At 52.5% G+C, this 115,343-nt stretch carries 97 protein-coding genes, 1 tRNA gene and 1 riboswitch; of the genes, 51 read left to right on the plus strand and 47 right to left on the minus strand.

Annotated features, from left to right (window positions below):
- Positions 1-104 precede the first annotated feature (104 nt).
- Both PJE062_RS04985 and PJE062_RS27010 read right to left on the minus strand, forming a co-directional pair.
- Positions 105-959 (minus strand): 23S rRNA (adenine(2030)-N(6))-methyltransferase RlmJ, encoded by an 855-nt coding sequence (locus PJE062_RS04985; protein WP_008547815.1) that lies wholly within the window; start codon positions 957-959, stop codon positions 105-107.
- 196 nt (positions 960-1,155) lie between these two features.
- Positions 1,156-1,803, minus strand: coding sequence for a cold-shock protein (locus tag PJE062_RS27010; protein ID WP_008547449.1), 648 nt, complete (start codon positions 1,801-1,803; stop codon positions 1,156-1,158).
- 549 nt (positions 1,804-2,352) lie between these two features.
- Here PJE062_RS27010 and PJE062_RS04995 point away from each other — a divergent pair.
- Positions 2,353-3,018 carry an MBL fold metallo-hydrolase gene (locus PJE062_RS04995; RefSeq protein WP_008548003.1) on the plus strand — a complete coding sequence of 222 codons (666 nt, stop codon included), beginning with the start codon at positions 2,353-2,355 and terminating at the stop codon, positions 3,016-3,018.
- Positions 3,019-3,063: 45 nt separating this feature from the next.
- Here PJE062_RS04995 and PJE062_RS05000 read toward each other — a convergent pair whose 3' ends face one another.
- Both PJE062_RS05000 and PJE062_RS05005 read right to left on the minus strand, forming a co-directional pair.
- Positions 3,064-4,041 (minus strand): DUF1402 family protein, encoded by a 978-nt coding sequence (locus PJE062_RS05000; RefSeq protein ID WP_008547914.1) that lies wholly within the window; start codon positions 4,039-4,041, stop codon positions 3,064-3,066.
- A gap of 72 nt (positions 4,042-4,113) precedes the next feature.
- On the minus strand, positions 4,114-4,527 hold the full coding sequence (locus PJE062_RS05005; protein ID WP_371256238.1) for a septal ring lytic transglycosylase RlpA family protein: 414 nt from the start codon (positions 4,525-4,527) through the stop codon (positions 4,114-4,116).
- 244 nt (positions 4,528-4,771) lie between these two features.
- On the opposite strand from PJE062_RS05005, the gene PJE062_RS05010 reads away from it, so the two are divergent.
- The 3 genes from PJE062_RS05010 to PJE062_RS05020 all read left to right on the plus strand — a co-directional run bounded on the left by PJE062_RS05010 (position 4,772) and on the right by PJE062_RS05020 (position 9,451).
- Complete coding sequence (locus PJE062_RS05010; RefSeq protein ID WP_008547403.1) at positions 4,772-5,716, plus strand: heparan-alpha-glucosaminide N-acetyltransferase; 945 nt, start codon at positions 4,772-4,774, stop codon at positions 5,714-5,716.
- A gap of 735 nt (positions 5,717-6,451) precedes the next feature.
- Positions 6,452-7,630: an OmpP1/FadL family transporter gene (locus PJE062_RS05015; protein WP_008548006.1), complete on the plus strand. Its 1,179-nt coding sequence runs from the start codon at positions 6,452-6,454 to the stop codon at positions 7,628-7,630.
- A 609-nt stretch (positions 7,631-8,239) separates the two neighbouring features.
- On the plus strand, positions 8,240-9,451 hold the full coding sequence (locus PJE062_RS05020) for an OmpP1/FadL family transporter (protein ID WP_008547378.1): 1,212 nt from the start codon (positions 8,240-8,242) through the stop codon (positions 9,449-9,451).
- Positions 9,452-9,506: 55 nt separating this feature from the next.
- Here PJE062_RS05020 and PJE062_RS05025 read toward each other — a convergent pair whose 3' ends face one another.
- Both PJE062_RS05025 and PJE062_RS05030 read right to left on the minus strand, forming a co-directional pair.
- Positions 9,507-10,007 carry a hypothetical protein gene (locus PJE062_RS05025; protein WP_037036108.1) on the minus strand — a complete coding sequence of 167 codons (501 nt, stop codon included), beginning with the start codon at positions 10,005-10,007 and terminating at the stop codon, positions 9,507-9,509.
- Between the two features lie 5 nt (positions 10,008-10,012).
- Complete coding sequence (locus tag PJE062_RS05030) at positions 10,013-10,498, minus strand: hypothetical protein (RefSeq protein WP_008548015.1); 486 nt, start codon at positions 10,496-10,498, stop codon at positions 10,013-10,015.
- Positions 10,499-10,752: 254 nt separating this feature from the next.
- On the opposite strand from PJE062_RS05030, the gene uvrB reads away from it, so the two are divergent.
- Both uvrB and PJE062_RS05040 read left to right on the plus strand, forming a co-directional pair.
- Complete coding sequence (gene uvrB / locus PJE062_RS05035) at positions 10,753-13,593, plus strand: excinuclease ABC subunit UvrB (RefSeq protein WP_008547744.1); 2,841 nt, start codon at positions 10,753-10,755, stop codon at positions 13,591-13,593.
- A gap of 164 nt (positions 13,594-13,757) precedes the next feature.
- On the plus strand, positions 13,758-14,399 hold the full coding sequence (locus tag PJE062_RS05040) for an HAD family hydrolase (protein ID WP_008547848.1): 642 nt from the start codon (positions 13,758-13,760) through the stop codon (positions 14,397-14,399).
- 5 nt (positions 14,400-14,404) lie between these two features.
- Here PJE062_RS05040 and PJE062_RS05045 read toward each other — a convergent pair whose 3' ends face one another.
- Positions 14,405-16,321, minus strand: coding sequence for a S9 family peptidase (locus PJE062_RS05045; protein WP_208982169.1), 1,917 nt, complete (start codon positions 16,319-16,321; stop codon positions 14,405-14,407).
- 280 nt (positions 16,322-16,601) lie between these two features.
- Here PJE062_RS05045 and PJE062_RS05050 point away from each other — a divergent pair, with 280 nt between their 5' ends.
- The gene (locus PJE062_RS05050; RefSeq protein WP_208982170.1) at positions 16,602-17,066 is read left to right on the plus strand and encodes a plastocyanin/azurin family copper-binding protein; all 465 of its coding nucleotides are present in this window, start codon (positions 16,602-16,604) and stop codon (positions 17,064-17,066) included.
- Between the two features lie 59 nt (positions 17,067-17,125).
- Here the strand turns inward: PJE062_RS05050 and PJE062_RS05055 are convergent, their stop codons facing one another.
- From PJE062_RS05055 to PJE062_RS05070, 4 genes are all read right to left on the minus strand, one after another.
- Positions 17,126-18,025, minus strand: a complete 900-nt coding sequence (locus PJE062_RS05055; protein WP_083793213.1) for a DMT family transporter — start codon at positions 18,023-18,025, stop codon at positions 17,126-17,128.
- A 199-nt stretch (positions 18,026-18,224) separates the two neighbouring features.
- Positions 18,225-18,353: a hypothetical protein gene (locus PJE062_RS26965; protein WP_256377897.1), complete on the minus strand. Its 129-nt coding sequence runs from the start codon at positions 18,351-18,353 to the stop codon at positions 18,225-18,227.
- 168 nt (positions 18,354-18,521) lie between these two features.
- Positions 18,522-18,932: a DUF3775 domain-containing protein gene (locus PJE062_RS05065; RefSeq protein ID WP_008547506.1), complete on the minus strand. Its 411-nt coding sequence runs from the start codon at positions 18,930-18,932 to the stop codon at positions 18,522-18,524.
- A 443-nt stretch (positions 18,933-19,375) separates the two neighbouring features.
- Entirely contained in the window at positions 19,376-19,774 is a 399-nt protein-coding gene (locus tag PJE062_RS05070) for a GtrA family protein (RefSeq protein ID WP_008547969.1), read from the minus strand.
- A 274-nt stretch (positions 19,775-20,048) separates the two neighbouring features.
- Between PJE062_RS05070 and PJE062_RS05075 the strand changes: the two genes are divergently transcribed.
- Complete coding sequence (locus PJE062_RS05075; RefSeq protein ID WP_008547844.1) at positions 20,049-21,248, plus strand: pyridoxal phosphate-dependent aminotransferase; 1,200 nt, start codon at positions 20,049-20,051, stop codon at positions 21,246-21,248.
- A 121-nt stretch (positions 21,249-21,369) separates the two neighbouring features.
- On the opposite strand, the gene PJE062_RS05080 is transcribed toward PJE062_RS05075, so the two are convergent.
- On the minus strand, positions 21,370-22,083 hold the full coding sequence (locus PJE062_RS05080; protein ID WP_008547604.1) for a hypothetical protein: 714 nt from the start codon (positions 22,081-22,083) through the stop codon (positions 21,370-21,372).
- A gap of 448 nt (positions 22,084-22,531) precedes the next feature.
- Between PJE062_RS05080 and PJE062_RS05085 the strand changes: the two genes are divergently transcribed.
- Together PJE062_RS05085 and PJE062_RS05090 are read left to right on the plus strand one after the other, a co-directional pair.
- Positions 22,532-23,041, plus strand: coding sequence for a DUF992 domain-containing protein (locus PJE062_RS05085; protein WP_008547457.1), 510 nt, complete (start codon positions 22,532-22,534; stop codon positions 23,039-23,041).
- A gap of 246 nt (positions 23,042-23,287) precedes the next feature.
- Positions 23,288-25,348 (plus strand): elongation factor G, encoded by a 2,061-nt coding sequence (locus PJE062_RS05090; protein WP_037036119.1) that lies wholly within the window; start codon positions 23,288-23,290, stop codon positions 25,346-25,348.
- Between the two features lie 118 nt (positions 25,349-25,466).
- Here PJE062_RS05090 and PJE062_RS05095 read toward each other — a convergent pair whose 3' ends face one another.
- Together PJE062_RS05095 and PJE062_RS05100 are read right to left on the minus strand one after the other, a co-directional pair.
- Entirely contained in the window at positions 25,467-25,916 is a 450-nt protein-coding gene (locus PJE062_RS05095) for an HIT family protein (RefSeq protein ID WP_037036121.1), read from the minus strand.
- A gap of 87 nt (positions 25,917-26,003) precedes the next feature.
- Entirely contained in the window at positions 26,004-26,894 is an 891-nt protein-coding gene (locus tag PJE062_RS05100) for an NAD(P)-dependent oxidoreductase (protein ID WP_008547995.1), read from the minus strand.
- A 252-nt stretch (positions 26,895-27,146) separates the two neighbouring features.
- Between PJE062_RS05100 and msrP the strand changes: the two genes are divergently transcribed.
- On the plus strand, positions 27,147-28,121 hold the full coding sequence (gene msrP, locus PJE062_RS05105) for a protein-methionine-sulfoxide reductase catalytic subunit MsrP (protein ID WP_008547968.1): 975 nt from the start codon (positions 27,147-27,149) through the stop codon (positions 28,119-28,121).
- A 234-nt stretch (positions 28,122-28,355) separates the two neighbouring features.
- Here the strand turns inward: msrP and PJE062_RS26490 are convergent, their stop codons facing one another.
- The 4 genes from PJE062_RS26490 to PJE062_RS05120 form a co-directional block, all read right to left on the minus strand.
- Entirely contained in the window at positions 28,356-28,499 is a 144-nt protein-coding gene (locus PJE062_RS26490) for a hypothetical protein (RefSeq protein ID WP_162097435.1), read from the minus strand.
- A gap of 945 nt (positions 28,500-29,444) precedes the next feature.
- A complete protein-coding gene (locus PJE062_RS05110; protein WP_008548057.1) occupies positions 29,445-30,356 on the minus strand; it encodes a LysR family transcriptional regulator in 912 nt (303 codons plus the stop codon).
- A 27-nt stretch (positions 30,357-30,383) separates the two neighbouring features.
- A complete protein-coding gene (gene trxB, locus PJE062_RS05115; RefSeq protein ID WP_008547726.1) occupies positions 30,384-31,346 on the minus strand; it encodes a thioredoxin-disulfide reductase in 963 nt (320 codons plus the stop codon).
- A 63-nt stretch (positions 31,347-31,409) separates the two neighbouring features.
- On the minus strand, positions 31,410-32,369 hold the full coding sequence (locus PJE062_RS05120; RefSeq protein ID WP_008547703.1) for a mitochondrial fission ELM1 family protein: 960 nt from the start codon (positions 32,367-32,369) through the stop codon (positions 31,410-31,412).
- 161 nt (positions 32,370-32,530) lie between these two features.
- On the opposite strand from PJE062_RS05120, the gene PJE062_RS05125 reads away from it, so the two are divergent.
- Positions 32,531-33,013, plus strand: coding sequence for an Lrp/AsnC family transcriptional regulator (locus PJE062_RS05125; protein ID WP_008547806.1), 483 nt, complete (start codon positions 32,531-32,533; stop codon positions 33,011-33,013).
- 310 nt (positions 33,014-33,323) lie between these two features.
- Here PJE062_RS05125 and PJE062_RS05130 read toward each other — a convergent pair whose 3' ends face one another.
- The 4 genes from PJE062_RS05130 to PJE062_RS05145 all read right to left on the minus strand — a co-directional run bounded on the left by PJE062_RS05130 (position 33,324) and on the right by PJE062_RS05145 (position 39,396).
- Positions 33,324-34,664, minus strand: a complete 1,341-nt coding sequence (locus tag PJE062_RS05130; RefSeq protein WP_008547527.1) for a globin-coupled sensor protein — start codon at positions 34,662-34,664, stop codon at positions 33,324-33,326.
- A gap of 388 nt (positions 34,665-35,052) precedes the next feature.
- Entirely contained in the window at positions 35,053-35,526 is a 474-nt protein-coding gene (greA, locus tag PJE062_RS05135) for a transcription elongation factor GreA (RefSeq protein WP_008547672.1), read from the minus strand.
- A 95-nt stretch (positions 35,527-35,621) separates the two neighbouring features.
- The gene (carB, locus tag PJE062_RS05140; RefSeq protein WP_008547574.1) at positions 35,622-38,984 is read right to left on the minus strand and encodes a carbamoyl-phosphate synthase large subunit; all 3,363 of its coding nucleotides are present in this window, start codon (positions 38,982-38,984) and stop codon (positions 35,622-35,624) included.
- 178 nt (positions 38,985-39,162) lie between these two features.
- Complete coding sequence (locus PJE062_RS05145; RefSeq protein WP_008547646.1) at positions 39,163-39,396, minus strand: helix-turn-helix transcriptional regulator; 234 nt, start codon at positions 39,394-39,396, stop codon at positions 39,163-39,165.
- 1,307 nt (positions 39,397-40,703) lie between these two features.
- Here PJE062_RS05145 and PJE062_RS05150 point away from each other — a divergent pair.
- Positions 40,704-41,153, plus strand: a complete 450-nt coding sequence (locus PJE062_RS05150; protein WP_208978965.1) for a MerR family transcriptional regulator — start codon at positions 40,704-40,706, stop codon at positions 41,151-41,153.
- 144 nt (positions 41,154-41,297) lie between these two features.
- Here the strand turns inward: PJE062_RS05150 and carA are convergent, their stop codons facing one another.
- The gene (carA, locus tag PJE062_RS05155) at positions 41,298-42,488 is read right to left on the minus strand and encodes a glutamine-hydrolyzing carbamoyl-phosphate synthase small subunit (RefSeq protein ID WP_008547418.1); all 1,191 of its coding nucleotides are present in this window, start codon (positions 42,486-42,488) and stop codon (positions 41,298-41,300) included.
- A 250-nt stretch (positions 42,489-42,738) separates the two neighbouring features.
- Here carA and PJE062_RS05160 point away from each other — a divergent pair, with 250 nt between their 5' ends.
- From PJE062_RS05160 to rpoD, 3 genes are all read left to right on the plus strand, one after another.
- Positions 42,739-43,200, plus strand: a complete 462-nt coding sequence (locus PJE062_RS05160) for a GatB/YqeY domain-containing protein (RefSeq protein ID WP_008547492.1) — start codon at positions 42,739-42,741, stop codon at positions 43,198-43,200.
- A 181-nt stretch (positions 43,201-43,381) separates the two neighbouring features.
- Positions 43,382-45,340 carry a DNA primase gene (dnaG, locus tag PJE062_RS05165; RefSeq protein ID WP_008547443.1) on the plus strand — a complete coding sequence of 653 codons (1,959 nt, stop codon included), beginning with the start codon at positions 43,382-43,384 and terminating at the stop codon, positions 45,338-45,340.
- Positions 45,341-45,879: 539 nt separating this feature from the next.
- Positions 45,880-47,985 carry an RNA polymerase sigma factor RpoD gene (rpoD, locus tag PJE062_RS05170; protein ID WP_008547764.1) on the plus strand — a complete coding sequence of 702 codons (2,106 nt, stop codon included), beginning with the start codon at positions 45,880-45,882 and terminating at the stop codon, positions 47,983-47,985.
- Between the two features lie 71 nt (positions 47,986-48,056).
- On the opposite strand, the gene PJE062_RS05175 is transcribed toward rpoD, so the two are convergent.
- The 3 genes from PJE062_RS05175 to PJE062_RS26685 form a co-directional block, all read right to left on the minus strand.
- Complete coding sequence (locus tag PJE062_RS05175) at positions 48,057-48,977, minus strand: hypothetical protein (RefSeq protein WP_037036124.1); 921 nt, start codon at positions 48,975-48,977, stop codon at positions 48,057-48,059.
- 26 nt (positions 48,978-49,003) lie between these two features.
- The gene (locus tag PJE062_RS05180; RefSeq protein WP_037036126.1) at positions 49,004-49,297 is read right to left on the minus strand and encodes an Imm53 family immunity protein; all 294 of its coding nucleotides are present in this window, start codon (positions 49,295-49,297) and stop codon (positions 49,004-49,006) included.
- Between the two features lie 139 nt (positions 49,298-49,436).
- Positions 49,437-49,775 carry a hypothetical protein gene (locus PJE062_RS26685; protein WP_008547721.1) on the minus strand — a complete coding sequence of 113 codons (339 nt, stop codon included), beginning with the start codon at positions 49,773-49,775 and terminating at the stop codon, positions 49,437-49,439.
- Positions 49,776-50,172: 397 nt separating this feature from the next.
- Here PJE062_RS26685 and PJE062_RS05190 point away from each other — a divergent pair, with 397 nt between their 5' ends.
- On the plus strand, positions 50,173-50,499 hold the full coding sequence (locus PJE062_RS05190) for a hypothetical protein (RefSeq protein WP_008547503.1): 327 nt from the start codon (positions 50,173-50,175) through the stop codon (positions 50,497-50,499).
- A gap of 293 nt (positions 50,500-50,792) precedes the next feature.
- Entirely contained in the window at positions 50,793-51,095 is a 303-nt protein-coding gene (locus PJE062_RS05195; RefSeq protein ID WP_008547372.1) for a hypothetical protein, read from the plus strand.
- Between the two features lie 110 nt (positions 51,096-51,205).
- Here the strand turns inward: PJE062_RS05195 and PJE062_RS05200 are convergent, their stop codons facing one another.
- From PJE062_RS05200 to PJE062_RS05210, 3 genes are all read right to left on the minus strand, one after another.
- Positions 51,206-52,645, minus strand: coding sequence for an MFS transporter (locus PJE062_RS05200; RefSeq protein WP_208982171.1), 1,440 nt, complete (start codon positions 52,643-52,645; stop codon positions 51,206-51,208).
- Positions 52,646-53,126: 481 nt separating this feature from the next.
- Positions 53,127-53,882 carry an SIMPL domain-containing protein gene (locus PJE062_RS05205; protein WP_008548001.1) on the minus strand — a complete coding sequence of 252 codons (756 nt, stop codon included), beginning with the start codon at positions 53,880-53,882 and terminating at the stop codon, positions 53,127-53,129.
- A 126-nt stretch (positions 53,883-54,008) separates the two neighbouring features.
- Complete coding sequence (locus PJE062_RS05210) at positions 54,009-55,091, minus strand: AI-2E family transporter (RefSeq protein WP_008548016.1); 1,083 nt, start codon at positions 55,089-55,091, stop codon at positions 54,009-54,011.
- 208 nt (positions 55,092-55,299) lie between these two features.
- Here PJE062_RS05210 and PJE062_RS05220 point away from each other — a divergent pair.
- The 6 genes from PJE062_RS05220 to PJE062_RS05245 all read left to right on the plus strand — a co-directional run bounded on the left by PJE062_RS05220 (position 55,300) and on the right by PJE062_RS05245 (position 60,253).
- Positions 55,300-55,376: transfer RNA gene (locus PJE062_RS05220), tRNA-Ile, on the plus strand.
- Positions 55,377-55,721: 345 nt separating this feature from the next.
- Positions 55,722-56,189: a curli assembly protein CsgF gene (locus PJE062_RS05225; protein ID WP_208608798.1), complete on the plus strand. Its 468-nt coding sequence runs from the start codon at positions 55,722-55,724 to the stop codon at positions 56,187-56,189.
- Between the two features lie 15 nt (positions 56,190-56,204).
- Entirely contained in the window at positions 56,205-57,155 is a 951-nt protein-coding gene (locus tag PJE062_RS05230) for a CsgG/HfaB family protein (protein WP_008547629.1), read from the plus strand.
- A gap of 250 nt (positions 57,156-57,405) precedes the next feature.
- A complete protein-coding gene (locus PJE062_RS05235; protein WP_008548068.1) occupies positions 57,406-58,968 on the plus strand; it encodes a curlin in 1,563 nt (520 codons plus the stop codon).
- 117 nt (positions 58,969-59,085) lie between these two features.
- The gene (locus PJE062_RS05240; protein WP_008547788.1) at positions 59,086-59,610 is read left to right on the plus strand and encodes a curlin repeat-containing protein; all 525 of its coding nucleotides are present in this window, start codon (positions 59,086-59,088) and stop codon (positions 59,608-59,610) included.
- A gap of 40 nt (positions 59,611-59,650) precedes the next feature.
- Positions 59,651-60,253, plus strand: a complete 603-nt coding sequence (locus PJE062_RS05245; RefSeq protein WP_008547973.1) for a hypothetical protein — start codon at positions 59,651-59,653, stop codon at positions 60,251-60,253.
- 35 nt (positions 60,254-60,288) lie between these two features.
- On the opposite strand, the gene PJE062_RS05250 is transcribed toward PJE062_RS05245, so the two are convergent.
- Positions 60,289-61,158: a BadF/BadG/BcrA/BcrD ATPase family protein gene (locus PJE062_RS05250; protein ID WP_008547991.1), complete on the minus strand. Its 870-nt coding sequence runs from the start codon at positions 61,156-61,158 to the stop codon at positions 60,289-60,291.
- A gap of 239 nt (positions 61,159-61,397) precedes the next feature.
- Between PJE062_RS05250 and PJE062_RS05255 the strand changes: the two genes are divergently transcribed.
- Positions 61,398-61,874 carry a GNAT family N-acetyltransferase gene (locus PJE062_RS05255; RefSeq protein WP_208982172.1) on the plus strand — a complete coding sequence of 159 codons (477 nt, stop codon included), beginning with the start codon at positions 61,398-61,400 and terminating at the stop codon, positions 61,872-61,874.
- Between the two features lie 139 nt (positions 61,875-62,013).
- Here the strand turns inward: PJE062_RS05255 and arsH are convergent, their stop codons facing one another.
- The 4 genes from arsH to PJE062_RS05275 all read right to left on the minus strand — a co-directional run bounded on the left by arsH (position 62,014) and on the right by PJE062_RS05275 (position 64,437).
- Entirely contained in the window at positions 62,014-62,739 is a 726-nt protein-coding gene (gene arsH, locus PJE062_RS05260; RefSeq protein ID WP_008547417.1) for an arsenical resistance protein ArsH, read from the minus strand.
- A 3-nt stretch (positions 62,740-62,742) separates the two neighbouring features.
- Positions 62,743-63,153, minus strand: coding sequence for an arsenate reductase (glutaredoxin) (arsC, locus tag PJE062_RS05265; RefSeq protein ID WP_008547752.1), 411 nt, complete (start codon positions 63,151-63,153; stop codon positions 62,743-62,745).
- Positions 63,154-63,175: 22 nt separating this feature from the next.
- A complete protein-coding gene (locus tag PJE062_RS05270) occupies positions 63,176-63,538 on the minus strand; it encodes a helix-turn-helix transcriptional regulator (protein WP_198136823.1) in 363 nt (120 codons plus the stop codon).
- Positions 63,539-63,705: 167 nt separating this feature from the next.
- On the minus strand, positions 63,706-64,437 hold the full coding sequence (locus PJE062_RS05275; protein WP_008547826.1) for a pirin family protein: 732 nt from the start codon (positions 64,435-64,437) through the stop codon (positions 63,706-63,708).
- Between the two features lie 379 nt (positions 64,438-64,816).
- On the opposite strand from PJE062_RS05275, the gene PJE062_RS05280 reads away from it, so the two are divergent.
- Positions 64,817-66,064, plus strand: coding sequence for an exonuclease subunit SbcD (locus PJE062_RS05280; RefSeq protein WP_008547356.1), 1,248 nt, complete (start codon positions 64,817-64,819; stop codon positions 66,062-66,064).
- Positions 66,064-69,813, plus strand: a complete 3,750-nt coding sequence (locus PJE062_RS05285; protein WP_008547641.1) for an AAA family ATPase — start codon at positions 66,064-66,066, stop codon at positions 69,811-69,813. The genes PJE062_RS05280 and PJE062_RS05285 overlap by 1 nt, the downstream gene beginning before the upstream one ends.
- A gap of 44 nt (positions 69,814-69,857) precedes the next feature.
- Here PJE062_RS05285 and PJE062_RS05290 read toward each other — a convergent pair whose 3' ends face one another.
- Complete coding sequence (locus PJE062_RS05290) at positions 69,858-73,067, minus strand: bifunctional diguanylate cyclase/phosphodiesterase (RefSeq protein ID WP_083793216.1); 3,210 nt, start codon at positions 73,065-73,067, stop codon at positions 69,858-69,860.
- 425 nt (positions 73,068-73,492) lie between these two features.
- Here PJE062_RS05290 and PJE062_RS05295 point away from each other — a divergent pair, with 425 nt between their 5' ends.
- The 4 genes from PJE062_RS05295 to ettA all read left to right on the plus strand — a co-directional run bounded on the left by PJE062_RS05295 (position 73,493) and on the right by ettA (position 77,824).
- On the plus strand, positions 73,493-74,308 hold the full coding sequence (locus PJE062_RS05295) for a hypothetical protein (RefSeq protein WP_208982173.1): 816 nt from the start codon (positions 73,493-73,495) through the stop codon (positions 74,306-74,308).
- Between the two features lie 356 nt (positions 74,309-74,664).
- Positions 74,665-74,876: riboswitch (cobalamin riboswitch) on the plus strand.
- 34 nt (positions 74,877-74,910) lie between these two features.
- Positions 74,911-75,576, plus strand: coding sequence for an energy-coupling factor ABC transporter permease (locus PJE062_RS05300; RefSeq protein ID WP_008547475.1), 666 nt, complete (start codon positions 74,911-74,913; stop codon positions 75,574-75,576).
- Positions 75,577-75,694: 118 nt separating this feature from the next.
- A complete protein-coding gene (locus PJE062_RS05305; RefSeq protein ID WP_008547733.1) occupies positions 75,695-75,976 on the plus strand; it encodes a hypothetical protein in 282 nt (93 codons plus the stop codon).
- Between the two features lie 198 nt (positions 75,977-76,174).
- On the plus strand, positions 76,175-77,824 hold the full coding sequence (gene ettA / locus PJE062_RS05310; RefSeq protein WP_008548166.1) for an energy-dependent translational throttle protein EttA: 1,650 nt from the start codon (positions 76,175-76,177) through the stop codon (positions 77,822-77,824).
- 58 nt (positions 77,825-77,882) lie between these two features.
- Here the strand turns inward: ettA and PJE062_RS05315 are convergent, their stop codons facing one another.
- Complete coding sequence (locus PJE062_RS05315; RefSeq protein WP_008547743.1) at positions 77,883-78,620, minus strand: VirA protein; 738 nt, start codon at positions 78,618-78,620, stop codon at positions 77,883-77,885.
- A 260-nt stretch (positions 78,621-78,880) separates the two neighbouring features.
- Positions 78,881-79,786, minus strand: coding sequence for a glycosyl hydrolase family 18 protein (locus tag PJE062_RS05320; RefSeq protein WP_008548069.1), 906 nt, complete (start codon positions 79,784-79,786; stop codon positions 78,881-78,883).
- 241 nt (positions 79,787-80,027) lie between these two features.
- Between PJE062_RS05320 and PJE062_RS05325 the strand changes: the two genes are divergently transcribed.
- On the plus strand, positions 80,028-80,291 hold the full coding sequence (locus tag PJE062_RS05325) for a hypothetical protein (protein ID WP_008548148.1): 264 nt from the start codon (positions 80,028-80,030) through the stop codon (positions 80,289-80,291).
- 7 nt (positions 80,292-80,298) lie between these two features.
- Here PJE062_RS05325 and PJE062_RS05330 read toward each other — a convergent pair whose 3' ends face one another.
- Positions 80,299-80,634, minus strand: a complete 336-nt coding sequence (locus PJE062_RS05330; protein ID WP_037036134.1) for a DUF2293 domain-containing protein — start codon at positions 80,632-80,634, stop codon at positions 80,299-80,301.
- A gap of 29 nt (positions 80,635-80,663) precedes the next feature.
- Positions 80,664-82,676, minus strand: coding sequence for a diguanylate cyclase domain-containing protein (locus tag PJE062_RS05335; protein WP_208982174.1), 2,013 nt, complete (start codon positions 82,674-82,676; stop codon positions 80,664-80,666).
- 393 nt (positions 82,677-83,069) lie between these two features.
- Here PJE062_RS05335 and PJE062_RS05340 point away from each other — a divergent pair, with 393 nt between their 5' ends.
- Positions 83,070-83,696 carry a metalloregulator ArsR/SmtB family transcription factor gene (locus tag PJE062_RS05340; protein ID WP_008547428.1) on the plus strand — a complete coding sequence of 209 codons (627 nt, stop codon included), beginning with the start codon at positions 83,070-83,072 and terminating at the stop codon, positions 83,694-83,696.
- A 14-nt stretch (positions 83,697-83,710) separates the two neighbouring features.
- Here PJE062_RS05340 and PJE062_RS05345 read toward each other — a convergent pair whose 3' ends face one another.
- On the minus strand, positions 83,711-84,313 hold the full coding sequence (locus tag PJE062_RS05345; protein ID WP_008547980.1) for a helix-turn-helix transcriptional regulator: 603 nt from the start codon (positions 84,311-84,313) through the stop codon (positions 83,711-83,713).
- 204 nt (positions 84,314-84,517) lie between these two features.
- A complete protein-coding gene (locus PJE062_RS05350) occupies positions 84,518-85,405 on the minus strand; it encodes a hydrogen peroxide-inducible genes activator (protein WP_014286651.1) in 888 nt (295 codons plus the stop codon).
- 521 nt (positions 85,406-85,926) lie between these two features.
- Between PJE062_RS05350 and PJE062_RS05355 the strand changes: the two genes are divergently transcribed.
- From PJE062_RS05355 to PJE062_RS05385, 7 genes are all read left to right on the plus strand, one after another.
- Positions 85,927-87,012, plus strand: a complete 1,086-nt coding sequence (locus PJE062_RS05355) for a DUF2336 domain-containing protein (protein WP_037036136.1) — start codon at positions 85,927-85,929, stop codon at positions 87,010-87,012.
- A gap of 155 nt (positions 87,013-87,167) precedes the next feature.
- Entirely contained in the window at positions 87,168-89,510 is a 2,343-nt protein-coding gene (locus PJE062_RS05360; protein WP_008548000.1) for a mechanosensitive ion channel family protein, read from the plus strand.
- A gap of 259 nt (positions 89,511-89,769) precedes the next feature.
- On the plus strand, positions 89,770-90,744 hold the full coding sequence (locus PJE062_RS05365) for a metalloregulator ArsR/SmtB family transcription factor (RefSeq protein WP_008547773.1): 975 nt from the start codon (positions 89,770-89,772) through the stop codon (positions 90,742-90,744).
- Between the two features lie 2 nt (positions 90,745-90,746).
- On the plus strand, positions 90,747-91,667 hold the full coding sequence (metF, locus tag PJE062_RS05370; protein WP_075698749.1) for a methylenetetrahydrofolate reductase [NAD(P)H]: 921 nt from the start codon (positions 90,747-90,749) through the stop codon (positions 91,665-91,667).
- An 87-nt stretch (positions 91,668-91,754) separates the two neighbouring features.
- Positions 91,755-95,501, plus strand: coding sequence for a methionine synthase (metH, locus tag PJE062_RS05375; RefSeq protein WP_008547873.1), 3,747 nt, complete (start codon positions 91,755-91,757; stop codon positions 95,499-95,501).
- A gap of 240 nt (positions 95,502-95,741) precedes the next feature.
- Positions 95,742-96,338: an FMN-dependent NADH-azoreductase gene (locus tag PJE062_RS05380; protein WP_008547430.1), complete on the plus strand. Its 597-nt coding sequence runs from the start codon at positions 95,742-95,744 to the stop codon at positions 96,336-96,338.
- A gap of 605 nt (positions 96,339-96,943) precedes the next feature.
- Positions 96,944-97,753, plus strand: a complete 810-nt coding sequence (locus PJE062_RS05385) for an extensin family protein (RefSeq protein ID WP_008547772.1) — start codon at positions 96,944-96,946, stop codon at positions 97,751-97,753.
- 67 nt (positions 97,754-97,820) lie between these two features.
- Here PJE062_RS05385 and PJE062_RS05390 read toward each other — a convergent pair whose 3' ends face one another.
- Positions 97,821-98,318 carry a BA14K family protein gene (locus PJE062_RS05390; RefSeq protein WP_008547411.1) on the minus strand — a complete coding sequence of 166 codons (498 nt, stop codon included), beginning with the start codon at positions 98,316-98,318 and terminating at the stop codon, positions 97,821-97,823.
- 270 nt (positions 98,319-98,588) lie between these two features.
- Here PJE062_RS05390 and PJE062_RS05395 point away from each other — a divergent pair, with 270 nt between their 5' ends.
- Entirely contained in the window at positions 98,589-99,335 is a 747-nt protein-coding gene (locus PJE062_RS05395; RefSeq protein ID WP_008547663.1) for a HugZ family protein, read from the plus strand.
- 83 nt (positions 99,336-99,418) lie between these two features.
- The gene (locus PJE062_RS05400) at positions 99,419-100,075 is read left to right on the plus strand and encodes a bifunctional 2-polyprenyl-6-hydroxyphenol methylase/3-demethylubiquinol 3-O-methyltransferase UbiG (RefSeq protein ID WP_008547575.1); all 657 of its coding nucleotides are present in this window, start codon (positions 99,419-99,421) and stop codon (positions 100,073-100,075) included.
- Here PJE062_RS05400 and PJE062_RS05405 read toward each other — a convergent pair.
- Both PJE062_RS05405 and PJE062_RS05410 read right to left on the minus strand, forming a co-directional pair.
- Positions 100,059-100,742 (minus strand): glutathione S-transferase, encoded by a 684-nt coding sequence (locus PJE062_RS05405; RefSeq protein ID WP_041768731.1) that lies wholly within the window; start codon positions 100,740-100,742, stop codon positions 100,059-100,061. The genes PJE062_RS05400 and PJE062_RS05405 overlap by 17 nt on opposite strands.
- Positions 100,735-101,307, minus strand: a complete 573-nt coding sequence (locus tag PJE062_RS05410) for a thioesterase family protein (RefSeq protein WP_014286640.1) — start codon at positions 101,305-101,307, stop codon at positions 100,735-100,737. The genes PJE062_RS05405 and PJE062_RS05410 overlap by 8 nt, the downstream gene beginning before the upstream one ends.
- A 163-nt stretch (positions 101,308-101,470) precedes the next feature.
- Here PJE062_RS05410 and PJE062_RS05415 point away from each other — a divergent pair, with 163 nt between their 5' ends.
- The 6 genes from PJE062_RS05415 (at position 101,471) to PJE062_RS25960 (ending at position 105,718) form a co-directional block, all read left to right on the plus strand.
- Positions 101,471-102,253, plus strand: a complete 783-nt coding sequence (locus tag PJE062_RS05415) for a sulfite exporter TauE/SafE family protein (RefSeq protein ID WP_008547534.1) — start codon at positions 101,471-101,473, stop codon at positions 102,251-102,253.
- Between the two features lie 118 nt (positions 102,254-102,371).
- Complete coding sequence (locus tag PJE062_RS05420) at positions 102,372-103,172, plus strand: sulfite exporter TauE/SafE family protein (protein ID WP_008547652.1); 801 nt, start codon at positions 102,372-102,374, stop codon at positions 103,170-103,172.
- Between the two features lie 94 nt (positions 103,173-103,266).
- A complete protein-coding gene (locus PJE062_RS05425) occupies positions 103,267-104,244 on the plus strand; it encodes a calcium/sodium antiporter (RefSeq protein ID WP_008547865.1) in 978 nt (325 codons plus the stop codon).
- A 492-nt stretch (positions 104,245-104,736) separates the two neighbouring features.
- Positions 104,737-104,970, plus strand: a complete 234-nt coding sequence (locus tag PJE062_RS05430) for a type II toxin-antitoxin system Phd/YefM family antitoxin (protein WP_008547591.1) — start codon at positions 104,737-104,739, stop codon at positions 104,968-104,970.
- Positions 104,967-105,353: a type II toxin-antitoxin system VapC family toxin gene (locus PJE062_RS05435; RefSeq protein WP_008547809.1), complete on the plus strand. Its 387-nt coding sequence runs from the start codon at positions 104,967-104,969 to the stop codon at positions 105,351-105,353. Before PJE062_RS05430 ends, PJE062_RS05435 begins: the two co-directional genes overlap by 4 nt.
- Positions 105,354-105,505: 152 nt before the next feature.
- Entirely contained in the window at positions 105,506-105,718 is a 213-nt protein-coding gene (locus PJE062_RS25960; protein ID WP_083793217.1) for a DUF3892 domain-containing protein, read from the plus strand.
- Positions 105,719-105,812: 94 nt separating this feature from the next.
- On the opposite strand, the gene PJE062_RS05440 is transcribed toward PJE062_RS25960, so the two are convergent.
- Positions 105,813-109,412, minus strand: coding sequence for a hydantoinase B/oxoprolinase family protein (locus PJE062_RS05440; RefSeq protein WP_008547573.1), 3,600 nt, complete (start codon positions 109,410-109,412; stop codon positions 105,813-105,815).
- A gap of 238 nt (positions 109,413-109,650) precedes the next feature.
- On the opposite strand from PJE062_RS05440, the gene PJE062_RS05445 reads away from it, so the two are divergent.
- The gene (locus PJE062_RS05445; RefSeq protein WP_008547586.1) at positions 109,651-110,193 is read left to right on the plus strand and encodes a winged helix DNA-binding protein; all 543 of its coding nucleotides are present in this window, start codon (positions 109,651-109,653) and stop codon (positions 110,191-110,193) included.
- 32 nt (positions 110,194-110,225) lie between these two features.
- On the opposite strand, the gene PJE062_RS05450 is transcribed toward PJE062_RS05445, so the two are convergent.
- Positions 110,226-111,131, minus strand: a complete 906-nt coding sequence (locus tag PJE062_RS05450; RefSeq protein WP_008547947.1) for a DoxX family protein — start codon at positions 111,129-111,131, stop codon at positions 110,226-110,228.
- 103 nt (positions 111,132-111,234) lie between these two features.
- On the minus strand, positions 111,235-113,316 hold the full coding sequence (locus PJE062_RS05455) for a bifunctional diguanylate cyclase/phosphodiesterase (RefSeq protein WP_208982175.1): 2,082 nt from the start codon (positions 113,314-113,316) through the stop codon (positions 111,235-111,237).
- Positions 113,317-113,668: 352 nt separating this feature from the next.
- On the opposite strand from PJE062_RS05455, the gene PJE062_RS05460 reads away from it, so the two are divergent.
- Together PJE062_RS05460 and PJE062_RS05465 are read left to right on the plus strand one after the other, a co-directional pair.
- Entirely contained in the window at positions 113,669-114,361 is a 693-nt protein-coding gene (locus PJE062_RS05460; RefSeq protein ID WP_008548090.1) for a DnaJ family molecular chaperone, read from the plus strand.
- Positions 114,358-115,116 carry an N-acetylmuramoyl-L-alanine amidase gene (locus PJE062_RS05465; protein ID WP_008548097.1) on the plus strand — a complete coding sequence of 253 codons (759 nt, stop codon included), beginning with the start codon at positions 114,358-114,360 and terminating at the stop codon, positions 115,114-115,116. Before PJE062_RS05460 ends, PJE062_RS05465 begins: the two co-directional genes overlap by 4 nt.
- Positions 115,117-115,343 lie beyond the last annotated feature (227 nt).

Genomic DNA, 115,343 nt, shown 5'->3' on the forward strand with positions numbered 1-115,343 from the left:
CTCTTTATAAGGCGCGACGAGATACAAAAAGCGCATGAGCTTTGATCCTGCGCTTTAAGCAATCAGTGATTTGCGGATTCTGGTCAATCAAAGGTTCTGAGGGGTTACTCAGCAATGACCTGCTTCACAGACCATTCTGCACCTTTGCCCTGAGAAAGAGTCTGACAGAGCCATGGCAGGGCTGTGTTCATGTCTCTTGTGAGTGTCCAGGGTGGATTGACGACCAGCATGCCACTGGACTTCATTGGCCTGTCATCGCTGATCTGGCCTGCGGAGAGTTCCAGTTTCACTGCGTTGCGGATGCCAGCTTCTTCAAGTGTTACAATGAGTTGGTTGACGATACGCTGGTTCTTGACCGGATACCAGATTGCGAATGTGCCGGTTTGCCAGCGCTTCCAGCCGCGGATGACGCCCTCAGCGAGACGCTTGAACTCGTCTTCTACTTCGAAAGCCGGATCGATCAGTACAAGACCGCGTCTTTCTTTTGGGGGGAGGAAGCTACCCAATGCCAGCCAGGCATCCAGTGCAATCACCTTGACCTTTTTGTCCCCGCCGTAATTGTTCTTCAGCTCTTCAAAATCTTCTGGATGAAGTTCTGTTAGTGTGAGGCGGTCCTGCTTTCTGGCGAGCATGCAGGCAATTTCCGGGGAGCCCGGATAAAACTGCACGCCGCCACCGGGGTTGAGATTCTCAACGGTCTCCAGCCAAGGGGCCAGGACTTCCTTCACCTGATCAGAGGCGGCGTCGATGTTCTCCAGCACTTTGCCGACGCCTTGCTGCCATTCACCGGTTTTCTGCGCTTTTTCCGAGGTCAGGTCATACAGGCCGATACCGGCATGTGTATCGAGCACCCGGTAGGCTCCATCTTTCTTCTGGAGGTACTTCAGGATGTTGGCAAGAACGACGTGTTTGAGGACATCGCCGATGTTGCCTGCATGATAAATGTGCCGGTAGTTCATAGTGGCGCCTGTTGGCCTTTGTTTCGCGCAGCCAGAGGGAGTGTGTTGCCGTTGGACGCGCTTGTGACTGAGTTTGTTGTCGGCCTTATAGTCTGATGGCGGGGGAGGAGACAAGGCGCAAAGAGGCAGGTTGCGGACAAAACTAAAGGCAGCGAAATGCTGCCTTTAGAAAATCAACAGAGCTGTTTCAGGAGGCTTAGTCCTGACCCATGCTGTCAAAATCGTTGTTCATCTCTGGCTGAGATTGAGAGTCTTCAGATGAAGCTGCTGGACCATCTTCCAGGCGCAGTTCAACTGCCTTTGGACCTTTGCCCCGGCGATCAGGTTCTGTCTCAAAGGAAATCCGCTGGCCGCTATCGAGCGTGGTCAGGCCGGAGCGTTCAACGGCTGAGATATGGACGAACACATCGTTTTCGCCTTCATCTGGAGTGATAAAGCCAAAACCCTTATCCAGTTTGAAGAACTTAACGGTACCTGACTGGCGTGGGCCACGTTCTACTGGAGGATAGCTGCGTCGACCGCCGCCACCGCCGTTTGGACCATCACGGAAGCCACCGCCTCCGCCGCCGCCACCACGATTGCCATACCCGCCGCGGTCACCATCTCCGTGTCCGCTTGCACGATAACCGTTATTCCGGTCTCCGCCGTACCCTCCCGAGTTGCGGTTCCCATAGGGGCCTCTGCGTTCATTTTCCATCATCGGAGGCGCGTAGGCATCGCGCTCGGAATCTCCTGGAAAATAAGCTGGTGCCCCAAACTCCGGGCCGAAATTCTGCGAATCCCCAAATTCGCGCTTGCCGCCTCGCTTACTGCGTGGACGACGACCCGAATTCCCATTATGCATTACAATATCGCCTTTCCTGCGGATTTAAACCTGCCAGTATCCGCATGTACTCGCTTTCTCAAAGCCAAATGCCCGTCCGAAAACAAACAAATAATAAAATCAAATGTCCTAGTGGGGCTTTGGTTAAGAGCTCCTACCTGCCTTACACCGCAAATGCTCCCTAATTTGCTTGGCCGGGTAATAATATTGGCCAGATCAACATAGGCAGTCTTCACGAATGCGCGGCATATAATAGGGTTCAGTTTGGTAATAGGGCAAGCTTTTCCTAGGGAAGGTGGAGGTAAAACCCTATGAAATTGGGGGTGTGACCAGAAATTAGAGGATAAAATGGCATAGTTTACCTCTAAAAGACCGAATATTTTTGCGATGACAAATGAAATTTGCATGTTTGACTGTGATCACAATTATAAATGGTATTTATTTGGACTTGCTTTGGAGGTTGTATTTGAAAATCGTAATATTAGCTCAGTTCAAATGCAGCGGAGAGTAGCCCGCCAAATATGATTACTGTATGGTGCGTGGAATTCGGAATTTGGAGATTGAGCACTTATGAGTGATGCCAGCAATAAAGCAGATCTGTCAGGAATTCAGATTACTGTTGTCCCGGTCACTGCCTTCCAGCAGAACTGTAGCATCGTCTGGAACAAGAACACGCAAAAAGCGGTTGTTGTTGATCCGGGTGGGGATGTTGACCACATCCTTGCTGCGTTGAAAGAGCTTGGCGTTACTGTTGAACATATCCTCATCACTCACGGGCATATCGACCATATCGGCGGAGCTGCTGAGCTGGCGGAAACTTTGGGTGTGAAAGTGATTGGCCCGCATGAGGCTGACCGTCCACTGATTGACCGCGTTGAAGATCAGGCAAAGCAGTTCGGTCTGGATGCCGTGCGTAAAGTTGAACCAGATCAGTGGCTTGTGGAGGGTGATGTGGTTACTGCTGGTGGTGCGGAGTTTCAGGTTCTGCATTGCCCGGGTCATGCACCGGGGCACGTTGTTTTCTATAATACGGATCTGAAGCTGGCGATTTCCGGTGATGTTCTGTTTGCCGGTTCAATCGGGCGCACCGATCTGCCGGGCGGCGATCATGATACGCTGATTGCATCTATCAAAGAGAAGCTCTTGCCGCTGGGCGATGACATTACGTTCCTGCCGGGACACGGTCCTGCGTCTTCGCTTGGTCATGAGCGACTGAACAACCCGTACCTGAAGTAAACATCAGATACTGTGGCGGAAAGGGGAGTTTCAGCTCCCCTTTTTTTATTGCAGGATCGCTTTGAGTTCCTCAATGCGTTCATTGATCAGCCAGCCGTAGTAGTTCTCGCGGGGCAGATGTGCTGGTCTGATGCGGCGTTTGTTTCTGTAAGAAATTGCGCGTTCCCAAGGGTTTCCAAGGTTATAGAGCGTGGAGGTGATCCCAGGGTTCTCAGAGATGTCGACGTTCGCGACCTGCTTGTAGGCGTTGATTGCATCTCTCAGGACTGCGGCGGTGTAGTGGATGGATTTGTTGGGGTCCATCACTGTTTTATAAAGACCTGAGGCGTCTTTGGAGCTGAGCCTCGGGAGGCCGCTGATGCTGTTGACCATGTCGTTCATCTTCAAGGCTGTCAGCGGTGTTATCTGACCTAGACCGAAGCTTTGACCGGCAAACATAGGGCGGAAAAAAGCACGGTGGAATGGCTCTCTGGGATAGCGGATGCCACCAACGCGTCTGCCCATGAACTTGGTGTTCCAGATGAGTTCATAGCATCTCCAGCGGCTGTTGCTGGTTTCTTCTCGGCGACAGTTGTTAAACTGCGGGCGCTCTACAAAACTCCAGACTTTCTCGCCATCATATTGAAATGAAATGGGGATTCGAGCGTATTGCAGGGCTTTCATGTAATAGCCCTGTGCGCTGTCGAGGCTGTCGTAGTTGTAGGTATGCTCGCCGACGATGGCACCGAGGATATGAACCGGATCAATATTATAGAGTGTGGCGACTTTTTTGATGTTCCGGATCAGGCGGTTTTCTCTTCTGAGCACAGTGAGAATACGCTGGAACTTCTTCTCGTAGGTTCGATTGAACGCTTTGGTGCGGGTTGCGGATGCAGTTGGGATTGTTGGCTGGATCTTCAACCGGTTGCCAGCAGGCACAACAAGCGGCACGTTGGCCTTTGCCGGGCTCAGCAACAGGTCAGCACTGGGTAAGGTCAGGCATAATGCTAAAAGAACAGCACTGGTATTACGCGGTAACTTCATAGCAATCGAACTCTGGACTATTCATTATTTTAGGTTCTGATTGCTTATGTGTATAGTAATTGTCCTAAAATTTTATTCAGTCAATGTATTTGCGGCGCTATTAAAAGTATATTGTTGATTATTACATTTGTGCCCTTTCAAATGTTGTTTGAATTCATTGGCGACTGAGATTTTTACCTGAGTTACACCGCTTTTAATGAAACCCAGTTCTGCAGCCGCTGCTTTGGAAAGGTCTATCAGGCGGTTTTGTGCATAAGGGCCGCGATCATTTATGCGCACAGTCAGTGATTTGCCGTTGGTGAGGTTTGTGACCAGCACTCGTGTGCCCATTGGAAGGGTCAAATGGGCTGCCGTGAGTTTGGATGGGTCCATCATTTCCCCGCTGGCCGTTTGAGAGGTGAGGGCATACCAGGAAGCCTCGCCGCATTGGGATGAAGTTTTTATCTCAACCTGATGGGGGCGCAAAATGAAGGCAACAAACACGATCACGATGGCGGTGATGAGAAGGAGGAGGGCGTAGATGCGGCTGCCGCGAAGGGCTAAGCCTTTATTGTTCCAAGACATTCCGAAGCCTATTGGCTATTTAGCTTCCCTATTTATACAGGGTTTCCCTTGTTTTAGGGACCGGAGAGATTTTCTGTGTTGGTGAGTTGGTTTATGTAGGTTGAAGATAATCAACGCGTTTGTAGTGGTGCGAGCCGCTTTCGCAGATCCTGAATAGGGGAATAACGTGCAGCAAAACCCATTGCCAAGCAGACTTATCCTCGCGGACGTCGCTCGCGGTCTCGCACTTCTGGCAATGGCGATTTACCATTTTTCCTGGGATCTCTCCTGGTTCAATGTTGTTGGCTGGGATGTCTCCGGTGCGCCGGGTTGGCGCCTGCTCGCTCAATTGATTGCCGGTAGTTTTCTCTTCCTTGTTGGCTTCAGTCTTGTGTTGGCACATAGAAATGGCATCCGATGGGAGAGTTTCTGGCGGCGGGAGATTAAGGTTGCTGTTGCTGCGCTGGCGGTTTCTGTCGCAACCTACTTTATCTTTCAGGATCAATGGGTTCGCTTTGGCATTCTGCATTCCATTGTGGTTTCCAGCTTGCTCGCTCTGCCGTTTTTGCGGGTTCACTCCATAATTGCGTTGCTATGTGGGGCAGGGGTGATTTTGCTCTACCACTGGCTGGGGGATTACGTGCTGCCTTATCGCCAGTTTTTCTGGCTGGGGCTCAACTCATTACCCGAAGTTTCCGTTGATTATGTGCCGCTTATTCCCTGGTTTGGCCCTGTGCTGTTGGGCGTAGGCTGCGGGGATATCTTTGCCCGCTACGACCTTTTGCGGTTTTTGCGCGGTTCTGCGTCGCCGAGCGTTATTTCGCGTTGCTTTGCGTGGTTCGGTCGTCATTCGCTCGCGACCTACCTTCTTCATCAACCGATCCTGTTTGGTGTCGTTTGGGTTGGTGTGAATGTCGGTCTGTTCGGTGATGTGCAGATGCGAAGCTTTCAGCAGTCATGTACCGCGGTGTGTAGCCAGACCGTTGATGCCGAGCAATGTGCGCGAGCTTGTGAGTGTACTTCTGCTGAGCTGATGGAGCGTGGTGTTTGGGAAGATCTGCTGGTTCGGCCGAATGATCCTGATGTGCGTGAGATTGCGCAGCAGGTATTTCAGGTGTGCTTGCGACCATAAAGCTGCCGGGGTTTGTGCAGGGAAGTTTACGTTGCTTTGGTTTGTTTCTAACTGAGTGGTTTTTCGGCAGCGTTCAGTTTTCGGAAATGCGCTGAAAGCTAAGATATTCCCTCTGGTGTCAGAGTTTATCCTCCCTCCTCAAAAAAGATATACCCGTGCAATGTGTGACAGGGCTATTCGTGAATCACTTTTGCCTCAAGCCTCAGCATATTTGCGGTGTTAAGCCTCAAATTTGCTGCTGCGTCGTTATTGCATTGAAAAAATATGCCTTTTTTGCCCGCTGAAATCTAAGGGGTTTGGCATTGCGAGCTAGCCCGCAGTGTTGCGACACATTTTCTGACATTACCCAAACGTAAGTTTCAGAATTGAATGAGTTTTTCCATTCGGGCTTGAGTTTTTATTTTGATGTACAAGTCATATTTTGCTCATTTGTGCAGATAACATAAAGTTAGATTCAGAAGAAAAATACTCAAAACTACATATAGATGGTATTGACCACGATAAATGTGCGGATAATATATCACTCGGTAAATATACGCAGTTATTATGAAGTGATGTTGGGATTTTCGTGCTAGTGGGGGAAGTATAGTCGCAATCTATGCTCAAATAATGTTTTAAACATAGAACTACCTCTTTCGAGGTGGGCTCTTCTTTCACGACATATCTTCGCATCCCTTCAAACGTGGGTCTGGCCCTGGGGAGTTGCCCGAGACCCATTAGCATTGGGGGAAGAGTATGCGGGTTTTAAAGAATGCAGGCCGCGGCCTCGCAGCAGGCTGCTTTGTGCTGGCCGGATCAGGCTCAGCTTTAGCAGGCGCGTGGGATACGCTTGGTATTGGCTCGTCTGAACTGCTGTTTGCGCCTGAAGAATTTGTCGCAGAGAGCTCGTTTACATACGTTGATCGTAATGTTGATTACGATATTACAACTGCGAGTACCGCGTTCGGTCCTGTCACAGGTGACGCTTCCTCACGAGCTACACCTAATATTTGGAACTACCAAGGAGCTCTGAAACTCGCACTCACTGAGAATGCGGACTGTCTTGCTCGTGTAAATAATCCATATTCGATTGAAGAGGAAATGGATCCGAACTGGAATGGTCGCTTTTCCGGATATGAAACGAGAGCGGTGACCTTTGCGTTTGATGCAACGTGTTCCTACAAGTTTCAGGTTGGGGAGGGGCAATATCTTCGTGCAATTGCAGGTGCTCGGGCTCTGGATCTAACGTACTTCTCTGAGGGGTTAACTGCAACAAGTCCGAGTAATATCGTTGTTGCAAAGGTAGACTTGAAGTCAAAAGGTTTGGATGTTGGCTGGAGAGCTGGTCTCGCATATGAAATGCCTGCATATGCATTGCGCGCAAGTCTGATATATGATTCCGAGATACATGTTGATCTTGAGGGTGATACTGAAGCAGTTGGTGTCACTACATTTGATAGCTTTGCTTCTTTGACTTTGCCGCAATCGGTCGAGTTCAACGTACAGTCTGGCATTGCACCTAACTGGCTGGCATCGTTTGGAGTGAAATGGGTCGACTGGAGCGTGATTGACAAGTTGTCAGTTACTAACGCTGCAGGCAGCAAAACCGTTGATCGCAAACTGAACTTTCAGGATGGCTGGACAGTTAAAGCGGGTATTGGGCACAGGATAAACGAACAATTCAGTGTCGGTAGTTCGCTGCAGTGGGATCGAGGTGTCGGTGGTAGTTATTCTGATACATATACAATCGGACTTGGTGGCTCTTTCGCGGCGAGCAAAAATGTCAAATTTACTCTCGGAACTGCTGCAATCTACAAAACTGCTGGCTCAGGAGATATGACGAATGATGTGTCTTCAATCAGTGCAGTGACTGAATATGACTATGACCCGTCTTGGGCATACGCGATTAATACCAAGTTACGCGTGTCATTCTGATATCTGCAGATAGAGAGTTGCAAAGGTCGGAGCATCGTCTCCGGCTTTTTGCGTTAGAGTGAGCAGATTGTTTTTGATCTGCGTCACAAGGTGTGCGTGAATTGTGCAAGTTACACCCTGATTTGTGCTGTTTGTGCAACAGTTTTGTGGAGAAATGAGCATGTTGATTTGTTGGAAAAGCTAGCTCAAAACTCTTAAGTAATTTACGTATAGGTAAGTTTGACTATAGTCTAATACATGGCGCCATCTGGTGATTAACTTCATTGCATTGTAGTTAAGTAAATATATCATCGTTATTTACCTTAGGTTATATTTAAGTCTTGAAATGCCTGCCCAAACGAAATGGCGTAGTATTTATACTATGGGAGGGGTGATTATTTCTCTCAATGCGCTATGCATGCAGTCAGAACTATATCAGTTTGCTCTGCAAATTGGTGGGATTGCACTGGCGCGAGACACGTAGAGGCTCGGTAAGTGCGGATGGCATGTGTGTCGCATTGGGGCGAAACGCGCTGCAATTTCCGTATCTTAAGCAAGTGCTCCCAGCTGAATGAACCTGAAATCAGTGTTTTAAACGCTGTATACGGGGAAACATAAGGGGGAGAGGGCATGCGTGTTCTCAAAACATTGGCTCAGACTACCGTTCTGGGCTGTGCGGTATCCATGATTCCTGCTGCTGCATTTGCTGGCGGCTGGTCCACTGAAGGTATCGCCGACTACGATCTGCTGTTTGCTGATGGTAAGTTTGTTTTTGAAACTCAGGCGACTTACGCAGATCGTAATGTTGACTTCAAGAATGCAAAGACTAAGCAAAATACAGCTTTTCCTGTTGCCGATGATACTAATAATTCTTCAGCAAACGATATTGCGCCAAATATAGCGGTGTTCTCCAATTCTGTAAAAATTGGCCTGCTTGAGAACTTAGATCTATTCGCACGCATTAATCAGCCTTATCTCATTCGCGAGCAGCCAGGCTTTGATTGGAATGGCCGTTTTGCTATCGGCGAGACGAATGCTGATGCCCTAGGCGTTGATGCTATGCTGAGCTACAAGCATGAGTTGAGCAAGGGCAATTACATTCGCGTATTTGGCGGTCTTCGCTCTGTGACGGTTGATTATGAGCAGCTGTCTAAGACGTTGGTTGCTCCTACCGTTGAGCGAGACACTGAAATCAATGTAGATTCCGACCGAGAATACGGATATCGCATTGGTGCGGCTTTTGAAAAGCCAGAGATAGCGTTGCGTGCGATGGTCGCGTACGAGTCTGGTATTGATGTGAAGCTCGATGGTGCGCTCGCGATTCAAGGGGCTGGAAGCTACGGTGCAAGCGCTAAAGCAACACTTCCTCAGTCTATCGAGGCAAAAGTTCAGACAGGTATTGCTCCTAAATGGTTAGCTTCCTTCGGTGTAAAGTGGACCGACTGGAGTGTACTCAACGAACTTGCGGTGGATGTTGATTCTCCTGGTGGGGCAATTCCAACTAATGTTGTTCGAGATCTTGGTTATTCTGATGGCTGGATCGTTGAAGCTGGCATTGGTCATCAGCTGACGGAAAAGTTAAGTCTCGGAAGTAGTGTGACTTGGGACAAAGGTATCGGTGGCCCTTATTCCGATACTTACTCCCTTAGCCTTGGTGGTAGTTATGACTTTGCGAAGAACGTGAAGTTCACGCTTGGTGGTCGCGCGATATATAAAACATCAGGCGAAGGCAGTTATGACATTGTCAAGACTGGGGCCGTTAATTCGGACGTCAGCACCGAGTATGAATACGACTCCTCCTGGAACTTCGCGGTTTCTTCTAAACTCCGCGTTGCGTTCTAAACTGTTGTATCTTTGAGAATTATGGGGCCGGGGATGGTGATCTCTGGCCCTTTTTTTATTTTGGGGATGAGGCGATGAGGTGGCATTCGTAGCGGTTGTTGTTGCTGAAGCGGATTTCGACTGAGGGGTGTTTGAACTTGTTGTTGATCCGGAAGATCACCGCTTGGGCGCCGAGGCTGGCCAGGTGTTTTGGCAGCTTGTTGCTGAAGAACTTGTAGTGGGCCTTGATGGGGTGCGGGGTCATTTTTACCACTTCGCCTGCGACGGCGATCTCGGCAAAGGCGTAGGTTGAGCTGGTGTCGATTTCATAGTCGACGAAGACAGCAGTTCCGCGAAACTCGTCATAGATGGACTGGCAGTGGTCGGTCATATTTGAGGAGGCCAGTCCGGTGCTGACGGCGGTGCCGAAGTGGGCGATGGGCAGCATGAGTTCTTCCGTGACCAGCCGGGCGTTTGCGTTGCCGGCTGATCCCAAAAGAACTGCAGAGCCAAAGCGCACCATCAATGCGAATGTGCGGAGCGGTGTGCATTGGCGGGCGGTTGCTGTGTAAGGCATTCGCCTTATTGTCTCAGCTTGAAGGCTTCGGTGCTGAGGAAGCACTTGTCTGTTGGCTGATCTCCGGCAGCGATGATGTGAACTACTTCGTCATCAAAATCATCTTCCATAGTGAAGATCACACGCAGGAAACCTTTCTGCTTCAGGACATCTGGCATTTTATCTGAGGTGAAAGAATAGGTCTCCGGAATGCCGAGTGGGGTGAGCCTGACTTCGGTGTCTTCCACCAGCGCAACCGCGCGGTTTTGTGTTGGGCTGATCTGGTACTCGACAAAGATTTCCTTGCCCATACCCACTTCATACTTTTTCTCGCAGGCTTCTGTCACAGCTTGGTCGGATGAACCGTCTTCTTTTAAGCCGATGATGTAGTTGAGTGGGACGAGGACCTCACCGCTTACGTTTTTGGAAGGTGCTGCTTGAGCGGTGGACGCGAGGAGGAGAGCGGCTGAAAATGTGGTTATGGCACCAAGTCCGAAAGGTGTTTTTTTCATTCTTATTGTCCTGCTCGGTGAGTGAGAGTGAGCGGTTGTGTTTATCTGCGCGTGCCAGAACACGCTCTGGCTGTTGAGGCGCAGTCTGCGGCAACCTCAGGCACCACTCAATCCAATGCACTCAGTCTGGTTAAGAGAGGGCAACGGGTTCTTTCAAAACTGTCCTTACAAATTAAGAGGATGATTACGTGAGAGTGATGGAACGAAGGAAGAACATACTTTCTTTTCCAAATGACTCACGGCATAGTGTGCCCATGACTAAGCGCCCCACAAAAACTTCCAGTTCATCCTCACTCCCAGAAGCTGAAGGGTCTTCCTCTGGCTTTGGTGAGGCTCCGCAGCCAGCTCTTTCCGGCAGTCCGTTGTCCGGCTCTGTTTCTGACTGGGCTGATCAGCTCGCAGAAGAAGATCTTTCCGGTCTGAAGGCAAAGAAAGAAGCCGAGCAGCCTGCTGAAGAGAAGCCTGCACCGAAGAAGACGACAGCTAAGAAACCAGCAGCCAAGAAGCCTGCGGCGAAGGCGAAGAAGGCACCTGCGAAATCTGCGCGGGGCACGTCCATGGGCGCGACCAGTGATCCGCGTGAGCGGGCCAAGGGTGGTTTGAACCCGATCGCCGGATTGGACATCTCGCTGGAAGACGCTGAGAAGCTGCTTGATACGCACGTCAAGGAGACGAAGAAAAAGCGGAAGAAGGCGAAGGAAGAAACGATCTCCGGTGCGACTGCGACTGTTCAGGCGCTGGCCCGGTTGATTGAGCAGGGGCGTTCTGATGAGACGGGGGAAGATGCGTGGGTGCCGCATCGGCCTGAGCGTCCGCAGAAGTCTGAAGGGGGCGTTGCCTTTTCTTTGGAATCTGAATTTGAGCCGAAAGGTGACCAGCCGACAGCGATTGCGGATCTGAAAGCTGGTTTGGCGGATGGTGATAAAACACAAGTGCTGCTGGGTGTAACGGGGTCTGGTAAGACCTTCACCATGGCGCAACTGATTTCGCAGACCCAGCGCCCAGCATTGATCCTTGCTCCGAACAAGACACTGGCGGCGCAGCTTTATGGGGAGTTCAAAGCGTTCTTCCCGAACAACGCGGTTGAGTACTTCGTTTCTTACTATGACTACTATCAGCCGGAAGCCTATGTAGCGCGAACGGATACCTTCATTGAGAAGGAAAGCTCCATCAACGAACAGATTGACCGGATGCGCCACTCGGCGACCCGTGCTTTGTTGGAGCGTGATGATGTTATCATCGTGGCGTCGGTCTCCTGTATCTACGGTATTGGTTCGGTAGAGACCTATACGGCGATGACCTTCAAGCTGGAGGTTGGCGAGAAGATTGAGCAACGTCAGTTGCTCGCCGATCTGGTGGCCTTGCACTACAAGCGCAATGATGCGGCTTTCCAGCGTGGAACGTTCCGCGTGCGAGGGGATACGATTGAAGTGTTCCCGGCGCACTATGAGGATCGTGCCTGGCGTATTTCCCTTTGGGGCGATGAGATTGAAAGCATCACCGAGTTTGATCCGCTGACGGGCAAGAAATCCGGTGAGCTGCAACTGGTGAAGATCTACGCGAACTCGCATTATGTGACACCGAAGCCGACCCTTAATCAGGCCATCAAGTCCATCAAGAAAGAGCTGAAGCATCGTCTTGATGAACTCAATGAGCATGGTCGCCTGCTGGAAGCGCAGCGGTTGGATCAGCGTTGTACGTTTGATCTGGAGATGATGGAAGCGACAGGCGCTTGTGCGGGTATTGAGAACTACTCTCGCTATCTAACAGGTCGTGCGCCGGGTGAGCCGCCGCCAACTCTGTTTGAATACCTGCCTGACAATGCGCTGGTGTTTATTGATGAGAGCCACGTGACCGTGCCTCAGATCGGCGCGATGTACCGAGGTGACTTTAGGCGCAAGGCAACGCTGGCGGAGTATGGGTTCCGTCTGCCGTCCTGCATGGACAACCGTCCGCTCCGGTTTGAAGAATGGGATGCCATGCGGCCGCAAACGGTTGCTGTGTCCGCGACGCCGGGCGGCTGGGAGATGGATGAGAGCGGTGGCGTGTTTGCTGAGCAGGTTATCCGTCCGACCGGCCTGACTGATCCTGATATTGAGATCCGGCCTGCCAAGACGCAGGTGGATGATCTGCTGGGTGAGGTGCGTGAGAAGGCGGCGAATGGCTTCCGTACGCTGGTGACCACGCTGACCAAACGCATGGCGGAAGATCTGACTGAGTATCTGCACGAGAACGGTGTGCGTGTGCGTTACATGCACTCGGATATTGATACGCTGGAACGTATTGAGATCATTCGTGATCTTCGTCTCGGTGCGTTTGATGTGCTGATCGGGATTAACCTGTTGCGTGAAGGCTTGGATATTCCTGAATGTGCTTTGGTGGCTATTCTGGATGCGGATAAGGAAGGCTTCCTACGTTCTGAAACCTCGCTGGTTCAGACCATTGGTCGTGCGGCGCGTAACGTGGATGGCAAGGTGATCCTGTACGCGGATAACATGACCGGCTCCATGGAGCGTGCGATTGCGGAAACTAACCGTCGTCGCGCCAAGCAGGAAGCGTATAACGAAGAGCATGGCATTACGCCGGAAAGCGTGAAGCGCTCCATCGGCGATATTCTGGAAAGCGTTTACGAGCAGGATCACGTTTCAGTGGATGCTGGCTTTGCTGAGGAAGGGGCCACCATCGGTCACAACCTCAAGGCCCACATTGAAGACCTTGAGAAGCAGATGCGTGAAGCTGCGGCTGATCTTGAATTCGAGACAGCAGCGCGGCTGCGTGATGAGGTCAAACGTCTGCAGGAGACTGAACTTGCGGTGGCGGATGATCCGATGGCGCGGCAATCTTCTGTTGAGCAGCAGACTGGTGGTTTTGGCGGTAAGAAGAAGTATGGCGCTTCCGGCAACTTGCCCAAGGCAGAGGCAGAGAAAGCCGATGCTGGCAGCAAGGTGCACAAACCACGGTTGGGTGAGATGGGACCAGGAACGGATTTGCCGACACCAGCAGGTGCTACAGGTGAGAAGAAGAAACGCCGGACATCGTCAGGCCGAAGCTCTGGTGGGCGTCCGGGTACGCGGACATTCAGGAAGAAGAACTAAAGCGGCCCAACCGCTTTAGCTTGTTGCTGCGCATCTCTTTCTACGGATATGCGCAGCATTGACAGGCGTCACTGTTTGCACCACATGTGAGGCAAATGTTCTGTTTGCATATCCGTTAGCGCCACCGGGCACTTATCGGCGATATCCTGAAACTGGTTAGGTCTATGATTAAGCACATTGTCTGGGACTGGAACGGTACCCTGCTGGATGATTTTGAGATCACAGCACAATACGGCATCGATACTTTTGCGAGGGCTGGTTTGACCGGTGTAACGTTCGACGATGTGCGGCAGCATCATACGCGTCCTTTTGCCGATTATCTCAAGGCTGTGATGGGACGCGATGCAACAGACGTTGAGCTCTCTGAATTTTATAGCGGGTTTGGTGCAGTCTATGAGCCAGTGATGTACGATTTGCCTCTGGCACCTGACGCGTTGCACGCGCTTGAGACAATCAGTGGCGCAGGCAAGAGCCAGTCTATTCTCTCCATGGCACCGCATGAGGAGCTGGTCTCTCTGGTTCGCCACAACGGCATTTACGAGCACTTCACCCGCGTTGATGGTGCACAGGATCTGAGCAAGCACTTCAAGATTGATGCCCTTCGCGCGCATATCGACAAGCTCGGCGTCGATCCTTCCAGCGTCTGTGTGATCGGCGACAGTATTGATGACTTTGACGCAGCAAAGGGCCTCGGCGCTTCCGCTGTTCTCGTCTCCACCGGCATGTACGCCCACAACCGCCTCATCGCCACCGGCGCCCCAGTGGCAACAAACCTGACAGGCGCTGTTGCCGAGGCGTTGAAGTAAAGGTTTCAGAGACCTTTGATCAACTCACGGCCTGCCGGAAACTGAAGGGACGATCCTTCAAAATCAGTTCCGACAGGCTCGGCTTTGCCACCCAGATGCTGGGCGAGGAATTGCTCGACGATCGCATAATACGCTCGGCGGTTGTGCATCTTCTGAATGCCGTGCCCTTCGTCCGGAAAAAGAGCGTACGTAACAGGGATATCCTGATCTTGCATCGCAGAAACGATTTGCTCTGACTCAGATGCCTTAACGCGAACGTCTTGACCGCCCTGAACGATGAGTAGTGGTTTCTCAATGCGACTGACGTGTGTCAGAGGAGAGCGCTCTTTCAGGAAGGCGCGACCTTCTTCAGTTGTGTAATCGCCAAGTCGGTTCTTGTAGACTGTCTTCCATGTTTTCCAATAGTCGGGGATTGTGTTGAGGAAACTCACAAGATTGGATATGCCGACCAAATCAACGGCGCAGGCAAACTTTTTGGGTGTCTGAGTAAGGCCAGTCAAAGCTGCAAAGCCACCATAGCTGCCGCCCATGATGCAGATGCGGTCTGGATCGGCGATCCCATTCTCAATTACCCAATCGACTGCATCCAGCAAATCGTTTTGCATTTTGCCGCCCCATTCTTTGGTGGAGGCGTTTACAAACGTTTTTCCAAATCCGGTAGATCCTCTGAAATTGACAGAGAGTACCGCATAGCCTCGATTTGCCAGCCACTGATGGGTCGGGTCTAATCTCCAAATGTCTCTCATGTACGGGCCACCATGTACGAGCAGTACCATTGGGCAGGGTTTTTCTGCATTGACTGGTTGTGACAAATAACAGACTAGGTCCAGGTCATCTCTTGTCTTTATGACCACGGATGACATGTTTGCCAATGGTAAGTTGCTCAGCTTTGGCTGTGCCGAAAACAGAGGTATAGCCTCTCTGGTTGCTCTGTTGAAGTGGAAGTACTCAACTGGCTTATTGTCCTGCATATGAGCGAAAACGAGTTTCTGAGTGTCATTTGACATGCTGGTGATGTCGATATCGCCAGAAAACGTCTCCTCCAAATAAGAAAGAGTTTGTTCGAGGTCTGGATCTATAGGGAGCCAATCTGCAAGGGCATAAGTGGCAGAAGCGGCAAGTGGGTGGTTTGTAAGGGGGTGGAGCAACAAGTTGCTGACATCTGCTTGCGGATGTTGTGCCAACAGAGTGGTGGTTCGTGTTTGCACATCTTCTGCCATAGCCACTGCTTTGTCTCGTCCGCGACTATCGATCCAGAACAAGGTTTGCCCGTCTTTGCTGAACTCAATCGGTCTGGTTGTCAGGCTGTCTTCGAAGGGGATGAGCGAATAGCGTTGCCATTCCTTGCCATCTGATCGATGAAGGTATTCTATCTCACCTTTCTCCGTGTAACGGTGAGCGAGGCGGACGTTGAAATCGCTGTCAGTGAAGAAGCCTGCAAACTGGTCATTCTTCTCAATAAGTTGACTGCTTCCAGTGATGAGAGAGACTCTGTAGAGGTCGAAGCGTTTTGTTGTCCGTTGATTGTGAGCGATCAGGACTTCATCAGTGTGTTTGGTTGGTGGTTCTTGAAGAAATGCTTTGACGCCAGTTTCCGGGCTCAAGGCCACCGGATCTGTGCCATCAACTGGGACACTTAGAATATGGAAGTTTTCATCTCCAACCTGATCTCGAGAAATCAGAATTCGGCTGCTGTCGGGTGACCAACGGAGTGTGAGACCGATATGGTGATCGCTAAAGGATGTGAGTGGTCTGGCTGACTTCGGATCTTCACTGTTCATAAGCCAAAGATTGAGAACGCCATTGATGGGTGCTTTAAAGGCGATCCACTGCCCACAAGGACTAATTCGGACTAAAAGTCGTTCGAAGGGATCGAAAAATGTCCGGCGGGGTATGAGGCAAACTTCTTCCATCAGTTCCATTGGACACAATCCTCTTTGAGATGTAGCGGCCTGCAGGCTCAGACGGATAGAAGAGCCCATCTTATGGGAAGTTGGTGATCTTCTTGCTGCTTATCAATCTCTACTTTTGCTGCTGAAAACCTACCAATTCCTGGTTGCTTAGATTCTTGAACGAGAGATCGGGCATTCAGAGACAACTCAAACCGTGCATTTTGAGATTTAGCTGCGTTAGATCAATGCAGTCTGCCCGTTAGGGACGCATTCTTGATAATAATTCCGAATTGCAGTTGGACGTTTCTCGATGAAAAGAATTCTCTCAACCTTGGCCCTGAGTATGTTGATGGCGGGTGGTACGCTTGCTGAGGAGAGTAAGACGTATTCCGTTAATCAGGTGACTGATGCCAGTGCGAATACGCCTTCTCATATGTTCCGGTTTGAGCCGGATCTGCTTGAAGTTCCGCTGGGCGCCACTGTTAAGTTTGATAATTTTGACGGCAATCATACTGTAATTTCGATCAAGAAGATGACACCGGAAGGTGGGCCGAAGTTCAAGTTCAGCAAGATGTCTCCTGACCGGAATGTGACCTTTGATACGCCGGGCATTTATGGCGTGACCTGCGGTATTCATGGTCGCTTTGGCATGGCGATGATTATCAAGGTGGGTGAAGACAATGCTGAGGATCTGAAGAGTGCGCGCACTGTGGTGCCGGGTGGCCGTATGGGGACCAAGATCTCTCAGATACTGGACCGGCTGGAAGACAAGTAAGTCCAGATGTAACAAAGGCAGCCGAAGGGCTGCCTTTTTTGATGGTGATGTCCGTGAGGCTATTCAGCCTGTGCCACACTGCGTCTGGATTTGATGTAGTGCGGTCCGACTTCTACCAGCAGGATGCCGCTGAAGATCAGAGCGCAGCCGACCATACCGATTGGGGCGATGCGTTCTCCCAGAATAACAGCGGCTGCCAGAGCTGCGAACAGTGCTTCTGATGAGAGCATGATTGCGGCGTCGGACGGGGTTGTCCATTGTTGGCCAAATGCCTGGAATGTGAAGGCTACGCCGCCGGACAAAGCGCCTGCGAAGAAGATTTCAAACCATGCGTTCTGCAAGGATTGCAGGGAGTAGCTCTCGAAGAAGAGTGAGAGGAACACGCAGATCACGCCGATGGACGCGAACTGGATGACGGCGATGGTGATCGGGCGGCCTGATGTGCTTGCAAGGCGTCCTACAAAGATCACCTGAAGTGCCCAGAAGACGGCGCAGACCAGCATGAGCAGGTCGCCTGCGTTCAGGGCTGTCAGTCCTCCGCCGAGCAGGTAGATGCCGAGCAGCGTGAACAAGCTGGCAGGCCAGATGAGGAAGTGGGGACGTCCTTTAAAGAACAGCGTCACGAGAATTGGTGTCAACACAACATAGATGGCTGTCAGAAAACCGGCGTTGGTGACGCTGGTGATGACGATACCGTACTGCTGCAGAACCGTGCCCAGAGTGAAGGCAACACAAATCGTCAAAAGTGCCGGCATATGTGCCTTGGTCAGCTTTTTGGTGTTGTGAATGCGGCGTTCTCGCAGAGCAAATGGCAGGATCACCAGAGTCGCGAGAAGGAAACGCAGGCCAGTGAACTGCAATGGGCCAAGATTTTCCATTGCGGTTGACTGCGCGACAAAGGCCATGCCCCAGATGAGGCCGGCCATAAGAAGAAGAATGTTTGCAGATGCCCTAGTCATTCCGCAGCTGTACTGCAAGCGAATAGGCGCCGCAAGCGGTCTGTCAACGCTTCCGTTGAAATTCTCTCAAGACGATTTTGAGCTTCTGATCACTGCCAGATACGTTGCGTTTGCTTACGCTCGTGCTGCGTGCGCTGGCGATTGTCTTTCAGGCACGGCTCTTTGTCATCCGGTTGAGATCAACCAAATGAAAGATGCTTTAAAAGACGAAGAGGACCATAAACATGATGCCGACAAAGGCGGCAATGATGGTGGCCGCTACAGGCCATGGTGACTGGGCATGGTCGACGTGTTCTTTACGATGGTAGTCAACTGGCGAGGTTCTCATTGTGTCCCCCTGCGGCCCGGGTCAGTTGTGTTCCTGAGTAGGGGCCGATAGACGCGGATAACATCGAATACAGAAAGTATATATTACTGGAAATTGGTGTGTTCGAGATACCACAGGTTGAGCTTAAGCAGATCACTCAATTGCAAAACTGCTATGGCCCATATTTTCTCATAGATTTAGAGCTTCGAGACCAGCCTCAAGATAATCAGGCAAGAGTGGTAACCCGAGCAGGTAGGTTGAGACCGGAGAAGTGGATCGTTCACGTGCTTCTGCGAAGGCCAGATCGAGGTCTCCCTGATCATAATCGCCCCGTCCGATCCAAGCGATTGCGACCAACTCAGTTGCTTCATCGACGTTGAGATCGTCGATGATTTCTCTCAGCTCAGACTCAGAAAAGTCATCGTGCTCTTCTTCTGCAAGCCCGTCATGGTGGTGAACGTTTTCCAGTTTTTCCGTGTCGAAGGACAGATCGCCTTCGTGCCCGTCTTCGTAAGTGTCTGGCAGGCTTTCGGAAACAGCGCGCGCTTTTTGTACGATCATGCGAACAGTATCTGCAGATAGTGCTAGTTCTACGGCCATCTTGCGTCCCCGCTTATTGCTGTAGGAGAACGTTACTCCTGTTCGGAATTATTCTGCAAGTGGAACTTATGGAACACCTGCCTGCATTCCAATCGGGCTGAACGGCAGTATGGGGCTGCCAGCTGTAATAGGTGATTTAAGCGGCGGAAAAGAAAAGGGATTTGGTTAAATGGCCGTTAGTGAACTGCTCAAACTTTTCGTATGTAGTTCTACTGAGCGGAATACTGGATATCGTTATGGTTAAAAAAAACAGTATATACCGCAACGGCAGGACTTGTTTGTGCGCTGCACCTGCGAGTAGCATTTGATTCAAGGGCGAAATTACAATCAAATCTCCCAGAAATTATAGGTGCTGGCGGACCTGAGTGCATGGTGCTGGCAGGGTTGTTTATTGCCCTGTCGGCACATCCTAAACCCGTCACTTTCTTGCAACTTAGACAGACTTAGCTCTTGAAGGCGTAGATCTTTGAGAGCACGAAATTGAATGTCATGGACACGAGCGTGGCGAGGATCACGGCCAGATAGGTGGAGAAGCCATCGATCAGGGTGATGAGCGCGCCATAGGTGCTGTAGTTGATGACCGCGCCCACGCTGTTGACCAGAACGAATCTGAAATACTCACCCAGCGGGCTGCCCTCTGAGCGGAAGGTGAAGACGCGATTCCAGAACCAGTTGTTGGTCATGGCAACCCAGATGGACAGGATTCGTGCGATGAGGGGATCGAGGCCGACTACCTGCCAGAAGAAGGCGAGGGCGGCGAGGTCCACCACAAGGCCGGAGCCCCCAACCATTCCAAAGCGAATGAACTGATTTTCTAGGAGTTTTCGCAGCAGGATGTTCACGGGAGTTGGGCTCTCTGTTCTGGTTTCACCAGCTAAATTTCTTTGTGTTGCAATGTATGGGCTGCTTATCGCTGTTCTGCCAGAAATACAAGAGACGCTGCGTCACAGAACCTGCGATTATATCTGGGGAGTAATATTTGAAAAAATCTGCAGTCTTTGGCGAAATTTGAGCCGAAAAACTAGCCTGTTTGCGCTTGCCAAGCCATGGTCTGCGCCTTAGGGTCTGCGCGCACTTATTTTGCGAAGAACGCACCCGCTTCTATTGGAGGGCATTATGGGCTTTATCGCTGACTCGCTGTCTCGTGTGAAACCATCTGCAACGATTGCAGTGACCACGAAGGCACGCGAACTGAAAGCCGCAGGCCGCGACGTTATCGGCCTTGGTGCTGGCGAGCCGGATTTTGACACGCCAGAAAACATTAAAGCTGCTGCGATTGCAGCCATTAATGGCGGCAAAACAAAATACACAGCGGTTGATGGCACTCCTGAGCTGAAACAGGCAATCAGCGCAAAGTTTCTGCGCGACAATGGCCTGAAGTATGAGCCAAACCAGATTACTGTCGGTACCGGTGGTAAGCAGGTGCTCTATAATGCGTTGATCGCAACCATCAATCCGGGCGATGAAGTTCTCATCCCAACTCCATACTGGGTGTCTTACCCGGACATGGTGCTGCTTGCTGGTGGTGAGCCAGTGGTTGTTGAAGCGGATCAGAAGACCTTCAAGATCACTCCGGAAGCTCTGGAAGCGGCGATTACGCCTAAGACCAAGTGGCTGATCTTCAACTCACCATCCAACCCGTCCGGCGCTGGCTATACTCGTGATGAGCTGAAAGCTTTGACCGACGTGCTGCTGAAGCATCCGCATGTTTGGATCATGTCTGACGACATGTATGAGCATCTGGTCTATGACGACTTTGAGTTCACCACTCCAGCGCAGATCGAGCCTAAGCTTTATGAGCGCACTCTGACTGTGAACGGTGTTTCCAAAGCGTACTCTATGACCGGTTGGCGTATTGGGTATGCAGGTGGTCCTGTTGATCTGATCAAAGCAATGGCGAAGGTTCAGTCACAGTCTACTTCCAACCCGTGCTCCATCTCTCAGGCAGCTGCAGTTGAAGCGCTGAACGGTACGCAGGACTTTATCCCAGTCAACAATAAGGTCTTCCAGGATCGTCGTGATCTGGTTGTTTCCATGTTGAACCAGGCGTCTGGTCTTGAGTGCCCAGTTCCAGAGGGTGCATTCTACGTGTTCCCATCCTGTGCAGGCACCATTGGTAAGACTGCGCCTTCCGGCAAGGTCCTTGAGACTGATCTGGACTTTGCAAGCGAGCTTCTGGAAACAGAAGGTGTTGCTGTTGTGCCGGGTTCCGCGTTCGGTCTGGGTCCAAACTTCCGCGTTTCCTACGCGACTTCCACTGAAGCTCTGACCGAGGCTTGCACTCGTATTCAGCGTTTCTGCGGAAACCTGAAATAAGCGATTTTCTGAAATGGATGTCTGGGAGATCTCAGGCATCCGGTTTCAAGCGACAGATACAAAAAAGGCGCCGCATCACGCAGCGCCTTTTTTGTTTTAGGTGTTTCGCGAGACTGGAGGCTTAGTCCGGGAGGAGGGCGTCCAGAATGTAGCTGTTGTTGACGAATGTACCGCGGCTTTCTTCAACCAGTGTCTGGGCATCGGCAAAGGAGAAGCGAACGCCAGCCATGATGGATGCGTTTTCGAGCTTCTCTGAGCGCAGGTCTGCGAACATTGTCATGCCATTGGCTGTTTCTGTGCCAGGCTTGAACTCCATACCCATTGCATAGATATGGCTGTCACGCAGGTAGCGGTAGCCTGCATAGAAGCGGGCATTCTCGCTGGCATAGTAAGATGCGGTTGCACCACCCATGACAGAACCCATGTCGTCGATCATCTGCACACCGATCAAACCGTCGATGGACAGATTTTCAAAGTGAACCTGTGCTTCTGCACCAACGTAGCCGAGGGATCCGGCTCCACCGTTGATCTGTGCTGCAGAGCCTACAAGACCGAAGTAGTTGTAGTCCTGCGTGCGGAAGCCCATGCGGCCAGTGCCGGCATAGAAGCCATAGTCTCTGGTTCCGCCTGCGGTCGCATCAAACTGGGATGCAAAGCCCGGGCCCTGCCCGAACGCAGCTGTTCCTGACAACAGGCCCAGCATCTTGCCTTCGAGAGCCCCGAAAGCAGTGGTGATGCGGGCATTGATGGGATTTGCCTGCGCGATCGCTGGAAGAGTTGCAATGGCTATTGCACCGGTTACGCCAAACAATAGTGTCTTAAAATTGGAGCGCATTGCTGATTCTCCGTACTCAATTTTCTGAGTGGAGCATTCCGTTTTTTATTTAAAACATTGTTCTAAAGTGTCCCATTATGGGTCAAATCGTTAGGCTTAATATCTATGGTTAATAATCGGTTTACGGCTCACTAAAATCTGTTTGTGATATATGATTTATCGATTTTTCTGAGCTAAGCCGTTCTGTATGCGTGACTTTTCGTAGGCGGGGGCAAATCCTTTAAGGAAAACTTAGGGTTAACTGGCGTGGAAGAGGGGCAGGTGAGAAGGGGCTGTCCAGAGTTTATGGTGAAAATCCTAATCACGAATTCTAACGCTAATCACTAGGTAAAAATAACAGCTGAACTAAGCGGAGTGTTCACTCTGATCGTAGCAAGGCTTTGACAGGCCATACTGTTTGGTCTCCCATTGTGCAAAGGTCGTAGTGCCTGAGCATTGGAGAACAATAATGAGAAAATGCCTTGCTTTAGCTGCTGTCGCCGCTCTTGGTTTCAGCACTTCCGCCTATTCTGCTGACACTCCTACAACTCCCCCTGAAGAACCAAAGAAAGATCGTCCCGGTGTGGAAGTCGGGTCTTTGACCTGTGATCTGGTTGCTGGCACCAACTTCATTGTTGGCTCCTCCCATGAGCTGTCCTGTGTGTTCAAGTCACCCAGCGGCAAACGCATTGAGGGCTATACCGGCACCATCAACAGTTATGGTCTGGATATCGGTCCTGTGACCTCTGGTACGTTGGTTTGGGGTGTTGTGGCGCCTAAGGCTAATCTGAAGCCGGGTTCTCTAGCGGGGAACTATGGCGGTGTTTCCGCTGGTGTGACACTGGGTGCTGGTGTGCAAGCCAACGTTCTGCTGGGCGGCCTGAACCGCTCCATCGCCCTGCAGCCTTTGAGCCTGCAGGGACAGACCGGCGCGAACATTACAGCTGGTGTAACAGGGTTGCGGCTGACCAAGCAGTGATCCTTTAAATCTCAGGGGGATGGTGAAACCTAACCCTTTGATCCTTATAAATTGCACCGGTTCATATTGTGCGGCGGACTGTCACGTTTCAGTCCGTCGTTGTTTTGGCGCTTGCATATCACAGCGTTTCCGAGTGACGATACTTATCCAGAGTCTTATAATTCTCTGGAAGGCGCGTGTGATTTTGCGCCGCCATGGCGCAGACGCCCGTGCCTGCTTCCCAAACCCAAACAGGGAGTATGGATCATGGGAGAAAAGCATGTCGGAGTTGCCGGAGGCAGGGTTAGCAGCCCTCGTTCGGTTGCCATTATTGGACCTTTCGCAAGTGGCAAGACCACACTGCTGGAAGCTCTTCTAGCGCGGACGGGGGCTATTGGGCGACAGGGAAGTGTTGACGCGAAAAGCTCACTGGGTGACAGCAGTGACGAAGCGCGTGATCACGCAATGAGCGTTGAGGCGAACATTGCCACCTGCACCTACAAGGGCGATCACTTCACATTTATCGACTGCCCTGGATCCGTAGAATTTCTTCATGAAGGCAACAGTGTCTTAAACGGTGTTGATATTGCCGTTGTTGTTGCTGAGCCAGATGAAAAGAAGACAGCGGCTCTTCAGCTCATCCTGAAATCACTTGAACAGCGGAATATCCCGCACGTTCTCTTCCTGAACAAAATTGACAAGGCAACCGGCAGTGTGCGGGCGATGCTTCAGGCATTGCAGCCAGCTTCCAGTTTGCCGATGGTTCTGCGCCAGATCCCAATCTGGGAGAACGGCGTGGCGACTGGCTTTATTGACTTGGCGCTGGAACGGGCCTTTGTTTACCAGGATGGCAAGCCAAGCAAGACCATTGAAATTCCTGATGATGAGCGCGGTCGTGAGGTGGAAGCGCGCTATGCCATGATGGAAATGCTGGCTGACCACGATGATGTTCTGATGGAGCAGCTCCTTGAGGATGAGTCTCCTGAGAATGAAATCATTTTCGACGACCTTGTGCAGGAAATGCAGCGCGGTGAGATCTGCCCTGTGTTCATTGGCAGCGCGATCAAAGGTAATGGCATTCGTCGTTTGCTGAAGGCTCTGCGCCATGATGCACCGGATGTGACTGATACCCGCAAGCGCCTTGGCCTTGGTGAGGATGAGGCTGTCCTTCAGGTGCTGAAGACCTATCACACCTCTCATGGCGGCAAACTCTCTGTTGCCCGTCTGTTTGGTGGTTCGCTGAAAGAAGGCGCGCTTCTCTATGATAGCCATGGCGAAGAGTATCGTCCTTCTGGTCTCTTCCAGATGTTTGGCTTGCAGCCGAAGAAGATTACGGAAGCTGCGGCTGGTGATCTGGTAGCACTTGGCAAATTGGATGACATTGAAACAGGCATGACCCTTGCTGTGGGTGCCCAGCCTAAGGAAACTCTCTTTGTTCCGGGCAGCCCTGATCCCGTACTGTCCAAAGGCATCAAGGCTACTGAACGCAAGGATGAGGTGCGCCTCTCTACTGCTCTTTCCAAGTTGGTGGATGAAGATCCATCCCTGAGCGTGACACAGGTGCAGAGCACTGGTGAGACTGTTCTGGAAGGGCAGGGCGAAATGCACCTGCGTGTGGCTCTTGAGAAACTGACTGGCCGCTATGGTCTATCCGTGAAGAGCTTTGAGCCTCGCATTCCTTACAAGGAAACCATTCGCGGTAAAACTGAGCTGCGTGGACGCCATAAGAAACAGAGTGGCGGTCATGGTCAGTTTGGGGATGTGGTGCTGGCCATTCAGCCAATGCCTCGCGGTGAAGGCCACAGCTTCAATGACACGATCACCGGTGGTGTGGTGCCGAAGCAGTACATTCCATCTGTGGGGGAAGGCGTGAAAGAAGCGCTTGAGAAAGGGCCTCTGGGCTTCCCTGTTGTGGATGTAGCTGTGACGCTGAAGGATGGTTCCTACCACTCCGTAGACAGCTCCGATCAGGCGTTCCGTATGGCTGGTATTCTGGCCATGAGAGATGGCCTGAAGGAATGTAAGCCTGTGCTGCTTGAGCCAATCGACAAGGTTGTTGTGGCTTGTCCGTCAGAAACGACGGCGCGCATTAATGCGATCGTCTCTGGTCGTCGTGGTCAGATCCTCGGATTTGACGCTCGTGATGACTGGGATGGTTGGGATGAAGTGGAAGCTATGATCCCAGAGAGTGAGCTCAGCGACCTTATTGTGGAGCTCCGCTCTGCAACAGCCGGTGTGGCCACATTCTCCCGCAACTTTGACCATCTGGCCGAGCTTTCCGGCAAGGCCGCGGACAAAGTCATCGAGAGTGCGACAGCACCTGCCTAACACTCCAGAGCTTGTGCGTGTATTCCTATCCGAAAACCGGAACCACTTTTCGGGAATACGTTCAAAAGTGAGACAGAAAAAGAACCCGGGGCCGAGCTCCGGGTTTTTCTATTGGAGATCAGACGCTCTCGGTCATCAGCGCTTTAAGCTTGGAGATAAACTGCGCCATCTCGACATGCCCACCTTTCGGTGCTTCTGGCCATTCGGTTACCTTTGTCCCCCAGTACTCTCTGGGCGTGCCTTTGTAGCGCGGCATGAGCCAGACATGGAGATGAGCAACTGCATCACCAAACACCCACGTGTAGACGTGCTCAATCTCTTCATGCGCATAGAGGAGGCCAGTGATCTGCCCGATCAGAAAACCAAGCTTACCTGCCTGCTCAGGGCTGAGTTCTGACCAGTTCTGAACGTGAGTTCGCGGTTCAATGATCAAGGCTCCAATAAGGTTGGAACCGTCCTCAGTCCGATCCGGAGCATGAGCAACAACGAAGTCGTCATATCCATCGATATCGATCGTCAAGTCGGATGTGAGGGTTTTGTGTTTGGTACAGACAAAGCAATCGGTCATGGTGCACTCGAAAAACACAACAGGCTTAAAACTTGGAGATTAGCACAGCTGCCGGATCCGACAATGCTTCGAGGGCGTTCACTCCTCCTAACCTCTTTCAATTGGTGGCAGGGAAGCTGTGCGGGCTTTTAGGCGGGCTAGGGAGGACCAGTCTTCGTCGGCGTATCCGGCTTTAATGGCGGTGCGGAGTTGGTCTGTGATGATGTCGGCCATGGGGAGGTCGATCCCGAGGGTCTGGGCTTCCTGCTGGGCCAGGCTGACGTCTTTCAGGCCCAGAGTGGTTTTGAAGCCGGGTTTAGGGCTTTGCTCGCGGGCGATTAGGGGAGCGTAGGCCTTAAAGGCGGGGGCGCTGAAGAGAGTTTCGGTTACCAGCGTAAGGAAGACTTCCGGATCGATGCCTGCCTTCCGTGTGAAGGTGAAGCTCTCTGCGAGCACCTCCACGGCTGTGGCCAGCATGAAGTTCATGCCGAGCTTGGTGACGGCTGCTTGTCGGGGGGGCGGTCCCATCCAGAACTGACGGGTAGATATGGCCTCCAGAACAGAGCGGGCTTCCTCTACAGCGTCCTTCGGGCCCGCAGTGACAGCGACGAGTTCTCCTGCTGTGGCTTTGTCTGGTCGCCCCAAAACGGGGACACATAGAAATCTGATGCCAGCTTGTTCGTGGGCATTTGTGAGCTTGTCGACCATAGGCGGGCTGATGGTGCTGTGAGAGATGGAGATGCTGTTCTTTTTGAGAGGGAGGGCGAGCGTGTCGCCTGAGAGATACACGGCTTCCACCGCTGCATCGTCAGACAGCATGGTGCAGACGATATCGCAGTCCGTGAAGTCTTGCAGGGATTGGGCCTGTGTTGCTCCGTTTGCGACAAGGGGTGCGGCCTTTTCTGGAGAGCGATTGTAGACCTTCAGCTCGTGCTCTTTGTTGATGCACTGGGCCATGCCCAACCCCATTGCGCCGAGGCCGATAAATCCGATGATCATTGTCTCACTCCTGACTGGCTCTGCTGGCAGCAGATTAAGCTGGCGGAGTGTTGCAAGGCGTTTCGGGGACTTGCTGAATTTGAAGAAATGTATCTTGAAGCGCGTTTGGGAGGAGAGGATGCAGGTGCTTCTTGTCTTCGATCACGCGCGGTATCACGGGGGCTTTACTTGAAGTTTAGGGAGTTTCGCAGCTAAGTCATAGGCAATATTGGTAGAGATTACCGTAACCCTTACCTGCTGGGAGATGGCAGCATGAACATTATTCATAGGCCTGAATGGATTATTCCGGAAAGAGAAGCGACACCTGAGGATGTGTTCTTCAACCGGCGCAGGTTTATGAAAGGCTTGGGTGCCGTGGGCCTCGGTCTGGCAGCTGGCGGTGGTGGCCTTGTGAGCAGCGTGTTTGCTCAAGAAGGTAAAGATCCGACGCTTGACCTTTACCCAGCCAAGCAGAACCCTAACTTTACGCTTAAGCGTGCGATTACGCCGGAGAGCGTAACTTCGGTCTATAACAACTTCTATGAGTTTGGCTCTCACAAGCGCATTTCTGGTGCTGCGCAGGCGCTGAAGATCCGTCCTTGGGCGATCACCATTGATGGTTTGGTCGATAACCCGCAGACCATCGATTTTGATGATCTGGTGCGCAAGATGCCATTGCAGGAGCGTCTGTATCGTCACCGCTGCGTGGAAGCGTGGGCGATGGCTGTGCCGTGGACTGGTTTCCCGTTGGCGGAGCTGGTGAAGTACGCTGGGCCACAGAATGGTGCCAAGTACATTCGCTTTGAGACCTTTGAAGATTCCGACGTGGCCAGTGGTCAGCGTCAGTTCTGGTATCCATGGCCTTACGTTGAAGGCGTGACCATGGATGAAGCGATGAACGATCTGGCGTTTGTTGCGACTGGTATCTATGGCAAGCCGCTGCTGAAGCAGTATGGCGCGCCGATCCGTCTGGTGATGCCTTGGAAGTATGGCTTCAAGTCCATCAAGTCCATCGTGAAGATCACCTTCACTAATGAGCGTCCCGTCAGCTTCTGGGAAAAGATTGGTCCAAGCGAATATGGCTTCTGGGCGAATGTGAACCCTGAAGTGCCGCATGCGCGTTGGTCTCAGGCAACGGAGCGTTTGTTGGGAACGGATGAACGTGTGCCGACACAGCTGTTCAACGGCTACGCAGAGCAGGTGGCGCACCTTTACAAAGATCTGCAAGGGCAAGACCTCTACAAGTAAGAGGCACTCCCACGAGCTTTAGAAGAGGCCTGAGCGATATCTGCTTGGGCCTTTTTTGTAGGTGCATGCCGGCGCGCAGTTGTGGCTGCGTTTGGTGAAATCGCCCGGATACTCAATGGGTTTTGATAGCTGCAGCTTTGGGCAGGACTGAACTGGAAGGATAAACTGCCTGATGCTGTGGATAATTGAAAAGCGGCGTGTCCTCGTCAAAAGAGGAATCAGTTCAGGCCGCTTTTATTCTGCCGGAATGTGCAAAGTGATTTGGGTGCTCATACGCTCTGCCTTGTCGGCTTCGCTGATGGCGTGGGAGATTTCGCCATAGATTGCGAAAAGTGCGCAGGCAACCAGAGTGTAAAATGCTTTTCTCAGGTCATTCACATCCACTACCTCGGATATTTGCCAATAGGTATGATTCGATAAGTAAAGGATGCAAGGTGATTTGTAATTTCGCTGATTAGGGGTGGTGAAATTTCACTGTTTGAAGATTTACCTAGGAAATTTATAGTTAATTCAAGTGTATTTTGCGGAAATTACTAGTTTTGATGGTTTGGGAATACCTCGAATCTAACGGGTTTTCCCTTAGTCGGGCTGCGCAATAGCCTGTTGAATCCGCATGTCTCTGCGTGCATCTGAGATAGTTGATTTTTTAGTTTGCTCAAAAAGTAAGCGGGCTTGGTTTGTTGTTGGGCAGTGTGATTTCGGTGCTGGTGGAGCGGTACTTTTCGAGCCTCCTCATTCCTTAAAAACCACATAGAGAACAGATGATTAGGTCTGAAGGTGGCTTAAAGTGCCTTGATGTATGGTGGGCTTTGGAAGATTTCGCTGGCTAAAAACCTAAGGAAGCCCCTTGGTCACTTTAGCGATTTGGCAAAAAAAACCGGACCATGCGGTCCGGTTTAGAAGTGATGAATGATAAAGCACCTAATGGGTGCAATCACCTTCCAGAGGGGAACAGTTGATCGAATGTTGGAGCCACTGGGAGGAGAGGTGTGGCAGCAACTGATCAACAGCAGGTGTATATATGCAGTGCAACGCCGAAACAGCAATCCTTAATTTTTGCATTGCAGCTATGCATTTTGTGAAGGGCTTGAGGCGCTCGGAACTTCCTTGCAGGATCTGACAACTATCATAAAGCTAACTCTGCGTAAGATATTGTCATTTCGGGATGTGCAGGCCTCAGAAAAGCCTCTCATGTTGCTTGAGAGGCTTCAAAAGAGATCCGAAATATTTTTTATTTTGCGGTGCAAAACTTCTGGTTGATTCCACTGAGGAGGCTAATCAAGCCAAATCAGTTCTTTTGCGGAGCCTGAACTGTGTTTTGAACTAGTGAGTCCAGCGTTCTGCGTAGGAGACGAGGAAGTCTCTGAATGCGGTCACGCGGGCAGTGTTCTTCAGTTCAGACGGATACACGAAGTAAGTGTCGAAGCTTGGCAGTTCTTCCTGTGTGACGGACATAACGCGTTTGATGCCTGCACCCGGCTCAACCATGTAGTCCGGCAGGATCGCGATGCCTACGCCGGTCTGAACAGCCTTCTTGATGCCAGAGAGGTTGTTCACGCGCAGGGAGACGTCACGACGCTCACCGTTTGGCAGGCCAGCAGTTGCGAGCCAGTTCATGGCGCGCAGATAGGAGGCCATGTTGTCGCCGATGGTGATCAGGCGGTGATGGTCCAGATCGTCAATGGTGCTCGGGCTGCCATAGCGCTCGATGTATTTCGGTGACGCATAGACATGGAAGTGCACTGTGAAGAGCTTGCGCTGGATGAGGTCCGGCTGGGTTGGCTGGCGCAGGCGGATGGCCACGTCGGCCTCGCGCATGCCCAGATCCAGCTCATCATCCATACAGATGATTTCCAGACGCATGTCCGGATACAGATCCACGAACTCGTTAACACGAGCAGTGAGCCAGGTTGAGCCGAGACCCACAGTGGTGGTGACACGAAGCGTGCCGCTCGGCTTTTCCTTGGTGTCTGTCAGGCGGGACTGAACGGTTTCCAGTTTCAGCAGAACTTCACGGGCGGTTCTGTATAGAAGCTCGCCCTGTTCTGTCGGGATCAGTCCGCGTGCGTGACGGTGGAAGAGGGGGACACCCAGCTCAGCCTCAAGTGCACTGACCTGACGGCTGACAGCCGACTGGCTCATGTTGAGAGCTTCGCCTGCATGGGTAAAGCTTCCTGCCTGTGCTGCTGCATGAAAAATTCGCAGCTTGTCCCAATCTAAAGAACGGCCTGGCATCTGCTTTCCCCCAATCTTCCCAGTTTGTTATTCAGCTGCTTCGGTTTCAGCTTCCAGAGCTGCCAGGTAGCGTTCTGCTTCCAGTGCAGCCATACAGCCCATTCCTGCTGCTGTTACAGCCTGACGGTAGTGCTCGTCTGTCACGTCGCCAGCTGCATACACGCCCGGAATGGAGGTCTGAGTTGAATCAGCTTCGGTCCAAATGTAACCGGATTCCTTCATCTTTACCTGATCTTTGACAAGATCAACCGCTGGAGCGTGTCCGATTGCGATGAATACGCCATCAGTGGACATCTCGGTGGTTTCACCGGTCTTGCGGTTTTTCAGGCGAACGCCGGTCACAACAGCAGGGCTTTCGGTGCCGAGGATTTCTTCCACCTGGCTGTCCCAGATCACTTCGATCTTCTCGTTTTTGAAGAGACGGTCCTGAAGGATCTTTTCGGAGCGCAGGGCATCACGGCGATGAACCAGAGTGACTTTGCTTGCAAGGTTTGCGAGGTAAAGCGCTTCTTCAACAGCGGTGTTGCCGCCGCCAACCACAACAACTTCCTTGCCGCGGTAGAAGAAACCGTCACAGGTTGCACATGCGGACACGCCGCCAGCCTGATACTTTTCTTCGGATGGCAGGCCGAGCCATTTCGCCTGCGCACCGGTTGCGATGACGAGCGCGTCTGCGGTGTAGATGGTGCCGCTGTCGCCCTTCAGTTCAAACGGGCGCTTGGACAGGTCAGCTTCCAGAATGGTGTCGTAATCGATCTTGGTGCCGACGTTTTCTGCCTGCTTGCGCATTTCTTCCACCAGCCATGGACCCTGAATCGGATCAGCAAAGCCTGGGTAGTTTTCAACGTCGGTGGTGATGGTCAGCTGACCGCCGGTCTGCACACCTGTGACCAGGAGCGGCTCCAGCATTGCGCGCGCGCCATAGATGGCGGCGGTGTAGCCTGCAGGACCAGATCCTACGATCAAGAGTTTGGTGTGCTTAACAGTCATTTCCTCAGAACCTTTAATTTCGTGCGCGCTTGGATAGTACCAGTGCAGTGTTAGGGAGGGGTTCTATCCGCTCGCTTGCTTTTGTTCAATCGCTTTGGATATGGCATCCGCAATATCCGGTGTTGCGTCTATCGGTTCATAAGTAGGTGCTAATATGTCTCCGGGGAAGGGATGAAGTACTCCCAAACCCTCCATTTTTGATAAAAACCTATCAAACTTCTTGTGAGCACCTGTTGGTCGGAAGCCGTAAATGGGCTTTCCTGTGGCTGCGGCTTCCCCCACCATATTGGTGGAGTCCGTTGTAACAACAATGATTTCTGCGTTGGCCAGATACTGAACGATTGGATTTTCGCCTTCGCCATTCCAGAACAAGTTGCCCTCGGATCTGCCAAGGTCGTGCAGCTCGGTTGCCAGCTCGCGTGGGGTGCGGCGGGAGCAGGTGATCATGAGAGAATGGGTCTGCGACAGATTTTTGAGTGCGGCGAGAAGCGTGTTGATATTTTCGGGCGTAAAGGTGTGGTGCTGGGAGTTGCCACCAATTAACACGGCTGCTTTTGGCTGTGGCAGGGCAGCGATGTGCTCAAGCGGATTTTCGCGAGCTTCCTGCAGCTTTTGTGCGGAAAAACGATGAGGTGACGTAAGTGTTGTTACTATGTTTTCTCCGGAAATTCCGTCGTGTTCCGGCGCCCAGACAAAATCAGCAAATTTGCTGTTGATCTTTGGGTCCTTCAGGAAAACAGTAAAGGTCTGGCCCTTGGAAAGCCGCTTTAGTGCGCGTAAGTAGGGCACCGCTCTGCGCCCGGATGCAATCGCGACCGCGGGATATGGGGGTGCAAGCGGGCTTTCTGGCTTATGTGGTGCGTCTTTGGGATCTATTGGACCCCATGGCATTGCGTAGGTAAAAAGCTTGCGGGGGGCAACTATTCGAATTTCGTAGGGCAGGTCCAAAGCTTCGGCGACGCCGATGCATTGCGCTACATCTCCGATTTTGCCATCTGTTAAAACCCACAGGTTTTGCGACATTTTGTTCCCCCAGCTTTCGGGAAGTGTCTGCAAAATGCTATTTGTTGATATAGTCTGTCGCAAATAAGCAATAAACTAGCATTTTGCCTAACTTCGTGTTTTAGGCAGTGTTGTAAAACAGGTTAACTGTTAATCCAATAGGACAAGCAAAGGAGACGAGCTTGAAAGCGCGTCTGGATTCGATCGACTGGCAAATTTTGAAGGAGCTGCAGGGAGACGGCCGCATTACCAATGTTGAGCTGGCTCGTCGTGTAGGAATTTCTGCGCCTCCATGTTTGCGCAGGGTTCGAGCCCTGGAAGAAGCAGGACTCATTCGCGGCTACCGCACTCTACTTGATGAGAAACAACTGGGATATGAAGTCACCGCCTTTGTGATGGTTGGATTGCATAACCAAACAGAGAATGATCTCGTCGCTTTTGAAGCGCAAGTCAAGGAATGGCCATTGGTTCGGGAGAGCTACATGGTTTCTGGTGAAGTTGATTTCATCATGCGCTGTACTGCCAAGGATCTGGAGACCTTCCAGAACTTCATTATTCGCGATGTGACCTCCACCAAGAATGTGGATCACGTTCGCACGGCACTGACCATCCGCCGTATCAAGGATGAGCCGAACGTGCCAATCGACAAGCCTGAATATTTCTAGGCTTTCGATATTGGGAGAACTTGCAAACGGCCTTCGCGTAGGAAGGCCGTTTTTTATGCGCAGTTACGTCCACCTGCCGACCGAGAGCGTCACCATCCTGCTGTTGTAAAGCCCTTCAGCGCGGTTTGAGCTTGTTTAGCGCTCTCTACACCTCCCATCACAGAATGACTATACAAGGCTCTCCAGAGGGGCTTTATCGACGTGTTCATGCCCCTTCTAGGTGTCGCGTGAAAGCCGGGATGCATGCGCATAGAAAAACGGCCCTCCGTTTGGAAGGCCGTTTGATTTCTCAGTTTGTGATCGCGAGCCGTCAGATGGTGCGGATGCTGGTGAAGAATTGGGAGATTTCTTCGGACATCGCTTCGCTCTGCTGGCTGAGCTCTGTTGCAGCGCTGGTTGCGGTGGCAACGGCACGCTTGGACTCTTCAGCAGTGGCAAGGATGTTGCTCAGCTCGTTGGTTACACCGCGTGCATTTTGAGAGGCAGACTGAATGCTGGACGAGATTTCGTTGGTAGCCACGGTCTGCTGATCGACGGCATCTGCGATCGCTGTTGCGGTGGAGCTGACTTCCTCAATCTTCTGGGAGATTGCGGAGATCTCTTCCACACAGCGGCGGGTTTCGCTCTGGATTGCGCTGATCTTGGAGGCGATCTCGTCGGTTGCCTGACCGGTTTGGCTGGCGAGGTCTTTCACTTCGCTTGCCACAACAGCAAAGCCGCGACCTGCTTCACCTGCACGGGCAGCCTCAATGGTGGCGTTGAGTGCGAGGAGGTTGGTCTGTTCTGCGATTGCGCTGATCAGCTCGGTTACGGCGCCGATCTCGTTGGTTGCGGTCTGTAGACCAAGAACGGTGTCGTTGGTGCGCTCAGCGTCCTTGGACACAGTGCGGGCGGTTTCTGCAGAGCGGCTGACCTGACTGCCGATCTCGGAGACGTTGGCAGACATCTCTTCCACCGCAGCAGCGCCGGAGTGAACGTCAGAAGCGGTGTAGTCAGCGGACTGGCTGGCGGCTTCTGCTGCCATCTGGCTCTGCTCAGAGGTTTCGCGCAGGGTGAGAGCGGAGTTCTCAACGCGCGAGCATACTTCGCCGGTCAGTTCCATGCGCTTGCTGATGGTCTCTTCAAAGGAGTTGATGGCGTTTTCCAGACGGCTGGTGCGCTCATCACGCTCTTCGGTGTAGTGACGATGGTAGGCTGCAACAGCCTGACCCATGTCGAACATGACAGCCTTCTGAAGTGCAATCAGACTGCGAGACAGGCGGCCCGGAGAAAAGCGCATCTTGCTGGCAAGAACTTTGGTCAACTCTTCGAGGATAAACGTATAACCACCTATATACCAATCCGGCTCAAGGTCGGTGTACACGTGCGCGCGGCCAATCTTGTCGACGCGTTCCATGTAGGTGGAATCAAAGCCTGCGGTGAAGAGGATCTTCCAGTGGCTCGCTTGAGCTGATTTCAAGCCAGGTACTTTGCCCGCAACTTTCTTTTTCAGCTCAGGATCAAGCTGAACGTGGTTGTAAAAATCACTTAAAATCTGGGTCAGGTGGCCTTCAACAAGCGGCCAGAGATCTGAAAGTGTTTGTATGGTCTGACTATCGATTTTGAAAAAACCGAGCTGGCTTTTCAGACCTGAAAATGAATTGGTGGTCATGGCAGCAAATTTCCCGTCAATTTGTCGAGTTCATTTGCATTTACAAGGGTTAACAGTAGGTAGATTTATCTATGCTAAATTTCGAATATATACCTAAAATTGTGTGAGTAAGCGCAGATTGTGATGGGATATGAGCTTTTTAGGAGGGCTCGTGTGCCAGATTGTCGCAGATTCCTGCGGCTTTTTCGGCTGTTTGAAGTAAACGCGTTAACTTATCAAAAAACCGATTATCTGTTCTGCAATTAGTGGATAACCCGTGCGGGTTGCATAAAAAATGCCGCACGAGGCGGCACTTTTATTTCTTGAAATCATAGGGAGCTAAATTTCTTCAAAGATTATCTCAGTTCATGAGAAGCTTTGAATCGATGAATTCAGCTCTATAATTTACTTAACCGAATTCGACTTCGACGATCTCGTAACCGCGTGCGCCACCTGGTGCTGCAACTTCAACGCTGTCGCCAACGGACTTGCCGATGAGCGCGCGAGCGATTGGGGAGGAGATGGAAATACGGCCACGTTTCACATCAGCTTCAACATCGCCAACGATCATGTATTTCTTCTCTTCCTCGGTATCTTCGTCAACGAGAGATACGGTTGCACCGAACTTTACAGTGTCGCCGCTGAGTTTGGTCAGATCAATGACTTCTGCGAGGCCGAGAAGACCTTCCAGTTCGTTGATCCGGCCTTCGTTCAGGCTCTGCTGTTCTTTCGCTGCGTGGTATTCCGCATTCTCAGAGAGATCGCCGTGAGCACGGGCTTCGGAAATGGCTGCGATAATGCGCGGGCGTTCTCCGGTTGTGCGATGCTTAAGCTCTTCCGTGAGCATCGCATAACCTTCAGGCGTCATAGGTACCTTTTCCATGGCTCGTACACCTTTCTAACGTTGTGGTGGTGTGGCCCATCACACTAAAAAACTGACCGGGCTGAGCGACCCCAACCCGGACCTGTTAAGCTATCTTAGCAAAAGTAAGATTGTAGGGACCTTACTTCAAGCGTTTTCGCGCGGAAAGCTTCAATGCCTTGAGCTGCTGCTACGGCTCCTGCCACCGTGGTGTAATAAGGAACCTTGTTCATCAGCGCAGCCTGTCGAAGCGACCGACTATCGGAGAGTGCTTGCGCGCCTTCGGTTGTGTTGAAGACGAGCTGAACCTCACCATTCTTGATAGCATCAACGATATGCGGACGCCCTTCAAGCACCTTGTTGACCTTTGCGCACGGGATGCCTTGGTTTTCCAAGTATCTTTGTGTGCCCTCGGTGGATATAATGGAAAATCCTGATGCGACCAGTTTCTTAGCAGCCTCAAGAATTTTCGGTTTGTCTGCATCTTTCAAGGAGATGAAGACGGTTCCACCTTCCGGAATAACGGTGCCGCCGCCGAGCTGAGACTTGGCGAATGCGAAGGAGAAGTCTGTGTCCAGACCCATGACTTCACCCGTGGAGCGCATTTCCGGGCCGAGGACCGTATCAACGCCTGGGAAGCGAGCGAATGGGAAGACAGCTTCCTTAACCGCCACGTGATCCAGCTTCTTAGGCTTCAGATCAAAGGCAGACAGTTTCTCGCCAGCCATAACACGTGCTGCGATCTTGGCGATTGGCTCACCGATGGTTTTCGCCACGAACGGAACGGTTCTTGATGCACGTGGGTTCACTTCCAGAACGTAGATCTCTCCGTCCTTGATTGCGAACTGTACGTTCATCAGGCCGACAACGTTCAGAGCGAGCGCAAGTTTGCGTGCCTGCTCTTCCAGTTCAGCGAGGGTTTTGTCGTCCAGTGTGTAGGCTGGCAGGGAACATGCGCTGTCGCCGGAGTGGATACCAGCTTCTTCGATGTGTTCCATGATGCCACAGATGAAGACATCTTCGCCGTCGCACAGGGCATCCACGTCCACTTCGATTGCGCCGTCGAGGTAACGGTCGAACAGAAGCGGGTTGGTGCCGAGCAGGGTGTTGATCTGGCCGGTCTTGTCATTCGGGTACTTGGCGCGCACGTCATGTGGAACCAGCTCCGGCAGAGTGCCGAGCAGGTAGTTGTTGAGTGCTTCTTCGTCACGAATGATCTGCATTGCGCGGCCACCCAGCACGTAGGATGGGCGAACAACAAGCGGCAGGCCAAGCTGGTTGGCGATCAGGCGGCCTTGCTCAACAGAGTAGGCGATGCCGTTTTCTGGCTGCTTCAGGTCGATCTTGTGCAGCAGACGCAGGAAGCGATCGCGATCTTCTGCAAGGTCGATCATGTCCGGAGCGGTGCCCAGAATTGGGATGCCAGCTTCTACCAGAGCTTCCGCCAGTTTCAGCGGGGTTTGGCCACCGAACTGTACGATCACGCCCTTCAGGGTGCCGTTGGACTGTTCGAGGCGCAGGATTTCCAGCACGTCTTCGGAAGTGAGTGGCTCGAAGTAGAGGCGATCAGAGGTGTCGTAGTCTGTAGAAACCGTTTCCGGGTTACAGTTTACCATGATTGCTTCATAGCCAGCGTCCTTCAGAGCGAAGGCGGCGTGACAGCAGCAGTAGTCGAACTCGATGCCCTGACCGATACGGTTTGGTCCGCCACCCAGAATAACAACCTTCTGACGCTCGCTAGGCTGCGCTTCGCAGGATGGCAGGCCAGCGGTTGGTGTCTCATAGGTGGAGTACATGTAAGCGGTCGGAGAGGCGAACTCTGCTGCGCAGGTGTCGATGCGCTTGTAGACCGGCTTCACATCCAGCTCAGCGCGGAGAGCAGCGACTTTGTCGGCTGTGGTGTCGGCCAGCACTGCAAGGCGGCTGTCAGAGAAACCCATGGCTTTGACCATGCGCATGGCTTCGGTGTTGTTCGGCAAACCGTGTTCAACGACCTTCTGTTCCATCTCCACGATTTCCCTGATCTGCTCAAGAAACCATGGATCGATCTTACAGATATCGAAGATCTCTTTGTTGGTGGTGCCAAGGCGCATTGCCTGTGCCACGTTGAGCAGACGGGTTGGCGTTGGTACTGCCAGTGCCTTGCGGATGGCGTTGGAGTCGTCACCATGGCCGAGGCCGTCGAGGTCGATTGGATCGAGGCCAGTGAGGCCGGTTTCCAGACCGCGCAGGGCTTTCTGCATGCTCTCTTTGAAGGTGCGGCCAATGGCCATCACTTCGCCAACGGACTTCATCGCAGTGGTCAGAGTTGGTTCAGAGCCCGGGAACTTCTCAAATGCGAAGCGCGGGATCTTGGTGACCACGTAGTCGATGGTTGGTTCGAAGGATGCTGGTGTTGCACCGCCGGTGATGTCGTTTTCCAGCTCGTCCAGTGTGTAGCCGACTGCCAGCTTTGCTGCGATCTTAGCGATCGGGAAGCCGGTTGCCTTGGATGCCAGAGCGGAGGAACGGGATACGCGTGGGTTCATCTCGATGACGACCAGACGTCCGTTGTCCGGGTTTACCGCGAACTGAACGTTGGAACCGCCGGTTTCCACGCCGATCTCACGCAGAACCGCAATCGAGGCGTTCCGCATGATCTGGTATTCTTTGTCCGTCAGGGTGAGGGCAGGGGCGACGGTGATGGAGTCGCCTGTATGCACACCCATTGGGTCGATGTTCTCAATGGAGCAGATGATGATGCAGTTGTCCGCTGTGTCGCGAACCACTTCCATCTCGTATTCTTTCCAGCCGAGCAAGCTTTCGTCGATGAGCACCTGGCCGTTTGGAGACGCGTCGATACCGGAGCGAACAATCTGCTCGTACTCTTCACGGTTATACGCTACGCCGCCGCCGGTGCCGCCGAGGGTAAAGGCCGGGCGGATGATGGCAGGCAAGCCGATGCTGTCCAGCTGGCGCATGGCTTCTGCGTAGCCTGCACCGCGGTCGTATCCGGTGATGTTGCCTTCATCATCAAGGATTGGCGGAGAGGAGGCGATTGCGGCGCGCGGGTTCTCCAGACCGATCTTGTCCATCGCTGCGCGGAACTTCTCACGGTCTTCAGCCTTGTCGATCACGTCGGCTTTTGCACCGATCATCTCAACACCGTGTGCCTTGAGTACGCCTTTGCGGTCCAGCTCCAGCGCGCAGTTCAGTGCGGTCTGTCCGCCCATGGTTGGCAGGAGAGCGTCCGGCTTCTCCTTGGCGATGATCTTTTCAACGGCGTCTGCGGTGATTGGCTCGATGTAGGTCGCGTCAGCCAGATCCGGATCGGTCATGATGGTCGCCGGATTGGAGTTCACCAAGATTATTCGGTAGCCCTCATCTCGCAGTGCCTTACAAGCCTGAGTTCCGGAGTAATCGAACTCACAGGCTTGACCAATCACGATGGGTCCAGCCCCGATGATCATGATAGATTGGATGTCATTGCGTTTAGGCATGGTGACTCACATATGCTCGCGTTAAAGCACCAGTGCACCCGCATGGTGCTCTGGTGTGCCCTCTATAGGAGTATGTCGGCTGAGCGCGCGTTATAAGAAATATTGGAGTAATTAGAAACCCCAACCAACGCCTATTTCCGAAATAATCCGGTTTTTTTTCTCAAGACTTAAGGGGAGTTTATTCAGCTAAAGTCGAAGTCTCTGTGGGTTTTTCACCATCAAAGTCTGCAATGCCGTGACTCAGGGCATAGCAGGCAAGGCGGACTGACTTGGGAATTTCTACCGGTTTACCGTCTCGATTGCCGTTTTCATAATATTGAATCATTCGTTTTTTTAAGCCGAGGCGTTCTGCTGCCTCTTTTTGCTTATAACCCATCGACTTGCGCCAAGCCCGAAACTGAGATGGTTTCATGATACTAACCTAATGATTCCCAGACTGAAAATTCATTGTACAGACTGCTGTATAATAATCAGCATTGGTACTATTGCATATAACAGAATACAAAAGGCGCAAAAATTGCGCTATTTACCTTGATGAGGCGCAATTTGTGCGCTTATAATTGTGGTGTATCAGGAAAACATCTGTAAGCCTGTGCGATTGATGCACACAAAGCTGAGGTGGCTTTCCATTCATACAGCTCATTACGGAGATACCCATGCTCAACGAACTCATCCTCTATCGGGCTCATCTGAAGGGCAAAAAGATGGATGTGCATCGGCATGCCATGTTCAGGTTTCAAATCAGACGGATCGTCAATGGCCTCTTGAAGGGCTAAACGCAAGTTCGGGTTTTAACGGCACGTCATTTTGATGTGGTGATTTGAGCGGCGGGGGTGCTGGCCGTCGCCTGATTGTTTTGGTTTGCACAAGCTGAAGAAGTTTCAATTAATGAAATTGGGTGGCCAAAATTGTGCAATGCGCATTTTTTAGTGCTTTTTGCTGGTGCGATTTTCCCAATATCCTGCCTGTTTATGTATCAGACTGCCCCTTATCCCCTCTGTACGCGAGGTAAGGTAAAAGTTTTGCAGCGCGAAAAATGAACATCCTGTTTAAAAAATGTGCAGTGCGGTCATTTGGTCGGCCAATTTTCGTTTTGCTGAGAAAGAATAAAGTCAGAGCAGATCTAAAGAAGGTGAGTAGTTAAAAGTTTTATTGTTCGTTCTCTCTATCCCTTCGTCATGTTCACATATTATAGACAATATGTAATTGACGGTTTCCTAGTATATCATCTCAGATAACGCAGGAACATCTTTGGAAAATTGACGCGAAATGTAGAATAGATCAGCGTTCTGACAAAATTAGGTGTCGGAATTTTTTCATAATACTTATCTAGTATAACTACTTATGATGTTAATTCTGATATGTCCTAGTGTATACGTTGCATTTACGAAGTAAAAAATGCGAAGGCGGGCTATATTTTATCGGTTTCGTTGTGTAGATTATGAATTGTCCAATATGAATTATCATAGATTTCGTTGAGGACTTTGAAAGTGGGGGTACTCATTCCTCACTGGGAGATGCCTGTATCCATGTTCATATGAACATGGGAAAGCTTCCGCAGTGTGAGTGGGTATCAAATGCTACTACACAAGCTAGTACAGAAGTGGGGGAGTACAAAAGTTATTAGGGGAATTCATGGAAGCACCGGGTGGGGAGCTGAAATGATGAACTTTTGTAACTCTTCTAAGGTTTAACATACAAACCACCGGGCAAATGGAAATGAACAGTATTCCTAGTAAGCTAGATGTCGCGGCAGATATCGCTGGACCAATTCGTGAGGACGATGGGGACGGTCAGCTGCTGGCAATCTCTGAGATGTCAGAGTTGTTTAGTGTAACTCTGCGTACACTTCGCTTCTATGAGGAGAAGGGCCTTCTTAATCCTGTACGTCGTGGCGCACGCCGCTTCTACAGAGGTCGTGACGTAAGCCGTATGCGCGTGATTTTGCAGGCCAAGAAGATCGGTCTGACGCTTGCAGAAGTTCGTCGCATCATCAAGCTTGTTGAGGGTTCTAGCCCTCGTGCAGACCAGCTTAAAGAACTTCAGGAAATTTGTGGTGCGCAGGAGCAGCTGCTTCATGAGCAGGAGCAAGCGCTTCAGGAACAAATTGCAGAAGTTCGTGGTGTGTCTCAGGCACTGACCAGCATGCTGGAAACAGAAGCAGCTTAATCGCTTCTTTGTTTTCTTAATATGGAACCCGGCTCCATTGGTGCCGGGTTTTTTGTTGTCCTGAGTTTACGTTTTCAGGTTACCGGCAAAGAAAAAGCGGGACACTCGGCCCCGCTTTCAATCGTTTTCTACTTTCTGGCTCTATTATGCAGCCGCTGCAGCCTTGTGGTTCTCGATCTGCTCGATGAAGCGAGAGAACAGGTAGTGGCTGTCCTGCGGGCCCGGCGATGCTTCCGGGTGGTGCTGTACTGAGAAGACAGGCGCATCTTTTACACGCAGACCACAGTTGGTGCCGTCGAACAGGGAAACGTGTGTTTCTTCCACGTTGTCTGGCAGGCTACCAGCGCTCACAGCAAAGCCGTGGTTCATGCTGGTGATCTCAACCTTGTTGGTGGTGTAATCGTGGACCGGATGGTTTGCGCCATGGTGGCCCTGATGCATCTTCTGAGTTGTTCCGCCCAAAGCAAGTGCAAGCATCTGGTGACCAAGGCAGATGCCGAAGAGCGGCAGGCCAGATTTTACCAGACCCTGAATGGTCGGAACCGCATACTCACCTGTTGCTGCTGGATCGCCAGGACCGTTGGAGAGGAACACTCCGTCCGGCTTCAACGCAAGGATGTCATCAGCTGAGGTGTTTGCAGGCACAACTGTTACACGGCAGCCAGCTTCAGCCAGCAGGCGCAGGATGTTACGCTTTACGCCGAAGTCCATTGCCACCACGTGGTGGGCTGGTTTGTCCTGAGCGCCGAAACCGTCATTCCATTCCCAGGTGGTTTCGTTCCAGTCGTAGGTCTTCTGCGTGCTGACGCCTTTTGCAAGGTCCATGCCTTCCAGATCTGGCAGGCTGGCCGCTTCTGCTTTCAGTGCGTCCACATCAAACTCGCCTTCAGGATTATGCGCGATGACAGCGTTCTGCATGCCTTTTTCGCGGATGAGGGCGGTGAGTGCTCGGGTGTCCACGCCTGTCAGACCAACAATGCCGCGGGCTTTGAGCCAGGCATCGAAGTGATTGCCAGAGCGGTAGTTGGAAGGAGTGGTGATGTCGGTGCGTAGAATCGCACCACGAACGCCATTGGTGCCTTCCATGTCTACAGTTTCGATATCATCTTCGTTGGTTCCCACATTGCCTACATGAGGGAACGTGAAGGTGATGATCTGTCCTGCGTAGGAAGGATCTGTGAGAATCTCTTCATACCCGGTCATTGCCGTATTGAAGCAGACTTCGCCGGACGCTTTTCCAAGAGCTCCAACGCCTCGGCCTTCAATGACTGTGCCATCTGCGAGAACGAGGAGGGCGGTAGGTTTGGGTGCTGACCACGCGTCTTGAGCTTTCATCACTTGCTTTCTTGATACGGTTGATGACAATATGCGTCCATCTGAAACGCACCGAAGGGACTTGACTTTGGCGCGTCACAGTCGCATCAAGGCCGGGACCATAGGAGAAGGGGTCACTCTGGTCAATATCACTCGTGTAGAAATAATCGCGCGCGAGTTACAGGAAATTAGCCTAAATCAGAAGGATGAGGCGTCTTATCCGGGATTTAGAGAGCCTCTTTTAAAGTTTCCGCGTCAGGGTTCCTTTAGTATGTTGCGAGACAAAATAGCGAATGCGCTGAAAGCCGCGCAAGAAGACAATAACAAGAGACGTGCCGCCACGTTGCGCCTGATCACCGCCGCTATCATGGACCGGGATATGGCTGCTCGTGAGCAGGGACGCGATGGCTTGAGCGAAGAAGAGCTTATGGACCTGCTGCACACCATGCTGGTACAGCGTGAGCAGGAAGCGACGCACTGTGAAGCGAGCGGCAAGGTTGAGCTTGCTGTACAGGAGCGCGAGGAAGCGGAAATGATCCGTGAGTTCCTGCCTTCTCAGCTGAGCGAGTACGAAATGAAGCTTGTTTGTCAAACAGTTGTCGAATGCGTTGAAGCGCGCGGACTGCGTGACATGGGCCGCTGTATGGCCGAGCTTAAAGAGCGTTATCCGGGCCAGATGGACTTTGCGAAGGCCAGCTGCATGGTCAAGCAAATGCTCCGTGCTCCGCAATAAATCCGTATTTCCGGAGCACTTTTAGGTCGCCGCGTCGTCATGATGCGGCTTTTCTTTTTTCCTGAAGCAAATTCATGCGTTAAGCCAGTGTTCTGGGGGTTTTGCTGGCTTCTCCGGGGGGACATGGTTATAAAATAGCCATGTCAGCTGCTTTCGGGCCAGAACCACACTATGGACTACTATGCGCTTTGATCAGCTCTTCCTTGATGACATTCGCAACCGCGTTTCGCTTACGGACGTGGTGGGGCGACGTGTAACCTGGGATCGACGCAAATCGCAGCCTGGCAAGGGCGACTACTGGGCCTGCTGTCCCTTCCATTCTGAGAAGTCTCCAAGCTTCCACGTGGATGAGCGCCGCAACCGCTATAAGTGTTTTGGTTGTGGTGAAAGTGGAGATCATTTCAAGTTTCTGATGGAGACAGAGGGCCTCAGTTTTCCTGAAGCTGTGGAAGAATTGGCCGGTTTGGCAGGAATCGCCATGCCAGCGCCAGACCCTCAGGCCGCAAAACGTGCTGCTAAACGCAATACACTGACCGATGTCTGTGAGATGGCGGCGCGGTATTATCGCCATATGTTCCAGTCTGTTGAAGGGCGTGCCGCGCAAGAGTATGTGCAGCGGCGTGGTTTGTCGGCAGAGACGCTGAATGAGTTTCAGTTCGGGTTTGCGCCTCCGGGCCGTGATAACCTGAAGAAAGCTCTGATGGCGAAAGACATCAGTGAAGCTGAACTGATTGAGGTTGGCCTGCTGATCAAGCCAGATGATGGCCGTCCATCTTATGACCGTTTCCGAAACCGCCTTATGATTCCGATCCATGATGATCGCGGCAGAGCGGTGGCGTTTGGTGGCCGAACCATGGATCCGGATGGGCAACCGAAGTATCTGAACTCACCGGAAACACCACTCTTCCATAAAGGGACGATGCTGTTCAATGCTCACCGCGCCCGCCAGCCTGCTTATGAAGCCGGGCAGGCGATTGTGGTGGAAGGCTATATGGATGCCATCGCTCTTTGGCAGGCGGGTATGAAAGGCACGGTTGCGAGCCTTGGTACTGCGTTCACCGAAGACCAGATCATGCGGCTCTGGAAGTTTGCCGATGAGCCGGTGATCTGTTTTGACGGCGACGTGGCCGGTATCTCTGCTGCGCATAGAGCTGTCGACCGTATTCTGCCTGTGCTGACCAGTGGCAAGTCCTTCCAGTTTGCGTTCTTGCCAGACGGGCAGGACCCGGATGATGTGATCAACGCTGGTGGCACCTCTGCCATGTATGGCGAGCTGGAGAAGGCGCTGCCCCTTTCTGAGGTTGTCTGGCAGCGTGAGAGCGAGCATGCTCGGATTGATACGCCAGAGCGTAAGGCGGCCCTTGAGAAGGCCGTTGAAGATCTGGTGGGCACCATCAAGGATGAGCGCGTTCAAAAGCGCTACCGGATGGACCTGCGCCTTAAGCTCTCCAACCTGTTTTATGAGGAGAGCCGTCGGAACCGCGGGCAGGGCGGGGGCCGTGATGGTGGCTGGCGTGGCCCGCAAGGTGGCAATGACCGTGCTTCTCTGGCCAAGGTGGAAGCGCCTGATACGCCAGCTTATGGTGTGGAGCGCAGCTTCTGCACCATGTGTCTGATGTATCCTGAACTGTTTGAGCGTCACTTTGAACGCATCTCGCAGTTGACCTACTCCAACGAGCTGCACTCTATGTTCATGGCGGCATTGGTGCGGATTGCGACGGACCTTGCTGAAGGGGCGGTTACTCAGATCTACAACAAGCTGGATGAGCGGTTCTATCAGATCCTGCAGGAAGCCATTGTGAGCTCGAGTGGTGAAGAGGATGGCAGCAAGAGTTCAACGTTGCGGCGCTGGGATGCGCTGACCAATCGCTTGCAAATCCTGAAGAATGATCCGCCGGAAGATTTCGTGGAGATGCTGTTCCTGAACTATGCCGATATGCTTGAGTTGCGCATGTTGGAGTTGGAGCTTGAGCATGAGACGCGGGCCATGGAGCAGGATCTGACCGAAGAAAGCTGGAGCCGTTTTCAGGCTCTGCAGCAGGATCTGTCTCGCCGCCGTGAAGAATGTTTGCGTGATGAACAAGAGCTAGCAGAGCGTGCCGCCAAGATGCGCTCTACGAAAAGTTCCGTTCTTGCATAACGTCTGAAGCGGAATTTCCGGTCAATTTGTTGGTTCACCCTGCGGGATTGGGTGATGACAACTTGAGGTAGATTTGTGATAGAAGAGCTGTTGTTTTTCAAAGTTATCCAGAAAAACTGGCAATGATCTGTCCAAAATCCCCCAGAATCAGATTGACCAAGCCGAATCGCCCTTGCGAATCACAAAAGGCGAGCTACATACACTAAGTCAGACAGCCGATACGAGCGCCCGTTGACCTGAGATGTCACTAGAGCGGCGAAATCATAGTCGGATAATCAGCGCTGTCGATGCCTGGAATGTGCCGGAGACGGCCTAAAACGGTAGGGATGCCGGTGAGCACTCCTGCCCGTATGTGTTTTGGGTTTTCAATTCCGTGAAAACATTTTGATACCAGGGTTAAGTCAGGTTTAAGGGACTTTGCGTTAAACCCCAAAGTCAAATGTGATTCAAATGCTACCTGTGTGGGTTCATGCACGGGGGCGATGGGTTGCGTAACGCAATAGTTCGCTGGCGCACGACCAGCGACTTTGGAGCAGAATATGGCGACGAAGGCGACACAAGCTGAAGATACGCAGGAACCGGCAGGCGCAGAAGGACAAGATGGTCCTCTCTTGGATTTGTCGGTCGCCGCCGTCAAGAAAATGATCAAGACCGCAAAAAAACGCGGTTACATCACTTATGACGAACTGAATGAAGTTCTTCCTCCTGATCAGGTGAGCTCTGAGCAGATTGAAGACACCATGTCGCTTCTTTCTGAAATGGGCATCAACGTTGTTGAGGCGGAAGATGCGGAAGAAGGTAAAGAGGAAGAAGATGCACCGGCTGCTGTAGATGGCGGCGAGCTGGTTGTTGCGTCTTCAACTGCTGTTACCAAGACTTCCACTGCTAAAGAACCAACCGACCGTACCGACGATCCGGTGCGTATGTACCTGCGCGAGATGGGCTCTGTTGAGCTTCTTTCCCGTGAAGGTGAAATTGCGATTGCAAAGCGCATTGAGGCTGGCCGTGAGGCTATGATCTCTGGTCTTTGCGAAAGCCCGCTGACCTTCCAGGCGATTATCATCTGGGGTGAGGAACTGGCCGAAGGCAAAGTTCTGCTGCGTGACATTATTGATCTGGATGCGACTTACTCTGGTCCTGGTGATGCAGGTGGTCCGTCTGATGATGATCTGTCTGAGCAGGAAGAAGCCGGTGAGGGTGAAGTTCCTGAAGCGGTTCGCCAGAAGGAAAAAGAAGAAGCCCGCAAGCGCAAGGAAGAAGAAGCACGCAAAGCCAATGGCGCTGCTGCTCCGGCTCCTGCAGCTGATGGCGCTCAGGGTGAGCAGACCGGCGAAGGTGGCGAATCTACTGACGACGATGACGACGAGTACGAGGCAAACGTTTCTCTTTCCGTGATGGAAGCAGAACTGAAGCCTATGGTCGTTGAGATCTTTGACAAGATCACCGAGGACTACAAGAAGCTGCGTAAGCTTCAGGATCAGCTGGTTGAAAACAAGCTGGCCAACAAAACACTGTCCCCGTCTCAGGAGCGTCGTTACAAGAAGCTCAAAGAAGACATTATTGCTGAAGTTAAGAGCCTGCACCTCAATGCAAACCGTATTGAGACACTGGTTCAGCAGCTGTACTCCATCAACAAAATGCTGATGGGTTATGAGGGCCGCCTGCTGCGTCTTGCAGATAGCAACGGCGTGAACCGCGCTGACTTCATCAAACACTATCAGGGTTCTGAACTGGACCCGAACTGGATCCGTAAAGTTGCAAACCTTTCTGGCCGTGGCTGGAAGAAGTTTGTGACCAACGACGGTGACATGATCCGCGAACTGCGCGGCGAGATTCAGTCCCTTGCGACTGAGACTGGCCTCGAGATCACCGAATTCCGCACACTGGTTTCCATGGTGCAGAAGGGTGAGCGCGAAGCACGTATCGCGAAGAAGGAAATGGTGGAAGCGAACCTTCGTCTCGTTATCTCCATTGCCAAGAAATACACCAACCGTGGCCTGCAGTTCCTGGATCTTATTCAGGAAGGTAACATTGGCCTCATGAAGGCGGTAGACAAGTTCGAATACCGCCGCGGTTACAAGTTCTCAACCTATGCGACCTGGTGGATTCGTCAGGCGATCACCCGATCCATCGCGGATCAGGCACGCACCATCCGTATTCCGGTGCACATGATCGAGACGATCAACAAGATCGTTCGTACCTCTCGTCAGATGCTTCACGAGATTGGCCGTGAGCCAACCCCGGAAGAGCTCTCTGAAAAGCTGCAGATGCCGCTTGAGAAGGTCCGTAAGGTGCTGAAGATCGCTAAGGAGCCGATCTCCCTTGAAACACCGATTGGTGACGAGGAAGACAGCCATCTTGGTGACTTCATCGAGGATAAAAACGCCATCCTGCCGATTGATGCGGCTATTCAGGCGAACCTTCGTGAGACCACGACCCGCGTGCTGGCATCGCTCACACCTCGTGAAGAGCGTGTTCTGCGTATGCGCTTCGGTATCGGCATGAACACCGACCACACTCTGGAAGAGGTTGGTCAGCAGTTCTCCGTTACCCGTGAGCGTATCCGTCAGATTGAAGCGAAAGCCCTGCGCAAGCTGAAACACCCAAGCCGCTCCCGCAAACTGCGGAGCTTCCTGGACAGCTAACCCGCTGCACTGGTTGAGAATTAAGAAGCCAGTCTCTGCAAGGAGGCTGGCTTTTTTGTTGGAGGGTGATTTTATTTACGACTGAAAATCTGCAGAAATTTATTAATGATTGATCCGGCCCTCAATCTTCGATGACGAGACTTCTTGTTCAGTGATCTGTTCTGGAGTTGAAAGCAGAGTTCGCACAGCTGCTGAAGGTCACCATCTGTTGTAAATTTTGTTGTCAGGTGATGTTTTGAGGGGAGTTCTGAAATATGCATTTCGATTACAGAGCGGGCGAGATTTGCTCTGGCTACTTTGCTTTCTGTGTCGACGGTGATGCGTTCACCATCAAGGTTGAACTCATAAAAGTATCCGTTTGAATCGAATAGGGAATACTCATTGTTCGCTATGTCGATGGATTCAACGTCATTTATGACACTCTCCAATGAAGCGTAAAATTCCAGATCACCAGCTTGCTCAATAGAGTTGCTTTCGTTCAACACGAATAGAGTCTGGAGACCTGAAGCTGTTGCTTGCTGAAACGTCAACACTGCCTCCTTACATGTCTCCGAAACTTGAGCAATTAAGTTCTCACCTCCGGCGAACTCCAGATATTCGCAGAATGGATCGTGGAACATGATAAAGCTGAAACTGCGGTCAAACGTAAGTTCAAAACTTGAGCCGGATATTCTGGTGCAGTACTGATTCAGATATAAGTTCAGATCGTCCTTTTTGTTTGAAAAGACAAATACATACTCATCGACAAATGGTTCGTTGCTGGCGGGATCGATTAGCTCAATCCACGAGATATCTATCAGTTTATCTGAGGGCAGTGATGCGATGATACTTAGTAGTGGCCCAATCTCATTATCATCATCACCAACCAGCACATCATCGGAAAGGTAGATTGACGTTAAGCCTAGCTGCGTTAACAGCTCCTTCTTTATCCCTTGCTCAGGTGAGGCGAAGTTGAGAAAGGTACATTCGCCAAATTCTCTAATTTCAAGCATTGAAGTATGTCCTAAAAGTCGTCGTTTCAGACCTTGACTGCTAAAACCATTCTCATTGCGTCGGCTAATGTGTGTGTGCCTTCACACAGAACTTCCAGAGTTAGTTTTTCCCTGTCATATTTTACAAAAATCGGTTTCTCTGGGTTGGAGTAATGCTCCAGAAGCCACTTAATGCTCTCGGGCTCGGGTTCATGAGGGTCGTATGTAACAGTGATACACCATCCTGGATTGTCGAGGGTCTCTATTTTGATGCCTCCGGTATGCTCCCAGTCTCCGTTGCACAGATCTGCATACCAGTCTTCCAAACCGACTATATCCATCTCAAATTGCCTTATTAAATAGTTGTACCTGTTAGAAATACGCAATGAAAACAGAATGGATGGCGGGCTGTTAAAAGTAAAGTTTAGCAGAGGCAGTCATCTTGGTGACCTCATCAAGGAATAAATGCCATCCTGCTGATTAAGGCGGCAATTCAGGCGAATTTTCGTGCAACCACCATTCGTGTTCTGGATCCCGCATCGAGTGCGGGAAGACGGCGGAGAGGTGTGAAGCCGTTTTGCTTGTTCCGCTGCCGTCATGCCGGACGGAGCGAAGTGGAGATCCGGTATCCAGCGGAGAGGTTTGTGTTTGGGGCATTGGGTCCCGCATCGCACGGCGCTTGTGCGGGATGACGAAGGAGGGGAGGTGCTGTTTCGTGTGGTCTGCGGTGCCCTCGCCGTCATGCCGGACGGAGCGGAGTGGAGATCCGGTATCCAGTGCGGGGTGAGAGGTTTGTGTTTGGGGCTCTGGGTCCCGCATCGCGCTGTGCTTGTGCGGGATGACGAAGGAGGGAAGGTACTGCTTCGTGCGGGATGACGGGGAGTGGGGGGTTATCAGCGTATCCTTGGGGCAACACCTTGTCGGCTTGTGCAACTTTTCGTTGACAGGTGGGCGGTTCCATTCCACATTCATATGTGAGGCGTAGAAACCTCTGAAAAGCGGCTACCGCTCCCGTTAACTAGCGGATTTTTTGTGTCTTTTTTCTGAGGGCGCAAACCCTTTGCTATGAGCGGGAGGGCGGTGAATACAACACCTCCTTCGGGGGGGAATAAACTCGCCTGTCTTTTCCAGGTTTCTAACCTCCCGCTCGCCAGTGGGTCGTAGAAAGCTCATCTGTCGTGCGGAACTTCAACAGCCAGAAAAGAAGGCTTTGAATATGGACGACACTGCATGCGCCTGTGGCGCCACAAATACTCTTCAAAATGAAATTGACGAAGTGAACGTTGCCGTTTCTGATCTTCAGAACCTTGTTTACGTTCAGCATCTGGTGCTGAGTGAGCGGATGAAGAACAGCAGCGAGCGTGATGCTTTGATCACCTTGCACTATGCACTCTCTGACCGCCTAGAGGCACTTGATAAGACCTGCGGAATTTTGACTGATGCGTTGTTCGGCACCTTCTCCCCTAGAGAGGCTTCCGGCAGCGCGACACGCAGCGTCTCCTCTCCAACACCGGTCAACACCAATATTGTGTCTCTTGATTAGATCACTGTGATCGGCACTCCAAGGGCTGCGACTAAAGCAGTTTGCCTTCAAACTGAAACAGATAAACTGCTTCAGACTTTGATTTTGCGTATTCTTATCCGAAAACCGGATTCCACTTTTCGGGAATACGCAGAATCCACCCTTGCACAGCCCTTCATGAGTGTCCTGCTGGTCTGCGGCCGGGCGCCTCTTGCCCGCAGGCCAGCGTTTTGGCTTCCCAAGGATGATATTGGCTTTTTGAGTACCCGCGCAGATGTCTTCAAACTGAAGCGTTTCTTCAACTGGGTGTTCCGGTGTTTCTGCCATTCTTGCTCTACGGTGTGCAATGGAGCTGGGATATGGAGCCGGAAGATTTTCGTCGTGAGCTGGATGGGTTGCGGGCTGCTGTGGAGCGGAAGCCGGGGCGGGGATGGGTGATTGTGGCTTCGATTGTCACGACCCTGCTGGTTCTTGTGGTGATTGTCGCGATCATGATGTTTGTGATGATGAGCCGCATGCACAATGTTGGATGGGGCGGTCATGGGCCTGACAGATATTTTGATCAGCCTTTGCGGCAGCCGCCTGCGCCGCCACCGGGGCAGCCATTGCCTCGCTAAACCCTGATGGACGTCCTTTGATTTGAGCACCGGCCGGTGCCTATGACTCTGGCGGATCGCGGCCGGGGTTGTCTCCACATTTGCGGCACATGCTGTCTCTCCTCCAAAGCTTAGGTCATCTTTGGCATTTTGAACGCTGCGATGGCGGCAAGGCTGGAGATGAGTGCCATGACGAGGAAGACGAGGGGGCCGGATGAAGCTGCATTTTCCAATGTGATCAGATCTTCTGCACCGGGGATGGAGAAGCCGGTGAGGCCTGCCAGCAGGCCAGCCAAGGCCGCGCCAATCGCCATGCCAGCGGATTGCAGTGGACCGATGAAGCCAGAGGCTCTGTCGCGCTCATCATCCTGCTCCGCGTAGATGATTGCTTTCTTGAGGAACTGGCTGCTCATGCCAAATCCTGCTCCGGCAAAGATGGAGGAGACGAGGAAGATCCAGAGAGACATGGCGGAAAGAGCCCACATGGTGAGCAGTGAACCTGCGATGATGCTCAGGGTTCCCACACGGATCAGGTAGGTCTGTACGTGCGGTGTCTGAACGCGCGCGACGATCCATGCTGCGGCTGTCCAACTGAAAGCGGTGATGGCCATGGCGTAAGAGGCCTGCGTGACGGTGAGGCCCCAGAGAACCTGTCCCATGGCCGTGCCGTAGACAACGCGGGCGGCGCTGGAGATGGAGAGCAGCAGTGTGACCCACATGCCAAGGCCGATGATGCCGTTGAACTGGAAGGCGCTGCGTGGAATGAAGGGCGCGCTGCTTTTCTTATCCCAACTGACGGCCATGAACAGCAGGGCTACGCCAACGATCAGTGCTAATGAGATGTGTCTGAGGTCGCGCAGTTCGCCCACATAGGCGATCAACAGCACGGCCACTGCGAGCAAGGAGAGGCGCGGGATGATATTCTTTTTGCCTGTGCCTGCAGATGTCTCTGTCTTTTCCCTTGTGGTTGCAGGAATGACGGTGATAGCGAGTATCAGCAGGAGCATGGCGAGCGGCAGGTTTGCATAGAACACAGCGCGCCAGGACCAGCTGTCGGTCAGCATTCCGGCGGTGAGGGGGCCAATACCTGCTGAGACTGCCCAGACACCTGAGAGGAGTGCAAAGACGGAGGAAACGGCGGTTTTGGGGTAAAGGTCTGAAATCAGGGTGTAGCAGAGAGAGACGATCATGCCTTCTCCCAGGCCCTGAAGCATTCTGCCAAGCAGCAGGTGTTCCAGCGAATTGGCTGCGCCTGCAACAAAGGAGCCCGCGAGGAACGACAGTGCGGCGGCGATGAAGAGCGGGCGGGCGCCAACATTGGCTTTCAGGGATCCTGTCACAGTGCCAGCCAGAATGGAGCCGATCTGGAACAAGCTGAGCACCCAGAAGGCGCGCTGCTGGCCGCCAAGATCACGGATAATGTCTGGCATGATGGCGGAGGACAGGAAGTTGTTCATGCTGGCAGAGCCAACGCCGAGGATCATAATGAGGGACGCTAACCAGCGACCATCCATCGTCAGGTTCTTTAAGGGAGATAAAGGAACAGATTGTGTGGGATTGGATATGGTCACGAGTATCACCTATTTAGAAATATATCTCTTTCTTAATTTGCGGGATTTAATAAGTAAAGTATTTTCTTATTAAATGAAGAGGCCTGTTAAGACCGCCAGAAATCGATTCCGCATAAATTGGCCCCGCATAAATTGGCGGATTGTTCCTTTTGTTTCGTGGGCTTAGCCTTTCCTTAGCACGGGGAGGCCCTTTTTTCGGTAAACATCAGGGCAAATCGAGAGGCGTGGTTTGGTGCGGGCATATGGCGGTGTTCTGCACATAGTCATGCTTGTTTTATGACTTGTCAAAACTGCCGGATTTGGGGTGCTGCGCAGCCTGGGAAAGTGGAGGTCGCTTTTCCTGCTGCTGATGAGCGTGGTGTTGCCAAGTGTAGCATGGCGCTTTTCTTCTTGCACCAGTTTGGCTGACAGGAAATGCCGGGCTGGAAAAAGAAAACCCCGCGGGGCGCGGGGTTTTGAAGGTGGTGTTGGAGGCTCGTGTTTATTGCACAAGCTCATATGTTATTGTCACAGATGACGAGAGGGTTTCTTGCCCTGCTGCAATTGGAGGGGCGCTGTCCATTTTTGCAGCTCTCATCGCCATCATTTCCGGATATGGGCTTGGGTTGTATCCAGCTTCGGAAATACTCAGGACTTTGCCGAGTGTGACACCAGCAGCTTTTGCGTAGGTTTCGGCCTTGGTGCGGGCATCCTTCACTGCGCTTTCCCGCGCTTCATCAATGTATTTCTCAGGATTGGTAACACCGAACTGGATCTGGCCCACATCGTTGGAGCCGTTCTGCACCAGCATATCCAGTGTTGTGCCGAGTTTGGTGATGTCTTTCAGATTGATGCGGATGCCATTTTGTACGCGGTATCCAACAATCTCAGGGGCTTTGCGCTCACCGTTGTTGAGACGACGGTTGTCGTAGATCGGGGAGATATCAAAGCCGGTGGTCTGGATGTCTTTTTTGTCAATGCCAGCGTCTTCAACATCCTGAAGGATGGCGCGCATGGTGACTGAGTTTTGCTGAAGTGCAGATTTTGCGTCATCGCCCTGCGTGATGACGCGGGAAACCAGCGTCGCCATATCCGGTGCCACGTTGACGGAGCCCTGTCCAGAGATGGTGATTTTGCCGGTCTGCTCAGCAGCCTTGGCATTTACACCACTGGAAACAACAAGGGCGGCGGCAACAAGACCGGCAACGGCCAGTGCGCTCATGCTTGGAAGACGCAATTTCTTCTGTTTGTTCTGCATTAAAAAACTCCAATGTCAAAGTCGTTTGGGCTGATGCAAGATCAGGGGGCCTGACTGTCATTCTTGATCAGCCGAATATCGAGAAATGCAATTAGAAGTTACAATTGCGGCGGCTCTCGGGCGTGATCATGTCAATTCACGGGTTTGATTTTGATGATCAAGAATAATTGGATCACCCACGTTTCCATCTCCCGACAGCAGGATTGCAATGGGGCGGGAAGACGGGAACTGGGCGCAAATGATGATGGCGAGCACGACAAGTGGCACACACAGCACCATTCCAATTACACCCCATAATGCGCCCCAAAAGCTCAAAGAGATCATAATAACGAGGGGTGAAATGTTAAGTTGTGTGCCCATCAGACGTGGTTCCACCAGATTGCCGAGAATGAACTGAACTGCTCCGAGGCCCAATGTAATGGCGATAAATGGTGTGAGGGTGTCGAAGTAAACCAGTGACAGCAGGCTCGGGAAGATGACTGCGATCAGGGAGCCGATGGTCGGGATGTAGTTGAGCAAGAAGGCGATGAAGCCGAAGAGCGCTGCATAAGGCAGGCCCGCCCAGGATGTGATGGCATAGGTGAGGAAGCCGGTGATGATGCTGACGCCGGTTTTGATGCCCATATAATGACGCATGCGGCGACCGATCTCTCCACGAATGGCAAACGCCAGCTGCACACGATCAGAATCTTCAAAGAGCGCGGCCAGTTTCTTATCGAACGTGGCGGCCTCAAAAATCATGAAGAGCACGTAGATGAAGACCAGTGAGCTGGAACCGGCAAGGCTGGTGAGAACAGAGGCTCCGGTGCTGAGGGCTGCGCTCAGCGAGAAGTTGGGCAGGATATCTGAAAGCTGGAGTGGCTTTTCCATATTCAGCTGATTGGCCAGCTTGAGCAGCAGTTCATCCAGCCGACCCTGATATGTCGGGGCGTCGAAGGCCAGTTGCTGCAGATTGACCGAGACGATGTTGAACAGGATGCCGACGACATAGAAGATCGCGAACAGGGCCAGCAAAATGGTGAGGGGACGCGGCAGGTAGGTGCCGACCACCGGCAGATGTCGCAGGGCGGAGGACATTGAGTTGATGATGTACCAAAGCACCAATGCGATAATCAGGGGGATGATGAGGGAGCGCCCTATGAAGAGTAGCCAGCCAATAACGACAAGGAGAAAGAGGGAGGCGGTGAACTTTATGAGGGGCTGGCGCATCATGCACTCCAAGGGGGCAGGCTGTCGGTGGCGTGTTGAGTTTTCACATATTCTCTTAAAATCAGGTATTTATAAAGCATTGTGATGAATCCTCTGTTGATCTGACGGGGAAAAGACACATCCCCAAGTTTCAACAGGATCTGCCGGACTCCCGGCTTTAAACAATTTACTCCACGGCGGTTGTTGGTGTAGAACCTGTCCTCGGTAAGGGCCTGTAGCTCAACTGGTTAGAGCCGTCCGCTCATAACGGACTGGTTGGGGGTTCAAGTCCCTCCGGGCCTACCACCTCTCCCTATCTTCTTTGTTTCTCTTTAAAACTCGCTGTCGTGGTGCAGGTTGCATCTTGTGGTGGAGTGCATTTTGCCTGCCTGCTGTAATCATCTGGGCGCTATTAGAATTGATAATTATGCCACCATGAATTCATGGGTGATATATTCTATCAATAATCCCTTAAGTGAAATTAGTTCATAGTAATTACTTGGTTCTTACCTTGTTAAAAGAAACTAATACCTCGATATGTCGAGAGATGACACAATAGTAATCCCCTAATATACCAAAGCTACATCGATACAACTGACACTTTCTTTCTCAGAAATTTATCGTGAAGTCCTCGTTAGATTAGGGGTTGCTATGAGACTAACATCTGCTCTCGGGCTTATGCTGGGGTGTGCCCTCAGCGTGGGCTCTTCTCACGCACAACAACTTATTTATCAGCCGACTAATCCAAGCTTTGGCGGATATGCGGCCAACACAACGCACCTGTTTGCAACAGCCAACGCGCAGAAAACGGCGACTGTTGGGGGAAGCAACAAGTATGGGTCCGGTTCCGGCAGCGGGGCGGATGGTTCCGGCAGCAGCCTGGCTGACTTGTTTGTGCGCCAGCTGCAGAACCGCTTGATTTATGCGCTGGCGGATCAGGTTTCCCAGGCGATCTTTGGTGATGATCCAAAGGACAGCGGCACCGTTAGTTTTGGCGACCAGAAAGTTTCATTTGTTCGCGGTTCAGATTCCATTCAACTGCAGATTATTGACGAAAGCACAGGCGCGATTACCGATATTACGGTTCCGGTTCTGCAGACTGATACTCCTATAAATTAATGCCAGGTTATTGATATGATGAAGAAATCCATTGTGGTTGCCATGGCGTTGTCGTTGTCTGCTTGCGGGCCGGTAACACGCATGGCTTTTAGTCCCGGACCTCAACTTGCGACGGTGTCTGTTCAGGCCAGCAAGTTGAAAAAGCTGCCGCCTCCGAAAGAACCCGTCTATGCTGCGGTTTACAGCTATCAGGATCTGACGGGGCAATATAAGCCCTCCGATAAAGTGCAGACCCTGTCTCGTTCTGTGACGCAAGGGGCGGATACCATGCTGGTTCGTGCTTTGCAGGATGCCGGTGATCGCAAGTGGTTCCGTGTGGTTGAGAGGGGCAATCTGGATGCCTTGCTGAAGGAACGTCAGATCGTCACGCAGATCCGTAAGATCTATCTGGGTGAAGACAAGGTGGACCCGAAGGTTCTGCCGCCGCTGCTTTACGCTGGCGTTTTGTTTGAGGGCGGCGTTGTTGGGTATGACAGCAACACCCGCACAGGCGGTGCCGGGGCTCGCTATCTGGGCATTGGTGGCAATGCGGACTACCGACAGGATGATGTGACTGTATCGCTTCGTGCTGTCAGCACGCGGACCGGTGAAGTCATGGCCAACGTGATGGTTCAGAAATCCGTTGTCTCTGTTGGGCTGAAGGGCGGTGCGTTCCGCTACATCGCTTTGGATGAAATTTTAGAAGCTGAAGCTGGGATCACCAAGAATGAGCCTGTGACGCTGGCTGTTCAGCAAGCCATTGAGAAGGCGGTTTATGCCATCGTGATGGAAGGTGCCCGCGTTGGAGCCTGGAGTTTTGAGAACCCGGCGCAAGCCAATGCTTTGTATCAGGAATACACATCGGAGAAGGCACAGGTCACCCAGCGTGTAAAGGTTAAAAAGGCTCGCCCCCCTGCGAATATGGGGCCGTATAGAGGCAGTGTTCCACTGGCACGGTCAAACCTGTGGGCGAATAAGAAATCTTAGGATGTTGCGAAATGTTCAGCAGTTCTAGAACAGCATCCAACTTTTTCCTCCTGCACTCCAACATCTCTAACTTATTGAAAATAAGAGGCTATGAGAATTGGTGGCAAGAGATCTCGGTTACCGTAAAAACGGTAATAGAGGGTGTGCGACCTCGCTAAAACTCACACACCCTCATGTCGCAACGGAGCAAATTTGATTGGTTGCAATCACCTTTGCTCACCCGAACTATTATAGGTGAAGGTTCGAAATTATGAAGCAAATTCTTATTTTGTCATGTTCAGCTTTAGCATTTTCAGTTGCTGCTGCGCATGCGGGAGATGGTAATGCATCTTCCCTGAGCCAGGTCAATTTAGCTGGTGCAGGCAACACGGGCACAATCACCCAGATTGGCGACAGTAACAACGCGATTGTTCAGCAGACCAACACCACTGGTGGTGGAAACACCGCAACTGTTCTGCAGACAGGCAGCAACAACATTGCTGGTAACGATCGCACAGCCAACGCCAACCTCCATGGACAGATGGTTCAACATGGCGCCAGCAACACTCTCTCCGTTAATCAAGATAACAATCAAATGGTGAGAAACGTTACTCAGTCTGGAGACCAGAACACTGCAAGTATCTTGCAGCGAGCAAATGGATCTCCATCTGACCGTACTCCTGATCATCGTGTCTGGAACGTACAGCAGACTGGTCAGGCAGGTGCAGCGGCCTTGCAGAACAGCCTGACGATTGACCAGCGTGGTGACACCAATGTTGTAGCGCGAGTAACTCAGGAAAATGACAATGCGCTTGGCGGTGTGAACACTGCAACAATCCGTCAGCGTGGTAAGCTCAACGGTGCTAACATCAACGATGTACCACCAGATCCAACGGGTACCGGAACTCCTGTTGTTGAAGGACCATCTCATGGTGCGAAGTTGATCCAGGTTGGTTCTGCCAACCATACATCAGCTTATCAGAATGGTTCTCGCAACAACTTCTGGCTTGAGTCCAGAGGTGATAGCAACATGGTTGATCTGGTTCAGGATGCAGGTGCTACTCAGTCCTACACCAAATCTGTCATTGAAGGTGACATGAATGATGCTGGGTACCGCCAGACTGGTGACCTGCAGGATGTTGATGTTAGCGTCAATGGTAGTAACTTCTGGATCCGGACCCGTCAGGCTGGCAACTCTAACACTGTTGATTATGTTGGTGGCGGTACCAACGGTAAAGTTTCCATTCAGCAGAATGGTGCGGGTAATGCATTCTCTGGTTACTCATGGGGTGATCAGCAATACATCGCAGTGAAACAATCCGGTGATAACAATGGTGTTTACATTGATGGATTGAATGGGCCTAACCTCAACAAGTTTTACGTGTTGCAGACGACAAACGACAACGGTGTAACTGTCGGGGTAGTTGATGGTAGTTATAACCGCCTACAGTTCATTCAAAAAGGTGGTGATGGCAATAACATCGACTTTGAAGATGTTTATGGTGACCAGAACAAGATCTTCCTTACTCAGAACGGTACCGGCAATATGATAACCGGTAACGTTGGTAACAGGAATGATACCTCTAAGAGCAACGATAACCACATTCAGGTGGGGCAGATCGGTGATTACAACGTGGCAGGTGTCTCTGTCATGGGAAGTCACAACAGGGCATTGGTTGGTCAGAAAGGGAACAACAACCTTGCTGATGTCATCCAGACTGGTGATAGCAACTCCGCGACCATTAATCAGGGTGCAGCCAATGTGGGTGTTCCAACAATCATGACTGACAACTCGGTTCCATTCCAGACACTGGATGGTTCTTCTACCTGGTAAGTCATAGAGCCCCGGCCTAAGGGCCGGGGTCTTTTCAGTTTTAGTGACTGAATCCAGAAAAAATAGAAAACGCTGTGATGTGATGGAAGTGGCTTAGTCCACTTCCGGAGCATTGTCATGTTGGGTCGATCTGTTGGTTGTCTTGGTTTTTGGAGTGCCCTGTTTATCGGGCTTTCCTGGAGTGCCGCGCAGGAGCTGGCGGTTATTCCTCAGGTGAATGCAACAGGATATGCGCTGGACAATCAGAGTTTTCGATATCTGGAAGAAAAGAGCGCAAAGGTGTTCACCGGCAATATTCCGCAGGTGACGGAGTACGGTGGCAACACCATCAGTCTTCGTGGTCTTGAAGAGAGTTTTGCCAGTTTGATTGTACCAGTGGAGCCTTCGACGATCAGCGGTGTGCCGAACTCACCGGTTGCCGGGCAGGGGCTCATCATCGGAACGGGGAACACGGTGCTTTATGAAGCGCAGGGAACCGGGAATGGTTTTGGTTTCATTCAATACGGGTACGGCAACTCGCTTTCCGGCAGAGTTTATGGCCACGACAACAATGCGCTGGTGGGGCAGTTTGGGAACAACAACCGGGCGTTCTTCAATCAGTTCGGGAATGGAAATTCTCTGAGTATTATGCAGGGGCAATAGCCTTAGGTGGGCTCATCGCTCCGATTTTCGGGTGATGGTTATGTATAGAAATTTCGTAGGAATTATTCTGGCTGCTTTGCTGATGCCGTGTGCTGTGTTTGCAGGTGACGGGAACTCAGCGCTTATCCGGCAGGTGGGTGACAGTCACAAGGTTCAAGTGACACAGAATGCCAATAATACTGAGGCAACCGTTCTGCAGGGCGGTGATACCTTGACTGCAGGCCTTGGGCAGCATGGTTTGAGGGGGACATGGCTTGTTGGCAAGATTTTTGGTGCCTCGAAGGATCAGCTGGATACGGCGGATGACATAGCAGCGCTTGCTGTGCGCAACAGCTTTCTTGCGCCCAATGGCGGCGGTGTTGGGAATGACGCCGCTGTGGTGATCACGGGTGATAACTCAACGGGCAATCTGTTCCAGACGGGTGATGGCAATCAGGGCTCTGTGGAGGTTTCCGGCAACAATTCCAAAGGCACCTTATGGCAGCACGGCAACAACAACGAGGCCGGGCTGGCTGTGACGAGCAACGGAACCAGCGTGCTTTACACTCAGCGCGGAAACGGGCTCAAGACTGCAGATACTGGTGCCGGCAATACGCTGACGGTTCATGCGCCGGGCAACACCGTGATGGTGCATCAGCAGTAGAGGCTGGGAGTCAGTTTGGAAGCGTTTCCTGAGGCTCAGGTGTTCAGTGCGTTTTCCCGTTCTGCCATGGCCAGTGCGCCGCGCAAGGCGTCGTTTTTGGCAGGCACGATGAACTGCTTCAGGTCTGGCGGGAGGAATGCGTCGTAGGCGTGGCTGAGGCCGCCGAGGAGGGCGATGGGGAGTTTGCCGTCATCGCTCAAGAGGCGCAGAGCTGAGGCCACGTAGGTGGTGCCTTCTTCGACAATGTCGAGGGCAAGGCTGCTTTGCTGCTTCGCGTAAATGAGGATGATGGGCATGAACTCGCCGAAGTCCTTCGGCTTTGCTGTGCGGGCGAACTCAGAAAGCTTGCGCGGGTCGTCGTCAAACTGGCGCAGGATGTGTTCTGTGAGCGGGCAGAGTTTGCGCAGGCCGTCGTGGGCGAGCAGGGCTTCTTCCAGTGCGCGTTCGCCCATTTTGGCACCGCTGCCCTGATCTCCGCAGTGGAATCCCCAGCCGCCGAGGTAGTAGTGCTTTTCGCCTTTGCGGGCCATGAAGTTGGAGCCGGTGCCGAGAATGCCGATGACGCCGTCTTCAGATCCGTGTGCACCTTCCAGAGCTATCAGGCTGTCGGAGACGACCTGAACTGCAGCGAAGGGTAGGTTTTCGGCAAGGCCGACGGGGTCGTTGTGGGCGTTGGCGCCGGCAAGGCCCAGTACGGCGAAGGTGTGCTGTAAAGCGTCTTCGGTGAGGCCAGCATCTTCGCAGGCTTCTTTTGCGGCGTGGAGGATGGAGCTGAGGCTTTGGGTTGGATCGCTGTAGATGTTGGCTGGTCCTGCTTTACCGCGGCCCAGTAAACGTCCGTCTGCTGTTGCGATTGCTGCACGACATGTGGAGCCGCCGCCATCAACACCCAGAATGTAATCCATGAGGTTTGCCTCTGTTCGTTCCAATCCCTGTGCTGTGTATGGCAGCAGGTGTTTAATGCATGGTTGAGACCTGTCAGTTTTAGCGGCAGTGATCCCGGCTAGTTGCAGAGATTTAAGTTGCTAATCTGCATAAGTCCTGATCTCCTTGCATAAGTCATTGAGAAGGAATTACAGTGAGCGGACCAAACATTCATATTTTAAGAGAGGATGAAGTTGATCGCAGGCGTGAGGCTGGTCTTGTGACCCTGCTGGATCAATGTTTTCCTGGTTTTTTTGAAGGTCGGACTTTCTTCAAGCAGCTTCCTCATTTCAGGCTGATTGCTGAAGAACACGATGAAATCATTGGTCAGGCCGGGGTTGATCACCGGATGATTAAAGTTGGAGACCAAAGCCTGCGGGTTTTTGGGATGATCGACGTGTGCGTTGCTGAAACGCACCGCAATCGCGGTATCGCAGGGGCCATGCTGCAAAAAGCGGAGGAGCTGGCCAAGCGGGCGGACGTCGACTTTATGGTGCTGATTGCGGATAAAGGTGGGCTATACCTGAAACATGGGTTCCGCCATGTTTCTCCTGCACCAGGCAAATGGATGGCCATTCATGAGTTGGCCAGCATAATGATGCTTGAGAAAGATTTGCCTGAGTACTTTATGATTAAGCCTGTCGGCGACAAAACGTGGGCAGAGGGGCAGATCGATATGATGGGTTATCTGTTCTAAGTGCTTTCCTGAGAAAACGGCCTCACCAAGCGAATGCGGCAAAAGCCGTTTGCGCTGCATTTTGATCAGGCAAACGGCTTTTGAAATAGGTCAGTTCTGGTGGCGTGCTCTTTGGAGGAGCATGCCATCATGACCGGTCTTACTTCGTGTTCACCCGGACAGAGAGTTCTGCGGCGGTTTCTTTGCGCTCGGAGTATCTGTCGGTGAGGTAGTCGGCGTGGCCGCGGGTGAGGTGGGTGAACTTCATGAGTTCTTCCATGACATCCACCACGCGATCATAGAGAGAGGACGGCTTCATGCGGTCGTTTTCGTCAAACTCCAGAAACGCTTTTGGGATGGATGACTGGTTTGGGATTGTGACCATACGCATCCAGCGGCCCAGCACGCGCATCTGATTGACGGCGTTGAAGCTTTGAGAGCCGCCACTGACCTGCATCAGCGCCAGAGTCTTGCCTTGTGTCGGGCGGACTGCGCCGACGGAAAGGGGCACCCAATCGATCATGGTTTTCATGATGCCGGTCATGGCGCCGTGGCGTTCTGGGGAGCACCAGACCTGACCTTCTGACCACATCATCAGCTCGCGCAGTTCCTGCACCTTTTGGTGATCAGGCTCAGCGTCATCGGCCAGTGGCAGGCCGCTTGGGTTGAAGATGCGGGTTTCGGCGCCAAGCTGCTCCAGAATGCGCTGGGCCTCCTGCACCGCGAGGCGGGAGAAGGAGCGCTTGCGCAAGGAGCCGTAGAGCAGCAGGATGCGCGGGGCGTGGTCCGGGGCATCGTCTTTGCGTAGGGTGCCGGATTGGATCGGGTGGAAGCTGGCGGCCTCCACCTCTGGCAGGTCAGTTAAATCAATCGAAGTCTCAGACACGGCTTAACCCTTTGCCGGAATGACGATTTCGCCATCTTCCTTAGTGAAGGCGCCGATCTGTTCCTCATCGAGGATTTCCAGCAGTACTTCAGATGGGCGGCAGAGGCGAGTGCCTTTGTCGGTGGTGACGAACGGGCGGTTCATGAGGATCGGGTGTTCCTCGATGAAGTCGATCAGCTGGGCGTCGGTCCACTTTTCGTCATCCAGACCGAGTTCCTCATAGGGCGTGCCTTTTTTGCGCAGGATTTCGCGCACGGTCAGGCCGCTGTCCTTGATCAGCTTTTCCAGCGTTTCGCGGGAAGGTGGGGTTTTGAGGTACTCGATAACCTCTGGCTCGGTGCCTGCCTGCTTGAGCATGGCGAGGGTGTTGCGGGAGGTGCCGCATTTGGGGTTGTGGTAGATGATCGGGTTCATTTGGTCTCTCCGATGGGGTCGGTCAACGACAGGGAAACGGGTTGAAGTCCAGACACATGGTCGGATCACCGCTGCAGCAATCCTCGGTCAGGAACCGAAGCAGGCCGCGCATGGTGTGCGGGGCAATGGCGTAACGCACCACGCGGCCTTCGCGCTGGGCGGTGAGCAGACCGGCGCGTTCAAGCGTTGCGAGATGGAAGGACATGCGGGTGGGAGCGATGGAAAGGTCTTTGGCAATCTGCCCGGATGGAAGACCGTTTGGCATGGCTGTCAGGATGAGGCGGAACGCGGCCAGCCTGTCCTTGTGGGCCAGAGCGGCGAGCGCTGCGACGGCGTCATCTTCCTGCAAATTTGTGGGGGCACCACCCGTAGAATTCTCAGTCATGCGAGAATACTACAAATATCCTTGTAGTATTGCAAGATGAGTCTTCAGCGGAGAAAGAGGATAAGGGGAGGGAGGCTTTTTTGTTATTGAGGAGTGCCTCCCTCCCTTTGTGCCAATGCCAACCTGTCAGGCATTGGGTGGTTCAGATGGGGGATGTGCTGTTTTGCTTAGCGGCGTGGGGAGAGGTGGAAGAGCACCACTTCTGCGTCCTTGCCGTTGCTCAGCTCCAGTGTGCCGGTGCCATCTGCTTCAATGGCATCGCCGTCTTTCAGCGTTTCGCCGTTGATCTGCACTTCACCGCGGGCCACGTGCACGTAGACGGCACGTTCGTCGGCCAGTTCAAAGCGGATGGCGTCGTCGCCGTTCAGTTTGCCAGAGTAGACGTCTGCTGCGGCCTCTGTGCGGATGGAACCGTCGCGGCCATCGTGGGAGAGGAAGAGCTGCAGGTTGCCATCGCGGGCGGTGTCATCCAGCTCCAGCATTTCATAGCGCGGGGTGGTGTTCTTGCGGTCCGGGATCAGCCAGATCTGCAGCAGGTGGGTTTCGTCCGTGCTGGATGGGTTGAACTCGGAGTGCTGAACGCCGGAGCCGGTGCTCATGAACTGGATGCCGCCTTTGCGTACGGTGCTGCCGTTGCCCATGGTGTCTTCGTGAGCCAGAGCGCCTTCCAGCATGTAAGAGAAGATCTCGAAGTTCTCATGGGGGTGCATGGGGAAGCCGCCACCGGCTGCGACCCAGTCATCATTGATGACCCTCAGATTGTGGAAGTTCATGTTATTGCGGTCAAAATAGTTGGCGAAGCTAAAGGAGTGGGCGGACTTCAACCAGCCTGCATCAACGTGGCCACGGGCTGCGGAAGGGCGAACTTTTACTCTTAAATCAGATGCGATCGTAGACATGGAACTCTCCTGATTTCTTAATATTTTCAATGCGGTCGTCTTGCCCCTCAAGATATTCCTCTTCTCAAAATGAACAAGGTAAGCTTTGGTGATCTGATTGTTCGCTAATGGTGAACGAAGAGATTCGGGTGGGCTTTGCGGAAGCTGCGAAAAGGAGCTCACAAATTCACGAAAATTACGCGCGGGGAGGTGGGGAAACAGATTCCTGTGAGCTACTTGTGCCAAATCCCCTAAATCTGTGGGTTAGCGCCACGCTTTAAAGACTTCTGTGTAAACCCTATGCCTAATTTGCGGATTGGTTAATGAATCATTTCCGAGTCATGATGCTGCGGTCCTTCAAGTTGACTGTACTCATGGCCCGGAGCGTGGAACAGGTAGTATGGCGTTGAAAATCCTGCACACAGCAGACTGGCATATTGGCCAGAGTCTGAATGGCTGGTCGCGCACCTATGAGCACCAACAGTTCTTCAAAGAGCTTGAAGAGCTGATTGAGCGCCATGAGGTGGACGCGCTGGTTGTGGCAGGAGATGTGTTCGACAACCAGAACCCTTCGGCAGACGCCACGCAGATGCTTTATGAGGCGCTGGCTCGTTTTCGGGAGAAGCGTCCGCATCTGGTGACGGTGCTGACTGCGGGCAACCATGACCCAGCCGGACGCGTGGAAGCGCCGGGTGTGCTGTTTCAGAAGATCGGCGTGCAGGCTGTTGGTATGGTGCGCCGCCATGATGGTTTGCTGGACCTTTCTCATCACCTTGTTCCACTCAAAGACAGTGATGGTGCGGTGAAGGCCTATGTGCTGGCGCTGCCGTTTCCTCGTGCAACAGACTTGCCGGGGCTGAGCTTCTCCTCTTCAGAAGAAGGCTCGCCAGTGGTGCGGGCTGTGGCGGAACTTTATGAGGCGGCGGTTCAGCAGGCTCGTGAGCAGATTGGCGAGATGCCGCTGATCGCAACCGGCCATTTGCATGTGGCAGGTGGTCTGGAGTCGGAAGGTGCAGAGCGGCGCATTCTGATTGGCGGTGAGCATGCCATGCCGTGGGAGCAGTTTCCTGATGACCTGACTTATGTGGCGCTTGGGCATTTGCACAAACCGCAGAAGGTGGGCAAGGAGACCATTCGCTATTCCGGTTCGCCGTTTCCTCTTTCTGTCACCGAGCAACACTACAAGCACGGCGTTAATCTGCTGAGCTTTTCTGATGCTGGTGTGCTTTCTATCGAGCGCCTGGCTTTGACCCGGCCTGTGCCGTTCCACCGCCTGAAAGGGGATGGTGGATTGCTGCTGGAAGAGCTGGTGCCAGCGCTGGATGCGTTGGAGCTGGATGGAAATCTGCCCGTCGAACAGCAGCCGTTTGTACATGTGGATCTGAGGCCGCAGGTGTCGGCAGGCGGCCTGAAGGCTGAGGTGGATCAGATTTTGGCGGAGTATCCGGTGCGCAGTGCCGGTGTTTCTGTGCTGCGGCAAAAACAGCAAGAGGTGGTGAGTGCTGAGGCCGAGAGCCTGATCCGCCTATCTGAAATCGGGCCGGATGAGCTTTTCAAGTCCGCTTTTGAGCGGGTGCACGGCATGGAGCCGGAAGCCAAGCATCTGGACTATTTTTATCGCGCAATCGCAGAAGCGGAGGTCGAGTAATGCGTATTCTAGCGGTGCGTGGCGAAAACCTTGCCAGTCTGGCAGCTCCGTTTGAGATTGACCTTGAGCAGGAGCCTCTGGACGGGGCTGGTTTATTCGCGATTACCGGGGAAACTGGAGCGGGCAAATCCACCTTGCTGGATGCCTTGTGCCTTGCCCTGTTTGGGCAGTGCCCGCGTTTGAGCGCTGCAGGCAGCAGCGACAGTGTGCCGGATGTTGCCGGTGCAGACCTGAAAGAGACGAACCCGCGAACTGTGCTGACCCGTGGTGCTGCTTCTGGCTTTGCCGAGGCGGACTTTATCGGCGCAGATGGAACGGGATACCGCGCGCGCTGGACAGTGCGCCGGGCGCGCAACAAAGCATCTGGCCGCTTGCAGAATGTGGAGCGGTCGCTTGTTCGCATTGAAGACAATGCTGCTGTTGAAAGTGGCATCAAGCAGGTGGATGCAGCTGTTGAGGAACGGCTTGGGCTGACCTATGACCAGTTCAAACGCACGGTTTTGCTGGCGCAGGGCGATTTTGATGCTTTCCTGAAAGCCAACGACAATGAGCGGGCTGCACTGCTTGAAAAAGTGACAGGCACCCAGCGCTACAGAGACATCTCCAAGCAGATCTTCCAGCGGTTTTCTGAGGCCAAGGATGCTGTCGGCAAACTGGAAGAAAAGTCTGATGTGGCTGGTCTTCTGGAAGACGAGGAGCGCACAGCGCTTGTTGGTGAGCAGAGTGAGCTTGAAAAGCAGTCTGCCTCTGTTCAATCGGATATGGATGCCATTGCCAAGTCTTTGGGCCATTTGCAAAAGCTGGATGAAGCCAAGACCAAGCTGGCATCTGCCCATGATGAGTTTGTTGCTCTGAAAGCGCGGCATGAAAACGCGCAGGCCAAGCGGGATCTGAAGGCGCAGTTTGAGCGCATCAAGTCTCTGGAGCCTGTGAACCAGCGCGTGGTGGATGCGGAGCGTGATGTTGCTGGCACGCGTGCGGCTGCTGAGAAAAGCCAGGTGATGCTGGAAGCTGTGCGTACGGATCTGGCTGCCAAGGACGAGCAGGCCAAGCAGGCTGATGCGCTGTTCAATGAGCTGGAAGCTGAGCTGACCAAGCTGACACCGGAATGGAGTGCAGCGGAGCAGCTGGACACCAAGCTGGGTGAGCTGGAAACGGAAGGCAAGCAGCTGCGCGAACGCTCTGATGCGGCCAATCTGGATGCTAAGCAGGCGGAAGATGCGCTGGCAGCGCACACCAAATCTCTTGAAGAGCAGAAAGCCTTGCAGGCTACTGTGAAAGAGCAGATGGCCCGGCTGAGCGCGACCAAGGTGCTGAAAGAGCGCCGGGACAGTCTGTTTGCTGATCTGGAAGAGTATGACCGGGTTCAGATTGCGCTTTCCAAGGATGCTGAACGCCTTGTTGAGATGCGCAAGCGCGAGAACGAGCTCTCTGAGATTCAGAGCAAGCTTTCCGCTGAGCTGGCGCAGTTTGCATCTGACCTTGACGGCTGTGAGAGCGATGTTGCCTCTAAGAAGGGTGAGATTTCCGCTCTTGGGGCCAATGATGCCCGCAAGAGCATGGAGCAGCTTTCTGCCTTCCGTCAACGAGCTGAGAAGCTTCAGGAGACCTCCCGCAACTTCGTAAAGGCCAAGCGGAATAAGCAGGCTGAAAGCGCGACCTGGCAGAAGCTGGTGAACCAGATGGAAGGCCTGCAGGAGGCCAAAGAGAAAGCGACCCAGGAGCTGACGTTTCGCGAAGAAGCACTCGAAAAAGCGCGTGGGCTCTCCACCCTTGCTGAAGCGGCGCAAGGGGATCAGGTAAAGCTGCTGCGCGCCGGATTGGTTGAAGATGCACCTTGCCCGGTTTGTGGCTCTGACGATCACCCCGTAGATACACAGGAGGGCCGGGCTGCGCTGGATGCGCTGTTCGGCGACGTGTTTCTACAGCGCAAGGAAGCGGAAGAAGCTCGCACAGCTGCGCAGCGAAGCCTAAGCGATATAGAGCGAGAGCTTGCGGCCTGCGAGGCTTCAAAGAAGAACGCTTTTGAGCAGGCGGAGCGGTTTGAAGCCGAGACGTCTGCGCTTGAAGCAGATGCTCAGCGGCAGTGGAGTTCGCTAGAGGCTCCGTTCGACCTGTCGTTTGCGCTGGATGCTTTGCTTGATGCACCAGATCTACTGGATGCGGTGCTGGCGCAGGTGACGTCCAAAGCAGATGCCCTGCGTGCGGTGCTGGCTCAGGACGACGCATTGCGCAAAGAGCTGGAGCAGTTGGACGCCAAACTTTGTGAACTGCGTGATGCACACACGAAAGCGGCGGGTGATCAGGCCGGAAAAGCTGAAGAGGTTTCTTCCATCAAGGTGGAACTTTCCGGTGTTGAGGGTCGTCACAACGAAAACTCTGAGGCACGGCTGCGACTGGAGCAGCGGCTTAGTGAAACGCTGCTGGCTGGTGGCATGGTATTCGGGTCCCTTGGTGATGAGTTACCAGCGCTGAAGGCGAGCTTGCAGGACCGCATCAGCACATGGGAACAACTTGAGCAGCAGGAGGGGACAACGTCTGCCGCGCTGCAATCACTGGAACAGAAGACCAGCGGTTTGAGCGAGCGGCATGGTGGCCTCACTAAGACTGCCGCTGACTTGCAAGGGCAGCTTGAGAAGCTTCGGGCGCTGCATCAGGAGCGGTTTGCGGAGCGCAAATTGCTGCTGGGTGGTATGGCGACCGGGGCGCATCGGGCTGCATTTACTGAAAAACATAGCAACGCAAAAGAACGCATAAAAAACGCAAGTAACGCACATAGCAACGCAAAGGCTGAGTTTGGCCGTGTGGAGGCTGGTCTGGCTGCTGCGAAGGATGCTGAAGCGAAGGCGGGTGCCGCGCTAACTGATTGTGTGGAAAGGCTAAATGCTGAGCTTGCGGGGCTGGGGCTGACGAAAGACGCCTATGATGGTTTGCGGGAGAGGAGCTCTCACGAGTTGGAGGCTTTGCTGGCTGAGCTGAAGGCGCTGGATGATGCTCACGTTGCAGCGCAAACTGCTGTTTCCACTTGGGAAAAGGAGCTGGCAGCGGTTCAGGCTCAGCCCTTGCCGGATAAGGCGCAGCCAGAGTTATCCTCTCAGCTGGAGGCCACCAAACAGGCATTTTCTGAGTTGCAGGTGAAGCGCGGTGTTCTTTCTGAGAAGTTGCGCGTAGATGCTGAGGCACGGGAAAAAGCCCAGCAAATCATGGGCTTGCTGCTGGAGGCAAAGGAGACTGCCAAGACCTGGGGGGCGATTTCCGAAGCGATTGGCTCTGCGGATGGCTCCAAGTTCCAGAAGGTGGCGCAGGGTGTTACTCTCGATTTGCTGGTGGAACTTGCCAACAAACAGCTGCATCAGCTCAAACCACGGTACCAGCTGAAACGTGCTGATTTTGGTCTCGGCCTCTTCGTCATCGACCGCGATATGGGCGACACACCACGTTCCACACGATCGCTAAGTGGTGGAGAACGCTTCCTTATTTCGCTCAGCCTCGCTCTGGCTCTCTCCGGTTTGGAGGGGCGTCAGTCGTTCGTTGACACGCTCTTCATCGACGAAGGCTTCGGTTCACTGGATGCGGAAAGTCTCGATCTTGCCATTGATGCACTAGAGATGTTGCAGGGGCAGGGGAGAAAAGTTGGCGTCATTAGCCACGTGGAAGCGCTGAAAGATCGAATTCCGGTTCAGGTTCAGGTGGTTAGGCAGGGTGCTGGACGCAGCCGGGTGGCGGTGAACGCGCCAGCAGGGTGGTGATAAGTCCTGCTGGCTTCTTGTTGTTTTGCTAGAATGCTGCGGGTTTAGTCGCCCGCATCACTCATTTCCTGACTTTGCATAGCTGCTTGTTTTTCTTTCTCTTTTAGCTTCAGAGAAGTTTCCTGCAGTGCAGCGATGTACTGGTCCAGCGCCTGAATTTCCAGATTGGCATTGCTGACATGCTTCGCTGTTTCCCCGTCCATAATCTGCGGACGGCCAATCAGGTAGCCTTGCACTTCATCGCAGGATTCATTGCGCAGCAGCTCTAATTCTGGTTCAGTTTCAACACCTTCGGCGATAACTTCCATTCCCAGAGCCTGCCCCAGATCGATGACGGCGCGGATGATGGCGGCCAGTTCCGGTGTCTGAGTTACCCCACTGACGAAGCTGCGATCGATCTTGAGGCGATCAAACGGGAAGCGGCGCAGATAGCTGAGGGAGGAGTAGCCGGTACCAAAGTCATCAAGTGCGATGGTGATGCCTAACTCTTTGAGTTGTCTCAGGGTATTGAGGGCGCGGCGGTCGTCGTGGATCAAGACACTTTCTGTGATTTCAAGTTCCAGACGCTCCGGTGTCAGGCCACTTCGTGCCAGTGCGCCTTCCACTTCCTGGATAAGATATTCATCACAAAACTGCACCGGACTGAGGTTCACGCCAACACGATACCGCTCCGGCCACTGAGATGCCTGCGCACACGCTTCGTTCAGTACCCAGCGGCCAATCGGGATGATCAGGCCACTCTCTTCCGCAACCGGGATGAAGTTGTTTGGAGCGATCAGGCCTTTCTCCGGATGGTTCCAGCGCAGCAGTGCTTCGAAGCCGACGATAGAACGGGTGTCAGAGCGGGCCTGAGGTTGGAAGTGAAGCTGAAGTTCTTCATTTTCCAATGCGTTACGCAGATCGCCTTCCATGGTTCTTCTCAGCAGGATGGCTTCTTCCATCTTGTCTTCGAAGAATGCAAAGGTGTTTCTGCCAGCTTCTTTTGCCTCATAAAGGGCAATGTCCGCCTTGGACATAAGCTCGTCAGGATCGGTCCCATGCTCCGGAATAAGCGCGATGCCGATACTGGCGCTGGTTCTGATCGTAATGTTGTTGCCCACATGGATCGGCTTGGACAGGACTTCGATGATCTTGTTGGTGAGCAGGCCGACTTCTGCCGTTGTCTTCAGATTGACCTGAATGATTGCGAACTCGTCCCCGCCCAGACGGGCAACGGTGTCGTGGTGCGTGACACAGGCATTGAGACGGCGGGCGACAGTCTGGATGAGTTTGTCGCCGACGGGGTGACCGTACAAGTCATTGATATCCTTGAAGCGATCCAGATCGAGAACCATGACGGCAGAGATAGTTTCTTCTGCGCAGGCCTGGTTTTCGATGGCTTGCTGGAAGCGCTCGCGGAAGTAGGTTCGGTTTGGAAGGCCCGTCAACATATCGTGCTGGGCAAGGTGCAGAATGCGGGCTTCGTCTTCCTTCTGCTTGCGCATGTCACGCACAGCGGAAACGCGGAGGTTCTCGTCTCCCACCTCCATCAGTCGGCCACGCACCTCTATCGGAATACGCTCGCCGGTCTTGCTCAGCAGGATGACCTCATTCGGTGTTGGCTCGTTGGCCTGAATGGCCGCACGGGCTTTCTCGCGGTAGTCCGGGGCCACGTGAGACAGCAGGCTCGAACCGCGCATTTCGCCTGCGGAGTAGCCGAGAAGTTCGTAGAGAACGTGGTTACATTCGACGATGATGCCATCGGTTGAGATGGCGAGGCCTTCGAATGCGCCTTCTGCGAATGTGGCGAGTTTGCTGAGTTCTTCCTGCTGCTTACTGTCTGAAGTTTCGCTGATTTTCCGGCGCTTCTCATCGCTCTGCAGCTTGTCGAGGAACGAGTTGAAGAGGGATGCGAGGCGTTCTTGCGGGTCTGTATCGCGAACAGGCAGACGCTCGTCCAGCTTGGCGTCATGCCATACCAGTTTGCCGATCAGGTTCTCCATCTGGCTGATGGTGCTGACGATTGGAGAATCGTTCAGATCAATCTCATCTGCTTTCTGGAACATGCCAGAGTACTTGAAGATGGAGAACAGGATCAGACCTGTCATAAAGGCCCAAAGTGTCGTCAGAGAAGCGCCAACGGCTTGAAGAACGAAGTTGTCGAAGGTCCAACCCGCCAGAACACTATCTGATGGAAGTGCCAGAGTGTAGCCAAAGAGGCCCACTAATGAGCCGATTCCGAGGCTCGTGTAGTAGATCGTGACTTTGTGGGTCTTGGTCCGGATGAAGACAATGCGGGCAGCTGTGACTGAAAGGGCGGAGGCCAGGAGTGATAAGGCTGCTACGCCTTCAATGGTCAGGTGTTGTGCATTTCCAAGTGCAGATGCAAGGCCGCCGATCAGGCTCAGCAGAATAGTTGGATACATTACCTTTCTTGGCGCAAAGAAGCCAAAGAGAACACCCAAGGCAACAGAGATGCCCGCAGCAACCAGAACGTTGTAGATCGCAGCGCCCAGCTCACCAGAGTAGATGCTTGTGTTGCCAACTGAAAAACCAATGCCACCGACAGCCATGAGTGCGGCGCCAGCTTTGATCTGCAGCACGTTATAGTTTTGTGTGTTGCGCAGGATGTACTCAGGCAGGGCAGGCGAGTTCTTGATGCCGGTGACGAAAATGCCTGAGAATGCCACAAAGGTTGCCAGTAGGGTGACGACTGTTCCACCGCCGATCTGCTCAAAACCGACTGAAAGAACAGTGCCCTGGCTGATTGGATGTAAGAGCAGTCCCTGTACGCCTTTCAGGTAGGCTGGGTAGATGACGGCACCAACTGTGAGTGCAAGGATGATGGTTGCGCGGAGTGTGAGCTGATGTGACAGTGGCAAGTATGCGATCACTGCAATCATGGCAGCCATCGCGGCGTGGATTGCCGCCGCATGGACATCGCTCTGCGGGATGAACTCGACCTCTGACTGCCAAAGGGTCAGCTGCGCTGTGACATCCGGCAGGTTCAAGGTGGTGTCAATCAACAGGCATGCAGCAGAGCTGATTATGATCAGAAGCAATGCGCGGTTGAAGAAGCGGGACGCCCGCATACGTTCCTGAATGAACAGGCTGGAATACACGACAAGTATTCCAAGAACACCAAGCGCAAACAATCCCACGGACAATATGGTCCATAGGTTCTGCTGCTGTGTCAGTAGTTCTGCCTGATTTAACGAGCCTTGAAGGCTGGTGTTCGCTGGATCAAATATTGACGCATACGAAGACACCGACATGAAGTGTAACGATAAACCAATCAGCGTAAGTAAGAGCAATACTGGAAGTAAAAGGGCTCGGAAATGCATTTGGGTACCCCAAGAAATTCTTGGGCATAATTGTTTGAAATTGTTGCGCATTTATTAAGAATTCTAGGGAGTTGAGGGTTTCATCCTAAAAAGTTTCGAAAAGAGAGGCGTATATGACGTTTATCTGACGCCTTCAAAGCAAATTGATGAAAATTGTAAGTAAAAGTTTCGGTGATTGAAATTACTTATATACGTGAATACTCGTATTTGTCTTCAAGTTGAGAGAAAAGAGATTCCGCCCGTCAATCATGATTCTCTTCTCTTTTCACAACTGTATTTAGTTCATTTTTTATGGGCAATTGATGTGCATTGTAGGTCTCCATCTTGCTTGAACAGCTTCTGGGTGATCTTGAGCGATGCAGTGGTCCAGCTTGTTTTTATACTCCGCAGTTTCAGTCATGCAGCCAACCGGTGGTGAACGGGATAACATCCTGCCGAGCTGGAGTTCCACCACAGCACGCCACGGGATTATCGAGAGCATTGAGCGCATGGGACGGACGGAAAGCCCGGAATTTGTGGCGCTGGAAGACCGAGTTGCAGTGCTTGTGGGCGATGGGGCATTGTGGAGTACCGCTGTACAGAGCGCTGACAATAAGGTCGTACCACCCAATGCTGACGGAGATCTTGGCAGTTTCGCTGACTACAGCGAAAGCGTGCGGGCTCATTTGTCTCTCAACGGGCCGAAAGCAGTTGGTGCCAAGTATCGGGAGTTCGCCTATCAGCCTTTGAAGGAACTGGTGGGTTTCCTGAAAGAACATCACTTCGAAATCTGGGTGCTGAGCTTCGGTGATCATGAAGTGGATCGCACCATGGTGGAGCTGAACTATGGTCTGCCGCGTTTCAGGGTTATTGAAGTGTCAGCGATCTCCAGTGAAGCCCCGTCTTTGGAGTTGGCGCGTGTGATCTGGGATCGGATTGGCGCAGCCCCCACAGTCTTTCTGGGTCGCACTCAGACAGATCTGGGATTGTTGAAGCTGGCAGGGAAGGGTGAAGGCACTTTGAAAATTCAGATTGCGTCTGGCCAGAGTGGGGCACAAGAAGCCTCCGGCACAACTCCAGATAAGGTCTTCGGAAAGGTTGATTCTTGGAGCTTTGTGATTTCACCAGAGAGACATTGGCTCAGGAAGTTTTCGTGGCAGGCTCCCTCTGTGACCAGCCTGAGTAAGAATTAGTAGAAAATACTGAGACTTTCGTTGAGGTCTCTCAGAGATATATTTGAGTTGTTCTAGTTTTAATCGATTGAAGGACTGACTAGTTTTGTAACAATGAATAATTTCTGCAGTTTCAGAAGTAATTTTATTTATTTTGATGAAGATCAATGAAGGGATGGGGCACTCTGATATCTCTAAATGCAGCTTCGGCTGGCACTCGGATGGGGGAGTGTCAACTTTCTTAAAGGCGTGTACCACCGGGTACACGCCTCTTTTTTTGCCTGCAGCTTGCAGTGGCTTCTTCTGAGTAGAAACCTCAGGAGTTGAGCGTTTTCCCAACCTCCTCTTATTTCTAGTTGTGTCTTCTCCTGGAATTTACGATATTCCGGCTGTTGGGTTCTATAGAAGCCAAGCTTCTTGGATGAAAAGGGAATGCGGTAGGGATGACCAAAGATGGGCCCGAGCCGCAGCTGCCCCCGCAACTGTTACGTGGTGCGTTCCTCATAAAAGCCACTGGAGATGATCTCTGGGAAGGCGAGTGATGCAAAAGCCATGAGCCAGGAAACCTGCCCGACACAACATAAACTCAAACCGCACGGTGGGTGCGAAGAGGAGCATATTAAATGCATATTGAACCGGGTTACGTTTCTGCGGCCAAGGTTATTGCTGCCAATGCAGGTGCCGTCGGCGTTTTTGTTTGGGGCTGCAAAGAGCAGATCTCTGAATTTCTGAAAGAGCCGCTTACTCCGCTGAAAACTTTATTGGCTGCTGGTTTCTTCTCCATATTCATGCAGAGTTTCCATATGTCTGTCGGGCCATCCGAGCTTCATTTTATTGGGGCGATGGCGATGTATCTGACACTCGGCTTTACGCCTGTTCTGCTAGGGTTTGCAGTCGGGTTGTTGTTTCAGGCACTCGCTTTTGATCCGCAGGACATGTACCATCTTGGCGTCAATAGCCTGTCTTTGATGCTGCCGTTGGTTTCCGTTCATTATCTGGGTGGTAAGCAGCTATTCGACAAAGACCTGACCAAACGTCTGAGTTTTGCTCAGATCCTGAAGCTGGATGCTATGTACTATGCTGGTGTGACTGGCATGGTTGGCTTCTGGCTGATGATTGGCGAAGTGGCAACACCATTTACAGCATGGGCGCAGTTTGCTTTGTCTTATCTGGCAATTGTTGTGTTTGAGCCGGTTGTGACCTTCCTTGCTGTGAAGGGGCTGAAGGCTATTGAAGACAATGCTGTGGTTCGGAATCTTACCGTGGTTCCGCAGCTGAAGATAGCTTAGACAGGTTTCTTTTATCGACTTAGAAAACAGCCGTGTTCTACGGCTGTTTTTTCATTCTAACTATTTATCAGAGGTGTTTGGTTCCAGCTTCTCACTTAGACTACAGGGGCTTTGTCTGTTGGAAGAGGTGAACTGGTTCGTGCTTCGGAAATGCTTAGCTGCCTTCTGGAAAGGCCTTCGTTTTTTTGTCGAAGTAAACTTATTTCTTTCAATCCTGCTGTTTCTTCTGACGCTAATTATTGGTGGTCATTTTATTTCTATCGCTCAGCAGAAAAGTGGTGTTTGGTTTGCTGTCGCGATAACTGCTTTTGTCTTTGTTAAACTGACATGGTGGTCGCTTCTCGGGCCAGCCTTGGAGAAGAAGTTCCCAAATTTTAGATTTGGAAGTGATGATGACTAGAGCCAGCAAAGTGCTAAGCAACTTCCTTAGTTTAATTCTGGTTTAGTCTCTCAGCTTGAGGCCCAAATCAAAAAGCTAGGAAATTGAGCAGTTTTCATTCTGCCTAGAGTGTTATGGATTGCCCCGGAGCGCAGCTTCCACTATGAGTGCTTCCCAGAGAATTCTTAGTTTACACAGATCAGGAGATGCAGGCAGTCCATGGCGCGCCAGTTCATCTATCACATGCACGGGGTCTCCAAGGCCTACGGTGCTAAAAAAGTACTCGACAACATTCACCTGTCTTTCTACCCGGATGCGAAAATCGGTATCCTTGGTCCTAACGGTGCAGGTAAGTCCACTCTTTTGAAGATCATGGCTGGTCTGGATAAAGAGTACACCGGTGAAGCCTGGGCTGCTGAAGGTGCCAAGGTTGGTTACCTGCCGCAGGAACCTCATCTGGACCCGGACAAGACCGTCTTTGAAAACGTAATGGAAGGCGTTGCGCACAAGCAAGCAAAGCTGGACCGTTACAATGAGCTGATGATGAACTACTCGGATGAAACTGCCGAGGAAGGTGCTCAGCTTCAGGACGAGATCGACGCTCAGGATCTGTGGAACCTGGAAAGCCAGGTTGAGATGGCAATGGAAGCGCTTCGCTGTCCTCCATCTGACAGCCCTGTGACCAACCTTTCCGGTGGTGAGCGCCGCCGCGTTGCGCTTTGTAAGCTTCTGCTTTCCGAGCCAGATCTGCTGCTGCTCGACGAACCAACCAACCACCTGGACGCTGAAACCGTTCACTGGCTGGAGCGCCACCTGCGCGAGTTCAAGGGCTCTGTACTGATCATCACCCACGATCGCTACTTCCTTGATAACGTGACTGGCTGGATTCTGGAGCTCGACCGCGGTCAGGGCATTCCATATGAGGGCAACTACACTACATACCTTGAGAAAAAGACCAAGCGTATGGAGCAGGAAGGCCGTGAGAACATGGCTCGCTCTCGTGCGATCAAGCGCGAAAAAGAGTGGATGGGTATGTCTCCGAAAGGCCGCCAGACCAAGTCTAAAGCCCGTATTAAGGCTTATGACGACCTGCTGGCTGCTCAGGAAGAGCGTATGCCTACCATTGAGCAGATCATGATCCCGGTTGGTGAGCGTCTTGGTAACAACGTGATCGACGTTGAGAATGTATCCAAAGGCTTTGGTGATCGCTTACTGATTGACGATCTGTCCTTCAAGCTGCCACGCGGTGGTATTGTTGGTGTGATCGGTCCAAACGGTGCTGGTAAATCAACCCTCTTCAAGCTGCTGACCGGTCAGGAAACCCCTGACAGTGGTAAGGTTGAGCTTGGTGAGCGCGTGCATCTTGGTTACGTAGATCAGTCTCGCGACAAGTTGGATGACAGCAAGACTGTTTGGGAAGAGATTTCTGAAGGTGCTGAAGTTATCTACCTGGACAAGAAAGAGATCAACTCTCGCGCATACTGTTCTTCCTTCAACTTTAAGGGTGCAGGACAGCAGGCGAAAGTTGGCGACCTTTCCGGTGGTCAGCGTAACCGCGTGCACCTTGCTAAGGTTCTGAAGTCTGGCGCTAACGTGCTGCTGCTCGATGAGCCGACCAACGACCTTGACACCGAAACCCTTGCTGCGCTGGAAGACGCTCTGGAGAGCTATGCAGGTTGTGCCGTGGTTATCTCGCACGATCGTATGTTCCTCGACCGTCTGGCAACGCACATGCTGGCTTTTGAAGGTGACTCCCACGTTGAGTGGTTTGAAGGTAACTTCGAAGACTACGAGAAAGATAAGGTTCGTCGTCTGGGCGCACACGCTGCTGACCCACGCCGCATCAAGTACAAGCCACTTACCCGCTAAGTACTGCTTTCTACAAAGAATTAAGGCCCGCATTTGCGGGCCTTTTTTGTTGGGAGGTTTAAATCGTGAGAAGTTCGAAAACCGGTTCCCGGCGCAAAGCCTCTGTCTGAGCGACACCACCTTCACGATCACTGCGGAGTTCATTGCGGTAGCTGGCAAACTCCCAATGGTGAGCAGAAACATCTGAGGCCGGACGTTCGCCCGGTTGAATGCCTGCATGGGTGAGCTTTTGCTCGATTGCTTCAACGAAGGATTTATCGTTCTTCAGATCCTGCGCGGTGTATTGGGAATCCTCGGAGGTTGGGCGTAGGTACAGAGTGAACTGCGCGCCGACCTGAACACGAGAACCCTCTGTCACACGGGTCATGTCTGTGACTTTCCATTTGTCGACAGGAGAGTCCTCAGAGAAGAGCAGAGTGTTAATGGCGTCAAAGGCTGCTGGTACCTGGCTCGGCTCGATGCTCAGGTGGATTTTATCGCCAGCATACTCACCCTGAGCTTTCGCATCGATGCGTTTGGTATGAATGAAACTGTCCTGGTTCTCGATGTTCAGAGTGCGCCAACCGCTGTTTTCGGAGCCCCAGCCGCTACCACGTGCACCTTCGAAGGTTGGTGGGTTGGAGGCTGGACGGAAGACTGGTGCCGGAAGATCTTTGACCTGCTGTGCAATAGCGTCTTGCTTTCCCGCAAGACCGCCCGGCTTGTTTGCCTGATGATTTGCAGCAGGCGCCTGTTGCGGCTGGTTCAGTTGAAGTGGTGGGACTTGAAGTTTTAGAGATAGTCCGAACTTTGGCATGTGATCCTCTCCTCATATTGAATTTTTAAGGCTGCGTCTGCGGATGGAGGTGTTTTGCCATCGTGCTTTTGCAACCATTGAGGGAGACCCTAGGGAATATGCATCGTGCATTACGTGCTGCTCGGCACTGATCACGAAAAAGTTTTCAAACCAGGTGTTGTGAAGGTGCTCATTTGGGAGAAAGCCAATTGACTGGAGCTCGGACTTTGCTGCTGAGCGGCGGAGCAAGATTAGCCCCGCCGATCGCTAATTGCTCAGGATCAGTTGCCTAGTGCTTTTGCCATGGCTTGTGCCCAATCGTCTGTACCCGTATCTGAGCCGTACTCAGTGGGGTACTGCCACCCCATCATACCGGCAAAATCGGGTTCTTTAGCCAGTAGTGGAGTGATGAGACTGTCCTCGATCTCATCGGCAGACAGATAGCCATTTACAGAGGCTGAGCCGGTGACATTTTGCAGTGTGGTCGGTTTGCCGAGGATAAGTTTGGAGATCGGAACACCAGTTGATGCGATGCCGATAATGCTGGAGGGGAATGTCTGACCATTCACCAGCTCAGTACCTGCAACTTTGCCAGTTTCTTCTGCTGCAGTTTCACCGACATACCATTGATTGTTGTAGTACTGGATGTTGTAGAGATCGATTGCGTCTCCGGCATTCTTGGCTACATCTACGTACACTTGTGTGTAGGAACCTGGAGCACCACCATAAAAGTAAGGTGCTTGTGGTGCATGGGTTACGAAGTTCTGGTCGTCCGGCAGCTGTTCCTTCAAGGCTTTGGAGAGGTCCACGAGGAAGGTTGGGGCGTCATACCCCGTGTAGTTGGTATCTTCCCAGTCAATATCGACACCATCGAGACCGTGGTCTGTAACCATTTTGGTCAGCTGTTGCACGGTGTTATCGAGGTTGCTTGCCAGGGCAGCCCAGGCTGGGGTTGAGAAGACTTCTCCGCCCAGAGAAATCAATACTCGCTTACCTGCAGATTTCAGGTTGCTGATGAGATCTGGTGCATCAAACATTGCTTGAAGTTCTGTGCTTGGGGAGAGATTTCCCGTTTCATCACCTACAACAAAGCAAAGAATGACTGTTGTGTAATCGCTTTCTGCCATCTTAGCGATGAGCTGCGCATTGGTGCTGAGTGCGTACCCGACAATTTCTTTATTTGGCATCTGGTTTCCTTTTTCCTGCGGCCAAAGCGGCTGCGTTTAGCTGACGAAAAGAAGGAAAGATCGTGAACCAGAAACAGTGCCGTGGTTAATGTTATGCAAGAGGCTGATTTAGAAGAGCCGCCGCCGCACTCTATATTCATGCTTCATACGTAGATGTGCTGATGTGACGCATGCGCGCAACTGCTAAATTGATGTAAGTCAAGACTGTGTTCTTCCCCATCAATCAAAAACGGGCACTGTAATGAGCGATACAACTTTGTCTTCTGCTGAGGCTCAGCAGGATAGCGATCCGCTGTTCTTTAAAATACTCTTCCTCGTCCCAATCATCGGCTGGTTGTTTAAAGACGCTGTTCACGGCAACAGTGAAGCTAAGTACTATTTCTGCGCCAACTTCTTTGTTGGCTGGGGTCTTGCAATTGCGTTCTTCGGCTATGCTGCGATTATTATTCCAGCACTATGCCTGGTAGCACTTGCCTTTACTTGGATCATTGGTGTTTGCCGATAATTTATAGCTATTGACCGTGCTCGCCGCTTTTATTGGGAGCGGCCAGCAGTTCTTCTGCAGTTATGGTGCCACCCCACAATGTGATGGTGGCTTCCATTTCGTCAGCCACGCAATAGCGTGCAGCGTCGCGGTCTAAACCGTCTTCCAGCAAATCATCATAATCCGTGTATTGGTGGCGCACATAACTGGTTGTTGCCAGCAAAACGGCGATATGTGCCGGTAGGTGGCGCAGATGTTGCTGGTTGGCTTTGCTTCTGATTTCAGCTGCATCCAGAAATGGCACGTGTGGTATCAGCGCGCCGAGTGCATCACTGATTGCCCGTTGTCTTTTAGTCCTGCTCACACATGATCTCTTGCGCTGATGTTTAAACGCTAATTTATCATGGATGACGGCAGGCGCGACACTCTTCTATGTGCGATGCTTGATTTTGCTCTCTGGATCGGATCCTGAGTGATGCCCAGCACGTGTTTCTTATAGATTTCCGAGAAGCGTTGTTCAGGTGCATAGAACTCTCCCTGAACATATTCCGCTCCAAGTTCTTTCAGCTTTTCTTCGGTATGAGCGTTCTTGATCTCTGAGAGAATAATCTCGATGTTCAGAGCATGTGCGAACTCGGTTGCAGCGATGAGCAGGCGGGCTGTCTTCTCGTCTTCAAAGAGCTTCTCAACAGACCCTGCATGCAGTTTGATGTAAGAGATGTTCAGTTTCTGGAAGTGCTCGATCTTGAGACCTCCGGAATCGAAATGGTTGATGCAGAGTTTGACGCCGGTGCTGGTGAGTTCATTGAGCTGACTGATCAGGATGTGGGCGTTGGCCCGCAGGAGAACCCGTGAGGGGATCTCTAATGTGAATTTGTCTGGTTGGACGTTGTTTTCCTGAAGCAGATAGCTGAGATCGTCGCAGAAACCTTCCTTCAATAGGGAAGGCACTGGCACGCGGAACAGGAACTCCCAAGGCTCCATGGATGTGTTCTGACAGGCGCGCATGGTGTGAATGATGGCTGCAATTGTAGTATCGCCAAGAATGTCGCTGAAACTGGCGCTGTCGAAGATTTTGGAGAGATCGCTGCCACGTGCAATTTCAAGGATCTGTGTGGGCCAGTCTGGGCGGGCCTCCAGCATTTTGATCTTGCTGGTCCTGCAGGTTCTGATGGGTTGGAACACGGTGCCAACCTGGTTTTGCATGAGTGCCTGTTTTGCGGTGCGCTGCAATGTGACCTGTCGATCCAACCGCGTGCGCATCACTTGATTGAAGAGGCTGGCGCGGTTCCGGCCTCGTTTCTTTGCATGATACAGAGCTGTGTCGGCACTCTCTTGCAGTTCCTTGACGTTGTTCGCATGACGCGGAAACACGGCAGCCCCGATGCTGACCTTGGGGCGGATCTCACTATGCTCGTGATAGATTGGATGACTGAGGGTTGCAGGCAGCTCCTCCAGCAATGCTCTGATCTGGTGACATGTGGTGTCTTCCAGTAACAGAGCAAACTCGTCGCCACCGAGCCGGAGTGCTGTGATGTTCTCACATTCCATCTGTTTGAGGCGGTCGGAAATGGCAACCAATGCTGCATCACCTGCAGCGTGGCCGTGGGCATCATTGATGACTTTCAGATGATCCAGATCCACATAGAACAAAGCGACGCGTTGGTCCGGATCGGTGACGCTCTCGATTGCATCCGATATCAGTTGCTCAAAGCTTTCTCGGGTGCGCAGGCCAGTGAGTGGATCGATGTTGCAGACTGTGAAAATCTCACGCGGATTGGACTGCTGAGGGGGAAGCAAATACCTTGCGGAGGCTTGATCGTGAATGCGCAGTGTATCGTTCAGATCGTTGGCTGAGAGGATGCGCAACAGGCCGGGAACCAGAATTCTTGCCAGATTTCTGAAGCTTTTCAGTTTCTTAGTGAGATCTGCATTGATGAGCTGATCAGAACCATTTTGAAAGTGTGCTCTCGGGAAGTGCGTGGATGTGTTTGTCTCTGCGTTGCAAAGGATGCCAACGACTGCGATGACACGGTCCTGCAGAGAAAGAGGCATGAGTGCAATGAACTGTGTGGCAGACTGAAATGGTGTGGCAGAGGTGCTTTCACTTCTAAATCGGTGTGGGAAGATCTGGACGTCATCACCGCAGATTGGCAGCTCGGTAATCTTGGTCAGTAGGGCTCTTAGCTGTCCTTCCAGCGGTTGGATACTGTCAGAAACGAAAAGCTCTGTATCGTGGAGATCATCCTGCGGGTTGATCATAATGAAGGTGGGCAGCTCGAATAGTTTTTCATAGACGCGTAAGACAGATTGCGCGAAAGGCTGCTGGCGCGTCTCAGCAGAATGAGGGTTCGTTCTGTAAACGGGGTACTCGATATTGTATTTTGTGTTGCCTGCTTCAGACATCATTCCCACCACTATCAACCAATTGTTTACCACGCCTCTATTGATAGGGATTATGGGCTTTTACGCAAAAAGAAAGCGGGGGTCTCTCTGAGAATTTGGGGGCATGTTGTGCGGGAATACTATAAAAATACTAGGTAAATTTTAGGAAAATGGGGATAAGCGTCTTCGAATTTTTCAGTTTATATGAAAAGTGAAATTTCTTATTTGCGCATTACATATGTAGATGAGTAATTATGATGCATAATCTCTTCTGCGGCAAAGACAATACTATTTTATGGGTAAGTTATCAGTGATTCCTTGCTGTGGTTTACATGCGGCACAAGCCCAGTAGCTTTTGCTTTATTAGGAAAGCTAAAACTTTTCATATAATTTCTAGTGTGCTATGAGTTTCCTATGAGTGATCGCACAAAAGACAGACTGATGTACGCGCTTAAATCGCGCGGACCTAACACAGCGGCAACCCTGGCTAAGCACCTGGGCGTAACGGCTGTGGCTGTTCGTCAGCATCTGGATGCGCTCCTTGAAGCAGAGCTTGTTGAGTTTGAAGATCTGAAGGGTACTGTTGGCCGTCCGCGCCGGACTTGGCGCCTTTCGGATACTGGCAACAAGAAGTTTCCTGACAACCATAGTGGTGTGCTTGTCGATTTGCTTGGCAACATCAAAGACCTCTATGGGGAAGAGGGGCTTCAGCGCTTGATTGATGCGCGTGCTGATCAGTCTCGCAAGTCCTATGTGTCTGCGATGAAGTCTGCCAAAACGCTCTCAGAAAAGCTGCATTGCCTTGCTGAGCAACGCAGTGAAGAAGGCTACATGGCTGAGGTTCTGAAGGACGGGGAGGAGAGCTTCCTGTTTGCGGAGAACCACTGTTCCATCTGTGCCGCAGCACGGTCCTGCCAGCATTTCTGCCAGTCTGAGCTGGATCTGTTTCAGGATGTGCTGGGTGCGGATGTGCGTGTAGAGCGCGTGGAGCATATCCTCAAAGGGGATCGCCGCTGCCTCTACAAAGTCTCGCCGAACTGATCGGGCCTTTATTCTTACACCAGAATTGAGAGAAGCATTGCCAGTTCTACGCGGCTGCTTACGTTCAGCTTAGCGTAGATGTTCTTGCGGTGTGTGCGCAGTGTGTTCTTGGTGATGTCCAGATCTGCTGCAATTTGAGGCTCTGTCTGAGTACCTGACAGCTGTTCCAGAACGATTGCCTCTTTATCCGTCAGGCGGAAGAGGGCGGTTGCCTTCTGGATGTTGATCTGTTGCTGGATTTCCAGATCAGTGATGAAGAGGAAGAACAGGTCCTCATAATCCGTATCGACCAGACGGATATCGATATGGATTGGGCGCAGGAATGCCTCGTCACGGCGGAGGACCAGCTCCTGCTGTACATCCAGATCAATGGTGGCTGTTGCCAGGCTTTGTGCGTTCTGGAACTCGCGCTGATGGCTCGGATCTGTGAACTCCAGCCTACCGGTGCTGATCTTGATTTGAGGCGTTTGCTCAAACAGGCGCTTGGCGAACTCGTTGCTGCGCAGGATGGTGCCATTTCCCTGAATGATGGCCACGCCCTTTTGTAGCCGGTCAAGGCTGTCTGCAAGGTAGCTGCAGAAGGCTTGGTCTACAATGTGGGCGATCTCATTGCTCAAGGTATTGGATTCCTGTTTTACACCGAGCAACAAAAAATGGCTGATGGTGTAATAGCGTGCGTTTGAATGGAAGGAAGTTCATCTAAATAAGAGTCGTTCTTCTATTCCATATTCTATAGCTTAGTGAAAAATCGATAATGCGTATGCAGTCATACGGTATATTTTTCGGTTATTCACAGCAACGGGTTGAATTAACTACTTTCATTAGTTGGTGACGTTACGCAAACACCTTGCGAGCGCCATGTAATCCTCGCTTTTAGGCGAAGTTTTTCGCCAAATTAAACCTATCCTACGGGAAGGTTGGGGCTCTGCAAACCGCAAAAGTGTTATGCGATCATCTGCGATTTCTGTATCTGCACAAATTTCCGGTAGTACGGTTACCCCATATCCGGCGGCCACCATGTGGAGGACTGTGGCGATACTTGTGGCGCCCACATTAGCTGATTGATTTTGACCAATTGATCCACAAAAGCTCAGTGTTTGATCTCTGAGGCAGTGACCTTCTTCCAGTAGCAGCAGGTTCTCACCGTGCAGATCGTCAGGGCCCATGCGTTTGCGTTCGTCGATTTCGCGTGAACTGGCTACAGCTAAAAGGAAGTGATCTTCAAAGATCGGCGCTTCTTCCAGATCGGGCTCTTCAACAGGCAAAGCCACGAGGACGGCGTCAAGAGTGCCGTGTTTGAGTTCGCTGAGCAGGGTGGCGGTCAGTGTTTCGCGAAGATCCAACTGCAGAGCTGGGTATTGCTTCGTGAGAGCTGGCAGCAGTTTTGGGAGGATGTAGGGGGCGAGTGAGGGGATGACGCCGAGGCGGATGGTTCCGCTCAAAGGGGAGGCGGCGTGTTCTGCGTAGGCCTTAAGGTCTTGCATCTCCCGCAGGATCTGGTTCGCACGCTTTGCGATCTCCTCGCCTTCCGGTGTCAGGCGGATGGAACGGGCGTTTCTTTCGATCAGGCACAGGCCGAGTTCTTTCTCCAGGTCGCGGATCTGCATGGAAAGGGCGGGTTGGGAGACGCAGACTTCTTCCGCGGCATTTCCGAAGTGGCCGTGCTGTTGGACAGCAACGAAATAGCGAAGTTGTTTGAACGTAAGCATGGGATAAAAATATCTTATTGCGGGGTGAAACTGAATTCACATTTGCTGATGAAATGTTGATGCTGTTGCCGCTCTGAAATTGTTGATTTTCTTAGGTGGCTTAGAAACTTAACCTCGGGCGACTCAAGGGTGCTTCATCCGGAACTTGACCTTTTGGTAAGGAATTAACGTTTTGAGCGCCGTAAATGTTGATGAAGCCACTCAAAATTTGGGGACGTTCTGACAAAAAGAGAGTGTGTCACAAACAGGAAGTTAACGAGGCTTGGGCCATGCGTCGAACAGATGAACGTGGTTAAGGATTTGTGATATTTTTGTAAGCCCTTGTTGTTGCTTATTTTTTTAATTAAATTTCTGAGGTCCTCGCTAGAGCCCGAAAACTTATTGGTTTTTTTGTTATTCAAAGCATGCAAATCGCACATTAATTTTTCTAAATTAACTAAAAATAGAAGAGATTGAGTTAGGTTTTGTTTAATCCTGTTTCTTAGGTTTTTATCAGTTTGCGTATCCCATCGGTGTTTTAAATGTCATCTGACTTGGCTTCTCATATCGTTGACTTCAAATCTCTGGCGCTTGAAAAAAATATCGAGCGGCGCTCGGAGCTTGCCCGCCATGTGGCACTTTTGTTTGCCCGGACGTGGGAGCGGTGCTCTGATGATCAGATTGATATCTATGATAGCGTCATGCTCCGTCTCTCAGAAATGGTTGAGCGGCATGCGCTGAGTTATATGGCTGAACAGCTCTCTGAAGTGCGCCGCGCTCCGGAACAAACTGTTCGCAAGCTTGCCTTTGATGAGATTGATATCGCTGAGCCGCTGCTGCGGAGCTCTAATGTGTTGCGTGAGAGTGATCTGGTGAGCATTGCGCGCAGCAAGAGTGATGATCACCGTCTGGCGATCGCAAAGCGTGACGTGATTTCAGAGAACATCAGTGAAGTTCTGGTCGATCTTGGAAACTCCGAGGTGAAACAGACTGTTGCTGGCAATGATGGCGCGGTACTAGGTCAACGCAGTGTGAACTCCCTGATGAGTGAAGCGCGCGGGGATGAGGTGCTACAGATGGCGCTTGGTCAGCGTGCGGATCTTGCTGATGCGCATATCGAGGCGCTTATTAATTTTGCGAGTGAGCAGGTTCGCAAGCAGCTTATTAAAGAAGGTGCAAGCGATGTTGCTGGCAAACTGCCAAAAGCTGCGCGGATTGCAGCTGGTAAGCTTTCCAACGAGTTCTGGCTTGGTCGTTATGACTTTGAGACTGGACGTGGCCGTGTGATGGAGCTGGTTCGTCAGGGCCGTCTTAATGAGAACGCTCTGCGGGCTTATGCGGAAGAGGATCGCTTTGCCGAGGCTGTTGCAGCGTTTGCGATGCTGGCAGGGATTGGTCATTCCGAGGCACAGCATTGGACAGTGCGCAATGACACGGAGCCTTTCCTTGTTGTGTGCCGGGCTTCCGGTTTTGGCATGATGACTGTCCAAGCGCTCTTGAAGATTGGGCCGTGGCGGTATCGCCTTTCCAACTCTCAGCGGCAGGCTGCGTTGAAGACTTATCAGGCGCTGGATCAGCAGGAAGCTTATAAGCAGTTCATCACCTGGAAAGAGCAATGGATGGCTTAGAGCCCGCTCTTTATGCATTGGTTATTCAAGGGTCGCTTCGGCGGCCCTTTTCTTTGTCAATTTAATCCAAAAGTCGAGTGGTTCTTCAAAAGCAACTTTAGGTACTCCTCGTGTTTACTCCTGCCTGATTGGGTCGTGTAGCCAAAGCAGGATTGATGCAAGTAAGAAAAAGCAAAAAAGTTTCTTCTGACAGTGCTAAAGCGGATCGCTTCCTTAATTTCCTTATCTCCTTTCTGACGCTGCTTGTTCTTGTTGGTATGGGGCTCCTGTTGCACATCAGTTTTGTGGCCGCGCAAACGGCAGAAACTGGAACTCCCGCTGCCGCAGCTCCCATGGTTGAGGAGCAGGAGATGATGGTGCAGAGCGCACCTGCTGCTATGGGCAATGAAGAGCTGGTCTTTGGACTGTCGAATGGCCTTGAGCTGTTCTCGCTGGAGAATATCGATCGCTCCAGCGAGTCCCTGAATGCTGTCTTGCTGGATCTGGGCAACTTTCCGGTTCACGTTCACAACGCTTTAGAGCGGGCGCGGCCAGACACCAATGTCTCCTGGGTCTGGCAGATTTTTGCGCTGACGCTGTTTGCTGTCACCATCGGCTTTGTTGTGGAGTTGTTGGCTGACAAGTTGTTTGCTAAGCGGTTGCTGCGGTTTTATCGGGGCAAGCCGGAGAGCAGGGCGGAGAAGATTGGTTTTCTGTTCTCCCGATCACTGGTGCAGGTGACAGCGATCTTTCTGCATGTGATTGTGACCTTCGCACTTATCCTTGTGATCTCAGACAATACGGAGAGTGTGCGGCATGCGGCGTTGATCTTTGCCAGCTTCTACTTCTTCTTCCGACTACTGCTTGTCTTTACGCGCAACTTTTTGGCTGTTGGGAATGAGTGTCACCGGGTGGTGCCGCTGGATGATCAGGTTGCGCGGTCTTTTCTGCATGCCATTGTTTTCTGTGGTGGCGTGGCCTTCTTCCTTCTGGCGTTTGGCAGGTGGATGAGCCACTTGTCGCTTAATGCAAATGCGCAGCGTATTCTGGATTTGCAGAGTGGGTTGTTCCTGGCCGTGTCCGCTGCAGTGATCTGCTACATTTATCGCAGGCCGATCGGGAACTGGTTTTCAGGCCAGCAAGATCCAGCACAACGGCGACGGGTCTGGCGTCGGCTGTTCAGTCAGAACTGGCATCTGGCAGCACTGGCTTACTTTCTGGTGGCGTGGCTGGTGTTTGCGCACCGGCTGCTGTTGGGGCTGACCTACGACAGTTTGCTGTTGCTTGCGCCGATTGTTGCGATCTTTGCCAGTGTTCTGCTTTACGGCATTCTTCTTCTCGTCATTGATAAATGGCTGTTACCGCCGATCAACATCGACAAGCTGCAGGATGCGTTTGTTGAAGAGATTGTACAAGTAGAGGAAAGAGCAGGACACTCTTACAATCAAGAGGAAGTCAACGCTGAGGCGAGAGCATTGGCTGCGGACAAAGAGGCTGGGCGGCAGCCTTACCGGCAGCTGCTGGACCATGGTGCCCGCTTGGTGACGCTGATGTTTAGTCTGGCAGTCATCATCGAAGCGTGGGGGATCAATCTCTTTAAGCAGGATGGGCTGTTTGGCAATCTGGTTGAAGTGGCGTTGATCGTGTTCTTTGGCTACATGGCCTATCAGGCGGTTCACATTACCATTCAGCGTCAGATTGAGATCTCTGAGAGTGACAAGAGCGGGCAGGCCAAAATGGGGCGGTTGGCGACGCTGCTTCCAATCCTGCGAAACTTCCTTCTGATCTCTATTGTGGTGCTCTCCGGTATGGTTGCCCTTTCAGAGATCGGGGTGAACATCGGCCCGTTGTTTGCTGGTGCCGGTGTTGTTGGGCTTGCGGTTGGCTTTGGTGCGCAAACACTGATCAAAGACATCTTTTCCGGTGCGTTCTTTCTGCTGGACGATGCTTTCCGCACGGGTGAGTACATTTATGTGACCAATAATGTGGAGGGGACGGTTGAGAGGATCTCTATCCGGTCCATGCAACTGCGTCAGTCTGATGGTCTGCTGAATACGGTTCCCTTTGGCAACTTGTCTTTCGTGAAAAACTCTTCCCGTGACTGGACCATGATGAAGTTGGCGTTTCGGGTTACTTACGATACGGATGTGGACCGGATGCGGGAGTTGATCTCTCAGCTTGGAGACAAGCTGCTGAATGATCCTGAGCTGGGGCCGAAGTTTCTGGAGCCGCTTCAGTCACAGGGCATCACTGCGCTGGAAGATTCAGCGATGATCGTGCGGGTGAAGTTCACGACGCGGCCAGGGGATCAGTACATTTTACGGAAGGCCGTGTTTGCGGGCATTCGGGAAATCTTCAACCGCGAAGGCATCACATTTGCCCACCGTGAGGTGAAAGTGAGGATCGATGAAGGGGCTGCGAGAGACCAGTCTTTCTCTGACTCACAGAAAAAGGCAATGGGTGCTGCCGTTTTGCCGATTGTTGAAGATGATGACCCGGATAATCCTTCCAAGGCATAAACGCTGCAAATTGGCGGTTTTTCGCTCTGTTTGACCCATGGGAATGTCAGAGTTGAAATTTGATCAGCCAATTTTCAAGGAAAACTCAGAAAAACTATTCCTCTTTTGGTGCGAGAAGGGAATGTTCCTCCTTGTCATCGAGTTCTTATACGTATAAAGATATCTTTATATCATATTATTCGATCAGCTGGCGGCGGTAATAGGCTTGATAACGACAGTAAATAATGAACCAGAAGGCAAACTCCCGGTAGAGGATTTGGTGGGCTGCTTGCGTGCCTGTGGTGAGACGACACGTATTCGTCTGCTTGCTTTGCTTGTGCTTGGCGAGCTGACCGTGAAGGATCTGACAGTCATTCTTGGGCAGAGCCAGCCTCGGATTTCGCGCCACCTGAAGCTTCTGTGTGAGGCCGGGGTGATCAAGCGTTATCCGGAAGGGGCCTGGGTTTATTACCGTCTTGGTGAAGGCGGCCCGGCAGAGTTGGCACGGCGCATTGTTGCGCAAAGCCAGCAGAGTGATCCGGTGCTTGCTGCTGACCATGACCGTTTGGTGTCGTTGCGCCGTGCAAAGGCGGAGGAAGCGGCGGCTTTCTTTGCAGCACGTGCCAACAACTGGGACAAGGAGCGTAGTCTTCATGTTCCTGAAGTTGCTGTCGAAGCTGCTATGCGTGCGCTTGTGGGGTCCAAGTCCTTTGATACCCTCCTAGACCTTGGGACTGGAACCGGACGTTTGCTGGAACTGTTCAGCGAGCAATACGAGCGTGGCATTGGCATTGATACCAGCCAGAACATGCTTTCTGTGGCGCGGGCCAATCTGGACCGTGTGGGCTTGCAGAAAGCACAGGTGCGTCAGGGCGATATTTATGCGCTTCCGATTGCACCGGACACAGCTGATCTGACAGTGGTTCATCAGGTTCTTCACTATCTGGAAGAGCCTGGACGGGCGATTTTGGAAGCTGCCCGTACTTTACGGCCGGGTGGTCGCCTCTTGCTCGTTGATTTTGCTCCTCACGAACTGGAGTTTTTGCGGGAAAAGCATGCGCATCGTCGCCTCGGCTTTTCTCAGGAACAAGTGGGCAATTGGCTTGCAGAAGCTGATCTGGAGCTTGTTTCAACGAATGATCTTACCCCGGGCGCGGGGGAAAAAGACAAATTAACTGTTACCCTTTGGCTCGCTCAGGATCGTCGGGTTGTGACCGACCTGCCTGTAGCGGATCCGACCAAGGAGCTTGCTTAGTTATGAGCGAACATAGTATCGATCGCCGTTTTAGGCTCAATGGAGCCTCTGACATCTCCGTTTCTTTCGAGTTTTTCCCTCCAAAGAGCGAGAAGATGGAGCAACAGCTTTGGTCGTCAATCAAACGGCTTGAGCCTCTGAGCCCAAGCTTTGTATCCGTCACCTACGGTGCTGGCGGATCGACCCGTGAACGTACTCACTCTACCGTTTCGCGTATTGTGAATGAGACTGCTCTGAAGCCAGCGGCTCATCTGACTTGTGTGGATGCCACCAAGGAAGAAGTGAACGAAGTTATTCAGGCTTACTGGGATGCTGGCGTTCGTCACATCGTGGCGCTGCGTGGTGACCCGGCTGCTGGTCTTGGTGAGGCCTACCATCCGCATGAGGGTGGTTATCAGTCTACCGCTGATCTGGTGGCTTCCATCAAGACGATTGGTGATTTTGAGGTTTCTGTTTCTGCCTATCCGGAGAAGCACCCTGAATCTCCAAGCTGGGATGCTGAGCTGGATGTGCTGAAGGCAAAGGTGGATGCGGGCGCGACCCGTGCGATCACTCAGTTCTTCTTCGATAATGACCATTACTTCCGCTATGTGGACCGAGTCCGTGCAGCTGGCATCAACATTCCGATCATTCCGGGCATTGTTCCTGTGACCAGCTTCAAGGGCATTTCCGGCTTTGCGAAGAAGACCGGTGCTTCTGTGCCAGGTTGGCTGGCGCACCGGTTTGATGGACTGGATGATGACCCGCGCACCCGTGAGCTGGTTGCTGCAGCGGTGGCGGCTGAGCAGGTGATGAGCCTTGCGGATGACGGTGTTGAGGACTTCCACTTCTACACAATGAACAAGGCGGACCTCGTTTACGCGATCTGCCACATGCTTGGACTTCGGGCAAAACAGGATGTGAAAGCATCCGTAGCCGCCTGAACTTAATCCACGTCAGCAGAGATAATTATCGGGTTACGGCCCAGCCGTGACCCGCACAAAATAAAGTACTAGAAAAGATCGGATCCCATGAGTTTGCAGGTGAAAAAGACCGGTTCGGACATTTTTGCAGCCCTAGAAGCAGCCGCCAAGGAGCGTATCCTTGTTCTGGATGGCGCCATGGGAACTATGATCCAGAATCTTCAGTTTAGCGAAGAGCAGTTCAGAGGTGAGCGCTTCAAAAGCTGGAACCAGGACCTGAAGGGTAACAACGACCTTCTGATCCTGACGCAGCCGGATGCCATTCGGGACATTCACCTTCAGTATTTGAAGGCTGGCGCGGATATCATTGAGACCAACACCTTCTCATCAACCTCCATTGCGCAGGCCGATTATGCGATGGAGAGCATCGTTTATGAGTTGAACAAAGAAGGCGCGCGCCTTTGCTGTGAAGCTGTTGAGCAGATGAAGGAGATTGATCCGTCCCGTCGCCGCTTTGTAGCTGGTGGTCTTGGGCCAACCAACCGGACCGCTTCCATCTCTCCTGATGTGAACAATCCGGGTTTCCGTGCGGTTTCCTTTGATGATCTGAAAGACTCCTATGCTGAAGCAACACGTGGTCTGATCGACGGTGGCTGTGATCTGATCCTTGTTGAAACCATCTTTGATACACTGAACGCAAAGGCGGCTTTGTTTGCGATTGATGAGGTGTTTGAAGAGAAGGGCGTGAAGCTGCCGGTGATGATCTCCGGTACGATCACTGACCTTTCTGGCCGTACGCTTTCCGGCCAGACACCAGAGGCATTCTGGAACTCCGTTCGCCATGCTGCGCCGTTTACGGTTGGCCTGAACTGTGCGCTGGGTGCGAAAGAGATGCGTGCGCACGTGGATGAGATTTCCCGTGTGGCTGATACGCTGGTCTGTGCTTATCCAAATGCTGGCTTGCCGAATGAGTTTGGTGAGTATGATGAGAGCCCGGAATACATGGCTGGGCTTTTGAAAGAGTTTGCTGAAGCTGGTCTTGTGAATGTGGTTGGTGGGTGTTGTGGCACGACACCGGAGCATATCAAAGCAGTCGCGGATGCTGTTGAAGGTTTGCCGCCACGCGCACTGCCAGAAGTGCCGCGTCTGATGCGTTTATCTGGTCTGGAGCCATTTACTTTCACCAAGGACGTGAACTTTGTGAACGTGGGTGAGCGGACCAACGTGACGGGTTCTGCACGCTTCCGTAAGCTGATCAAGAATGATGATTACACCACAGCGCTCGATGTTGCGCGCTCTCAGGTGGAGAATGGTGCGCAGATCATCGACATCAACATGGATGAAGGGCTTCTGGACAGTGAAGAAGCCATGGTCACCTTCCTCAACCTGATCGCGGCTGAGCCGGATATCGCAAAGGTTCCGGTGATGATCGACAGTTCCAAGTGGACTGTGATCGAAGCTGGCCTGAAGTGTGTGCAGGGCAAGGCTGTGGTGAACTCCATCTCTCTGAAAGAGGGAGAGGAGAACTTCATCGCGCAGGCCAAGCTGATCCGTCGGTATGGCGCTGCTGTCGTTGTGATGGCGTTTGACGAGACTGGTCAGGCGGACACACTTCAGCGCAAGATTGAGATTTGTAAGCGCTCTTATGATGTGCTGGTCAACAAGGTTGGCTTTGGTCCGGAAGATATCATCTTCGATCCGAACATCTTTGCTGTGGCGACTGGTATTGAAGAGCACGACAACTACGGTGTGGACTTCATTGAAGCGACGCGCTGGATCTCTGAGAACCTGCCTTATGCGCATATCTCTGGCGGTGTTTCCAACCTGTCGTTCTCCTTCCGTGGTAACGAGCCTGTTCGTGAAGCGATGCACTCTGTGTTCCTGTATCACGCCATTCAGGCGGGTATGGATATGGGCATTGTGAATGCCGGGCAGCTGGCGGTTTATGATGATCTGCCTGCGGAACTGCGCGAGCTTTGTGAAGATGTGGTGCTGAACCGCCGCTCTGACTCAACTGATCGTCTTCTGGATGCTGCTGAGAAGTTCAAAGGCGCAGGTGGCAAGAAGCGTGAAGTTGATCTGACCTGGCGCGAAGGCACTGTTGAGAAGCGTCTGGAACACTCTCTGGTTCACGGTATCACCGACTTCATTGTTGAAGATACAGAAGAAGCCCGCCAGAAGGCGGATCGTCCGCTGCACGTGATTGAAGGTCCGCTGATGGACGGCATGAACGTGGTGGGTGACCTGTTTGGCGCTGGTAAGATGTTCCTGCCGCAGGTGGTGAAATCTGCCCGTGTGATGAAGGCAGCTGTTGCTTACCTGATGCCTTACCTTGAGCAGGAGAAGAAGGAGCTTGGTCTGGATGAAAGCTCATCCAACGGCAAGATCCTGATGGCGACTGTGAAGGGTGATGTGCACGATATCGGTAAGAACATCGTTGGCGTTGTTCTGCAGTGTAACAACTTCGAAGTGATCGACCTTGGCGTGATGGTGCCGACCGCGAAGATCATTGATGAAGCGAAGAAGCACAACGTGGACATTATCGGACTTTCCGGTCTGATTACGCCTTCTCTGGATGAAATGTGTCACGTGGCCTCCGAGATGGAGCGTGAGGGGCTCGATATTCCGCTGCTGATCGGTGGCGCGACGACCTCTCGTGTGCATACGGCGGTTAAGATCCACCCGAACTACTCCAAGGGTCAGGCGATCTATGTGACGGATGCTGGCCGTGCGGTTGGTGTTGCCTCTCGCCTGATGGCTGAGGGTGGCCGTGAGGAGATCTACGAGAACACTCGCCTTGAGTATGTGGATGTTGCTGAAAAGCATGCGGCGGCGCGGAACAAGAAGGTGCGTGCGAGCATTGAGAAGGCGCGGGCAAACCGCTTCAAGCCGGACTTTGAAACGCACAAGCCAACTAAGCCGAAGTTCCTCGGCACCAAGACCTTCACAGACTTCTCTCTGGAAGAGCTGGTGGACTACATCGACTGGACGCCGTTCTTTGCGACCTGGGAGATCAAAGGGGCTTATCCGGCGGTTCTGACGGATGATCGTTACGGTCCGGCAGCTCAGGCGCTTTATAATGATGCGCGGGAGATGCTGAAGGAGATCGTGGACGGCAAGCTGCTTCAGGCAAATGCTGTGGTTGGGTTCTGGCCATGTGCTCAGGATGGTGATGATCTGGTGCTTTACACGGATGAGAGCCGTACAAAAGAACTGAAGCGCCTTTACACGCTTCGTCAGCAGATGGACCGTTCTTCCTCTGATCGTGGCAATGTGGCGCTGGCAGACTTTGTTGCGCCGGTTGAAAGCGGCATTCCGGATTATGTTGGTGGCTTTGCTGTTACCGCTGGTATTGGTGAGGATGTGCTTGCCAAGCGCTATGCGGATGCAGGTGATGACTACAACAAGATCCTCAGCCAAGCGATTGCAGACCGTCTTGCTGAAGCGCTTGCAGAACGTATGCACCAGCTGGTGCGTACTGAGCTGTGGGCCTATGCACCGGATGAGACGCTTTCCAACGCTGATCTGATCGCAGAAGGGTATGACGGTATCCGTCCTGCTCCGGGTTATCCGGCACAGCCTGACCATACTGAAAAGGGTACTTTGTGGGAGCTGCTTGATGCGGAAGCACAGACTGGCATTTCTCTGACTGAGAGCTATGCGATGTGGCCTGGTTCAGCTGTGTCTGGCCTCTACTTCTCGCACCCTGACAGCCATTACTTTGGTGTTGGCAAGATCGAGCGGGATCAGGTTCAGGATTATGCGGTTCGTAAGGGCTGGGATCTGGAAACCGCAGAGCGCTGGTTGGCACCAATCCTGAATTATAATCCAATGGCTCGTGAAGCTGCGGAATAACGCACTAAAAATTAAAGATTAATCAGGGCTGCAAGGAAACTTGCAGCCCTTTTTCTTTGGCGGGATTGTCGATGATGCGTGCAAGGACTGTTTCCAAATAGTGATCTAATCATTCGCTGTGGTTCGACTATGTATGTTCAGGAGAAAACAATCGCTCCTGTTCAGGGGCACTGAGAATGTCAGGTATTCCTCTCCGAAAGCCGGAGTCTTTTTTCAGGAATACGCTATTGGAGATGACAGATGAAAAAGACAATTCTGAAGATCGACAGTTCAGCCGCAACTGCAACCTCCGTCACCCGTCAGCTTGCGGATGAGCTGGTTGGTAAGCTTTCCAACGTAGGTGATGAGGTTATTGTGCGTGACCTCAACCAGCCTGTGTCATTCATTGATGAGAGCTGGATTGGTGCTGCTTATACCCCTGAAGAGCAGCGCAATGAAGATCAGAGAGCTGGTCTTGCTCTGTCTGACACACTCATCTCAGAACTGAAGGAAGCCGATGTTCTTGTGATTGGTGCACCGATCTACAACTTCTCTGTTCCAGCTGTGCTGAAGGCCTGGGTTGATCAGGTGGCGCGTGTTGGTGTGACCTTCCAGTACACAGAATACGGCCCAGAAGGCCTGCTGAAGGGCAAGAAGGCTTACATCGTAGCAGCAACCGGCGGCGTGCCTGTTGGCTCCCCAGCGGACTTTGCAGTGCCTTACCTCAAGCAGGTGCTTGGCTTCATCGGTATTACTGATGTGGAAGTGATTGCAGCGGAAGGTGTTGCTGTTGATCGCGATGGTGCGATTGAGAAAGCGCAGAACACAATGGCGGGGCTGACAGCAGTGGCTGCATAATACTCCGACAAATCAATGTCTCATCTGGAGCCCACCTTGGAAACAAGGTGGGTTTCTTTGTGCATTTGGATTGTTGGTGCCTTCTGATTTTTGTTCTTGAAGGACTTCGTAAGCATGGGGGGAGGGGTCTACAGTAGGCCGATAACAACCGCGGCAACAAATGCGAATGCAAATGTGATTGCGATGGCGTTAAAGCTTCGTGTGACAGTCATGGATTTATCTCCCGTTACTCACTAGCTGCTTGAAGCTTATGTGACGGGAGCCACGTTAGGAAGCAAAAAAATGCCATATTTCATGGCGCTGCTAGAAAACAGGCGAAGATCACTTAAAATTCCTACTGCAAATAATTTGTGTAAAGCCGGAGGATACATTCTGGTTGTTTTGTGAAAGACCAAGGGAATTCTTGCGTTTCCTCTGTCAAATCAATAAGCAGGATTTTTGCAGCTCCCGGAATACTATTGGGGTTGTGATATTTTTTCTCCTGCGGTGAATTGGACGTGGATAGTTTAAAACATTCATGACATTTCGGGCCGCAATTCAGAAACATTCAGCAATGAATCAGGAACAGCGCCGGGCAAACAGCTGTTCAAATCGGGGATTTCGAGGTGGGTTACACGACAGGCGCGCGCGCTGCGCTCAGAACACTTTCGGCCGCGCTTGTTGTTGGCATGTGTATTGATGCTGCACAAGTTGGTGCTACACCGATGCCAAAAGCTCGCCCTTACTTCGGCAATACAACGTTGCTGCCACCGATGCCTCTTCCGCAGAGCAAACTACCTGCTCAACAGTTTCCAACCCCAATCGGAAAACCGCTTTCGCTGGTTCCTGTACCTATTGAAAACCAGCGCGTCTTTCCACCTGCCGGCTATGCCAAGATGTGTGTGTTGCGCGGATGGAGTGTTGAGGTGCTGGAGAGTGTTGATGGACCGGGCGGTTGCGGAATCGATCAACCTGTTTCCTTGCGCTCTGTAGTCGCTGGCGGGCAGGAAATTGGCCTGACCATGCCTGTGCAGATTGAATGTTCTCTGGCTCAGCAGCTGGATGGCTGGCTGCAGGATGTGGCCGTGCCTGCTGCTCGCCGGGAACTGGGAGTTTCCATCACCCGCATTCGTACGGCGGCGGGGTATGCTTGCCGCGGGCGGAATAATCAGCGTGGTGCCAAGCTCTCAGAACACGGCAAGGGCAATGCGATTGATATTGCCGGTTTCCATCTCTCTGATGGCCGCGAAGTGACGGTTGAAGACGGTTGGGATGGGTCTTCTGCCGAAGTGCGTTTTCTGAGTAGCCTGCACAAAGGAGCGTGTGAGCGCTTTACCACTGTGCTTGGGCCGGATGCGGACCGATACCATCGTGACCATTTGCACTTTGATCAGGGCTGTCACGGCAAGGACTGCAAGTACCGGGTTTGTAAATAGGAGACGCCCACCTGATCGAGACGGGGCTTTATCTCTCTCAAGTGGGCGTTTACTGTGATGTCAGGGCTTACTGGCAGAAACGGTTTTTGCCAGAGTAGGTACGGTAAGTGCCGGTGTTCGGGTTAAAGCTTCTGTATTTGTTGGTGCAGTATGCGAACCAAGCTGGTGACCACGGAGCTGGGGCTACAGCCTGTGCGTGGTAAACCGGTGCTGGCTGATGCACGACCACTGGTGGACGGTACGCAGGTGCCGGTGGGCGATACGCTGGCGCTGGTGGACGGTAGGCCGGACGTGGTGGTGCAACATACTGTGGCTGCGGTGTGACGGCGTTGCCGATGATGAGACCTGCTGCCAGACCGATGACGCCGATTGCAGCTGCTTCACCTGCATTGATGCCGTGCTTCTTGTGCTTTTTCTTCTTCCGCTTGTGGTAGTAGTGGTTCTCTACATAGGTGTTGTTTTCAATGTAGGTGTTGTTTCTTTGGCCTGCCTGAGCTGCAGAAACGACTGGCAACATCATTGCCCCTGCAAGCGCTACTGAAATTACTGCTGATGCTTTAGCCATTTTCGTCTCCGTAAACGGTATTTCGTGTTTGTTGAGACTAATTAACCAGAGACGGCCTGAACCTTCTTTGAGAGCGCCATTCATCTTCTGTTCATGTAGATGAATGAGATGGAAAAGCTAAATAAATCAATTTATTAGTCGCCTGAAAAAATGTTCAGTGCCTGTGTTTCTTACCGAATTTTAAGTTGAGTATGCTTTTCATCTTATTTAGTGCAGATAGACAACAATGAAGAATCTGAGCAGGGTCAGAACCGGATAAGTGAGGTTGGTATGGAAAAGAAGATAGATCCAATTCGAGAGACCACCGATGAAGCACGTGCTCTTGCCAGAAAGCTGATCAGGACGGTTCGATTTGCTTCCCTTGCCGTGCTCGAACCGGAGACTGGGTATCCTATTGTCAGCCGTGTGGGTGTCGGTTCGGATGTCGTTGGTGCGCCGTTCATGCTGGCCTCCAGCCTTTCCAACCATTCGCAGTGCCTTGAGCAGGATCAGCGTGTGTCGCTGCTGATTGGGGAGCCGGGTAAGGGGGATCCTCTGGCGCATCCGCGTCTGACCGTGATTGGCCGCTTCGAGCGCCTGAGCAAAGGTGATCCGCTGTGTACGGAGCTGCGCAATCGCTATCTTATGCGCCATCCAAAAGCCAAGCTCTACGTGGATTTTGCTGATTTTGATTGGTACCAGCTGCATGTTGAGCGGGTGAACATGAATGGCGGCTTTGGTAAGGCCTTCTTGCTGACGCGTGAAGATGTTCTGAGTTCTGAAGAAGGACGCGAGCAGCTGGCGGCGACGGCGCATGATCTGGTTATCCGCATGAATGAACGCCATGCCGATGAGATCGGCAGCTTTGCCTCCAGAACCTTCAAGGTGGGTGCCTCCAAGTGGGGGCTGGTTAGCATTGATGGTGAAGGGGCTGAGTTCTTTGATGGCGAGACGGTTTACCGTCATTTCTGGGAGGAAGTGACACCAGCAGGTGAACTTGAAAAGCTGGTGCTACAAACTCTCGGTTGTTCTGTGTAAAACCATGACGTAGGGTTTTGCTTGCCTTATAGTTCTTGTAAGGCGACTATCTATGCAAGGTGCAGAACAGGGTTGGAGCAGAAATGAATAAAGAGAATCTGGACAGCACAGCGGGTGCAGAGGTCTATTCCGAAAAGACTTTGCGGATTTATGACTTGCTGGTTTTACGGTTCTCCAACACGTTTCTGTGGCGTTGTTCTGCTGCTAAGGCGCTGAGCTTCTTCAACCGCAATGTCAGCGGCAACCATCTGGATGTTGGTGTTGGCAGTGGTTATTTTCTGGAACATGGCCGTTTTCCGCAGGACACGCGTCTGGTGCTGATGGATCTGAACCCGCAGTGTCTGGACTATGCGAAGGCACGGGCGGTGGTTGCGAATGTGAGCACAGCGCAGGCGGATGTTCTGGAGCCGATTGAGTGGTCGGAAGATAAGTTCGACAGCATCAATCTGGGCTATCTGCTGCACTGCCTGCCGGGCAGCATGAAGCAGAAGTACATGGTGTTTGAAAACCTGAAGCCACTGATGAATGAAGGCGGCGTTCTGTTTGGCTCCACCATTCTTGGGGAAGGGCAGAAGCCAAACTGGGCTGCGCGTAAGCTGATGGCGTTTTACAACAGCAAGGGCATCTTCTCGAACCAGCAGGACAATCTTGAAGACCTTCGGGCCAATCTGGAGAAGTACTTCAAGGATGTAACCATTGAGGTGATTGGTGAAGTTGCGCTGTTCAGAGGGCGTGTGTAGCCGCTTCTTCCGGGAAGAGCACAAGGTCATCTTCGGGTGACCATGGCTTCCATTTTTTGCCAAAGACGGTTTTGAAATCTGGCTGGTCGATGCGCTCGAGCAGCCATTTTTTTACGCTCTGCGGGGCCTCTTTCTCAAAGCGCTCTTTGTCCGCATTGGCGAACTGGCGCACGAATGGGAAGAGTGCCTGATCGGCCAGCGCAGGGCGGTTTCCGAACAGATATGCAGACTTTTCCAGCCGCTCCGAGAGCTTTGAGAGCTCTTTGATAGCAAGGGTGTAATGCTCGTCCGGGTCAGCATCTTCGTAGCGCGTGGAGTACTTGTATCTGTCCAGATTGCGTTTGAAGTCGCCGTCCATCTCTTCGATGAGCTGTAGCATTTCTTCCAGTGAGCCGGTTTCCGGTGAGAGCCAGCTTTGTGGGTCGTTTTGCTGAAGTGCCCAGAGCATGATGTCCAGGCTTTCTTCAATCACCGTGCCGTCGTTGAGCAGAAGGACAGGTACGGTTCCTTTGGGCGAGATTTCCAGCATGTGGGCGGGCTTATCCCGCAGAACGATCTCACGAAGGGCGACTGCCCGCTGGCTGGCGACCAACCCCAATCTTGCGCGCATTGCGTAGGGACACCGACGGAATGAATACAGGATCGGGAGGGACGTCTGCTCAGCCATGCTTTCTGTTGTCTGCCTTTGATTGATCGTTTTCAGCAGCTGGTATTTCTAATGAATCTACAGGAGCAATGCCAGCGGACTTGCGCTCATAGGCCTGAATTGCCTTCTCTTCTTTCAAAAAGGCCTCAATATGCGGCTGCAGTTTGAGTTCTCTGACAGGGGTGTCGGTTTCCTGCAGGACTGTTGTGGTCGGCACAAATGCTTTTTGCGCGCGGTCATACATGCTGACGCGCACGAGGCCGGTTGCTGCGACGATGCCCTTTTTCTGGCCTCGGGTGAAGATGAAGCGCTGTTCCATGACGGCGGCTTCTTCCGTCCAGTAGACGATCTCGCTTTCCAGCTTGAAGGGCTCCATGAATGGCAGTTCACGGCGGAAGCGGACGGTGGCATGGTTGGCCAGTGGAGTCCACTTGTTGCGGAAGATGGCCTTGCCCAGCTTGGTGCGGCTCATATGATCCACACGGCCAAAATCCATCATGGCCAGATAGCGGCTGTTGGTGAGGTGGATGTTCATATCAATATCGGAGGGAAGAACGCGCAGGCTCACAACAGACTTGCTGAACATATCTGCTAGTTTTTCCCGAAAAGGGAACTTAAGGAAATAAAGTATAAGTCTGAACCAGAGTTGCATTATCTCTCCACGTGATAGCTCACGGGCTCTCACAAAAATCTAATGGATTTTCCAATAGGGAATAAGGTTTCCTATTACGTTAGGTGTGTTGTGCCAGATGTTGAAAGAATTTTCCAGTTATCTCTTTGAGTGGGAGATTGCGTATAGCTCAACTGAACTCGCCGCGATTGCCGGGGCTTTTTTCTTCGCGGCCTTTGTTAAAGGCGCGACTGGCCTTGGGTTTTCAACCACTTGCCTGCCGTTTCTGGTTTACGCGGTGGGATTGAAAAGAGGAATTCCGCTCATCTTATTGCCGAGTATTACTAGCAATATTCTGGTGATGATCGATGCAGGATATTTCGGGGAAATGGTGAGCCGCTTTCGCTGGATGCTTTTGGCGACTGTTCCGGGGATTCTGTTGGGGCTGTGGTTTCTGGATATCGCTCCTGCTCAGGAAGCTGTCGTGGTGTTGGGGTGTGTGCTCATCAGCTATGCTCTGTTCGCTTTTTTCACACCTAATCTGACCCTTTCTCGGGAAATGGAGCGTTTGTTGGGGCCGGTGAGTGGGTTCATCACTGGCGTGGTCAATGGCATTACCGGATCGCAGATCATGCCGGTGATGCCCTATTTGTTGTCGCTGAACCTGAACAGTGAGCGTTTTGTGCAGGCGATCAATTGCTCCTTCACGCTGTCGTCTTTTGTGATGGCAGGGGGGCTTTATTATCTCGGCCTACTGGATCTTAGTGCGCTGGGAGTTTCGGCGTTGGGGTTGGTCTTTGTGTATTTCGGCACCAAACTCGGGTCGCTGGTGCGGCAGTTGATGTCGCCTTCGGTGTTCCGGGCCACTGTTCTGCTGCTGCTTTTCGGGCTTGGAGTGAGCCTTTTGTTCAAGGCATTTTAGAGCAGGCTGCGTTCAGATGCTTTCGCGTGCCTTAAGCTAACTGGTGGTTTATGGATCTCCTCGGTTTGTGCCGGGAGATGATAGAGATTATTGCAGGTTCGCGCCTAGGCTCTGCTTCATGATGGAAATGGAAGCAGACATGGCGATGGCCGCAGAGTATCTCGGGTATACGGCCTTTGAGATCGCCATCATCATGTTCACGTTCTTCTTCGCAGCCTTTGTGAAAGGGCTGGCGGGACTGGGCTTTACGACAATCTGCCTTGCGATCCTTGCCTATACGGTGGGGTTGAAGAAGGGCATTCCGCTGATTGTTGTGCCGGGGCTCATTAGTGATCTCATCCTAGTTTATGAGGCTGGCTACTTTCGCGAGTCCTTCAATCGGTTCTGGCGGATTTATCTGTTTTCCATTCCAGGCGTGATGATTGGTCTCTGGTTTTTGAGCTGGGCGTCCACTCATTGGCTGACGATCCTGCTGGGTTTTGTCATCATGGCGTTTGTTGGCTATGCGCTGTTCTCAAAGAACCTGCGACTGCGGACCCATTGGGAGAAAACGGGCAGTTCGCTCTCCGGCTTTTCAACCGGCTTGCTGACGGGGATGACCGGCTCTCAGTTGATGCCGATCACGCCGTTTCTGGTGTCGCTGGACCTGCCGCGCAGCCATTTCATTCAGACGATCAATAGCTTCTTCACGGTGGTGACGGCCATGATGATCCTGGGGCTGACCTATCTGGGCCTGTTGCATCTGGGAGCGTTTGCGATTTCCATTACGGGGCTTGTGTTTGTCTATATCGGAACCAAGAGCGGCAACTATATCGGGCGCAGGTTCAGCCCGGCGGTATTTCGCTATTGTGTGTTGGTGATGATGTTCTTTTCCGGTCTGGGGCTCATCATCAAAGAACTCTGGCTGAATGTGATGTGATGGCCCGTCCACTTGCAAACCCAGTGAAGGATCCCCAATTGCATCTCTGTCTAAACGATAAGCGCAGATGGCGCTTCAGAGAAGTTTTCGGAAAATGGTGATCCTTCAATTGATTGGGGGGCTTGTGCTGCTGCTTGTCGGCGGCGAAGCGCTGGTGCGCGGAAGTGTGGCTGTTGCCACGCGTTTGGGCGTTTCCAAGCTTTTTATCGGCCTGACGCTGGTGGGTTTTGGCACCTCCATGCCAGAGCTTGTGGCCAGCTTGCAGGGGGCGTTTGCTGGATATCCCGGTGTTGCAATCGGGAACATTGTGGGCAGCAACATTGCAAACGTTCTGCTCATCCTTGGTATCACAGCGTTGATCCTGCCGATTACGGTGAAGCGGGAAGCCTTTCAGCGTGATGGGGCTGTGCTGCTCCTTTCCAGCCTGATCCTGCTGGCGGTGATCCTGACGGGGTATCTCTCCCGCTGGGCTGGCTTTGTTCTGGTTGGGTTGCTGCTGGCCTATACCATCTACACCTACGTGGTGGAGCGGCGGGCAGAGCAAGTTTCCGGAGACGTTTATGAGGCTGAAGCGGATCAGGCGAGTTATCCGAACATCTCCATCTTGTGGGGGCTCGGGATCTTCGCAGCTGGCGTGATTGGTATCATCACTGGTGCAAGTCTGCTGGTGAGCTCCAGCGTTGCCATTGCTCATAGTATTGGCGTTTCTGATGCTGTGATCGGCCTGACGCTGGTTGCGATTGGCACCTCGCTGCCTGAGCTTGTGACCTCAGCCATCGCGGCGATCCGTGGTCATGTGGAGGTCGCGTTTGGCAATATTGTTGGCAGCAACATCTTCAACATTTTCGGCATTGGCGGGGTGACCGCGCTTGTTGTGCCCATTCCTGTTCCCCCTGTGATCGCGCAGGTCGATATCTGGGTGATGGTGGGCACGGTGATTTTGATGGCGATTGCCTGCGTTACGGGATGGCGTGTCAGCCGCAGGGAAGGACTGTTCTTTCTGCTGTGTTATGCAGCCTATATGGCGTTTCAACTCCTACCGGGATTACGCGCTGCGGTTGGGATTGTGTGATCACAGGTTATCTTTGAGGCAAAAACTTATCCTCCCTGGTTCTGGAGCATCTATGCTTTTTACAGGTCCACGTAACGGGCTGCTGGCGGACCGTCCGTCAGTTGGTCGTGGGCTGGATGGGGCTACTGTGGAAGGTAACGTATTTCGTAGCAGGTCCGTGGAGGTTCCCCTTTCACCAACAGTGTTGAGGGATAGCGGATGCCCGGCCAGACCAGAGGGCGCCAGCACTGAGACCTGAGGCTTTCCAACGGCCTTAAGTCTTCCAAGTGTCTTTTGGACCTTGGCCTTAGCCTCCTGCAAAAACATCCGGGCAAGGCGTGTAGCCAATGCCGAAGACTCATTACTAACAAACAGCGCAGGTATTGCCTGCCGCCTTGCTCACCCCGATTATCGGGAACCCTAACTCCACCGCTGCATGGGATGCCATGTGGTGCTGTTGGTGTTTGTGGTCTTCTATGGTATGTTAGCTAAGTCTAGCTAAGGTGAGGTGCGATGAAAGTAAACATGCATGAAGCAAAGTCCAATCTTTCCAAACTTGGTGAGAAGGTTTGGCAGGGAGAACGCGTGGTCATTGCTAAGGCGGGTAAACCTTATCTAGATCTCGTGCCGCATAAGGCGCAGTTGAAACCGCGCAAACCGGGGCGCTTCAAGGGGCAAATCAAGCTGGCACCTGACTTCAACGAAGAGATGAAAGACGTTACCTCAAGTTTTGAGGGCGAGGAATGAGACGTCTTCTCCTCGATACACATGCTCTTTTGTGGTGGCTTGGTGGTGATGCGCAGTTAGGGGCCAAAGCGCAGGCGATAATTGCAGATCCTCATAATGAGGTTTTTGTAAGTGCCGCAAGCTCATGGGAGATTGCAATCAAGCAGAACCTCGGAAAGCTCACAGCTCCCAAAGGACTGGCCAGCATCATTGATGAGGAAGGGTTCCTATCCCTTCCTATTTCGCTTTTCCATGGGGAACAGGCTGGCTATCTCCCAGAGCATCATAAAGACCCATTTGATCGGATGCTGATCGCACAGGCGCAAGCAGAAGGGCTGGAACTTGTGACCTCAGATGAGAAGTTTCAGGCTTATGGCGTGCGTTTGGTTGAGGCTTCTGAATAAAAGCGTCTGGCTAGATTGAATGCGTTTATGTTGAAATTGGTATTAATATAATATTTAAAATATAATTAACTTTTCGTTAATCTTATACTTGAAGCTCTTTTCTGCTTTCCTACCTAAAGGAATGTAATTGATGCGAAGTATTTGAGGTCAGAATGACTAAGATTAAAGGCCGGAATGATGGCCCAGGTGGGCGGAATGAGCATTACGATATTGGCAGTCGTAAAAATGTACCACGACGCAACGCTGTAGCGGAAACTAAACGTGGTGAGCACCCTGGCGCTCATGTCATCAAGGTAAAAGGTCGCGAGTATGTTAGAGACAATCCTGATAACTCTAAAAGAGATAACGTAAATCGCAATAAGTAGCGATGCTTGTGATTATTAAACACGAGAGCCAGTTGTTAATCTAAAAACGCCCAGCTACTAAAGTCGGGCGTTTCTGTTTTTTGATCTTAAAAAACTATTCTGGGGTGCCCCAGCCGCCGCTGGTTGGGGGGACGACTGTGATTGCTTCGCCTGCTTCCAGAATGGTCTGGTCACAGCCTTTCAGCTCTTCCATCTGGCCAGAGTTCCGGCGCACGTAGGTGCGGCCTTTCTGACCATCTTCGCCGCCCTGCATGCCTTTTGGTGCGATGGTTCTGTGGGATGCGAGGATCGCGCAGTCCATCTTTTCCAGGAAGCGGATGGTGCGTTTGGTACCGTCGCCCGCATGCCACTTGCCTTTGCCGCCTGTTTCCTTGCGGATGTGGAAGTCTTCCAACAGCACAGGATAGCGGAACTCTAGAACCTCAGGATCAGTGAGGCGAGAGTTGGTCATGTGGACATGGACGCCGTCGGTTCCATTAAAGCCCGGGCCTGCCGGAGAGCCGGAGCACAGGGTCTCGTAGTACTGATAGGTGTCGTTGCCGAAGGTCAGGTTGTTCATGGACCCTTGCGAGTTTGCCATGGCACCAAGCGCTGCAAACAGAGCATTGGTGATGTGCTGTGAGGTTTCCACGTTGCCCGCCACAACAGCTGCCGGATAATGCGGACGCAGCATGGAGCCTTCTGGCACCACAATGTTGATTGGACGCAGGCAGCCTGCATTCATCGGAATGTGGCCTTCGACCATGACGCGGAAGCAGTAGAGCACAGCAGCGCGGGTGACAGGTTCCGGCGCGTTGAAGTTGTTGGGCTTCATCTCGCTGGTGCCAGTGAAGTCCACGGTTGCTTCGCGCTTGTCCTTATCAACGGTGATCTTGACCTTGATGGTTGAGCCCTGATCCGTTGGGTATTCGTAGGTGCTGTCTGCCAGAGCCTCAATCACGCGGCGCACGCTTTCTTCAGCGTTGTCCTGCACGTGGCCCATGTAGGCCTGCACGGTTTCCAGACCGAAGTGGTCTGTCATCTTGCGCAGTTCCTGAACACCTTTTTCGTTTGCGGCGATCTGGGCTTTCAGGTCAGCCACGTTCTGGTGAACGTTACGAACCGGATATTTGTGGTTGGTGAGCAGCTCGACCAGAGCTTCTTCGCGGAACTCGCCCTGATCCACCAGCATGAAGTTGTCGAACAGGACACCTTCTTCATCCACTGTTGTGGCGAGTGGGGTCATGGAGCCCGGAGCGGAACCGCCCACGTCTGCATGGTGACCACGGGAGGCTGCCCAGAACAGGATTTCTTTGTCGTCCTCGTCGAAGACCGGGGAGACAACGGTGATGTCCGGCAGGTGGGTGCCGCCATTGTAAGGGGCGTTGAGTGCGAACACATCGCCCGGTCTGATCTTGCCTTTGTTGAGGGAAATGATTGCCTCAACAGAACGGTCCATGGATCCTAGGTGCACCGGCATGTGCGGAGCGTTGGCAACCAATGCGCCGTTTTGATCGAAGACCGCGCAGGAGAAGTCGAGGCGTTCTTTGATGTTTACGGAGTACGCGGTGTTCTGCAGGGTGACGCCCATCTGTTCCGCGATGGACATGAAGAGGTTGTTGAACACCTCCAGCATCACCGGATCAGCGGTGGTGCCAAGAGCGACTTTCTTCTCCAGCGGGATACTGCGCGTTAGAATGATGTGGTTCTTGGCGTTGACCTCTGCCAGCCAGCCCGGTTCCACAACGATGGTTGCGTGTGGTTCCATGATGAGGGCAGGGCCTTGCAGCTTCATACCCGGCTGGAATGCATCGCGCTTGAGGATGGATGCATCCTGCCATTTGCCGTTTGCGTAGAACTGAGTCTGCTCTGCGATTGCAGGTGCCTGTGAAGCAAGTGCCTCATCTGGTTCCAGCAGGCCAGCGCCGCCGCCAACAGCTTCCACTTCGAGTGCTTCGACCACGATGGTCTTGTTCTCGTAGGCAAAGCCGAACTGTTTGATGTGGTTCTGAGTGAAGGATGCGATCATGGCGTCCAGATCACCGGTGTTCAGATCCACTGCGATTGGGGTGTCGGTGCCATCATAACGCAAGTGCGCGCGAGGGATGACGGTGAGCTCGTCTTCCGCAACACCCTGATTTTCGACTTCGGTCTTGGCGTCTGATGCAAGACGCTGAGCCAGTTCTTCCAGAGTGGAGAGGTTGTCGGTGCTCAGCTCTTTGACAACCGCCTGCTGGCGAGTGGCGCGGATATCCGCAAGGCCCATGCCGTAAGCAGAAAGGATGCCGGAGAGCGGGTGGACGATCACAGTTTTCATGCCGAGGCTGTCTGCCACCATACAGGCGCTCTGACCGCCAGCACCGCCGAAGCAGGTGAGCGCATATTCGGTGACGTCGTAGCCGCGCTGAACGGAGATCTTCTTAATGGCGTTGGCCATGTTCTCAACGGCGATCTTCTGGAAGCCTTCAGCTACTTCCTCGCCGGTGCGGCCATCGCCGATTTCAGCGGCCAGTGCGTTGAAGGCGTCTTTGACTTCTTCGATTGCCAGAGGTTCATTCTGGTTCGGGCCAAAGATTTTCGGGAAGTAGTCGGCGTTGAGCTTGGCTGTCATGACGTTGGCGTCGGTGACAGTGAGCGGACCGCCGCGGCGGTAACATTTTGGACCCGGGTTTGCGCCAGCGGAATCCGGACCAACCTGGAAGCGGCCGTCTTTGTAATGGAGGATGGAACCGCCACCGGCAGCAACGGTATGAATCATCATCATCGGCGCACGCATGCGAACGCCAGCCACTTCGGTTTCAAACGCGCGCTCAAACTCGCCGTCGAAGTGGGACACGTCCGTGGAGGTGCCGCCCATGTCGAAGCCGATGAGCTTTTCGAAGCCTGCCATTTTGGAGGTTTCAACCGCGCCGACAACACCACCAGCCGGGCCAGAGAGGATTGCGTCTTTGCCCTGGAAGAGGGAGGCGTCTGTCAGACCGCCGGAGGACTGCATGAACATGAGGCGGCAGTCGGTGTTTTTGATGTCGAGCTCGCCGGCTACCTGATCAACGTAACGACGCAGGATTGGGGACAGGTACGCGTCAACAACGGTGGTGTCGCCACGGCCCACCAGCTTCATGAGCGGGGAGACTTCATGGCTGACGGAAATCTGCGGGAAGCCGACCTGGCGGGCGATATCTGCCAGCTGCTTCTCGTGTTCCGGGTACGCATAGGCGTGCATCAGAACGATGGCGATGGAGCGGATGCCATCCGCATAGGCGGCTTCCAGCTGCGCTTTGACATCACTCAGGTTTGGTGCGGTCTCAACAGTGCCATCTGCGCGGACGCGTTCGTCGGCTTCCAAAACCTGATCGTAAAGGAGCTCAGGCTTGATGATCTCTTTGGCGAAGATGTCCGGGCGGGCCTGATAGCCGATTTCCAGCGCGTCGCGGAAGCCTTTGGTGATCAGCAGGAGAGTGCGATCGCCTTTGCGTTCCAGCAGTGCGTTGGTGGCGACGGTGGTGCCCATCTTCACGGTTGCGATCTGGTTGGATGGGATGCGGGTGTCTTTGGCAACGCCCATGAGGTCGCGGATGCCCTGAATGGCGGCGTCTTTGTAGGCCTCAGGGTTTTCGGAGAGGACTTTATGGGCGCGGATTTCTCCTTGTGGTGTGCGTGCAACGATGTCGGTGAAGGTGCCGCCGCGGTCGATCCAGAAATCCCACTTACCCATTGTCATGTTTTGTCCCACCTCGGTTTAAAATATTATTCTGTGATACATCTACAAAATGTAGATAAATTGTCAATGTGATTATGGGAGTGTAACGCCGAACCTGCGAGAAACATGCATGAATTTTTCGTGGACCGGTCTTTTTAGAGAGCTTGTGCCCTGCGCGTAAACTATTGACATTATGTTGCGCGAGCCGGAACGAATCTGTGCTTTTCGAACTTTTGCGGTTGTGAGGTCAAAAATGAGTGATGCTGTTGAGCAGAAGAATGCTGAAGGACTTGGCGTAGGGCCGGTCGTGTCCTCATCTCACCTTGCCTCCGGTGAACTGCCTGCGTTGTCTGAGGTGGAATTTGCGGTGACGATGATGGTGAACGCCTATCACCGCTGGATGGTGCGTTGCATGGCGGCGGCGGGGCAGGAAGGATTGTCCCCGCTGGAGACGCTGGTGCTACACTCAGTCAATCACCGTGAGCGTTCCAAGACACTGGCTGATCTGTGCCTGGTGCTGAACATTGAGGACACGCACACTGTTTCTTATGCGCTGAAGAAGCTTGAGAAGGCAGGGCTTATTCAGTCGGGTAAGCGCGGCAAGGAGAAGACCGCGGAGATTACCGATGCAGGTCGTGAACTATGCGATGCCTATAAGCAGTTGCGGGATGCGCTGCTGGTAAAGCCGGTGAAGGAGCTGGGGTTGGATGAAGCCGAGCTGTCTCGGCTTGCATCTGTTTTGCGCAGTGTTTCTGGCCACTATGATCAGGCGGCGCGATCAGCTGCTGCGATGTAAAATGGGTGCGGCAGGGTTCTGCCGCTCCAGCATCAATCGACGTGTTCGTTGTGGGCGAGGCCTGTGTCTCCCATGAGTAGCTTGATCCATCCCGGCATCCGGCCTGTTCTGCGCAGTGCCCCATCGAGTGAGAACTCTCCGGCACCTGTTGTGGTGAAGCTGAGATAGGATGCAAAGAGGATGAGGGGCAGCTCCCATGATACGGCTGTGGCGAATGAGACGAAGCCGTGCTCCAGCGCTCCGCTGAGTGTTGCGGCAAACAAGATGTAAGCTGCTGCGAAGAAGCAGGAGAGGCGGGTGAGCAGGCCGAGGCCGACACCAATCGCGATTGCCAGTTCGGCCAGACCAGCAGCATCAATGATCATGCCCGGGTCGGGATAGCCAAGCAGAGAGAAGAACTCGACGTGCTCCATATATGGCAAGGAGCCTGCGAACAGCTTGTCGGTGAAATGCGGGACCATCACGAAGCCCACCAGTATGCGGAAGAAGGTGAGCTGCCATTGCCAGAGTGTCAGTCCACGGCCAGCGGTTTCAAATGAGTTGCGCTGGATGGTGCTGAGGAACCAGATGAGGTTGATGAAGAAGGCAAACGCAAGTGGCCAGCTGAGTAGGTAGGCATAATACAAAGATGCGATGCGCCATGCCACGAGCTGACAGAGCAAGAGGCAGAGGAAGCCAATTGTGAAGTTCTTTGGAACCACGATGACGACAAAGAAGAAGGCCAGACCCAGCGAGATCAGCATTGGATGCAATGCGGATTCCGGGAGGGGTGACATGAGCACTTCTAGCGAGATGAGTGCTGTGACGCCGAGCAGAAGGGCGGTGATGAGGGACTGAAGCAGTTGGAAGAAGGACAGGTAATGGAAGGGCCGTGCTGTTTCGGCAAGGTCCTCTTGTTCGCTCATGTCCTCAGTGTTTGCATTGCTCTTATCTGCCATAGCTACCTCGCAGCGAATCCCAAGCGTGGGTCATTTGTGTCAAGGTAACGTGGTGCGCCTAGCAAGAGATATCCTGCTATTCTCGCTAGGCTTATTTGAGAGGTTAAGCGCTCTGCGTGGCTTCTATCTGCTTTGTGTCGTCTAGTCCCAGCGTGCAGCGGATGTTGGCGTGCGGGTTGGCCGGGTCTACATTGTTTGGTTTGCCGAAATAGTAGCCCTGAACGATGTCGCAGCCACCAGCCCGCAGGATCTGGGCCTGCATTTCGTCTTCGACACCTTCTGCGGTGATCAGCACGTCCAGTGAGCGACCAAGACCAATGATGGCAGCCACGATCGCATCGGTATGAGCATCCTTGCCGATGTTCATGATGAAGCTGCGGTCGATCTTGATCTTGTTGAACGGGAAGCGGGAAAGGTAACTCAGAGAGGAATAGCCCGTACCGAAGTCATCCATGGCGATGGAAACGCCCATGTCTCCGATCTTCTTGAGTGACTTCACCACGCTGGTGGTGTCAGCAATCAGGAGGCTTTCAGTGATCTCAATTTCAAGGCGTTCCGGTGCCAAGCCAGATTCCTGAAGAGCTTCTGAGATCTTCTGCTCAATCTGGCCGGTTTTGAACTGGGCTGGTGAGAAGTTGACAGCAACCTTGAGGGTTGGATCAGACCAGCTCGCCGCGTCAGCGCAGGCTTTCTTGAGGACGTACTCACCTAGTGCTTCAATAAGGCCGGTGTCCTCGGCAATCGGGATGAAGACTTCCGGCGAGATGCGGCCCTTTTCCGGGTGCACCCAGCGAAGTAGGGCCTCAAAAGCTTTGAGCTTGTTGTCTGCCAGACCGACCTGTGCCTGATAGACAACTGAGAAACCATCCAGCTTGAGGGCACGGATCATCTCTGCTTCCAGCTCTCGGCGGCGCTCCAGCTCTTCGTCCATGCTGGACTCGTACCATGTGTAGGTGGAGCGGCCACCGTTTTTGGAACGATAGAGGGCAAGGTCGGCACAGTGCAGAAGGCGGGACGAGCGCCAGGCGGCATCTGTTGCCTGCGCAATGCCCATGGACAGTGAGATCTGGATCTCCTTGCTGTCGATAACGCAGTTGGAATTGGTTGTCGCCAGTGCGCGCTGGGCCAGAACGGTGATGTCGTGGCTGGTGTACTCGCCTTCGATCATGACCGCGAACTCATCGCCGGAGAGGCGGGAGACGAGGTGTTCGGAGAAGACAAGGCGGAGGCGGTCCGAAATGATTTGGAGGAACGTATCCCCGGCAGCGTGGCCGTGGTTGTCGTTCACTTCCTTGAACTTATCAACGTCAATGGCGATGACGTAGACATTGGAGGCAGTGATGGATGCCTTGCGGAGGGCCTTGTTCAGCTCGTCAGAGAAAACGGCGCGGTTTGGCAAATGGGTCAGGGGATCGTTGTGGGCAAGGAAGCGGATCGTTTTGGAGGTCTTCCAGCGATCGTGCAGTCCTTTCCACGCGAACATAATGGAGGCGATGGCAACGACAAGAACCAGAAGGAATGCAAAGGCAGACCCAAAAGCAATCGCATCCATAAACACTACGGTGTTGATTGCTGGTTTGGTGGAGAAGATGAAGCCGCCTCGGGCTTTGTTCTCTTCATTTACATAGGGAATGATGACACCAAACTCGGGTATCTGCCATTCAAGCCAGTGGAAGTTGGAGTAGATCTCCAGCTGTCCGGATTTGAGGGCCGAATGCCAGGCATCGTAGGCGGAAGGATCTGAGAGGATTTCGTTGACGCGGTCGGTGGTCATATCCCGTGGATGTACAGCCAGTGGGCGACCGGGAACGTTCACGACCAGAAGCTCAAATTCCTCGAACTCTTCGACCAGTGCCTGTTTGACAGCTCTGGCTTTGGCTGCAGGCAGTTTCCAGCTTGGTGAGACGATCTCTGGTGTAGGATCAGAACTGGAGCCGCGCAGGCCGAAACTTAATGGCGCAGAAGATTTCTGAGCTCCCGTAGTTTCGTGAGCTGGCTCTTCTTCAAGCGGATGGTGAGATACGATGATGTTTCTGGCGGTGTCGAACTGTTTTTGGGCTTCACCCTTGAATAGATAATATAGAGTTGCCTGATCAATGGCATAAAAACTTGTAGCAATGGCGCCAATCACAGCAAACACTATGGTGGCATAAAGTAATTTGCGATGTGGAGGTATCGTTTCCACTTGAAATTCCCCATCCCGAAACGCACGAAATGGTGTGCGCTGGCAGCAGGCAACTGAGAAGTTAGTTGGCGCTGTTACCTGTATGTGTACTTAATTGATAACGAATATAGCTGTAAAACATTACCCATGTGTTTCATGGGGTGATAATTTGAGGTGAAGCTTGGCCGGGCCTTGAACTGAATTCATGCAATGGGCACTTATAGATAGCCTTTGGCAAATAAAACCCAAGGGAAACAAACTATTCGGATTGATAAATAATTTGTTAGGTATAAACCTGATTTGCGGTGACTAATTATTTTGCTGTCTATTCAGGCAAAATTGTCGGGCGAATTGGACAGAGAGCAGGATGCCTATGAATTTTTGGAGCAGCTTTGACAAGATTGTTGGCGCACTGCAAGCCGGTGGCGCTCAGTTGGTTGATCGTCTGCAGCAGCTTGTTCAATCTGTCGGTGAAGCGCGCCGGAATGTTGCTTTTACTGTCGCCATGATCGCCCTGTCTGCCAAGATGGCTAAGGCGGATGGCGTGGTAACGCATGATGAAGTTGTTGCGTTTTACGATCTGTTTGAGATGCCTGCCGGAGAAGAGGGCAACGTTGCACGGCTCTTTCATCTGGCGCAGCAGGACGTTGCGGGCTTTGAAACATACGCTTCCAAGCTCTCCGTTTTGTTTGCTGATGATGAGACGACCCGGACAGATGTGCTCGACGGGCTGTTCTACATTGCCAAGGCTGACGGCATTATTCATGAAAGAGAGATTGCGTATCTGAGCCGGATCGCGGAGATCTTCGGGATCGACCCAGTTGGCTTTTCTCAGATTAAAGCCCGTCATATAAGAGGCGGTGGAGACCCTTATCTGGTTCTTGGCATTGATATGAGTGCCACAGATGATGAAGTGCGCTCCTGTTATCGCCAGCAAGTTCGGGAAACACATCCTGATCGACTGATCGGTCGAGGTGTTCCTGAGGAGTTCGTTAAGATCGCCAGCGACAAACTGGTAGCACTGAATAAAGCGTATGAGCAGATCTGCGCAGAACGAGGAATATGAGCGTTAAAACTGAATGCGCAGTCCCTGCGCGTCTTCGTCCATCTCCCAATCACAATGAGCGTCGCGTTCCAGCTGCTGATATGCTGATCCTGCATTACACGGCTATGGAGAGTGCGGAGAAGGCTATCTCCTGGCTGTGTGATCCACGCTCTGAAGTTTCCTGCCACTATCTCGTGGATGAGATGGGCATGGTGACACAGATGGTGCCGGAAAGCCGCCGGGCCTGGCATGCAGGCATTTCCAGCTGGAAGGGGGAGGATGATCTGAACTCCCGCAGCATCGGCATCGAGATTTCCAATATGGGAGATCTAGAGGAGGGGACGCAGGATTATCCGGATGTACAGATCGAAGCTGTGATCGCGCTGGCCAAGGATATCTGTGAGCGCCACAACATTGCGCCAGAGCGTGTGCTGGGCCATTCAGATGTTGCGCCATCCCGCAAACAGGATCCGGGGCGTCACTTCCCGTGGGCGCGATTGGCTGAGGCTGGGGTAGGGCACTTTATTGAGCCCGTGGACATTGATGCGTCGAGCTTCTTTCAGGAAGGGGATGAGGGGCAGCCGATTGAGGCACTCCAGTCCCTGCTGGGGCTTTACGGATATGATGTGATGGTGAGCGGCGTGTTTGATGAGAAGACACGTTTCGCTGTCGAGGCGTTTCAGCGACACTTCCGGCCTGCAAAGGTTGATGGGATTGCCGATGCGCAGACCATAGCAACGCTTCATAGCCTGCTTAAAAAGCTAAAATCCTTCTGATTGTGATGGATGTCATTGAAATATCAGTGAAATAGGTTTTTGTACGTAATAAGAATGTGTTTTGATTACGTAGGGGAATGACTCTGTTTTGCTGAAAAGTTTCCCAAAGTAAGGCTGGTGCGCCTCGCATCGGCCTTTTTTGTGCCATGAACTAAGGTTTATGCCAGTTTTTAAACATTAAAAATGTAACTTTTCGTGATCGAAGCTGTCTGATTTTCGTCTCATCT

Source organism: Pseudovibrio sp. JE062 (assembly GCF_000156235.1).
Classification (GTDB): Bacteria; Pseudomonadota; Alphaproteobacteria; order Rhizobiales; family Stappiaceae; genus Pseudovibrio.

What these genes read in the sequence shown, in the direction of transcription:
- PJE062_RS05405 (WP_041768731.1), bottom strand. Translation starts at nt 100,742, where the DNA reads ATGGCTGAGCAGACGTCCCTCCCGATCCTGTATTCATTCCGTCGGTGT.
- PJE062_RS05100 (WP_008547995.1), bottom strand. Translation starts at nt 26,894, where the DNA reads ATGATCATCGGATTTATCGGCCTCGGCGCAATGGGGTTGGGCATGGCC.
- PJE062_RS05410 (WP_014286640.1), bottom strand. Translation starts at nt 101,307, where the DNA reads ATGTTCAGCAAGTCTGTTGTGAGCCTGCGCGTTCTTCCCTCCGATATT.
- greA (WP_008547672.1), bottom strand. Translation starts at nt 35,526, where the DNA reads ATGGAAAAGGTACCTATGACGCCTGAAGGTTATGCGATGCTCACGGAA.
- PJE062_RS05065 (WP_008547506.1), bottom strand. Translation starts at nt 18,932, where the DNA reads ATGGCCGTAGAACTAGCACTATCTGCAGATACTGTTCGCATGATCGTA.
- PJE062_RS05275 (WP_008547826.1), bottom strand. Translation starts at nt 64,437, where the DNA reads ATGTCTACGATCGCATCTGATTTAAGAGTAAAAGTTCGCCCTTCCGCA.
- PJE062_RS05150 (WP_208978965.1), top strand. Translation starts at nt 40,704, where the DNA reads ATGAACAGTATTCCTAGTAAGCTAGATGTCGCGGCAGATATCGCTGGA.
- PJE062_RS05095 (WP_037036121.1), bottom strand. Translation starts at nt 25,916, where the DNA reads ATGACCGATTGCTTTGTCTGTACCAAACACAAAACCCTCACATCCGAC.
- PJE062_RS05315 (WP_008547743.1), bottom strand. Translation starts at nt 78,620, where the DNA reads ATGCCAAAGTTCGGACTATCTCTAAAACTTCAAGTCCCACCACTTCAA.
- msrP (WP_008547968.1), top strand. Translation starts at nt 27,147, where the DNA reads ATGAACATTATTCATAGGCCTGAATGGATTATTCCGGAAAGAGAAGCG.
- PJE062_RS05020 (WP_008547378.1), top strand. Translation starts at nt 8,240, where the DNA reads ATGCGTGTTCTCAAAACATTGGCTCAGACTACCGTTCTGGGCTGTGCG.
- PJE062_RS05025 (WP_037036108.1), bottom strand. Translation starts at nt 10,007, where the DNA reads ATGCCTTACACAGCAACCGCCCGCCAATGCACACCGCTCCGCACATTC.
- PJE062_RS05235 (WP_008548068.1), top strand. Translation starts at nt 57,406, where the DNA reads ATGAAGCAAATTCTTATTTTGTCATGTTCAGCTTTAGCATTTTCAGTT.
- PJE062_RS05420 (WP_008547652.1), top strand. Translation starts at nt 102,372, where the DNA reads ATGATGGAAATGGAAGCAGACATGGCGATGGCCGCAGAGTATCTCGGG.
- PJE062_RS05245 (WP_008547973.1), top strand. Translation starts at nt 59,651, where the DNA reads ATGTATAGAAATTTCGTAGGAATTATTCTGGCTGCTTTGCTGATGCCG.
- PJE062_RS05425 (WP_008547865.1), top strand. Translation starts at nt 103,267, where the DNA reads ATGGTGATCCTTCAATTGATTGGGGGGCTTGTGCTGCTGCTTGTCGGC.
- PJE062_RS05340 (WP_008547428.1), top strand. Translation starts at nt 83,070, where the DNA reads ATGAGTGATCGCACAAAAGACAGACTGATGTACGCGCTTAAATCGCGC.
- PJE062_RS05180 (WP_037036126.1), bottom strand. Translation starts at nt 49,297, where the DNA reads ATGGATATAGTCGGTTTGGAAGACTGGTATGCAGATCTGTGCAACGGA.
- PJE062_RS05450 (WP_008547947.1), bottom strand. Translation starts at nt 111,131, where the DNA reads ATGGCAGATAAGAGCAATGCAAACACTGAGGACATGAGCGAACAAGAG.
- rpoD (WP_008547764.1), top strand. Translation starts at nt 45,880, where the DNA reads ATGGCGACGAAGGCGACACAAGCTGAAGATACGCAGGAACCGGCAGGC.
- PJE062_RS05295 (WP_208982173.1), top strand. Translation starts at nt 73,493, where the DNA reads ATGCAGTGGTCCAGCTTGTTTTTATACTCCGCAGTTTCAGTCATGCAG.
- PJE062_RS05110 (WP_008548057.1), bottom strand. Translation starts at nt 30,356, where the DNA reads ATGCCAGGCCGTTCTTTAGATTGGGACAAGCTGCGAATTTTTCATGCA.
- PJE062_RS26965 (WP_256377897.1), bottom strand. Translation starts at nt 18,353, where the DNA reads ATGAGAACCTCGCCAGTTGACTACCATCGTAAAGAACACGTCGACCAT.
- metF (WP_075698749.1), top strand. Translation starts at nt 90,747, where the DNA reads ATGAGCGAACATAGTATCGATCGCCGTTTTAGGCTCAATGGAGCCTCT.
- PJE062_RS05240 (WP_008547788.1), top strand. Translation starts at nt 59,086, where the DNA reads ATGTTGGGTCGATCTGTTGGTTGTCTTGGTTTTTGGAGTGCCCTGTTT.
- PJE062_RS05335 (WP_208982174.1), bottom strand. Translation starts at nt 82,676, where the DNA reads ATGTCTGAAGCAGGCAACACAAAATACAATATCGAGTACCCCGTTTAC.
- PJE062_RS05230 (WP_008547629.1), top strand. Translation starts at nt 56,205, where the DNA reads ATGATGAAGAAATCCATTGTGGTTGCCATGGCGTTGTCGTTGTCTGCT.
- PJE062_RS05290 (WP_083793216.1), bottom strand. Translation starts at nt 73,067, where the DNA reads ATGTCGGTGTCTTCGTATGCGTCAATATTTGATCCAGCGAACACCAGC.
- ettA (WP_008548166.1), top strand. Translation starts at nt 76,175, where the DNA reads ATGGCGCGCCAGTTCATCTATCACATGCACGGGGTCTCCAAGGCCTAC.
- PJE062_RS05250 (WP_008547991.1), bottom strand. Translation starts at nt 61,158, where the DNA reads ATGGATTACATTCTGGGTGTTGATGGCGGCGGCTCCACATGTCGTGCA.
- PJE062_RS05400 (WP_008547575.1), top strand. Translation starts at nt 99,419, where the DNA reads ATGAATAAAGAGAATCTGGACAGCACAGCGGGTGCAGAGGTCTATTCC.
- PJE062_RS05445 (WP_008547586.1), top strand. Translation starts at nt 109,651, where the DNA reads ATGAGTGATGCTGTTGAGCAGAAGAATGCTGAAGGACTTGGCGTAGGG.
- PJE062_RS05080 (WP_008547604.1), bottom strand. Translation starts at nt 22,083, where the DNA reads ATGCGCTCCAATTTTAAGACACTATTGTTTGGCGTAACCGGTGCAATA.
- PJE062_RS05075 (WP_008547844.1), top strand. Translation starts at nt 20,049, where the DNA reads ATGGGCTTTATCGCTGACTCGCTGTCTCGTGTGAAACCATCTGCAACG.
- PJE062_RS05050 (WP_208982170.1), top strand. Translation starts at nt 16,602, where the DNA reads ATGAAAAGAATTCTCTCAACCTTGGCCCTGAGTATGTTGATGGCGGGT.
- metH (WP_008547873.1), top strand. Translation starts at nt 91,755, where the DNA reads ATGAGTTTGCAGGTGAAAAAGACCGGTTCGGACATTTTTGCAGCCCTA.
- PJE062_RS05390 (WP_008547411.1), bottom strand. Translation starts at nt 98,318, where the DNA reads ATGGCTAAAGCATCAGCAGTAATTTCAGTAGCGCTTGCAGGGGCAATG.
- uvrB (WP_008547744.1), top strand. Translation starts at nt 10,753, where the DNA reads ATGACTAAGCGCCCCACAAAAACTTCCAGTTCATCCTCACTCCCAGAA.
- PJE062_RS05160 (WP_008547492.1), top strand. Translation starts at nt 42,739, where the DNA reads ATGTTGCGAGACAAAATAGCGAATGCGCTGAAAGCCGCGCAAGAAGAC.
- PJE062_RS05325 (WP_008548148.1), top strand. Translation starts at nt 80,028, where the DNA reads ATGAGCGATACAACTTTGTCTTCTGCTGAGGCTCAGCAGGATAGCGAT.
- PJE062_RS05040 (WP_008547848.1), top strand. Translation starts at nt 13,758, where the DNA reads ATGATTAAGCACATTGTCTGGGACTGGAACGGTACCCTGCTGGATGAT.
- PJE062_RS05045 (WP_208982169.1), bottom strand. Translation starts at nt 16,321, where the DNA reads ATGGAACTGATGGAAGAAGTTTGCCTCATACCCCGCCGGACATTTTTC.
- PJE062_RS05320 (WP_008548069.1), bottom strand. Translation starts at nt 79,786, where the DNA reads ATGCCAAATAAAGAAATTGTCGGGTACGCACTCAGCACCAATGCGCAG.
- PJE062_RS05055 (WP_083793213.1), bottom strand. Translation starts at nt 18,025, where the DNA reads ATGACTAGGGCATCTGCAAACATTCTTCTTCTTATGGCCGGCCTCATC.
- PJE062_RS05205 (WP_008548001.1), bottom strand. Translation starts at nt 53,882, where the DNA reads ATGCAGAACAAACAGAAGAAATTGCGTCTTCCAAGCATGAGCGCACTG.
- PJE062_RS05120 (WP_008547703.1), bottom strand. Translation starts at nt 32,369, where the DNA reads ATGTCGCAAAACCTGTGGGTTTTAACAGATGGCAAAATCGGAGATGTA.
- PJE062_RS05130 (WP_008547527.1), bottom strand. Translation starts at nt 34,664, where the DNA reads ATGACCACCAATTCATTTTCAGGTCTGAAAAGCCAGCTCGGTTTTTTC.
- PJE062_RS05190 (WP_008547503.1), top strand. Translation starts at nt 50,173, where the DNA reads ATGGACGACACTGCATGCGCCTGTGGCGCCACAAATACTCTTCAAAAT.
- PJE062_RS05380 (WP_008547430.1), top strand. Translation starts at nt 95,742, where the DNA reads ATGAAAAAGACAATTCTGAAGATCGACAGTTCAGCCGCAACTGCAACC.
- PJE062_RS05030 (WP_008548015.1), bottom strand. Translation starts at nt 10,498, where the DNA reads ATGAAAAAAACACCTTTCGGACTTGGTGCCATAACCACATTTTCAGCC.
- PJE062_RS05460 (WP_008548090.1), top strand. Translation starts at nt 113,669, where the DNA reads ATGAATTTTTGGAGCAGCTTTGACAAGATTGTTGGCGCACTGCAAGCC.
- carA (WP_008547418.1), bottom strand. Translation starts at nt 42,488, where the DNA reads ATGAAAGCTCAAGACGCGTGGTCAGCACCCAAACCTACCGCCCTCCTC.
- arsC (WP_008547752.1), bottom strand. Translation starts at nt 63,153, where the DNA reads ATGAACCCGATCATCTACCACAACCCCAAATGCGGCACCTCCCGCAAC.
- PJE062_RS26685 (WP_008547721.1), bottom strand. Translation starts at nt 49,775, where the DNA reads ATGCGGGACCCAGAGCCCCAAACACAAACCTCTCACCCCGCACTGGAT.
- PJE062_RS05175 (WP_037036124.1), bottom strand. Translation starts at nt 48,977, where the DNA reads ATGCTTGAAATTAGAGAATTTGGCGAATGTACCTTTCTCAACTTCGCC.
- PJE062_RS05015 (WP_008548006.1), top strand. Translation starts at nt 6,452, where the DNA reads ATGCGGGTTTTAAAGAATGCAGGCCGCGGCCTCGCAGCAGGCTGCTTT.
- PJE062_RS04985 (WP_008547815.1), bottom strand. Translation starts at nt 959, where the DNA reads ATGAACTACCGGCACATTTATCATGCAGGCAACATCGGCGATGTCCTC.
- PJE062_RS05355 (WP_037036136.1), top strand. Translation starts at nt 85,927, where the DNA reads ATGTCATCTGACTTGGCTTCTCATATCGTTGACTTCAAATCTCTGGCG.
- PJE062_RS04995 (WP_008548003.1), top strand. Translation starts at nt 2,353, where the DNA reads ATGAGTGATGCCAGCAATAAAGCAGATCTGTCAGGAATTCAGATTACT.
- PJE062_RS05225 (WP_208608798.1), top strand. Translation starts at nt 55,722, where the DNA reads ATGAGACTAACATCTGCTCTCGGGCTTATGCTGGGGTGTGCCCTCAGC.
- PJE062_RS05280 (WP_008547356.1), top strand. Translation starts at nt 64,817, where the DNA reads ATGGCGTTGAAAATCCTGCACACAGCAGACTGGCATATTGGCCAGAGT.
- PJE062_RS05300 (WP_008547475.1), top strand. Translation starts at nt 74,911, where the DNA reads ATGCATATTGAACCGGGTTACGTTTCTGCGGCCAAGGTTATTGCTGCC.
- PJE062_RS27010 (WP_008547449.1), bottom strand. Translation starts at nt 1,803, where the DNA reads ATGCATAATGGGAATTCGGGTCGTCGTCCACGCAGTAAGCGAGGCGGC.
- PJE062_RS05395 (WP_008547663.1), top strand. Translation starts at nt 98,589, where the DNA reads ATGGAAAAGAAGATAGATCCAATTCGAGAGACCACCGATGAAGCACGT.
- PJE062_RS05415 (WP_008547534.1), top strand. Translation starts at nt 101,471, where the DNA reads ATGTTGAAAGAATTTTCCAGTTATCTCTTTGAGTGGGAGATTGCGTAT.
- PJE062_RS05360 (WP_008548000.1), top strand. Translation starts at nt 87,168, where the DNA reads ATGCAAGTAAGAAAAAGCAAAAAAGTTTCTTCTGACAGTGCTAAAGCG.
- PJE062_RS05270 (WP_198136823.1), bottom strand. Translation starts at nt 63,538, where the DNA reads ATGACTGAGAATTCTACGGGTGGTGCCCCCACAAATTTGCAGGAAGAT.
- PJE062_RS05435 (WP_008547809.1), top strand. Translation starts at nt 104,967, where the DNA reads ATGAGACGTCTTCTCCTCGATACACATGCTCTTTTGTGGTGGCTTGGT.
- PJE062_RS05465 (WP_008548097.1), top strand. Translation starts at nt 114,358, where the DNA reads ATGAGCGTTAAAACTGAATGCGCAGTCCCTGCGCGTCTTCGTCCATCT.
- trxB (WP_008547726.1), bottom strand. Translation starts at nt 31,346, where the DNA reads ATGACTGTTAAGCACACCAAACTCTTGATCGTAGGATCTGGTCCTGCA.
- PJE062_RS05145 (WP_008547646.1), bottom strand. Translation starts at nt 39,396, where the DNA reads ATGAAACCATCTCAGTTTCGGGCTTGGCGCAAGTCGATGGGTTATAAG.
- PJE062_RS05440 (WP_008547573.1), bottom strand. Translation starts at nt 109,412, where the DNA reads ATGGGTAAGTGGGATTTCTGGATCGACCGCGGCGGCACCTTCACCGAC.
- PJE062_RS05000 (WP_008547914.1), bottom strand. Translation starts at nt 4,041, where the DNA reads ATGAAGTTACCGCGTAATACCAGTGCTGTTCTTTTAGCATTATGCCTG.
- PJE062_RS05210 (WP_008548016.1), bottom strand. Translation starts at nt 55,091, where the DNA reads ATGCGCCAGCCCCTCATAAAGTTCACCGCCTCCCTCTTTCTCCTTGTC.
- dnaG (WP_008547443.1), top strand. Translation starts at nt 43,382, where the DNA reads ATGCGCTTTGATCAGCTCTTCCTTGATGACATTCGCAACCGCGTTTCG.
- PJE062_RS25960 (WP_083793217.1), top strand. Translation starts at nt 105,506, where the DNA reads ATGACTAAGATTAAAGGCCGGAATGATGGCCCAGGTGGGCGGAATGAG.
- PJE062_RS05350 (WP_014286651.1), bottom strand. Translation starts at nt 85,405, where the DNA reads ATGCTTACGTTCAAACAACTTCGCTATTTCGTTGCTGTCCAACAGCAC.
- PJE062_RS05430 (WP_008547591.1), top strand. Translation starts at nt 104,737, where the DNA reads ATGAAAGTAAACATGCATGAAGCAAAGTCCAATCTTTCCAAACTTGGT.
- PJE062_RS05285 (WP_008547641.1), top strand. Translation starts at nt 66,064, where the DNA reads ATGCGTATTCTAGCGGTGCGTGGCGAAAACCTTGCCAGTCTGGCAGCT.
- carB (WP_008547574.1), bottom strand. Translation starts at nt 38,984, where the DNA reads ATGCCTAAACGCAATGACATCCAATCTATCATGATCATCGGGGCTGGA.
- PJE062_RS05090 (WP_037036119.1), top strand. Translation starts at nt 23,288, where the DNA reads ATGGGAGAAAAGCATGTCGGAGTTGCCGGAGGCAGGGTTAGCAGCCCT.
- PJE062_RS05085 (WP_008547457.1), top strand. Translation starts at nt 22,532, where the DNA reads ATGAGAAAATGCCTTGCTTTAGCTGCTGTCGCCGCTCTTGGTTTCAGC.